A 115343-nucleotide genomic window follows, 5' to 3' on the forward strand; every position below is an offset into this window, starting at 1 on the left:
CCTGCGACCAATTGATTAAAAGTCAACTGCTCTACCAACTGAGCTAACGACCCGAGTGGTGGGTGATGACGGGCTCGAACCGCCGACCCCCTCCGTGTAAAGGAGATGCTCTACCAACTGAGCTAATCACCCACTCTGTACTGCTGGAACTGCTATAAGTGGTGGGTCGTGCAGGATGACTCGGCTTCGCCTCGCCCTACGGGCCGTTGCTAAAGCAACGTTATCCTTCACGCTTAATATCTGAGTAAGATATTAAAATTGGTGGGTCGTGCAGGATTCGAACCTGCGACCAATTGATTAAAAGTCAACTGCTCTACCAACTGAGCTAACGACCCACTATTTTGGCTGCTTTTGGGCTGTTTGATATCCCTTGGCAACGGCGGCATATATTACTGATTTAAGAATTCTGCGCAACTAATATTTTGATGAATATCACTTAACTGCTTAGGAAGTATGCGGCAAGACCAGAAAAAACGCGTTTTCTGGTCATCCCGCAATCATCCCATCGCAGCAAGACGTTTTTGCGCTTGTTTTGCACCTTCGGTGCCAGGGAACTTAGTGACCACCTGCTGGAAGACGGCCTTCGCTTTCGCGGTGTCGCCCTTGTCCTGCATGATCACCCCGACCTTGTACATCGCGTCAGGGGCTTTCGGTGATTTCGGGTAATTTTTTACCACGGAGGCAAAATAGAATGCCGCGTCGTCTTTTTTACCCTTGTTGTAATTCAACTGTCCCAGCCAATAGTTCGCATTGGGCTGATAGGTGGAATCAGGGTATTTCTTCACGAAGTTCTGAAACGCCGCCATCGCCTCGTCCTGGCGCGAGCTATCCTGCACCAGGGCAATTGCCGCATTGTAGTCAGTATTCGCATCACCGCTCTGTACAGGCGCACCTGTTGAGGCTGACGCGTCAGCCTGAGGGGTTGCCGTCGCACCAGCTGCACCGGATTGATCGCCTGCGGCAGGTTGCGCTGCTGCGCCGCCACTGTTCAGGCTATCCATCTGCAGCAGGATCTGCTTCTGACGCTCCACAACCTGATTGAGCTGATACTGGCTTTCCTGGATCTGTCCGCGGAGTGAGTCAATATCGGCCTGGTTGTCAGAGAGCTGCTGCTGAAGTTGGGTTAAAAGCTGGCTGTGAGCATTAGAAATACGCTCGAGTTGGGTGACCCGGTCTTCTACCGAGCCTGAGCCGACACTACTGATTGGTGCCTGAGCAAAAGCGGCCCAGGGGGCCGCTATACCAACCAGTAACGACAGACTCAACAGATGATGTCTGAAGTTACTGCTCATGCAATTCTCTTAGTAAACCAGTACGGCACGACGGTTTTTGGAGTAAGCCGCTTCGTCGTGACCCAGTACTGCAGGTTTTTCTTTACCGTAAGAAACGATGGAGATCTGGTCAGCAGAAACGCCTTTACCCTGCAGGTACATTTTAACGGCGTTAGCACGACGCTCACCCAGGGAGATGTTGTACTCAGGAGTACCACGTTCGTCCGCGTGACCTTCTACGGTGACTTTGTAAGACGGGTTGCTACGCAGGAAGTTAGCGTGCGCATCCAGCATCGCAGCGAAGTCAGAACGGATGTCGAACTTGTCCAGATCGAAGTAAACAATGTTGTTCTGCTGCAGCTGTTGCATCTGAAGACGCGCTTGCTCTTCAGAAGACATATTGCCGTTGCCGTTTGCGTCCATACCGGTGCCGGCACCCATCATGCCTTCGCCGCTCTGGTCGTTGCTGGCGTTCTTGTTAGAAGAACACGCTGCGATTGCCATAACAGGCAGAGCGATCATCAGCCCTTTCAGCACTTTGTTCAGTTGCATTTCTATGATTCCTTTATTATTCAATTAATTATTATTACAGGTACGGCGACCAGGCAGGTGATTTTACCTGTCCATCAGTTGCCGGAATACGCGCTTTGAAACGCCCATCGGTAGAAACCAGATTCAGCACGGATCCCATCCCCTGAGAAGAGCTGTAGATAACCATAGTGCCGTTAGGTGCCAGACTTGGCGTTTCATCCAGGAAAGTTGACGACAGAACTTGCACGCCACCCCCGCCCAGATCTTGTTTGGCAATGTGCTGCTGACCGCCGGCCGAGCTGACCATTACCATAAACTTGCCGTCAGCGCTCACGTCTGCGTCCTGGTTCTGTGAACCTTCCCAGGTGATACGCTGCGGTGCACCGCCGTTAACATTAACTTTATAAACCTGTGGACGACCCGCCTGGTCAGAGGTAAAGGCCAGGTTCTGGCTGTCCGGGAACCAGGTTGGTTCGGTGTTGTTGCTGCGACCGTCGGTGACCTGACGGATCTGGCCAGAGCCGATATCCATCACGTACAGGTTCAGGCTACCGGTTTTAGACAGGGCAAACGCCAGTTTAGAACCGTCCGGCGAGAATGCCGGTGCACCGTTGTGACGTGGGAAAGAGGCAACCTGACGCACCGCGCCGTTAGACAGAGTCTGGATAACCAGCGCTGAACGACCGCTTTCGAAGGTTACATACGCCAGCTTGGAACCGTCCGGTGACCAGGCCGGTGACATCAGCGGCTGTGGTGAACGGTGAACGGTGAACTGGTTGTAGCCATCGTAGTCAGAAACGCGCAGCTCATACGGGAACTGGCCGCCGTTGGTCTGCACAACATAAGCGATACGGGTGCGGAATGCGCCTTTGATGCTGGTCAGCTTCTCAAACACTTCATCACTCGCCGTGTGGCCCGCATAACGCAGCCACTGCTTGTTCACCTTATAGGTGTTCTGTGCCAGAACGGTACCTGGTGCGCCACCGGTGTCAACCAGCTGGTAAGCCACGGTATAACCGCCGTCCGGGTTAGGGGTAACCTGACCCACGACCACCGCATCGATACCCAGCGCAGACCATGCCGCTGGCTGCAGCTCAGCAGCAGTACCCGGCTGCTGTGGCAGACGAGAACGATCTAACGGGTTGAATTTACCGCTGTTGCGCAGGTCGGCAGCAACAATGCCACCCACATCTTCCGGCGCAGCGCCCGGCCCTTTCCACTGGAACGGAACCACACCAATCGGACGTGCCGAGTCCACCCCTTGGGTGATCTCGATACGCACTTCTGCGTGCAGCACAGCTGCCCACAGCATAAAGAAACCTACTGCTACACGTAATGCCTGCTTCATCATGTCTCCCATATCCGGGTAACCTTACCCGCGATAATTTAGCAGAATGTTAACAAACCCAAATAAACAAAACTACCAATCTCCAGCCTCAAACGTAGACTGTTTTGCCAACTTTAGCGGGAAAAACGCTACAGTTTGAAGTCCAGTTTGGCATCTTTTACTTTTTCATAAACAGCCTGACTAGGCGGTTTAGGAATTCTGGCAGTTTTAGCCGCCGTCAGGGCAGCCTGACACAACGCAGGATCGCCGCCTTCCTCAGACACATCCAGCAGCAGGCCGTCCGGTGCCAGCTTGATATGCAGCACGCAGGATTTACCGGCATACAGGTCAGCGCCGTATAAGCGGCTCTGAATAGCATTACGAATTTGCGAAGCATAGGCACTAATATCAGCGCCTGACGCGCCACCGTTAGCACCACTTGTTCCGCTATCTTTTGCCGGCTGGCCGTTACCTTTTGCACCACCCGATTTCGGCGCATTCTTACCTGAGCTCAAATCGCCGAACAGGTCGTCAACGTCCGAAGCGGCTGCTTTTTCAGCGGCGGCTTTTTTCGCAGCTGCGGCTTTCGCAGCGGCAGCTTTGTCAGCAGCAGCTTTATCGGCAGCGGCTTTCTTGTCTGCAGCCGCTTTTTCAGCAGCGGCTTTTTTATCAGCGGCGGCTTTTTCGGCGGCGGCAGCTTTCTTCTCAGCAGCGGCTTTTTCTGCTGCAGCAGCTTTCTCCGCTGCGGCTTTTTCAGCTGCTGCGGCTTTCTCTGCTGCGGCTTTTTCAGCGGCAGCGGCCTTCTTAGCCGCATCGGCAGCCGCTTTCTTCTCGGCTTCCTGGGCTGCTTGTTTAGCAGCTTCAGCTTCCGCTTTTTTCTGCGCGTCGGCAGCGGCTTTCTTCGCGGCTTCGGCTTCTACTTTCTTCTTCGCATCCGCAGCGGCTTTAGCGGCTTCGGCTTCCGCCTGTTTTTGCGCATCGGCAGCGGCTTTTTTCGCGGCTAACGCAGCGGCATCCGCGGCTTGTTTTGCCGCCTCAGCAGCTTGTTTCGCCTGAGCATCGGCCTGCGCTTTGGCATCCGCTGCGGCTTTGGCTGCTGCCTCTTCCGCCTGCTTCTGTTTTTCCTGCGCTTGCTTCGCTGCGGCTTCAGCCTGTTTCTGCTGTTCCGCCTGCTCTTTCGCTGCTTCCTGCGCCTGCAAACGTTCTTTCTCTAGCTGCTTCAGACGTTCCTGCTCGGCGGCCTGCTTTTCACGCAGCTCTTCCGCCTGCTGTTGCGCCTGCTTTTCGCGTTGCTCTTCAGCACGTTTTGCACTCGCCTGCTGCTGCTGCTGGCGATTATAGTTTTGCACCACCGCGCCGGGATCGACCATCACGGCATCGATGGATGAACCTCCCCCACCGCCGGCAGCGGTATCGAGATGCTCATCGAACGAACTCCAGATCAGTGCTGCAAAAAGAATCACATGCAGCACCGCCGAGATAATGATCGCCCGCTTAAGCTTATCGTTTTGTTCGGTTGCCTTTGACACTATGGGTTCCCAAAAACTCTGTTGTGTACGCAGATGATCAAATAGGCTGCGTCATCAAGCCAACTGACTTAACGCCCGCGCTATGCAACAGGTTCAGCGCTTTAATTATTTCATCGTAAGGCACGTCTTTCGCACCACCGATTAAGAAGACCGTTTTCGGATTGGACTGCAGACGTCGTTGCGCTTCGGCAATGACCTGCTCCGGCGGCAGCTGATCGAGACGATCTTTTTCAACCACCACGCTGTACTGCCCTACTCCGGATACCTCAATGATGACCGGTGGATCGTCATTGGTGCTTACAGCCTGAGATTCTGTCGCATCCGGCAGATCAACCTCAACGCTCTGGGTGATGATAGGTGCTGTGGCCATAAAGATCAGCAGCAGCACCAGCAGCACGTCCAGCAGCGGTACAATGTTGATTTCGGACTTTAGTTCGCGACGACCCCGTCCACGCTGTCTGGCCATGGTTTACCCCTTGTTGCTCTCGGTGCTGGTAAACGCCTGGCGGTGCAGAATCGCGGTGAACTCTTCCATGAAGTTGTCGTAGTTCAGTTCCAGTTTGTTCACGCGCTGATTCAGGCGGTTATACGCCATAACCGCAGGAATTGCGGCGAACAGACCGATAGCGGTCGCGATCAGCGCTTCTGCGATACCTGGTGCAACCATCTGCAGCGTCGCCTGTTTTACCGCGCCCAGGGCGATAAAGGCGTGCATGATCCCCCAGACCGTACCAAACAGACCGATATACGGGCTGATGGAACCGACGGTGCCGAGGAACGGAATGTGCGTTTCCAGCGTTTCCAGCTCACGGTTCATTGAAATGCGCATCGCTCGGGATGCCCCTTCAACGACCGCTTCCGGCGCATGGTTGTTAGCGCGGTGCAGACGGGCAAACTCTTTAAAACCGCTATAGAAAATTTGCTCGGAGCCGGAGAGGTTTTCACGACGCCCCTGGCTTTCCTGATACAAACGGGAAAGTTCGATACCGGACCAGAACTTATCTTCAAAGGCTTCCGCTTCGCGGCCTGCGGCATTGAGGATACGGGTTCTCTGGATGATGATGGCCCAGGATGCGATTGAAAAACCAATCAAAATCAACATGATAAGTTTCACCAGAAGGCTTGCCTTCAGGAACAAATCAAGGATATTCATGTCAGTCACTGCTTAAACTCCGCGACAATAGACTTAGGAAGCGCACGAGGCTTCATGATGAGTGGATCAACACAGACAATCAGGACTTCAGCTTCGTTCAGTACCTGGTTTTCTGCATTGACGATCCGCTGCGTGAAAACCAGTGAGGTTCCGCGCATTGATGTTATTTCTGTTTGGACTTCGAGCATATCGTCGAGTCTGGCAGGTGCAAAATACTCCAGCGTCATCTTGCGTACCACGAAGGCAACTCGCTCCGCCAGCAGGACCTGCTGGCTAAAGTGATGATGGCGCAGCATCTCAGTGCGTGCTCGTTCATAAAAGGCAACGTAGCTGGCATGGTAAACCACACCACCGGCGTCAGTGTCTTCGTAGTAGACACGAACCGGCCATCGAAACAGCGTTGTATTCACTTTACATCCCGGTAATACAAAAAGAGTAAGAGCTTTTAAACGTCGTTACTATACGCGCGGGAATGGTGGTTTGGAATGGGGGAAAGTAAACGGAGAGTAAATATTTATGGGCCGGGGTAAGCCCATAATATTAACGGATAGTTCTTATTCAGTTGAAAAAGAAAATCAGGCCGACAAGAAGGACCACATCAGCGATCAGCGGGCAGAAGATGCCCTGCCAGTGTACGGCTTTCGGCCGAAAGCCGACGCCGTGGATCACCCCGGCGCACACCGCCCACATGATGAGGAAACCGTGCCAGATTTCAAGCTCGCTGGTCTTCGCCGCAAAGCGCGACGGATCCCAGAAGATGCAACCTGCCAGCAGCAAGGCCATCACTAAGGAAAGCGCCCGGAGCGGGCGCTTGTCCATGATCCCGTAGAGATACGCGATCATCAGTGTTTTTCTTCACCGGCTTTGGACGCTTCAACGTGCTCAAGCGCCAGGGCGGTAATCACACCAAATGCACAGGCTAGAAGCGTTCCTAAAATCCATGCGAAATACCACATATTCAGCTCCTTCCTTAATACATAGAGTGAGTATTGCTTTCGATATGTTCTTTCGTGATACGACCGTACATCTTCCAGTAACACCAGGTGGTGTAAGCCAGGATGATCGGTACGAACACGGCAGCCACAAACGTCATCAGGTTCAGGGTCATCTGACTGGAGGTGGCATCCCACATCGTCAGGCTAGCATTCATCATGGTGCTGGATGGCATCACGAATGGGAACATTGCGATACCGGCCGTCAGGATGATGCACGCCAGCGTCAGTGAAGAGAAGACGAATGCCCATGCGCCTTTTTCCATGCGGGAGGTCAGCAGGGTCAGCAGCGGCAGTACCACGCCCAGGGCCGGGATAGCCCACAGCACCGGCGTATTATTGAAGTTCACCAGCCAGGCGCCTGCCTGACGAGCCACTTCTTTGGTCAGCGGGTTAGATGGCGCGGTATGGTTAATCGCGGAGGTCACGACATAACCATCGATACCGAACATCACCCAGACACCGGCCAGCGCGAAGCCAACCAGGGTCACCAGGGCCGCAATCTGCGAGACGGCGCGGGAGCGCAGGTGCAGTTCACCCACGGTACGCATCTGCAGGTAAGTGGCACCCTGAGTGAGGATCATCGCCACGCTGACCACGCCCGCCAGCAGACCGAACGGGTTCAGCAGCTGGAAGAAGTTGCCGGTGTAGTACAGGCGCATGTATTCATCGAGGTGGAACGGCACGCCCTGCAGCAGGTTACCGAACGCCACGCCGATCACCAGCGGCGGCACGAAGCTACCGATGAAGATGCCCCAGTCCCACATGTTGCGCCAGCGGGTGTCTTCAATCTTCGAGCGGTAGTCAAAACCGACCGGACGGAAGAACAACGACGCCAGCACCAGGATCATCGCTACATAGAAGCCGGAGAACGCAGCCGCGTAGACCATCGGCCAGGCAGCGAACAGCGCGCCGCCTGCGGTGATCAGCCACACCTGGTTACCGTCCCAGTGCGGGGCGATGGAGTTAATCATAATTCGACGCTCGGTATCATTACGACCGAGGAAGCGGGTGAGCATGCCCACCCCCATGTCGAAACCGTCAGTGACCGCAAAACCAATCAGTAAGATCCCGACCAGCAGCCACCAGATAAAACGCAATACTTCATAATCGATCATTTGACGACTCCTGTCTTAGCGTGCCGGCTGAGAAGCCACGGTGGACTGCTCGTAGTGGTAGCGACCGGTTTTCAGGCTGCTTGGGCCAAGGCGCGCAAACTTGAACATCAGGAACAGTTCAGCCACCAGGAACAGGGTATACAGGCCACAAATCAGCAGCATGGAGAAAATCAGATCCCCGGCGGTCAGGGAGGAGTTCGCTACCGCAGTTGGCAGCACCTCACCGATAGCCCACGGCTGACGACCGTATTCCGCAACAAACCAGCCGGATTCAATAGCAATCCACGGCAGTGGCATGCCGTACAGCGCAGAGCGCAGCAGCCATTTACGCTGACCGATACGGTTACGAATTACCGACCAGAAGGAGGCCGCAATGATCAACAGCATGATGATGCCGCAGCCAACCATGATACGGAACGCGAAGTACAGCGGCGCAACGCGTGGAATCGAGTCTTTGGTGGCCATCTGAATCTGCTCTTCCGTCGCGTCAGAGACGTTCGGGGTATAGCGTTTCAGCAGCAGGCCGTAACCGAGGTCTTTTTTCACGTTGTTGAACTGATCGCGAACGGACTGATCGGTAGAGCCAGAACGCAGCTGCTCCAGCAGGGAGTAAGCTTTCATCCCGTTACGGATACGCTCTTCATGCTGCACCAGCAGATCTTTCAGGCCGATAACCGGCGTATCCACAGAGCGGGTGGCGATGATGCCCAACGCATAAGGGATCTGAATAGCAAAGTGGTTTTCCTGGGCATCCTGATCGGGAATACCAAACAGGGTGAACGCCGCCGGAGCCGGTTGGGTTTCCCACTCTGCTTCGATCGCCGCCAGTTTAGTTTTCTGCACGTCGCCCATCTCGTAGCCGGATTCATCACCCAGCACGATAACGGAGAGGATAGCCGCCATACCGAAGCTCGCCGCGATGGCGAAGGAGCGCTTGGCAAAGGCGAAGTCACGACCACGCAGCATGTAGTAGGAGCTGATGCCCAGCACGAACATCGCGCCGCAGACATAGCCAGAAGCCACGGTGTGAACAAATTTCACCTGGGCAACCGGGTTCAGCACCAGCTCGGAGAAGCTGACCATCTCCATTCGCATGGTTTCGAAGTTGAAATCAGACGCGATAGGGTTCTGCATCCAGCCGTTGGCCACCAGGATCCACAGCGCGGACAGGTTAGAGCCTAAGGCGACCAGCCAGGTGACAGCCATGTGCTGCACTTTACCCAGACGGTCCCAGCCAAAGAAGAACAGACCTACAAAGGTGGATTCGAGGAAGAAGGCCATCAGACCTTCAATGGCCAGCGGCGCACCGAAGATATCCCCGACATAGTGGGAATAGTAAGACCAGTTAGTCCCGAACTGGAACTCCATGGTCAGACCGGTGGCCACGCCCAGCGCAAAGTTGATACCAAACAACTTGCCCCAGAACTTGGTCATATCTTTATAAATCTGTTTGCCGGAAAGGACGTAGACCGTCTCCATAATGGCCAGCAGGAACGCCATACCAAGCGTCAGTGGCACAAACAGGAAGTGGTACATCGCGGTCAAGGCAAACTGTAAGCGCGACAGTTCGACTATATCTAACATCATGACTCCTTGCTCATCGCATGAAGACTCCGGGAGTGGATCTCGTTAGAAAAGATCCACACACATGCCCCAATACAAAAATTATCAGCTTCCTTTCTTCGTTACTTAATCTTCCCAGGAGGAAAAAGCCATGATGAAAGGTTACAGATACGTTAATAAAAACCCGAAATTGATCCCGCAAATATATTACGCTGCAAAACCCTTACAATAAACAGGTTTTTATTGGAAGTGTTTTACATTTTACGACGGTGATCAATATATAGCGAATTTACCACTTTTTGACCACTTTGATCGGGAGCAATTTAACGCTTTTTAATGCCCTTTTCCAGGCATTAAATATTGATATAAATCAATATTGCTGGTCTGTGTTAAAGGTGTTTCTTGATGGTGAATCTGATGACTTTTTTGTTAATTTTATGTTGGCATCATAGGCTGATAGTTATTGAATATGCACTGTAATATCAATAAAGGTGATTTAAATTAACCTGCCGCGCGCCGGGAAATTTAATAAACGCCAGCCCACTAAGCTTTATCACTTGGCCGCATTTATTCAGGTAATGGCCAGGTGGATAATTAAATAACAATTAATTTACTTTTAGCCACCTTTAAATTAACACCAGCCTGTTATTATTTTGCCAGGCCCAAAAATAAAAAAGGCCATCTTACGATGGCCAACCATGTCGAAACGGACATTTATTATGTCAAAGCTCCCCGCACGGGGAGCAGAGAGGATTTACTTAATGATTGATTTCAGTGCTTCACCGATGTCAGCCAGGCTGCGTACGGTTTTCACGCCTGCTGCTTCCAGCGCCGCGAATTTCTCATCCGCAGTACCTTTGCCGCCCGCGATGATGGCGCCTGCGTGGCCCATACGCTTGCCTTTCGGCGCAGTCACACCCGCGATATAACCCACAACCGGCTTGGTCACGTGATCTTTGATGTAAGCAGCCGCTTCTTCTTCCGCGCTGCCGCCGATTTCACCGATCATGACGATCGCTTCAGTCTGCGGGTCTTCCTGGAACAGCTTCAGGATGTCGATGAAGTTAGAGCCCGGGATAGGGTCGCCGCCGATGCCCACACAGGTGGACTGGCCGAAACCGTAGTCGGTGGTCTGCTTAACCGCTTCATAGGTCAGGGTACCGGAACGTGAGACGATACCCACTTTGCCCGGCTTGTGAATGTGGCCCGGCATGATGCCGATTTTACATTCGCCTGGGGTGATCACGCCCGGGCAGTTTGGCCCGATCATGCGCACACCCGCTTCGTCCAGCTTCACTTTCACGGTCAGCATATCCAGGGTCGGGATGCCTTCGGTGATGGTGATGATCAGTTTGATGCCTGCATCGATGGCTTCCAGAATGGAGTCTTTGCAGAACGGTGCCGGAACGTAGATTACGGTGGCGGTTGCGCCCGTCGCTTCTACGGCTTCACGCACGGTGTTGAACACCGGCAGGCCCAGGTGGGTGGTGCCGCCTTTACCTGGCGTTACGCCGCCAACCATCTGCGTACCGTAGGCAATCGCCTGCTCAGAGTGGAATGAACCCTGGCTACCGGTGAAGCCCTGGCAGATGACCTTGGTATCTTTATTAATTAAAACGGACATTATTTCCCCTCCACTGCGGCAACTACCTGCTGAGCGGCATCCGTCAGACTTTTCGCTGCAATAATATTCAGGCCGCTGTCAGCCAGTTTTTTCGCGCCGAGTTCAGCGTTGTTCCCTTCCAGACGCACAACAACCGGGACGTTAACGCCCACTTCTTCTACCGCACCGATGATACCGTCTGCGATCAGGTCGCAACGTACGATGCCGCCGAAGATGTTCACCAGAACCGCTTTTACGTTGTCGTCAGAGAGGATGATTTTGAAGGCTTCGGTCACGCGCTCTTTGGTCGCACCGCCGCCCACGTCGAGGAAGTTTGCCGGCTCGCCGCCGTGCAGTTTAACGATGTCCATGGTGCCCATTGCCAGGCCCGCACCGTTAACCATGCAGCCGATGTTGCCATCAAGTGCCACGTAGTTCAGTTCCCACTGTGCAGCCTGCGCTTCACGTGGATCTTCCTGAGACTGGTCGCGCATTTCGCGCAGATCGGCCTGACGGAACAGTGCGTTGCCGTCAGCGCCCAGTTTGCCATCGAGGCAGATCAGGTCGCCCTGCTTGGTGATCACCAGCGGGTTGATTTCGATCAGCGCCAGATCGCGCTCCAGGAAGATGTTCGCCAGGCCCATGAAGATCTTGGTGAATTGCTGCACCAGTTTACCTTCCAGACCCAGTTTGAATGCCAGCTCGCGTCCCTGGTAAGGCATTGGGCCTGCCAGCGGATCGATAGCGACTTTGTGGATCAGGTGCGGGGTCTCTTCCGCCACTTTTTCGATTTCCACGCCGCCTTCGGTAGAGGCCATGAACACCACGCGACGGGAGCTACGGTCTACCACGGCACCAAGGTACAGTTCTTTTGCAATGTCGGTCGCTGCTTCAACCAGGATCTGGTTAACCGGCTGGCCGTTCGCGTCTGTCTGGTAGGTCACCAGACGTTTGCCGAGCCAGTGCTCCGCAAACGCACGAATCTCTTCTTTACTGTTAACCACTTTCACACCGCCCGCTTTACCGCGGCCGCCAGCGTGAACCTGACATTTCACTACCCAAGGACCGGCGCCGATTTTAGATGCGGCTTCTTCTGCTTCACGAGGGGTATTGCAGGCATAACCCACCGGAGCCGGCAAGCCATACCGGGCAAACAGCTGTTTTGCCTGATATTCATGTAAGTTCATGTGTTCTATCCATCCTTCAGGGTAATCGTTAGGTCATGCTTTTGTAGGCCCGGCAGGCAAAGCGCCGCCGGGCAGTACGGCTAAAAACTAAACGTCCAGCAGCAGACGGGTTGGATCTTCCAGCAGCTCTTTAATGGCGACCAGGAAGCCCACGGACTCGCGGCCGTCGATCAGACGGTGATCGTAGGAGAGCGCCAGATACATCATTGGCAGGATCTCAACTTTACCGTCAACCGCCATAGGACGATCTTTGATGGCGTGCATGCCCAGGATCGCGCTCTGCGGTGGGTTGATGATTGGGGTAGACATCAGCGAGCCGAATACGCCGCCGTTGGTAATGGTGAAGTTACCGCCGGTCAGGTCATCTACGGTCAGCTTGCCGTCGCGGCCTTTCACTGCCAGTTCTTTGATGTTCTTCTCGATGTCAGCCATGCCCAGGGTATCTACATCACGCAGAACCGGGGTCACCAGGCCGCGCGGGGTAGAAACGGCCATGCTCACGTCGAAGTAGTTGTGATAGACCACATCATCGCCATCAATAGAAGCGTTCACTTCCGGGTAGCGTTTCAGCGCTTCAACAACCGCTTTCACGTAGAAGGACATAAAGCCCAGACGGATACCGTGACGTTTTTCAAACGCGTCACCGTACTGCTTACGCAGGTCCATGATTGGCTTCATGTTGACTTCGTTGAAGGTGGTCAGCATCGCGGTGGAGTTTTTCGCTTCCAGCAGACGCTCGGCCACGCGCTTACGCAGGCGGGTCATCGGCACGCGTTTTTCACTGCGAGCGCCCAGCGCAGGCTGTGCTGCTGGTGCCGCCGCAGGGGCTTTAGCTTCCGCTTTCGCGTCAGACGGCCCTTTTGCCAGATGCTTATCAATATCTTCACGGGTCAGACGACCACCCACACCGGTGCCTTTGATGGCTGCCGGATCGAGGCTGTGTTCAGCCAGCAGGCGACGGATCGCCGGGCTGAGCGCGTCGTTCGTTTGCTCTTCCAGAGAGGCCTGCTGGCGCTGCGCTGGAGTAGACGCTTTCTCTTCAGATTTCGCGCTGGACTCTTTACCCGCGCTGTTGCCTTCACGCAGGCGACCCAGGATCTGGCGAGAGGTCACGGTTGTGCCTTCATCTTCCAGGACTGCATCCAGAATGCCATCCGCCGATGCCGGTACTTCCAGTACCACTTTGTCAGTTTCGATTTCTACCAGCACTTCATCGCGCTTAACGGCATCGCCAGGTTTTTTGTGCCAGGTGGCGACGGTCGCATCTGCTACAGACTCAGGCAGGTCGGGAACAAGAATATCTACGCTACTCATTATGTATCCTTTAATTAATCGACGTTCAGCGCGTCATTGACCAGATCTTGTTGCTGCTTCTGGTGAACGGACATATACCCTACCGCCGGAGAGGCGGAGGCCGGGCGACCTGCATAACGCAGGGCAGACCCAAATGGAATCACTTCACGGAAATGATGCTGGCTGCAGTACCATGCGCCCTGGTTAAGCGGCTCTTCCTGGCACCAGACAAAATCATGTACGTGAGCATATTGTTTCAGTACGTCCTGCATCGCCTGATGCGGGAACGGATAAAGCTGTTCGATACGCACGATGGCGACATCTTTCTGGTCATTCTTACGGCGCTGTTCCAGCAGGTCGTAGTAAACCTTACCAGAACACATCACCACGCGTTTCACCGCCTGCGGATCCAGCTCGTCAATCTCGCCAATCGCCGGCATGAAGGTGCCGTTCGCCAGCTCATCCAGCGTGGAGACCGCCAGCGGATGACGCAGCAGCGATTTCGGTGACATGACCACCAGCGGACGACGCATCCCGCGCAGCGCCTGACGACGCAGCATGTGGTAAACCTGTGCCGGGGTAGAAGGAACACAAACCTGCATGTTCTGCTCGGCGCAGAGTTGCAGATAACGCTCCAGACGCGCGGAGGAGTGCTCCGGGCCCTGCCCTTCGTAGCCGTGCGGCAGCAGCATCACCAGGCCACACATACGGCCCCACTTCTGTTCGCCAGACGAGATGAACTGGTCGATAACCACCTGAGCACCGTTGGCGAAGTCACCGAACTGCGCTTCCCAGATGGTCAGGGTGCGTGGTTCTGCGGTGGCATAACCGTATTCAAACGCCAGGACCGCTTCTTCCGACAGCACGGAGTCCCAGACCTTGAACTGGCCCTGACCGTTATGCACATGCTGCAGCGGGGTGTAGGTGGAACCGTTGGTTTGGTTATGGATCACCGCGTGACGGTGGAAGAAGGTGCCACGGCCCGCATCTTCGCCGGACAGACGAACCGGAATGCCTTCGTCAACCAGGGTCGCGTAGGCCAGGTTTTCTGCACCGCCCCAGTCGAACAGCTTCTCGCCTGCCGCCATGGACTGACGGTCAGAATAGATTTTCTGCACGCGGGACTGCATCTCGATTGCTTCTGGTACGGTGCTGATGCGTTTAGCCAGCTCCTGCAGACGCTTCATCTCGACCTTGTTCGGGTAGCTCTCATCCCACTCGTGGTTAAGGTACGGCGACCAGGTGAAGGAGTGCATGTTCATCGGACGCAGCTCTTTCACCACGCACTCGCCAGCGTCCAGCGCATCGCGGTAAAGATTGACCATCTCGGTGGCATCTTCCAGCGTAACCACTTTCTCGCCTTCCAGCTTGTCAGCATAGATTTTGCGCGGGGTCGGATGCTTTTTGATTTTCTGGTACATCAGCGGCTGGGTTGCACTCGGCTCGTCCGCTTCGTTATGGCCATGACGGCGATAGCAGAACAGGTCGATCAGCACGTCACGCTTGAAGGTGTTACGGAAGTCCAGCGCCAGGCGGGTCACGAAAGCCACGGCTTCCGGGTCATCCGCGTTCACGTGGAAAATTGGCGCCTGAACCATCTTACCGATGTCGGTGCAGTAAGGCGTAGAACGCGCATCCAGCGGGTTAGACGTGGTGAAGCCCACCTGGTTGTTGATCACGATGCGAACGGTACCGCCCACTTCGTAACCGCGTGCTTTGGACATGTTCAGGGTTTCCTGAACCACGCCCTGCCCGGTGATCGCCGCATCGCCGTGAATGGTGATTGGCAGTACTTTGTTGCTGCTTGGCTCGTCCAGACGATCCAGACGCGCACGCACGGAGCCGATAACCACCGGGCTCACGATCTCGAGGTGCGACGGGTTGAACGCCAACGCCATGTGCACCAGGCCGCCTTTGGTTTCGATATCCGATGAGAAGCCCATGTGGTACTTCACGTCACCAGTACCGAGGTGTTCTTTATGTTTGCCCGCGAATTCGTCGAACAGATCTTGCGGCTTTTTGCCCAGCACGTTGATCAGTACGTTCAGACGACCACGGTGCGCCATGCCCAGTACCACTTCGCGGGTACCGCTGTTGCCCGCATGGCGGATCAGCTCTTTCAGCATTGGCACCAGCGCATCGCCGCCTTCCAGCGAGAAGCGTTTTGCACCCGGGAATTTGGCACCGAGGTAGCGCTCCAGCCCTTCTGCTGCGGTCAGTTCGCTCAGGAAGCGTTTTTTCTCGTCGGCATTGAAGGTGGATTTACCGGCAACCGATTCAATGCGCTGCTGGATCCAGCGTTTCTCTTCGGTTGAGGTGATGTGCATGTATTCCGCACCGATGGAGCCGCAGTAGGTCTGCTTCAGCGCCGTCAGCAGCTCGCCCAGCTTCATCGTGTCTTTGCCAATGGCGAAAGAACCCACGTTGAAGGTTTCCTGGAAATCGGCTTCGGTCAGATCGTGATACGCCGGATCGAGATCCGCCACACGCTCCTGCTGCCACAGCCCCAGCGGATCCAGATTCGCATGCTGGTGGCCACGGAAACGGTAGGCGTTAATCAGCTGCAGGACTTTAACCTGCTTCGCATTGGTATCAGGGTCGGAGATGGCGGACGAGTAACGTGAGGCATCCTTCGCCAGACGACGGAAATAATCACGTGTTTTGGAATGAAATTGATCCGGTTTGACTCCTGTTCCAGGTAACTGCTGGAACATCGAACGCCAGTTAGCGTCCACTGAGTCAGGGTCGGTTAAGAAGTCTTCATAGAGCTGTTCGATCCAGCTTTGGTTTGCACCAGAGAGGAAGGAAGAGTCCAGCCAGGCTTTCATTGCGCCGTTCTGCATCGTGATCCCTTAAGCATTTTTATGCTTACTTTCGCCGTAGAAACTACCACGCACACCTCGTGTACGTGCCGGGGTTCACTTGCGAGCTCTTCTCTCTTTAGTGGCTCGCGAAGGAACCTTTAGAAACTGTCTCAGGGTCTTTACCCTCACCCCTACCCTCTCCCACAGGGAGAGGGGGAATGCCGTCGGCAGTTTTTAAAGGTTTCCTGCAATCTATCCCCTCCCCCTAAGGGAGAGGGTTAGGGTGAGGGGAACAGCGCTCCCCTCTCACTACTTACGCACTGCGCTGCAACAACATCGACTTAATGTGGCCGATGGCGCGCGTCGGGTTCAGTCCCTTAGGACATACACTGACGCAGTTCATGATGCTGTGGCAGCGGAATACGCTGAAAGCATCACTCAGCCCTTCCAGGCGGTTGTCGGTTTCGGTATCGCGGCTGTCAATCAGGAAGCGATACGCTGCCAGCAGACCGGCCGGGCCGATAAACTTGTCCGGGTTCCACCAGAACGACGGGCAAGAGGTCGAACAACATGCACAGAGAATACATTCATACAGACCATCGAGTTTTTCACGCTGCTCTGGCGACTGTAAATGCTCGCGAGCGGGTGGATTTTGCCCATTATTCAACAAGTAAGGCTTAATCTTCTCATATTGTGCATAGAATTGCCCCATGTCCACCACCAAATCGCGAACGACCGGCAGACCAGGCAGAGGACGGATGACAATCTTCTGGCCCGGACGGTTGAGCGCCGAGATCGGGGTGATACAGGCCAGACCGTTTTTGCCGTTCATGTTCAGACCGTCGGAGCCACAAACCCCTTCACGGCAGGAACGACGGAATGACAGTGTCGGATCTTTTTCTTTCAGCTGCATTAAGGCATCAAGCAGCATCATGTCGCGACCTTCTTCCGCTTCCAGGGTGTAATCCTGCATATGCGGAGCGTCATCAACATCCGGGTTATAACGATAAACTGAGAATTCGAGTTTCATTGTCCTGTCTCCGCATTAATAAGTACGAATCTTCGGCGGGAACGCCGGACGCAGTTTCGGTTCCATATTGACGCTACGACGTGTCATGGATTCCGACTCTGGCAGATACAGGGAATGGCACAGCCAGTTTTCGTCGTCACGATCCGGGAAGTCGAAGCGGCTATGCGCGCCACGGCTTTCGGTACGGAAGTTTGCAGAGACCGCGGTTGCGTAAGCGGTTTCCATCAGGTTATCCAGCTCCAGACACTCGACGCGCTGGGTGTTGAACTCGCTGGAGGTATCGTCCAGACGGGCATTTTTCAGACGCTCGCGGATCGCTTTCAGCTGCTCAAGCCCTTTCGCCATCGCATCACCTTCGCGGAATACCGAGAAGTTGTGCTGCATGCACTCCTGCAGCGCCTTACGGATTTCCACCGGATCTTCGCCGTTGCGGTTACCGTTCCAGCGGTTCAGACGTTCCAGAGAGGCGTCGATATTCGCGTCGGTGGCATCACGCAGCGGCCCCTGCTCGGCAATGGACTCCTGCAGATGCAGGCCCACCGCACGACCAAACACCACCAGGTCGAGGAGGGAGTTGCCGCCCAGACGGTTGGCGCCGTGTACGGATACGCAGGCAATTTCGCCTACCGCAAACAGGCCCGGGATCACCACGTCTTCGCCCTGCGCGTTCACGGTCAGCGCCTGGCCGGTCACTTTGGTCGGAATTCCGCCCATCATGTAGTGGCAGGTTGGGATAACCGGGATCGGCTCTTTAACCGGGTCGACGTGCGCAAAGGTACGCGACAGCTCCAGAATGCCCGGCAGACGGGATTCCAGAACCTCTTTACCCAGATGGTCAAGTTTCAACTTAGCGTGCGGGCCCCATGGACCGTCGCAGCCACGACCTTCACGGATTTCGATCATGATGGAACGCGCCACCACGTCACGACCCGCCAGGTCTTTCGCATTCGGGGCATAACGCTCCATGAAGCGCTCGCCATGTTTGTTCAGCAGGTAGCCACCTTCACCACGGCAGCCTTCTGTTACCAGCACGCCCGCACCGGCGATACCGGTTGGGTGGAACTGCCACATCTCCATATCCTGCACCGGCACGCCAGCGCGGATTGCCATACCGACGCCGTCACCGGTGTTGATATGGGCGTTCGTGGTGGACTGGTAGATACGGCCTGCGCCGCCGGTCGCCAGTACGGTTGCGCGGGCTTTGAAGTAAACCACTTCACCGGTTTCGATGCACAGGGCGGTACAACCCACCACGGCGCCATCTTCGTTTTTCACCAGATCCAGCGCGTACCACTCGGAGAAGATAGTGGTCTTATTCTTCAGGTTCTGCTGGTACAGGGTGTGCAGCAGGGCGTGACCGGTACGGTCGGCCGCCGCAGCGGTACGTGCCGCCTGCTCGCCGCCGAAATCTTTCGACTGGCCGCCAAACGGACGTTGATAGATGGTGCCGTTCTCCAGGCGGGAGAATGGCAGACCCATATGGTCCAGCTCCAGAATCGCTTCCGGGCCGGTTTTACACATATATTCAATGGCGTCCTGGTCACCGATGTAATCGGAACCCTTCACCGTGTCGTACATATGCCATTCCCAGTTATCATCATGGGTATTACCGAGCGCCACGGTGATGCCACCCTGCGCAGATACGGTATGGGAACGGGTCGGGAAGACTTTAGAGAGCAGCGCGCAGCTCTGGCCGCTCTGGGAAATTTGCAGCGCCGCGCGCATACCTGCGCCACCGGCACCAATCACTACAGCATCAAATTCTCTGACTGGCAGTTTCATTACACACCCCACACCACAACGAATCCATAAATAACGTAAACCGCAAGTGCAACCACAATAGCCAGCTGCAGAACAAGGCGAATCGCCACGGGTTTAACGTAATCGGTCAATACCTGCCACATGCCAATCCACGCGTGGATAAGGATGGAGGCCAACGCCAGCAGGGTGAAGACTTTGGTGAATGCCGAACCGAAGAAACCGGTCCAGATTTCCCACGTCAGGTCGCCGCTGGTGGCAAAGAAACCGATCATGTAGATGATGTAGAGGGTGAGAACGATAGCGGTAGCACGGACCAGAATGAAGTCATGTACGCCGTTGCGTCCTAATGCGGAGGCGTTGCTTACCATACGAGAACTCCTGCGAGAATTGCGAGCACGACAGTGATGACAAATGAAATGTTAGCGGTGCGTTTGCCAGCTTCGAAGGTCTCTTCCAGATAGCCGAAGTCCATCAGCATATGGCGGACACCGCCAACAACGTGATAGGCCAGCGCGGTCAGGATGCCCCACATGATAAATTTCACGAAGAAACCGTTCATGATGGCGGAGGCCTGCTGGAATCCTTCCGGAGACGAGAGGCTGGTACCCAGTAACCATAACAGGATACCCACCGCGACAAACGTGATCACACCGGATACACGATGAAGGATGGACGCTATTGCCGTTACGGGGAATCGGATCGTTTTGAGATCCAGATTGACAGGTCTTTGTTTTTTCACATTTCTTATCATGAATAACGCCCACATGCTGTTCTTATAGTTTCCTTCCTCCGGACTGCGATGCGGGTCAGACAGCGTGCCTTTTATATAACTGTGCGTCATGCAAAACATTGCTTCCAGATGCTTAAATGACACGTTACAACGCTGGTTGGCTCGGGATTGCAGGGTTTTCCGGAGACCTGGCGGCAGTATAGGCCGTTCACAAAATCATTACAATTAACCTACATACAGTTTGTCGGGTTTTCTCTGGAACAGTGATCAGGGTCACGATAACAACATCTTTTTAATTTTTAATCATCTGATTTGACAAATGTTAAACATTATTGTTACAAACATCACCAGAAAAGGCATATAATGCGCAAAAGTTATGAGGTCTCTCTTTCACCTGAGAATAAGTTATGTAACAGTGTGATGGTATTGACCGAAGTTATCAGGACAGTTATTAGTGATATACAGGTTTGAATAATTCGGACTGCACAAACACTGATTTGCTGTTATTTCTCTGATTTCTCATTTGTTTACCTGCTAGCGCCATTGCTCTGTACCCTGGTTTCTCCTCGTGAGCTGAGCGGCGAGCCAAATAACAAACTGGTAACAATGATAAATTAGCTGAATGCAAATCCGGTTAAGGGCAGTCTTAAGCAATAAGGCGCTAAGGAGACCGTAAATGGCTGATACTAAGGCAAAACTCACCCTCGGTGGTGACGCTGCTATTGAACTGGATGTGCTAAAAGGCACGCTCGGTCAGGATGTTATTGATATCCGTACGTTGGGTTCAAAAGGTGTATTCACCTTCGACCCGGGTTTCACCTCTACCGCATCTTGTGAATCCAAAATCACCTATATCGACGGTGACGAAGGCATCCTGCTGCACCGCGGTTTCCCCATCGATCAGTTAGCCACCGAATCCAACTACCTGGAAGTGTGCTACATCCTGCTGAACGGCGAAAAGCCGACCCAGGAACAGTACGATGAGTTCAAAACCACCGTTACCCGCCACACCATGATTCATGAGCAGATCACCCGTCTGTTCCATGCGTTCCGTCGTGATTCGCATCCGATGGCAGTCATGTGCGGGATCACTGGTGCCCTGGCTGCGTTCTACCATGACTCCCTGGACGTGAATAACCAGCGTCATCGCGATATTGCCGCGTTCCGTCTGCTGTCTAAAATGCCTACCATGGCCGCGATGTGTTACAAATACTCCATCGGACAGCCGTTTGTTTATCCACGTAACGACCTCTCCTACGCCGGTAACTTCCTGCGTATGATGTTCGCGACGCCGTGCGAAGAGTACGAAGTGAACCCGGTTCTGGAACGCGCCATGGATCGTATTCTGATCCTGCACGCTGACCACGAGCAGAACGCCTCTACCTCTACCGTGCGTACCGCAGGCTCCTCCGGCGCGAACCCGTTCGCCTGTATCGCAGCAGGTATTGCCTCCCTGTGGGGACCGGCACACGGCGGCGCAAACGAAGCCGCACTGAAGATGCTGGAAGAGATCAGCTCCGTTGAGCACATTCCTGAATTCGTCCGTCGTGCGAAAGACAAGAATGACTCCTTCCGTCTGATGGGCTTCGGTCACCGTGTTTACAAAAACTACGATCCGCGCGCAACCGTAATGCGTGAAACCTGCCATGAAGTGCTGAAAGAGCTGGGCACCAAAGATGACCTGCTGCAGGTGGCGATGGAGCTGGAGCACATCGCGCTGAACGACCCGTACTTCATCGAGAAGAAACTCTACCCGAACGTCGATTTCTACTCCGGTATCATCCTGAAAGCGATGGGCATTCCGTCTTCCATGTTTACCGTGATCTTCGCGATGGCGCGTACCGTGGGCTGGATTGCGCACTGGAACGAAATGCACACCGACGGGATGAAAATTGCGCGTCCTCGTCAGCTGTATACCGGCTACGAGCAGCGTAATTTCGAAACCGATATCACCAAACGTTAAGGGTTGAGGCAGCCTGATGCCCTCACCCCGGCCCTCTCCCACAGGGAGAGGGTGCAAACATAAAAAACGGTAACCCAAGGGTTACCGTTTTGCTTTTACTTTCGCTACCCGGCTTTTTTATATCTGGCATCCAGGACACCAGTAGAACGGTCTCGATGACAGCGTTGTCTTCTCAATCACCCCGCCGCACCTTTCACATTTTTTCCCGGCCCGATGAAACACCTTAAACCGGAACAACGCCCCGTGATGCTTGTTGTCATTCACCACCCCGCGGGTGTTGTACGACAGACGCGGGATAGCCAGCAGCGCATGCGCCAGCGCATCAAGTTGTTCTTCGGTGAGCTGGGACGCCTTATGCTGCGCCGCCAGGCCCACCTCCCACAGGATCTCAACCCGCAGATAGTTGCCTAAACCGGCCAGAAATGATTGATCCAGCAGCAGTCCGGAAAACTGCCGGTTGCGGAATGTCGATGATGTTAACCGCGCTTTCACATCCTCTGCCGTCAGGCCTAAATCCAGCACATCCGGCCCCACCCGCTGCAGAAAGGGATGGGTGGTGAGCTGTTCCGGCTGCAGCATCTCAATATCCGAGGCGCTGTAGAGCAGAATGGTTTTATCTGCGGTCTGTAGCTTCACGCGCAGGATCCGCGTGGTCTGCGGCTCCTGGCCGGTCTCCACCACCCGCCAGACCCCGTAAAGCTGGTTATGGCTGTAGAGGGTCAGCTGGTTGGAAAAGTGCGTGAGCAGCGCTTTGCCGCGCGTCTCCAGATGCGTAACCGTCTCCCCGATAAGCCGGGACTCAAAGGGTTTTAACTGAGGAAAAGCAAACCACACGTCGGTGAGCGGTTTGCCCTTTATCGCCGCCTCCAGGCTATCCGCCGCGCGGCGGATCTCCGGTCCTTCTGGCATCGTGACTCCTTATTTAGTGCGTCGCGCCGCCAACCACTTTGATGTCGTGCGCCTGACGCAGCGCCACCGCAACGGCAATCTCCAGCGCCTGCTTCAGGGTTTGCGTGGCCATGCTCGGGGCACCCGGATGCGCTACCGCCTGCTCGGGCAGGTAAGGAATATGGATAAACCCGCCTTTCACCTCCGGTCGGTCGGCCAGCTTGTGCAGCACGCCATACATCACGTGGTTACAGACGAATGTGCCCGCCGTCTGCGAAACCGAAGCAGGAATACCGGCCTCTCGCAGCGCTTCCACCATGGCTTTGATCGGCAGCGTGCTGAACCAGGCCGCCGGACCGCCCGGCACGATGGCGACATCCACCGGCTGTTGCCCGCGGTTATCCGGGATCCGGGCGTCATCAACATTGATCGCCACCCGCTCGACGGTCACATCCACGCGGCCCCCGGCCTGCCCTATCGCTAACACCACAGAGGGCTGAAGCGCATCAATGGCCGCATTCAGCACCTCTAACGACTCGCCGAACACGCAGGGCAGCTGTCGTGCCACTACGCGACAATCATCAATAATCATCCCATCAAGCAGCTTCACCACTTCCCAGGACGGGTTTACGGTTTCGCCGCCAAAAGGCTCAAATCCCGTGATTAATACGGTTTGCATCATTTCTCCTTACAGGAACATCAGGAAGTAGAGCAGGAATACGTTGGCGATCAGCAGCAGCACCCCGGTCGGGATCTGCGCTTTGATGACCGCATTTTTATCAGGCAGCTCCAGCAGCGCGGCGGGCACGATGTTAAAGTTGGCCGCCATCGGCGTCATCAGGGTACCGCAGTAGCCGGAGAACATGCCAATCGCCGCCATGACCGCCGGGTTGCCGCCGTGTTGCAGCACCAGGATAGGAATGCCGATCCCGGCGGTGACAATCGGGAAGGCGGCAAAGGCGTTGCCCATTACCATGGTTAGCAGCGCCATGCCCACAGCATAGACCACCACCGCGATAAAGCGGCTGTCGACCGCCAGATACGTCTGGGTCAGGTATGAAATCCCCTCCCCGACTCCGGCAGCCGTAAACAGCAGGCCAAGGGTGGCGAGGATCTGCGGCAAAATAAAGGCCCAGCCGATGGAGTCGAGCAGACGGCGCGCCTCCTGTAGTGGCTGATGCACTTTCTCATGGGTCATTTTGACCGCCATCGCCAGACCAACCAGCGAGCCGGCGGTCATTGAGAACAGCGTCACCAGCGTGGAGTGGTTACCCGGCCCGAACAGCGTCTCCTGCAGGCCCGGAATGTGGTTAAACATCAGCACCCCCACGACCGTCACCACCGGGATCGCCAGCGCCGGTAAGAACAGGCGATTGCCCAGACGCTTCGCGCTGCTCTCGCGCTCTTCTTGTGTGCGCTGGTGATAGCTGCCCAGCCGCACGCCGCCAAAACCGGCGATCAGCGCCAGGCCGACCACCGCTACACCCACGGCGATATGGACGGTGCGTTTGTCGCCCACCAGATCGTAGGTCCAGTTGCCGAGCAGGAACAGCAGGCCGTAAATGCCCCAGAACAGGCCGGTGGTGATGCGCCGCGGGTTGGCTTTATCGCGAAACGACATCAGCGCCACGATCAGCAGGATCAGGCCTGCCAGCCAGTAGAGATAACTTTGCTGGAAATTCATTTCACCTCTCCCTGCACTTTGGCCAGCTCACGCTCCAGATGCTTATCCAGACGGTACAGGCGGGCAGAGTGGATCGCAAAGGCGCAGAGCGCGGTTGGGATCCCCCACAGGGCAATATGCAGCGGTTCGGTCTGGATCCCGCCGGATTCGAGCATAAAGTTATGCATAAAGATGATGGCACCAAAGGCGACAAAGATATCCTCACCAAAGAACAGCCCGACGTTATCGGTGGCCGCCGACATCGCCCGCAGGCGATAGCGCACCGCCCCCGGCAGTTCGCCATATTTCTTCTCTGCAGCCCCTTCCGCCATCGGTGCCAGCAGCGGGCGCACCATTTGCGGATGGCCGCCGAGGCTGGTCAGCCCCATCGCCGCGGTCGCTTCGCGGACAAACAGATAGACGATCAGCAGACGACCCGCGGTAGCACTGTGGATCTTTGCGATCCACGCCTGGGCCCGCTCTTTCAGGCCATGACGCTCCAGCAGGCCGATAACCGCAAGCGGGATCAGCAGGATATAAGGCAGGTTACGGGTATTGAGGAACCCCTCACCCAGCTTTTCCAGAATGGTGGCGATCGGCATTTGCGCCGCGAGGCCAGTGACGATCCCGGCGACAATGACCACCAGCACCGGGTTAAAGCGTAAGAGAAACCCGACCACAATCACCGCGATACCGATGAGTGGCCAGAGGGATAGCGTCTCTGCCATGTTAATGTTCCTTTGGTTGTGTTGTGTTGTGTTTACGGCCGTGCGTTACGCACTGATTTTTATATTATTTGCTTCGAATTCGGTGCGCAGGCGACGGGCAAAAGCCAGGGCGTGTTCTCCGTCTCCGTGGATGCACACCGTCTGCGCGTGTACGGTGGCCCATTCACCGGTAATGCTTTTCACCCGGCTGTGCTGGATCATCTCCAGGGTTTGCGCCAGGGCCTGATCTTCATCGGCGATCAGCGCCCCGGGCTGGGTACGCGGCACCAGGCTGCCGTCAGCCTGATATCCCCGATCGGCAAACACCTCTTCCCGGGTAATCAGGCCGTAGCGCGTCCCCGCGCGGATCAGCTCGCTCCCCGCCAGCCCCACCAGAATCAAATCCGGGTCAACGGTAGAGATGGCCCGGGCGATGGCATCGGCCAGCTCGCGATCCTTTGCCGCCTGGTTATAGAGCATGCCGTGCGGTTTTACATGGCGCAGCTGTCCCCCTTCGGCGCGAACGATCGCCGCCAGAGCACCAATCTGGTACAGCATTTGCGCGTAGACCGTCTCCGGCGGCAGGGTCATCGCCGTGCGGCCAAAGTTTTCCCGGTCCGGGAAGCTGGGGTGCGCCCCGATGGCGACCCCGTTTTTCAGCGCCTCGCGCACGCAGGCCAGCATGGTCTGGGCATCGCCGGCATGAAATCCGCAGGCGATATTGGCTGATGATACCAGCTGCAACAGCGCGGCATCGCTGCCGCAGCCTTCGCCTAAATCGGCATTTAAATCAACCGCGATCATGCAACCTCCACGCCAGCTGTTCGATATATTGTCTCTGGATGCGTCGCGCCTCGAGCGCCTCTTCCAGCGTACAGGGGACAAAATGGATCGGCTGTCCGAGCGGGGCCTGCGCCAGATGGTACATATCGGCCTCGATGATGCAGGCGATGCGCGGATAGCCCCCGGTGGTCTGCGCATCGTTCATCAGAACGATTGGCTGCCCGTTGTGCGGCACCTGGATGACGCCCGGCAGCAGGCCGTGCGAGAGCATTTCACGCTCGGTCGTGCGCACCAGCTTCTGCCCCTGCAGGCGATAGCCCATGCGGTTACTTTGCGGACTGAGCTGCCACGGCAGACGCCAGAGCGCATCCTGCGAGGCTTTATCAAACTCGTGATACTCCGGCCCCGGCAAAGCACGCACGCGGTTATCCCACAGCAGCTGCTTGACCCCCTGCGCTTCGAGAAACTTGCGCCCGCCAGACCGCACGGCCAGTCGATCGCCATCTTTCAGCAGCCGCCCTTCGTGGCCGCCGAGGCCCACCTTCAGATCGGTGCTGAGAGAGTTCATCACCGACGGCACGTCGATGCCGCCCGCAATGGCCAGGTAGCTGCGCATGCCGCGCCGCGGGCGATTAAGGGTGAGTTGTTGCCCGGCCTTCACCGGCAGACGCCAGCCGGTCCAGACCGCCGCGCCGTCGAGCCGGGCGTCACAGCCCGCGCCGGTCAGGGCAAACCAGCCGTCCTGTTCAAATTCGACGGTACACTGCCCGAGAGTGATCTCCAGGGCCGCATCGTCCGGGTCGTTGCCCACCAGGATATTGCCAATCTGCAGGGCCGGTTTATCCAGCGCGCCGCAGTAGCTGATCCCCGACTGGCGAAAACCGATGCGTCCGCCGTCCTGCACCGAGGTATAAAGCCCTGCGCGAAGTATTTTTAGCATACCCCCTCCTTCTGCGGAATAAACCGCACGGTATCGCCCGGTCGCAGCAGGACCGGCTCATCACGTTCTGGATCGAACAGCGGCAACGGAGTGTGCCCGATAAGCTGCCAGCCGCCAGGGGTGGCTAACGGGTAAATGCCGGTTTGCGCTCCACCAATTCCCACCGAGCCCGCGGGCACCTGCAGTCGGGGTTCATCCCGGCGCGGCGTCGCCAACTGCTCGGGCAGCCCGCCCAGATAGGGAAAGCCCGGCTGAAAACCTAAGAACCAGACCACATAATCAATGGACGAGTGAAGCTCCACGACCTGTTTCTCGGTCAGCCCGGCATGCCGCGCCACCTCGCCAAGATCCGGGCCCGCCGCAGTACCATACACCACGGGGATTTCGATATAGCGGGACTCGGGATCGAGCGCCTCGCTCTCCTCCCACCAGCGTTGCAGACGCTCAATCGCATCCAGCGCCAGCGAGTGGGGATTACGCAACACCACGGTGATGTTATTCATCCCCGGAATGGCTTCCACCACTTCGGGGATGTCACCCAGTCGCTGCGTTAAGCGCCAGATCCGTTTTTGCGTCGCCAGGGTTACCGGCGGCTCCAGTTCCAGCACCACGGCGGTTTCACCTAACAGATAACAACGTGCTCTCTGCACTTAGACACCTCTCATCAGGCTGGATTAGGGATATCCACAAAGGTGACATCCAGGTCAGTGGTTTCCGTCAGCCATTCGCTGAGGGCGCGAATGCCGCCGCGTTCCGTGGCATGGTGTCCTGCCGCATAAAAATGCAGCCCCTGCTCCCGGGCAGAGTGGATGGTCTGCTCCGACACTTCGCCGGTGATAAAGGCATCGACGCCAAAACGTGCCGCGCTGTCGATAAAGCTCTGTCCACCGCCGGTACACCAGGCGACGCGCTGGACGCTATCCGGCCCGGTATCGCCGCTCCACAGCGGACGACGACCCAGACGGGCTTCAATCCACGACGCCAGTTCCAGGCCCGGTACCGGCATGGAGAGTTCGCCCCAGGGTACCAGCGGCTCGATTTCACCCATGATGTTAATGCCGAGCAGCGCCGCCAGCTGGGCGTTGTTCCCCAGCTCCGGATGCGCGTCCAGCGGCAGGTGCCAGCCGTAGAGGTTGATGTCATTTTCCAGCAGCGTTTTCAGGCGGTTGCGCTTCATGCCGCGGATCACCGGGGATTCCCCTTTCCAGAAATAGCCGTGGTGAACAATCACCGCATCGGCTTGCTGGCGCACCGCTTCATCGATCAGCGCCTGGCTTGCGGTCACGCCGGTGACAATCTTCTGCACCTGCTCACGCCCTTCCACCTGCAGGCCGTTCGGCGCATAGTCGCTGAAGCTGCTGCTGTTCAGCTTGTCGTTAATCAGTTTTTCCAGTTCACTGTTTTTCATTATTACTCCCTTACCCTTTACGGGCGGCTTCATACGCTGCCAGCGTGGCGACGCGTGCCTGTTTGTGATCGACAACCGGGCGTGGATAATCGAGGATGAGCCCCTGCTTATCCGCCCAGGTCCAGGGGTCATGGATGGCCTTGTCCGGCACGGTGGCCAGCTCCGGCAGCCAGCGGCGGATAAACGCGCCGTCGGTATCAAACTTCTGCCCCTGGGTTGTCGGGTTAAAAATACGAAAATAGGGTGCGGCATCGGTTCCGGTTGAGGCCGCCCACTGCCAGCCGCCGTTATTGGCAGCCAGATCGCCATCGATCAGCTGCGAAATAAAGTAACGCTCCCCGGCACGCCAGTCGATTAGCAGGTCTTTGACCAGGAAGCTGGCGGTGATCATCCGCAGACGGTTGTGCATCCAGCCGGTTTCATTCAGCTGGCGCATGGCAGCATCGACGATCGGATAGCCGGTCTGTCCATATTGCCACGCCTGCAGCTGGCCATCTTCAGACTGCCATTTCACGTTATCAGTCCAACGAATGAATGGTCGATATTTACATAAATCAGGATGATACGTCATCAGATGACGATAAAACTCTCGCCAGATCAGCTCGTTTAGCCATACCGCTCCCGGCCCGCCTTCCAGCGCCTGGGGTTGTTCCGCCAGCAATCGGTGCAGGCACTGACGAGGTGACAGTACCCCCAGCGCCAGACAGGCAGAAAGACGGCTGGTGCCTTCAATCGCCGGGAAGTCACGCTGCGTCTCGTACTCTCCCGCTCCCTGCTGGCAGAACTGGCGCAGCCGGGCAATCGCCTCTTTCTCACTCGCCGGGAACAGCCCGGCATCAAATGCCTGCTGCGGATAGTCGAAATCCAGCGCCACCGGGGTAACCTTCTCGCCCTCGCGCACGGCAGGTGCCGCCGCACAGTCGGGAAGCCCCTCTTTCAGCCGCCGCAGCCAGGCGTTTTTAAAGGGCGTAAACACTTTGTACATCTCGTGATTGCCGGTCATCACGCTGCCGGGGGGGAGAATAACGCTGTCATCAAACCCCTGACAGGTCACGTCCTCCAGCGTGCGCTCCAGCTGGCGATCGCGCTGCTGCTCGTTCACTTCGTACTGATAGTTATAAAAAAGATGGGTGACCTCATGCTCTTCACAAAGCTGAACTACTTTCCCGGCCTGCGCCGCAAAATCAGCGACCTGGGCATACAGCAGCGGAATACCTTTATCGGCCAGCTGCTGCTGTAAGCCATTGAGATGGGCGTGAAGAAATGCGGCCTGACGCGGCGCCATCGCGTGCTGTTGCCACTGTTGCGGCGTGGCGATGAAAAGCGCCAGCACGCGGGCATTTTTGTCGCGGCAGGCGGCGGCAAGCGCCAGGTTATCGTGGATGCGCAGATCGGCGCGAAACCAGACCAGATGGGTGGCCATAACACTCCAGAATTATCGTCTGTAACATCTCCAGGTCATCGAGGATACTTCGCTTTAACAAGTGTAGCCATAATGGAATAAAAAAGGCCGCCCTGATGGCGGCCTTAACGCTACTTGTCCTGCGTGAGCGCGGTAAGGGCAACGAACACGTCTGGATCGTCACTTCTTACCACGAATACGCTGGCGACAATGAACGCGATACACAGATAGCGTCTCATTATGCGGTCCCTGCAAACTCACCGCTCCACCGTTCACCACCGGTGATAATCCGGCAGACACAAGCTCTGGAAGAACCTGATTTACGGTTGTGAATACACCTTTCCCGGGACCGGTGCCCATGTGCGAGATGGCGGAAAGGGACGACACATCATAGTCAACATCCTGCGGCATCGGCAGAGCGGAACAGGCCTTTCAGAATTCATTTAGATGGCTTACATTTCGCCTGAGAGCGGTTAAAGATAAGATGGCCTTCTCTGGAAGAGCCTGGTAACACCTCCCAACGGACCGCGAATCCCGAGGGATAAAAAAACCGCCACATTGCTGTGGCGGTTTTTTTATTACTGCAATTGCTGTGTGTAGTCTTTCTAATACTTAATAAAAATCACAAGTGGCTTTTTCAGCCTGATCCATCCACACCGGTTTATCGCTGGTTTTAGCCCAGACGCGATGCAGATAGCTATAAAAACGAGCTCGTTCTTTCCAGAAAAGCATGACTGGTAACGCCAGAACACCCGCGACAACAGCGAAAGTGCGGCGAATAAAAACGATATGTGCTGGATACGCTTTGTAAAATTCCATCATTTTCTCCCCTTTCTCTGGCCGGAAACCCTCTCCGGAAAAGTCAAACTGGTTATCTGAGGAAAATAGTAACGCTTTGGCTGTAATTTTACTACTCATCCGACCACTGTTTCTCATCCATTTAGTGAATATTTACACTTCGACCCGTAATTGAGTTACAGAAAAGTTAAATTTATACTAACCATTAGTTAAATTAGGGTCTTATCCCTCTTTATACTTTTTTTACACCTCTCCCTCTGATTTTTGCAAAATCTTTGCGAGCGAAATTTTACCCTTTGCACCATGACTAACATCACCCGGAGGTGAATTGTGAGTGCAGGTGTAATTGCGGGCATCGTGCTGGTGTTCCTGCTGCTGGGATATCTGATTTATGCCTTGTTAAACGCGGAGGCATTCTGATGGCCGCACAAGGATTTCTGCTTATTGCCGGCTTTCTGCTGGTGCTGTTGGTGCTCGCCCGTCCGTTGGGGATGTGGCTGGCGCGGATGATTAACGGCCTGCCGCTGCCCGGGGTGCAAGCCCTCGACGCAGGCCTGCTGCGGCTGCTTGGGATCGGCACCGCGGAAATGGGCTGGCGACACTACCTGATCGCGATCCTGCTGCTGAACGGAGTAGGCCTGATCGTGCTGTTCGCCATGCTGATGCTGCAGGGGTATTTGCCGCTCAATCCGCAGCAGCTTCCAGGGCTCTCCTGGCATCTGGCGCTGAACACCGCGGTCAGCTTCGTCAGTAATACCAACTGGCAGTCCTATGCCGGGGAGACCACCCTGAGCTATTTCAGCCAGATGGCGGGCCTGACGGTGCAAAACTTCCTCTCGGCGGCCAGCGGCATAGCGGTGATCTTCGCCCTCACCCGCGCCTTCGCCCGCCAGAATGTCACCACGCTGGGTAACGCCTGGGTCGATCTGACCCGTATCACCCTGTGGGTGTTACTGCCGCTGTCGCTGGCAATCGCGCTGCTGTTTATCCAGCAGGGCGTGCTGCAAAACCTGCTGCCGTATCAGCCCTTCACCTCGCTGGAAGGAGCCAAACAGCTGCTGCCCATGGGGCCGGTGGCCTCTCAGGAGGCGATCAAAATGCTCGGCACCAACGGGGGCGGCTTCTTTAATGCAAACTCTGCCCATCCGTTTGAAAACCCGACGGCACTGACTAACGCCGTGCAGATGCTGGCGATCTTCCTGATCCCCGCCGCGCTGTGCTTTGCCTTTGGCGATGCGGTGAGCGATCGCCGCCAGGGGCATGCGATCCTCTGGACCATGTCCATCATCTTTGCGATCTGCGCTGGGCTGGTGATGTGGGCGGAGTGGCAGGGCAATAGCCACTTCATGCTGCTGGGGGCAGACAGCAACAGCAATATGGAGGGCAAAGAGAGCCGCTTTGGCATTCTCGCCAGCAGCCTGTACGCCGTGGTCACCACCGCCGCCTCCTGCGGGGCGGTCAACGCCATGCATGACTCCTTCACCGCGCTGGGCGGGATGATCCCGCTGTGGCTGATGCAGATAGGTGAGGTGGTGTTTGGCGGCGTCGGCTCCGGCCTGTACGGCATGCTGCTGTTTGTCCTGCTGGCTGTGTTTATCGCCGGGCTGATGATTGGCCGCACCCCGGAATATCTCGGCAAGAAAATCGACGTGCGGGAGATGAAGTTAACCGCGCTGGCGATCCTCGTCACCCCGGCGCTGGTGCTGCTCGGCACCGCGCTGGCGCTGATGACCGAGGCCGGGCGCAGCGGCATCTTCAACCCCGGTATCCACGGGTTCAGCGAGGTGCTGTACGCGGTCTCGTCGGCGGCCAACAACAACGGCAGCGCCTTTGCGGGCCTGAGCGCCAACTCACCGTTCTGGAACTGCCTGCTGGCGTTCTGCATGTTAATCGGACGCTTTGGGGTGATTGTCCCGGTGATGGCCATCGCCGGATCGCTGGTGAATAAGACTCGCCAGCCCGCCTCTGGCGGCACGTTGCCGACCCACGGCGCGCTGTTTGTCGGCCTGCTGATCGGCACCGTCCTGCTGGTAGGCGCCCTCACCTTTATCCCCGCCCTCGCCTTAGGCCCGGTCGCGGAACATCTCTCTTTACGCTGATTTTGCGGAGTATTGGTCATGAGTCGTAAGCAACTGGCCCTGCTCGAACCCTCGCTGGTTCGTCAGGCGCTGATGGATGCGGTAAAAAAAGTCGACCCGCGCGTGCAGTGGCGCAATCCGGTGATGTTTATCGTCTGGCTGGGCAGCCTGCTGACCACCCTGCTGGCCCTTGCTATGGCAGGCGGACTGCTGGCAGGCAGCGCCACCTTTACCGCGGCGATCAGCCTGTGGCTGTGGTTCACCGTGCTGTTTGCCAACGTCGCAGAGGCGCTGGCGGAAGGACGCAGTAAAGCGCAGGCCAACAGCCTTAAAGGGGTACAGAAAACGGCGTTCGCCCGCAAACTGCGCGAGGCCAGATACGGCGCCGATACCGACAAGGTACCAGCGGACGCGCTGCGTAAAGGCGACATCGTGCTGGTGGAAGCCGGTGACATTATCCCCTGCGACGGGGAAGTTATCGAAGGCGGCGCTTCGGTGGATGAGAGCGCGATCACCGGCGAATCCGCGCCAGTGATCCGCGAGTCCGGCGGCGATTTTGCCTCGGTCACCGGCGGGACGCGCATTCTCTCCGACTGGCTGGTGATCCAGTGCAGCGTCAACCCTGGCGAGACCTTCCTCGACCGGATGATCGCCATGGTGGAAGGCGCCCAGCGGCGGAAAACCCCCAACGAGATCGCCCTGACCATTCTGCTGGTGGCGCTGACCATCGTCTTCCTGCTGGCGACCGCCACCCTGTGGCCCTTCTCGTCGTATGGCGGCACGGCGGTGAGCGTTACCGTGCTGGTCGCCCTGCTGGTCTGCCTGATCCCGACCACCATCGGCGGCCTGCTGTCGGCCATCGGCGTGGCGGGCATGAGCCGGATGCTGGCGGCTAACGTCATCGCCACCAGCGGCCGGGCCGTCGAGGCGGCTGGGGACGTCGACGTGCTGCTGCTGGATAAGACCGGCACCATCACCCTGGGCAATCGTCAGGCCTCCGAGTTCCTGCCCGCCCCGGGCGTGGACGAAAAAACGCTGGCCGACGCCGCCCAGCTGGCCTCGCTGGCGGATGAGACCCCGGAAGGTCGCAGCATTATGATCCTCGCCAAGCAGCGTTTTAACCTGCGCCAGCGCGATGTCCAGAGCCTGCACGCCACCTTCGTGCCCTTTACGGCGCAGACGCGGATGAGCGGGATTAACATTCAGGACCGGCTGATCCGCAAAGGCTCGGTGGATGCCATTCGCCGTCATATCGCCGCCAATAACGGCCACTTCCCGCCCCAGGTCGATACCCTGGTGGAGAACGTTGCCCGTCAGGGGGCCACGCCGCTGGTGGTGGCCGAAGGCGCTACCGTGCTGGGGGTGATCGCCCTGAAGGATATCGTTAAAGGCGGTATCAAGGAGCGTTTTGCCCAGCTGCGCAAAATGGGCATTAAAACGGTGATGATCACCGGGGATAACCGTCTGACCGCCGCCGCCATTGCCGCCGAAGCGGGGGTGGATGATTTCCTCTCCGAGGCGACGCCGGAGGCCAAACTGGCGCTGATCCGCCAGTACCAGGCCGAAGGACGGCTGGTGGCGATGACCGGGGACGGCACCAACGACGCCCCGGCTCTCGCCCAGGCGGATGTGGCGGTAGCGATGAACTCCGGCACCCAGGCGGCCAAAGAGGCCGGAAATATGGTCGATCTCGACTCCAACCCGACCAAGCTGATTGAGGTAGTGCATATCGGCAAACAGATGCTGATGACCCGGGGCTCGCTGACCACCTTCAGTATCGCCAACGACGTGGCGAAATATTTCGCCATTATTCCGGCGGCGTTTGCGGCGACCTATCCGCAGCTCAACGCTCTGAACGTGATGCACCTGCACTCCCCCGCCTCGGCCATTCTGAGCGCGGTGATCTTTAACGCGCTGATTATTGTCTTTCTGATCCCACTGGCGCTGAAGGGGGTGAGCTATAAGCCACTCACCGCCGCCGCCATGCTGCGCCGCAATCTGTGGGTTTACGGTCTGGGTGGGCTGGTGGTGCCGTTTATCGGCATTAAGGCTATCGATCTGGTGCTCACCCTGCTCGGGCTGGTTTAAGAGGAAAATCAAATGGCTATGTTACGTCCCGCTATACTGTTGTTTATTCTGCTGGCGCTGATCACCGGCGGCGTCTACCCGCTGGTGACCACCGCCCTGGGCCAGTGGTGGTTTGCCGACCAGGCCAACGGCTCCCTTATCCGCCAGCAGGGAGAGATCCGCGGCTCGCGCCTGATTGGGCAAGAATTTACGGGTGCAGGTTACTTTCACGGGCGTCCTTCCGCCACGGCGGAAAGCCCGTATAATCCGCTGGCCTCGGGGGGCAGCAACCTGGCGGGCAGCAACCCTGAGCTGGATAACGCCGTTCGCACCCGCGTGGCGGCCCTACGCGTCGCTAACCCGCAGGCCAGCCAGGCGGTGCCGGTTGAGCTGGTGACCGCTTCTGCCAGCGGGCTGGACTACAGCCTGACGCCGCAGGCCGTCGCCTGGCAGATCCCGCGGGTGGCGCAGGCACGTCAGCTTACGCCTGCGCAGCTCAGCGCGCTGGTGGCCGAGCATACGCAAAAACCGCTGTTCAGCGCGATGGGCGGCGCGGTGGTCAACATTGTTGAATTAAATCTGGCCCTGGACGCACTAAGGAAAAACTAAATGATCGACGAGCCTCAGCGCCCGGACCCGGACAAACTGCTGGAGCAGGCTGCCGCTCCCCATCGCGGCAAGCTGAAAATCTTCTTCGGCGCCTGCGCGGGCGTTGGCAAGACCTTCGCTATGCTCAGTGAAGCGCAGCGTCTGCGCGCCCAGGGGCTCGATATTTTGATCGGCGTGGCGGAGACCCACGGTCGTCAGGAGACCGCCGCCCTGCTGGCCGGGCTGGCGACCCAGCCGCCCCGGCGCATTCATCATCGCGGACGCCTGGTGACAGAATTCGATCTCGATGCCGCCCTCGCCCGCCGCCCGGCGCTGATCCTGATGGACGAGCTGGCGCATAGCAACGCCCCCGGATCGCGTCACCCCAAACGCTGGCAGGACGTTGAGGAGCTGCTGGAAGCGGGCATCGACGTCTTTACCACCGTCAACGTTCAGCATCTGGAGAGCCTTAACGACGTGGTCAGCGGCGTCACCGGCATTCAGGTCCGGGAGACCGTCCCGGATCCCTTCTTTGACGCCGCGGACGAAGTGGTGCTGGTGGATCTACCCCCGGACGACCTGCGCCAGCGCCTGCACGAAGGCAAGGTTTACATCGCCGGGCAGGCGGAGCGGGCGATCGAGCACTTCTTCCGTAAAGGCAATTTAATCGCCCTGCGCGAGCTGGCCCTGCGCCGCACCGCCGACCGGGTGGACGATCAGATGCGGGCCTGGCGCGACCGTCAGGGCGAGGAGAAAGTGTGGCATACCCGCGATGCGATCCTGCTCTGTATTGGGCACGGCAGCGGCAATGAGAAGCTGGTGCGCACCGCCGCGCGTCTGGCGGCGAAGTTCGGCAGCGTCTGGCACGCCGTCTACGTCGAGACCCCGCAGCTGCACCGTCTGCCGGAGAATCAGCGTCGCGCCATTCTCAGCGCCCTGCGTCTGGCCCAGGAGCTGGGCGCCGAAACCGCTACCCTGGCCGAACAGGCGGAAGACAAAGCCATCCTGCGCTACGCCCGGGAGCACAACCTCGGCAAGATTATCATCGGCAGACGTTCTCATCGCCGCTGGTTCAACAGGGACACCTTTGCCGACAGGCTGGCACAGCGTGCCCCCGACCTCGACCTGCTGATCGTGGCTCTGGACGACAAACCCACAGCCCTGCCCGTCAGAACGCCGGATAACCGGACGTTCAGTGACAAGTGGCGGATCCAGCTGCGCGGCTGTCTGGTGGCGGTACTGCTCTGCGCCCTGATCACCTTTATCGCCAGCCAGTGGCTACCCGATTTTGATGCCGCCAACCTGGTCATGATCTACCTGCTTGGCGTGGTGATCGTGGCGCTGTTTTACGGCCGCTGGCCTTCGGTACTGGCAACGGTGATCAACGTGGTCAGCTTCGATCTCTTTTTCATCGCCCCGCGCGGCACTCTGGCGGTGTCGGACGTGCAGTACGTGCTCACCTTTGCCGTGATGCTGGCGGTGGGATTGTTGATCGGCAACCTGACGGCGGGGGTGCGCTATCAGGCGCGGATCGCCCGCTACCGCGAGCAGCGCACCCGCCATCTGTATGAGATGTCGAAGGCGCTGGCGGTGGGCCGCACGCCGCAGGATATTGCCCACACCAGCCAGCAGTTTATCCACTCGACCTTTCACGCCCGCAGCCTGATCCTCGTTCCGGATCGCGAGGGCGCGCTGCGCCCGCTGACCTCTGCCTCGGGCATGACGCCCTGGGACGAGGCCATCGCCCGCTGGAGCTTCGACAAGGGCCAGCCCGCCGGGGCGGGCACCGACACCCTGCCCGGCGTGCCGTATCTTATCCTGCCCCTGCAGCACCAGGGGGTGGCGATCGTCGAGCCGTCCAACCTGCGTCAGCTGATGATCCCCGAGCAGCAGCGTCTGCTGGAGACCTTTACCCTGCTGGTCGCCAGCGCCCTCGAGCGGCTGGCCTTGACCGCCAGCGAAGAGCAGGCGCGGTTAGCCAGCGAGCGGGAGAGCATCCGTAACTCACTCCTGGCCGCCCTCTCCCACGATCTGCGCACGCCGCTAACGGTGCTGTTCGGCCAGTCGGAGATCCTGACCCTCGACCTGGCGGCAGAGGGCTCCCGCCACGCGCCGCAGGCCAGCGAGATCCGCCAGCACGTGCTCAATACCACCCGGCTGGTGAACAACCTGCTGGATATGGCGCGGATCCAGTCCGGCGGCTTTAATCTGAAAAAAGAGTGGCTGACCCTGGAAGAGGTGATCGGCAGCGCTTTAAAAACGCTGGAGCCGGGGCTGGGTGGTCGTCATATCGCACTCGATATGTCAGATCCTCTGGCGTTGATCCACGTGGATGGTCCGCTGTTCGAGCGGGTGCTAATTAACCTGCTGGAGAACGCCGGAAAATACGCGGGCAGCAGAGCGCAAATCGGCATTCACGCCAGCGTCACCCCTGAACAGCTGCAGCTGGAGGTATGGGATACCGGCCCGGGTATCCCGGTGGGTCAGGAACAGGCTATCTTTGATAAGTTCGCCCGCGGTAATAAGGAGTCGGCCATTCCCGGCGTCGGGCTGGGGCTGGCTATCTGTCAGGCGATTGTCGAAGTGCACGGCGGCACCATCACGGCCCATAACCGCCCCGAAGGCGGGGCCGGGTTTTGTGTTACACTGCCGCGCGATACGCCACCTGAACTGAATGAATTTCCAGAGGATTTGTGATTAACGTCCTGATTGTTGAAGATGAACTCGCCATCAGCCGTTTTCTGCGCGCCGCGCTGGAAGGAGAAGGCCTGCGCGTTCACGATGCCGGGACGCTGCAGCGGGGCCTGATTGAAGCCGCCACCCGCAAGCCGGATCTGGTGATCCTCGATCTGGGGCTACCGGACGGCGACGGCCTCGACTTTATCCGCGAAGTGCGCCAGTGGAGCCAGATGCCAATCATTGTGCTCTCGGCACGTCTGGAAGAGACCGACAAAATTGCCGCGCTCGATGCCGGGGCCGACGACTATCTCAGCAAGCCGTTTGGCATTGGCGAGCTGCAGGCGCGTCTGCGCGTCGCCCTGCGCCGCCACGCGACCACCGCCCCCGTCGACCCGGTGTATCACTTCTCCGATATTCGCGTCGATCTGGCCTCACGGCGTATTCAGCGGGGTGAGGCGGAAGTCCACCTGACCCCTATCGAGTTCCGCCTGCTGGCGGTCCTGCTCAACAATCACGGCAAAGTGCTCACCCAGCGCCAGCTGTTAAATCAGGTCTGGGGACCGAACGCGGTGGAGCATAGTCATTACCTGCGCATATATATGGGACACCTTCGCCAGAAACTCGAGGTGGACCCCGCGCGCCCTCGCCATTTATTAACTGAAACCGGTATCGGTTATCGGTTTATGCTTTGAATAACCATTCATTTTAATTTAACTTAAAAAATAATCGTCTTGTTTATATTTTAATAACAGCCAAGGCGTTTTGTATTTATTATTCCCCGCCAGTTAACACACTAAAAATACAGAGTATTAACACAATACCTACAAAACAGCATTTTGATCTGTGTGATAAGTAAAATCCGGGCATTTATTTTTTAAATGATCCTCTAATATTGATCATCTTCACGGTTTGCCACCCCTTTCCGGATAAAATGACCACGCTTTCAATTACTGAAAGGGAAAATGAAAATGGAAAACAACAATCGTTTTATGCCCCACATAAGGCGGGTAACGCATATCATGAAGTTTGCCCACCGCAACTGCTTTGACTTTCATCTCTTTAATGCCCGGTAGTCCTTCGACTTCTGGCGCACTCGCTTACAGGCTTCCCTGAAAAGACCGTTTTTACAGTCAGTTGGCTGTGAACCCGTGCGCGCATTCCCCTTGATTCAGACGCATCCGTAACCGGACGGACTGGATTTTATTATGCAAAAAGCAATGTACTGATTTTTTATCAGCGGCCCGACTTTGCTTTTTTTCCGGCGAGCAGCGATTTCTTTTTTTAAAGAAATCGAAGGACTTCTATTACCTAAAATAAAGAGCGAAAGATGAAAACGTTAAAAATTGCCACCAGCCGTACCTGTCCACACTGTTTTACCACCAGCCGCGAAACGGTGGACGTGAACGACTCGGATTATATCGACGTCGCCGCGGTGGTTCTGGCGGTGAGTGATATTGAAAAGGGTACCCTCGAAAAAATAGATGCAACGGGATTCAATATCCCCGTGTTTATTTCCACCCATAAAGAAGAGATTGTTCCGGCAGCCTATTTATCGCGGATTCAGGGCGTTTTTGAATGCGCCGACAACTGCAATGATTTTTACGGACGCCAGCTGGAAGCGGCCGCGCAAAAGTACGAAACGCAGCTGCGCCCGCCGTTCTTCCGCGCGCTGGTGGATTACGTCGCGCAAGGCAACAGCGCCTTTGACTGCCCGGGGCATCAGGGCGGACAGTTCTTCCGCCGCCATCCTGCCGGGAATCAGTTCGTCGATTTCTTTGGCGAGACGCTGTTCCGCTCCGACCTGTGCAATGCCGACGTGGCGATGGGCGATCTACTGATCCACGAAGGTGCGCCGTGTATCGCCCAGCAGCATGCGGCAAAAGTCTTTAATGCGGATAAAACCTACTTCGTGCTGAACGGCACCTCCTCTTCAAATAAGGTGGTGCTTAACGCCCTGCTCACCCCGGGCGATCTGGTCCTGTTCGATCGTAATAACCACAAATCCAACCATCACGGGGCCCTCCTTCAGGCAGGCGCTACGCCGGTCTATCTGGAAACCGCGCGCAACCCCTACGGCTTTATCGGTGGCATTGACGCCCACTGCTTTGAAGAGCGCTATCTGCGGGAGCTGGTGTCAGAGGTGGCCCCTGGCCGCGCCCGCGATGCGCGTCCGTTCCGCCTGGCGGTGATCCAGCTCGGCACCTACGATGGCACCATCTATAACGCCCGTCAGGTGGTGGATAAGATGGGTCATCTGTGCGATTACATCCTGTTTGATTCGGCCTGGGTGGGCTACGAGCAGTTTATTCCGATGATGGCCGACTGCTCTCCGCTGCTGCTGGAGCTGAACGAGAACGACCCGGGGATCCTGGTCACCCAGTCGGTACATAAACAGCAGGCAGGCTTCTCGCAGACCTCGCAAATCCACAAGAAAGACAGTCACATCAAAGGCCAGCCGCGCTATGTCCCGCATAAGCGGCTGAACAACGCCTTTATGATGCACGCCTCCACCAGCCCGTTCTATCCGCTGTTCGCCGCTCTGGATATCAACGCCCGCATGCATGAAGGGCAAAGCGGCCGCAACATGTGGATGGACTGCGTGGTGAACGGCATCGAGGCGCGCAAGCTGATCCTGCAAAACTGCCAGTTTATCCGCCCGTTTGTGCCAGAAACGGTGGACGGACGCCCGTGGGAAAGCGCCAGCACCGCCGACATTGCCACCAGTCTGCGCTTCTTCCACTTCGTTCCGGGCGAGAACTGGCACGCCTTTGAAGGCTATGCCGAGCACCAGTACTTTATCGATCCGTGCAAACTGCTGCTGACCACCCCGGGCATCAACGCCCGCACCGGGGAGTATGAGGATTGCGGCGTACCGGCCACCATTCTCGCCAACTTCCTGCGTGAAAACGGCATCGTCCCGGAAAAATGCGATCTCAACTCGATCCTGTTCCTGCTCACGCCTGCGGAAGATATGGGCAAACTGCAACAGCTGGTGGCGCAGCTGGTGCGCTTCGAAAAACTGCTCGAGAGCGATGTTCCGCTAAAAGAGGTCCTGCCTTCTCTCTACAAACAACATCCGGAGCGGTACGCCGATTACACCCTGCGCCAGATCTGCCAGGAGATGCACGATCTGTACGCCCGCCATAACGTGAAACAGCTGCAAAAAGAGATGTTCCGTAAATCGCACTTCCCACGGGTGATGATGAACCCGCAGGAGGCGAACTTTGCTTACCTACGCGGCGAGGTTGAGCTGGTCTCCCTGCGCGATGCGGAGGGCAGAATTGCCGCCGAAGGCGCCCTCCCTTACCCACCGGGCGTGCTGTGCGTGGTCCCGGGTGAAGTCTGGGGTGGCTCGGTGCTGCGCTACTTCGCGGCCCTCGAAGAGGGGATCAACCTGCTGCCGGGCTTTGCCCCGGAACTGCAGGGCGTTTACGTCGAAGAGTGTGATGGACGCAAACAGGTTCGCTGCTACGTCATCAAACAACCTGCCGCTCAGCCTGCGCTGCTGAAAGGAGAAACATTATGAGTAAATCCAACAAAATGGGGGTGGTGCAGCTCACCATTCTCACCATGGTCAACATGATGGGCTCCGGCATTATCATGCTGCCAACCAAGCTTGCGGAGGTGGGGACGATCTCGATCATCTCCTGGCTGGTGACGGCGGTAGGTTCGATGGCGCTGGCGTGGGCCTTCGCCAAATGCGGGATGTTCAGCCGCAAGTCGGGCGGGATGGGCGGCTATGCCGAGTATGCCTTCGGGAAGTCGGGCAACTTTATGGCCAACTATACCTACGGCGTGTCGCTGTTGATCGCCAACGTCGCGATTGCGATTTCGGCGGTGGGTTACGGTACCGAGTTGTTCGGTGCCACGCTCAGCCCGGTACAAATTGGGCTGGCGACCATCGGCGTGCTGTGGCTCTGCACCATTGCTAACTTTGGCGGGGCGCGTATTACCGGGCAGCTCAGCAGCATCACCGTCTGGGGGGTGATCATCCCGGTGGTCGGGCTGTGCATCATCGGCTGGTTCTGGTTTAGCCCGACGCTGTACGCCAACTCCTGGAACCCGCACCATGTGCCGTTCTTCACCGCGGTAGGCTCGTCCATCGCCATGACGTTATGGGCCTTCCTCGGACTGGAATCCGCCTGTGCTAACGCCGAAGTGGTGGAGAACCCGGAGAAGAACGTGCCGATTGCGGTGCTGGGCGGCACCCTGGGCGCGGCGGTGATCTATATTGTTTCCACCAACGTAATTGCCGGGATTGTGCCAAATATGGATCTGGCCAACTCCACCGCGCCGTTCGGGCTGGCCTTCGCGCAGATGTTCACTCCGGAAGTCGGGAAAGTGATCATGGGTCTGATGGTGATGTCGTGCTGCGGTTCCCTCCTCGGCTGGCAGTTCACCATCGCCCAGGTGTTTAAAACCTCGGCCGATGCCGGTTACTTCCCGAAAATCTTCTCCCGCGTCACCCAATCAGAAGCACCGGTACAGGGGATGCTGGCGATTGTCATCTTCCAGAGCGGCCTGTCCCTGATGACCATCAGCCCGTCGCTGAACAGCCAGTTTAACGTGCTGGTCAATCTGGCGGTGGTGACCAATATCATCCCGTATATCCTGTCGATGGCGGCGCTGGTGATTATTCAGAAGGTGGCGAAGGTCGACCCGGGCAAAGCGAAAGTGGCCAATATTGTGGCGCTGGTGGGGGCAATTTACAGCTTCTATGCCCTCTACTCTTCCGGCCAGGAAGCGATGCTCTACGGGGCGATGGTGACCTTTATGGGCTGGACGCTCTACGGGCTGGTGTCACCACGCTTTGAGCTGAAAAATAAAATGAGCTAATAAAAAACGGCAACCCCAAGGTTGCCGTTTGAATTCGTAGGCCGGGCAAACGCAGTGCCGCCCGGCACACCTACAGCACTTATGCGTTTTTCAGCACTTCACTCACAATCTCAACCGCTTCTTTCTCAATCTGCTGACGATGCTCAGCGCCGAGGAAGCTTTCACAGTAGATTTTGTACGCGTCTTCGGTGCCGGATGGACGCGCTGCGAACCAGCCGTTCTCGGTCATCACCTTCAGGCCGCCAATCGACGCGCCGTTACCCGGTGCAGCCGTCAGACGTGCGGTGATCGGGTCACCCGCCAGGGTGCTGGCGCTGACCATCTCTGGCGACAGCTTTGACAGCGCCGCTTTCTGTGCAGAAGTGGCAGAAGCCTGCAGACGGTTGTAGCTCGGGGCACCGAAACGGGCTGCCAGCTCGTTGTAGTGCTCCTGCGGGTTCTTACCGGTAACGGCAGTGATTTCCGCCGCCAGCAGGCACATGATGATGCCATCTTTATCGGTAGACCACGGCGTACCGTTGAAGCGCAGGAAGGACGCGCCCGCGCTCTCTTCGCCGCCAAAACCGAAGCTGCCGTCGAACAGACCGTCAACAAACCACTTGAAGCCAACCGGCACTTCTACCAGCTTGCGGCCCAGGTCGTTAACCACACGGTCGATCATGGCGGAGGAGACCAGGGTTTTACCCACGGCAACCTCTGCGCCCCACTGTGGACGATGCTGGAACAGATAGTTGATCGCTACCGCCAGGTAGTGGTTCGGATTCATCAGGCCCGCCGGGGTGACGATGCCGTGACGGTCATAATCCGGGTCATTAGCGAAGGCGAGGTCAAACTTGTCACGCAGCGCCAGCAGACCGGCCATCGCGCACTCGGAGGAGCAGTCCATGCGGATCGCGCCGTCTTTATCCAGGTGCATAAAGCGGAAGGTCTGATCGACGTGATCGTTGACGATGGTCAGATCCAGCTTGTAGTGCTCGGCAATGCGTTTCCAGTATTCGATACCGGAACCGCCGAGGGGGTCCACGCCCAGCTTCAGGCCGGCTTTCTGGATCGCCGCCATATCGACGATATCCGCCAGCCCTTCAACGAACGGCTGCACCAGATCCTGCTCTTTCACGTGGCCGGAGGCCATCGCTTCGTCCAGGGAAATGCGCTTCACGCCTTTCAGGCCGTCGGCCAGCAGGGCATTGGCACGATCTTCCACCACTTTGGTGACGTTGGTGTCAGCCGGGCCGCCATTCGGTGGGTTGTATTTGATGCCGCCATCTTCCGGCGGGTTGTGGGATGGCGTGATCACAATACCATCCGCCTGCGCACCGCCTTGCTGGTTATGCACCAGAATGGCGTTCGAGACCGCAGGGGTCGGCGTATAGCCGTTGTTTTCCTGAATCACGACGTCCACGCCGTTGGCGGCCAGTACTTCCAGCACGGAAATAAAAGCGGGCTCTGACAGAGCGTGGGTATCTTTACCGACGTAGCACGGACCGGTGATGCCATTTTTGGCACGCTCTTCCGCGATGGCCTGAGCAATGGCCAGAATATGCGGCTCGTTAAAGCTGTGGCGTACCGCACTGCCGCGGTGCCCGGATGTACCAAACTTCACTGCGTGTTCTGCGTTACCCACTTCCGGCTTCAGCACGTAGTACTGCGCGGTAAGCTGGGCGACGTTAATCAAATCGCTCTGTTGTGCAGGTTGACCCGCACGATTGTGATTTGCCATTGCCTGGTCCTTCTGATGCAAGGGTTAGATAGTGCCGCAAACCTTATCAGTCAATTCCGCCGGGAACTGCATGGATTGCATGATGTGTTCGATCATGCTGCGCTTGCGTCCGGTGTTGGTATTGGTGATTACCCAGTACGGCGTACCAGGCAGGTGCTTGGGCTTAGTTTGATTGCCATTCTGTAACAGCGTTTGCTCGTCAGCCGCGAAATAGACGCGGGTACGACCGTGAAGTGACTCCGTCGCGTCGGCAAATGCGTTGTTATCCAGTGAATAGAGTGTAGTCAGCACCAGCATAAAGCGGTTAACTGCTTTCTTCTGCTCAGCGTATTCGTCAGAGAGCAGCAATTCGCGCATCGCACGCACTTTGTCTTTTACCGGTGACAGCGGCTTTTCCTGTGCGACAGCAGCGGGCTGGCGCGTTTCTTTGATGGCCGGAGCGGCAGACTGCGAGGCGGCGGCAATTTTCAGCATGCGCCGTAAAATGTCGGACGCGCTCTCACCAATGTGCCGCGTCTGGCTGGCGATATACTGATAAAGCTCGTCATCAACTTCGATTGTTTTCATCTTAATCCAGTGCGATATCTTATCTGAATACAAGTCGTTGGGAGTATAAGGTCAAAACCCAACAGCGGATAGCGTCAAGCCAGAATGGCGGCAAAAGTCAGAATTAACTGTTTCCTTGCAGCCGGGCGGCAGAATGGTCAACATGATACCCTAACCTGACATACGTAAAAAAAGAACTTTGCCATGAAATTGAATACCCGAGCGCAATCTGCACAATCGCCGCACAATAATTCTCCCATCGTCCTGGTGCATGGCCTGTTTGGCAGCCTGGATAACCTTGGCGTGCTGGCACGGGATCTGGTGACCGACCACGCGCTGCTGCAGGTGGACATGCGCAACCACGGTCTGTCGCCGCGCTCGCCGCAGATGACCTACGCCGTCATGGCTCAGGATCTGCTGGATACGCTGGATGAACACCATATTGAAAAGGCGATCCTGATTGGTCACTCAATGGGCGGTAAAGCAGTAATGGCGCTGACGGCGCTCGCACCAGAGCGCATTGCCGGGCTGGTGGTGATCGACGTCGCGCCGGTGGATTATGACGTGCGCCGCCACGATGAGATCTTCGCCGCCATTAACGCCGTGACGGACGCAGGCGTCAGCACCCGCCAGCAGGCTGCGGCGCTGATGCGTGAACACCTTGACGAAGAAGGCGTGGTGCAGTTCCTGCTGAAATCCTTCGTCGACGGCCAGTGGCGCTTCAACGTGCCGGTTCTCTGGGACCAATACGATCAGATCGTCGGCTGGCAGCCGGTCGCCGCGTGGCCGCATCCAACCCTGTTTATTACCGGCGGCAATTCGCCGTATGTGACCGAAGCGTACCGTGATGCGCTGCTGGCGCAGTTCCCTCAGGCGCGAGCGCACGTCATTGCCGGGGCCGGACATTGGGTCCATGCCGAAAAACCGGACGCGGTGCTGCGCGCTATTCGCCGTTACCTCGCTGACATCGAAAATTGATTAAAAAGAGAGCGACTGGTCGCCTGCGGGCCTCCAGTCGTTGGCGTGCCGTTTTCGGTGATGTATGATGGCGCGCTTATCGCCCGGGCATTAGCAGGGTGTCTTGTTTCCCCCGAAGTCTCAGAATCATGGCCAAAGAACACACGGACCGCACGACAATAGATCTGTTCGCGAATGAGCGTCGCCCGGGACGACCGAAAACCAATCCGCTTTCGCGTGATGAACAGCTGCGCATTAATAAGCGCAATCAGCTTAAACGCGATAAAAGTCGTGGGCTTAAACGCGTCGAGCTGAAAATGAATGCTGAAGCCGTCGATGCGCTGAATGAGCTGGCGAATGCCCGTGAGATCAGCCGCAGTGAGCTTATTGAAGAGATGCTGATCGCGCAGCTCGAGAAATGGCACGGCAAAGCGTAAGTCAGAAAACTCCCCTTCTTGTTGCTTTCATGTAGCACAGAGTGCAGTCCTGCGTGATAGCAGTTTCCGCAGGCTTCTCTGTTCTGCTATGATTGCCCTTATCCGTGGCTAAATTGCGCCACCATACCATTAAGTATCAAGAGGTTATTTTACTCATGGCAATCATCGGCATTTTTTTCGGCAGCGACACGGGTAACACCGAAAATATCGCAAAAAACATTCAAAAACAGTTGGGTAAAGACGTTGCCGATGTGCATGACATTGCGAAAAGCAGCAAAGAAGATATCGAAGGCTACGATATTCTGCTGCTGGGCATCCCGACCTGGTATTACGGTGAAGCGCAGTGTGACTGGGACGACTTCTTCCCTTCTCTGGAAGAGATCGATTTCAACGGCAAGCTGGTGGCCCTGTTTGGCTGTGGCGACCAGGAAGACTATGCAGAGTACTTCTGCGATGCCCTCGGCACCATTCGCGACATCATTGAGCCACGCGGCGCGGTGATCGTAGGACACTGGCCAACTGCCGGTTATCACTTCGAAGCCTCTAAAGGTCTGGCCGATGACAATAACTTCGTGGGCCTCGCCATCGACGAAGACCGACAGCCGGAACTGACCGCTGAGCGCGTCGACAAATGGGTAAAACAGGTTCGCGAAGAACTGCACCTCGACGACATCCTCAACGCCTGATGATGTCGCGGCGCAACGCTAAAGTTGCGCCGCATCGATAGGTAATACCAATCAAAATAATTGCTACAAATTTTTAACTTTTGCTGCCATACCTGTACAATGATCCAGGAGTAAACGGGGAACCTTGTAACAACTTTGTTGGCGGTACCACGTTTTTATAAGCATACTTTACTTGAGACTTGCAGTTTTCATTACGTCATGGCAGTTCTATAATGAGACGCATTATCCCAGGTGCATTTTCTGTCACTTCTTCTTTAGAAGTGAATCGTTTAGCAACAGGACAGATTCCGCATGACTGACAACAACACCGCATTAAAGAAGGCCGGACTGAAAGTCACGCTTCCACGGTTAAAAATCTTGGAAGTGCTTCAGGGTCCGGATAACCATCATGTCAGTGCGGAAGACTTATACAAGCGTCTGATCGACATGGGCGAAGAGATTGGTCTGGCTACCGTTTACCGTGTACTGAACCAGTTCGACGATGCAGGCATCGTAACGCGTCATAATTTCGAAGGCGGTAAATCCGTGTTTGAACTGACGCAGCAGCACCACCACGATCACCTGATTTGCCTCGACTGCGGCAAAGTGATCGAATTCAGCGATGATTCCATCGAATTACGTCAGCGCGAAATTGCCGCACGTCATGGCATTCGTCTGACCAACCACAGTCTGTACCTGTATGGCCACTGTGCCGAAGGCGACTGCCGCGAAGATGACCACGCGCACGACACCAAATAATCTTTGCATAGACTCTGAGCCAACCTGACGGTTGGCTTTTTTTTGCCTGCGATAATGTAAAAAAGCCCGGTGGCGCTGCGCTGTCGGGCCTACAAGGGTGAAATCACCCCCAGGCCGGTAAGCATAGCGCCACCGGGCGTGGCAAACAGCTCATTACTTCGCGTTGTTGCTGCGGATCTCCTGCCAGATTTTATCGCAGTTTTTGGTCACGTCCTGATTGTTACCCGTTTTACGCGCCTGAATACAGGCCTGGTAATCCGCCACCCGGACGGTTTCCTGGGTCGCAAACTGTTCGTGCGCCTTCTCCTGACGCAGCACGTCCAGCACGCTCTGACAGGCTTCAATCTTTTCCGGTGACCCTTCAGCGGTATTGATGCACGCGCTGTAGGCCTCTTTCAGACGGGTATCTTCTTTCTGGGTCTGGGGTTGTGCGCAGGCGGCCAGTCCTGATGCCAGCACTGCGACCATGACGATTTTTTTCAACATAACGATCTCCAGTCAGGCGGGGAGTGAGTCCCCGCCCGGATTGTCATCAGAAGATGGTGAACGGGGCGATAACCATGAACTTCACGTCACGCTCATCCTGGAAGATGTTGCCGTAGCCGCCGCCATAGCTTGGGATATCGGAGTGGTTGTCATACTGCGTGAAGTGCAGTTTGAACATGGTTCCTTTCGCGCGGCCGTCCTGCAGGGTGTAGATCGCATCCAGGCTGTAGGCCGATTCCTTAATCTTGTTGGAGGCGATATCTTCACGCTGACCGGCGCTGTTGATTAACCAGTCTGACGGTTTCGCATCCCAGGCATAGACATAGGACGCGCCAACGCTCCAGCCCGCAAGGTTCCAGTTGCTCAGATCATACATGGCACCGAAGAAGACCGCTTTTTCGCCGTTGGCGTTAAAGTCGGAGCGGTTATCCCACCACACGTCCAGACGACCGTTGGAAGACGCATAGGTTGGGGTCATACGCTGCAGGAAGTAACCCTGCTGCCCTTCCGCCTTGACGTAAGTCCCTTCCAGACGTAAATCGACCTGGCCGACCTTGTAGCCCAGCGTCAGCGCCTGCAGCCATGCTGTACCATCGTAGATATCATTCTCGGTGCCGCTGTCGGCTTTATCACGCGTGCCGTAGAACTGATAGCTGGTGGAGAGCGGGCCACCCACGATATCAAGCTTGTAGCTGGCTTTAGCAAAGTACTGATCGATAAAACCTTCAGCCTGACCAAAGGCCGCTTCCAGAATCAGGTTGTTTTTGAAATCGTACTTCGCGCCGAAGGAGTGGAGATAGTCGACGCGGGTTTTCCTGTCATTCTGATAGAACTTGTCCATCTCGAGGTGCCACGGCGCTTTATATTCGTTGGTCCACATGTACGAGAAACTCAACGCACCGCTATCACCGTAGTCAAAGTTGGCCCCGGCTTCAGCACCCTGATAGGTACCCGGCATAAAGCTCCAGTGCGGCGCCAGCAGGGTTTGACCGGTTGGCTGCAACCAGCCACCGCGTGCCCAGACCGGACCGTATTTAAATTTAGCCGCCGCTTTGTACAGGCTGATCCCGCTCTTATCGCCGGACCAGTCCTCTTTATAAGCTTTGTTGCTGGAGGAGAAGGCAATTTCGTTCGGGTGACCGCTGTCGCCGTTTTCCGCCATTTCGATGGCCGTGAACGCAGCCAGATCGAGACCGAACATATCGGCGGCATAGCCGGACTGGAAATCAAGGTTGGCGTTCCAGGTGGAGTGAGCGAGGTTCGTTTTGTATTTGTCTGACTCGACATCTTTGCGGTCACGTTCACGCTGCCAGTAATAGACACCGCCCGTGAGGGTTGAATCATCAATGAAACCTTCGGCCTGGGCTTTCGGAGAAACCATCCAGCCTGACATTGCTGTAACACCGGCGATAGCCAGCGCAAGCGCACTACGTTTGCCACTAAACGTACGCATAATTAATCCTCTTTGACGTATTTAAAGCGCCTTAAACGGCGAAAAACAAAAAAGTAAAAAGCGGAGGCAATCGGAAATACCCGCTTACATCTCCTGCCCCTAGACTATTTTTCGCGACGCGAATTATCAATGCTTTTCAGCGATCAAAAGTCAGGATTATGACAAAGCGCACATATTTGGTTGCGATTTGTAACAAAGGAAATGAGGGAGGATTTTTATTTAAAATAATGTGCGGAATGAGCGATTTATTTTTAATAAATAAAAGTTAAATATCACATCCGGTATCTATAGCGGTTAATTTTTGAAAGGGAAGAGAAAGCTAACCGTTCTAAGAAACAGAATTAATTCGCAACGCGAAGATTTAAAGGTTTAGGGTACGAGCTGCGGGCAAAAAAAACGCCGCATTACGCGGCGTTTTCAGGAGGAAAAGGGATTACTCGCCCGCTTTCGCCCAGGTATCACGCAGACCAACGGTACGGTTAAATACCAGTTTGTCAGCGGTAGCATAGCGGCTGTCGAGGCAGAAGTAGCCTTCGCGCTCAAACTGATAAGCGTGACCGGCTACGGCAGCTTTCAGTGATGGCTCGGCAAAGCCCTGCTTGATCACCAGAGAATCCTGATTAATTACCTGCAGGAAGTCCTCTGCCGCACCCGGATTTGGCACGCTGAACAGGCGATCGTACAGGCGGATTTCAACCGGCAGCGCATGCGCCGCGCTCACCCAGTGGATCACGCCCTTCACCTTGCGACCGTCGGCCGGATCCTTGCTCAGGGTCTCAGCGTCGTAGGTGCAGAAGATGGTGGTGATATTGCCTTCCGCATCTTTCTCGACGCGCTCGGCTTTGATCACGTAGGCGTTACGCAGGCGCACTTCTTTGCCCATCACCAGACGCTTGTACTGCTTGTTGGCTTCTTCACGGAAGTCGGCGCGATCGATCCAGATCTCGGCGCTGAACGGCACCTCACGGCTGCCCATCTCCGGTTTGCTCGGATGGTTCGGCATGGTCACCAGCTCGCTTTCGCCCTGCGGGTAGTTTTCGATAACCAGTTTCACCGGATCGATAACCGCCATAGCGCGCGGCGCATTGTCGTTCAGATCTTCGCGGATACAGGATTCCAGCGACGCCATCTCGATGGTGTTGTCCTGCTTAGTCACGCCGATGCGTTTGCAGAACTCACGGATGGAGGCTGCGGTATAGCCACGACGACGCAGACCGGAGATGGTCGGCATACGCGGGTCATCCCAGCCTTCAACGTGCTTGTCAGTCACCAGCAGGTTCAGCTTACGCTTGGACATTACGGTGTATTCCAGATTCAGACGAGAGAACTCGTACTGACGCGGATGCACCGGAATAGAGATGTTATCCAGCACCCAGTCATACAGGCGACGGTTATCCTGGAACTCCAGGGTACAGAGTGAGTGGGTAATGCCTTCCAGCGCATCGCTGATGCAGTGGGTAAAGTCGTACATCGGGTAGATGCACCATTTGCTGCCGGTCTGGTGGTGATCGGCAAACTTAATGCGGTACAGCACCGGATCGCGCATCACGATAAACGGCGAGGCCATGTCGATTTTGGCACGCAGACAGGCTTTACCCTCTTCGAAGCCACCGGCACGCATTTTTTCAAACAGCGCCAGGTTCTCTTCCACGCTGCGATCGCGGAACGGGCTGTTTTTACCCGGCGCGGTCAGCGAGCCGCGGTATTCGCGGATTTCGTCAGCGGAAAGCTCGTCAACGTAGGCCAGGCCTTTATTAATCAGCTCAACGGCGTAGGCGTACAGCTGATCAAAATAGTCAGAGGAGTAGCAGATGTCGCCAGACCAGTTGAAGCCCAACCATTGCACGTCGTTCTTAATGGACTCTACGTACTCGATATCTTCTTTCACCGGGTTGGTGTCATCGAAACGCAGGTTGCATTGACCCTGGTAGTCCTGTGCGATGCCGAAGTTCAGGCAGATCGATTTCGCGTGACCAATATGCAGGTAGCCGTTTGGCTCCGGCGGGAAACGGGTATGAACTGTGGTGTGCTTACCGGTGGCCAGATCTTCATCAATGATCTGACGGATAAAGTTGCTCGGGCGGGCTTCAGCCTCACTCATCGTGGATTCCTCAAAGCGTAAACGACGTATAACGGCATATGATCTTATAAGCCGGGCGTAGTGACAACCTTTAGTTACGCAAAAAAAGGTCTATGAAGAGAATTATCGGGGCGATTGCTGCAAAAAAAAGCGGCGGGGATATCCCCGCCGCTCAGGCATTAACGCTGACTCAGGAGCACTTATTTGCCTTTAATTTCATACAGAGGTGTCTGACCGGCAACAACCTGACCCTGCGCCTTGATCACCAGGCCGCTGAAGTCGTCGATATTGCTGCAGACAACCGGACTGATCATGGAGCGCGCATTGGCGTTCAGGAAGTCGAGATCCATTTCCAGAACCGGCTGACCAGCAACCACTTCTGCACCCTCTTCCACCAGGCGTTTGAAGCCCTGGCCACCCAGCGCAACGGTATCGATACCCATGTGGACAACGATCTCCGCGCCTTTCTCTGTTTCCAGGCAGAACGCGTGGTTAGTATTAAAGATCTTGACGATAGTCCCGGCTGCCGGGGAGACCACGGTTTTATCCGTTGGTTTCACCGCCACGCCGTCACCTACCGCTTTGCTGGCGAAGGCTTCATCAGGTACCTGCTCCAGGGCAACCACGTCACCGGTCACCGGGGAAACCAGTGCGGCGATGGTGGTGGCATTGGGAACAGCCTGTGGCTTAACGGCAGCAGCAGGTGCAGCGGATGGCGCTGGTGCAGCTTCAGCAGCGGCAACCGGACCGGTAGTTTTCATGGCGTTGGCGATTTTCTCAGCCACGAAGCCGACAATAATCTGCACGCTGGTTTTGTTCAGGCGGATCACGCCAGACGCACCCAGACGTTTCGCCATTGCTTCGTTAACCAGAGAAGAGTCTTTCACGTTCAGACGCAGACGGGTGATGCAGGCATCAATACCGGTCAGGTTATCTGAACCGCCGACTGCCGCGATGTACTGACGCGCCAGGCCGGAAACGTCTTCCGTTGCGGTACCGCTCACGTTCACATCCTGACCATCCGCTTCGCTACCGGCAACCGCCAGCTCACGACCCGGGGTCATCAGGTTGAATTTGGTGATGGTGAAGCGGAACACCACGTAGTAGATCACGAAGAACGCCAGACCCTGCAGGATCAGCATGTACCAGTGAACCGCCAGCGGGTTACGGGAAGAGAGCACCATATCCACCAGACCCGCACTGAAGCCGAAGCCGGCAATCCACTGCATGCTTGCAGCGATGAACACGGAGATACCGGTCAGCACGGCGTGGATCACGTACAGCACTGGCGCAACGAACATGAAGGAGAATTCCAGCGGCTCGGTGATACCGGTGAAGAAGGCCGCGAACGCGCCCGCCATCATGATACCCAGCACTTTCGCTTTGTTCTCTGGACGCGCGCAGTGGTAGATAGCCAGCGCAGCACCCGGCAGACCGAACATCATAATCGGGAAGAAGCCCGCCTGATAACGACCGGTGATACCCACAACCGCTTTACCTGCTTCGATGGACTGTGCGCCGCCGAGGAAGTTAGGAATGTCGTTAATGCCCGCAACGTCAAACCAGAACACGGAGTTCAGAGCGTGGTGCAGACCGACCGGGATCAGCAGACGGTTGAAGAACGCATACACGCCCGCACCGACGGAACCCAGTTTCTGGATGTGCTCACCGAAGTTCACCAGACCGTCGAAGATCACCGGCCAGATGTACATCAGGATGAAAGCGACAACAATCATCACGAAGGAGGTCAGGATCGGCACCAGACGACGACCGCTGAAGAAGGAGAGCGCTTTTGGCAACTCAACGCTACTGAAGCGGTTGTACAGTTCAGCGGAGATGATACCCACGAGGATACCCACGAACTGGTTGCTGATTTTACCGAACGCTGCCGGAACCTGATCCGCAGGGATCTTCTGGATCATGGAAACCGCAGCAGGAGAGCAGAGCGTGGTCAACACAAGGAAGCCCACAAAACCGGTCAGTGCCGCAGCACCGTCTTTATCTTTGGACATACCATAAGCCACACCAATGGCAAACAGTACGGACATGTTATCAATAATGGCAGAACCGGACTTAATGAAGAACGCCGCTAGCGCGTTGTCTCCACCCCAACCCACAGGGTCAATCCAGTAACCGACACCCATCAGTATTGCTGCCGCTGGCAGCGTGGCGACCGGCACCATTAAGGCGCGGCCAACCTTTTGTAAATAACCTAAAATGCTCAATTTGTTCCCCCTATGAGACCCCGTTAACGGTGTGTTCTCAGCTGTGTTTTTATTGTGTCACTAACTTATACATACAGTTGATGATTCACTGGCTGATTGAGTGTGTGGAAAATTAATTCGTATCGCAAATTAAACGCGTACTTTTTGTGAGTTTTGTCACCAAATATTGTTTATCACCCTCCCCTGCACTGGCAAACTGTCAAAACTTATTTTATGATACGAAAAATCAAGACGGATTGCCCCCTCTCGGTGTGAACCAGGTTAGTCTTAATCATACCCGGACAAGCAATCCGCCAACTTTTATGAAAACTTCAGAGGTGAATAATGAGACTGATCCCCCTGGCAACTGCAGAACAAGTCGGAAAATGGGCTGCCCGCCATATCGTAAACCGTATCAATGCGTTCAAACCGACTGCCGATCGTCCTTTTGTGCTCGGCCTGCCGACCGGTGGCACCCCTCTTACCGCCTATAAAGCTCTGGTTGAGATGCATAAAGCGGGCCAGGTCAGCTTCGAACATGTTGTCACCTTCAACATGGACGAGTACGTTGGTCTGCCAAAAGATCATCCGGAAAGCTACCATAGCTTCATGCATCGTAACTTCTTTGATCACATTGATATTCAGCCGGGAAATATTAACCTGCTGGATGGCAATGCACCGGATATCGACGCTGAGTGCCGTCATTATGAAGAAAAAATTCGCGCTTACGGCAAAATTCACCTGTTTATGGGTGGCGTAGGCAACGACGGTCATATCGCGTTTAACGAACCGGCCTCTTCTCTGGCATCCCGTACCCGTATCAAAACCCTGACTCATGACACCCGTGTGGCTAACTCCCGTTTCTTTGATGGCGACGTGAACCAGGTGCCAAAATACGCCCTGACCGTTGGCGTGGGTACCCTGCTCGACGCGGAAGAAGTGATGATTCTGGTGCTGGGCGGCGTGAAAGCGCAGGCGCTGCAGGCGGCAGTGGAAGGTAACGTCAACCATATGTGGACCATCAGCTGCCTGCAGCTGCATCCGAAAGCGGTGGTGGTGTGCGATGAGCCGTCCACGATGGAACTGAAAGTGAAGACGCTGAAATATTTCAACGAATTAGAAGCAGAAAATATTAAAGGTCTGTAATGTAACGCCGCCTCTGTCCGCAGAGGCGGGATGCTATTTTTATACCGGGGGTCGTTATGTACGCTTTAACCCACGGTCGGATTTATACCGGCCATGAAATTCTGGATGACCATGCGATTGTGATCGCAAATGGCCTGATTGAACGTGTCTGCCCACTGGCCGAACTGCCGGCGGAAATAGAACAACGCTCGCTCAATGGGGCAATCCTCTCCCCCGGTTTTATCGACGTACAGCTTAACGGCTGTGGCGGCGTGCAGTTCAATGATACAGCGGAAGCCGTTACGGTTGAGACGCTGGAGATTATGCAGCGCGCCAACGAAAGATCGGGCTGCACCAGCTACCTGCCAACGCTGATTACCACCAGCGACGATCTGATGAAACAGGGCATTCGCGTCATGCGTGAATACCTCGCGAAATACCCGCACCAGGCGCTGGGCCTGCACCTTGAAGGTCCGTGGCTGAATATCGTCAAGAAAGGCACCCATAACCCGAGCTTCGTGCGTAAACCTGACGACGAGCTGGTCGATTTCATGTGCGCCAACGCAGATGTGATCACTAAAGTGACCCTGGCGCCTGAGATGGTCGATCCGGACGTCATCCGCAAGCTGGCGGGCGCAGGGATTGTGGTCTCTGCCGGGCACTCCAACGCCACGCTGAAAGAGGCCAAAGTGGGCTTCCGCGCCGGGATCTCCTTCGCCACCCATCTCTATAATGCCATGCCGTACATCACCGGGCGCGAGCCGGGTCTGGCCGGGGCGATCTTCGATGAGCCTGACGTCTACTGCGGCATCATTGCCGACGGGTTACACGTCGATTATGCCAACGTCCGTAACGCCAAACGCCTGAAGGGCGACAAGCTGTGTCTGGTCACCGATGCTACGGCGCCAGCAGGGGCAAATATTGAACAGTTCATTTTTGCTGGTAAAACAATATACTACCGGAATGGACTGTGTGTGGATGAGAACGGAACCTTAAGCGGTTCAGCGCTAACCATGATCGAAGGCGTGCGCAATCTGGTGGAACATTGCAGCATTGCCCTGGATGAAGTGTTGCGTATGGCAACCCTCTACCCGGCACGCGCGATTGGCGTGGACAAGCAGCTGGGCAGCATTGCTCCGGGCATGGTGGCCAACCTCACCGCATTCACACACGATTATAAAATCATCAAGACCATCGTTAATGGTAACGAGGTCGTCACAGAGTAAGTAAACGTATGACACCTGGCGGACAAGCTCAAATTGGTAACGTTGATCTGGTAAAGCAGCTGAACAGTGCTGCGGTATATCGACTGATTGACCAGCACGGACCCATCTCGCGGATCCAGATTGCAGAACAGAGCCAGCTTGCCCCCGCCAGCGTGACGAAAATTACCCGCCAGCTCATTGAGCGCGGGTTAATCAAAGAAGTGGATCAGCAGGCCTCCACCGGAGGCCGTCGCGCAATTTCAATTGTCACCGAAACCCGCCATTTTCACGCCATCGGCGTGCGCCTTGGCCGCCATGACGCCACCCTGACGCTGTACGATCTGAGCAGCAAAGCGGTTGCTGAAGAGCACTACTCCCTGCCGGAACGCACGCAGGAGACGCTTGAACACGCCCTGCTCAACGCCATTGAGCTGTTTATTGAATCCTGCCAGCGCAAAATCCGCGAGCTGATCGCCATTTCAGTGATCCTGCCCGGGCTTGTCGACCCTGAAAGCGGCGTGATCCGCTATATGCCGCATATTCAGGTCGAAAACTGGAGCCTGATCAACGCCCTGGAAAAACGCTTCGCCGTGACCTGCTTTGTGGGTCACGATATCCGCAGCCTGGCGCTGGCTGAGCACTACTTTGGTGCGAGCCAGGATTGTGAAGACTCTATTCTGGTGCGTGTTCACCGGGGGACGGGGGCCGGGATCATCTCCAACGGGCGTATTTTTATTGGGCGTAACGGTAACGTCGGCGAGATTGGCCACATTCAGGTCGATCCGCTGGGCGAGCGCTGCCACTGCGGCAACTTTGGCTGTCTGGAGACGGTGGCCGCCAACGCCGCCATCGAGCAGCGCGTGCGTCACCTGCTGGAGCAGGGTTACCAGAGTCGCGTCACGCTGGACGACTGTAAAATTAACGCCATCTGCAAGGCCGCCAACAAGGGCGACGCGCTGGCCAGCGAAGTGATCGAACAGGTTGGCCGCCATCTCGGCAAAACCATCGCCATCGCCATTAACCTGTTTAACCCGCAAAAAGTGGTCATCGCTGGCGAAATTACCGAAGCCGAAAAGGTGCTGCTGCCCGCAATCGAAGGGTGCATCAATACTCAGGCGCTGAAGGCGTTTCGCCAGAATCTGCCCGTGGTTCGCTCAGCCCTGAACGACCGCTCGGCGATTGGCGCCTTCGCACTGGTAAAACGCGCCATGCTTAACGGTATCCTGTTGCAGCGTTTGCTGGAAAGCTGACAGCGTTTTATAGTGTCGCCTTCTTTTTTTTGATGTCGGGAAGTCCATGACCATTAAGAATGTTATTTGTGATATCGACGGCGTGCTGATGCACGACAACGTTGCCGTGCCGGGCGCAGCCGAATTTCTTAACCGCATCATGGAAAAAGGCATGCCGCTGGTTCTGCTCACCAACTTCCCGTCGCAGACCGGGCAGGATCTGGCGAACCGCTTTGCCACCGCCGGTGTCGATGTGCCAGATAGCGTGTTTTACACCTCGGCGATGGCGACCGCAGATTTTCTGAAGCGCCAGGAAGGCAAAAAAGCCTATGTGGTGGGCGAAGGCGCGCTGATCCATGAGCTATACAAAGCAGGCTTCACTATTACCGATGTGAATCCCGATTTTGTGATCGTCGGAGAGACGCGCTCCTATAACTGGGAGATGATGCATAAGGCAGCCTTCTTCGTCGCCAACGGAGCGCGCTTTATCGCCACCAACCCGGATACCCATGGCCGCGGCTTTTATCCGGCCTGTGGCGCGCTTTGTGCTGGTATCGAGAAGATGACCGGCCGCATGCCGTTTTATGTCGGCAAGCCCAGCCCGTGGATCATCCGCGCGGCCCTCAATAAGATGCAGGCCCACTCGGAAGATACGGTGATCGTGGGCGACAACCTGCGCACCGATATTCTGGCGGGCTTCCAGGCCGGGCTGGAGACCATTCTGGTGCTGTCGGGGGTATCGACCCTCGATGATATTGATTCCATGCCGTTCCGGCCGAGCTGGATTTACCCCTCGGTCGCGGAAATTGATGTTCTGTAACCCGAAACCACGTCCCTGGACGTGGTTTTTTCATTTTAGTGCGGTAAAAACAGAGGCACATCTAATCAAAATCGTCATTTATTGAATAATCCTCAACAAACCAGCTCAAGTCATACGCTTTTTTCAACATTCGGCAATGACCATTGTACTTTTTCTCTTTTACCCGGCAAAACGCTTGCCGCTTCCCCCCTTTTGCGGCATTTTCATAAGCAAGCAACATCACACTGCAACAGGGTTAATGGAGAAGGTTATGTGTTCAATTTTCGGCGTACTGGATATTAAAACTGACGCAGGCGAACTGCGTAAAAAGGCACTGGAGTTATCCCGTCTGATGCGCCATCGCGGCCCGGACTGGTCCGGTGTTTACGCCAGCGATAAAGCGATTCTGGCTCACGAACGTCTGTCCATTGTTGACGTCAACGCCGGTGCCCAGCCGTTATATAACGAGAAAAAAACCCATGCCCTGGCCGTCAACGGTGAGATCTACAACCACCAGGCGCTGCGTGCGGAGTACGGCGATCGCTACGCCTTCCAGACCGGTTCCGACTGTGAAGTGATCCTGGCCCTGTACCAGGAAAAAGGCCCGGAATTCCTCGATGAGCTGCAGGGGATGTTCGCCTTCGCCCTGTACGACAGCGAAAAAGATGCCTATCTGATTGGCCGCGATCACATCGGGATCATCCCGCTGTATATGGGTCACGACGAATTCGGCAACTTCTATGTCGCGTCAGAAATGAAAGCCCTGGTGCCGGTGTGCCGCACCATTAAAGAGTTTCCGGCAGGCAGCTTCCTGTGGAGCAAAGATGGCGAGATCCGCTCTTACTATCAACGCGACTGGTTCGATTACGATGCCGTTAAAGACAACGTCACCGACAAAGTGGAACTGACGCAGGCCCTGGAAGAGGCGGTAAAAAGCCACCTGATGTCTGACGTGCCTTACGGCGTGCTGCTCTCCGGCGGTCTGGATTCATCCGTGATCTCGGCGATCACCAAAAAATACGCCGCCCGCCGCGTGGAAGATCAGGAGCGCTCCGAAGCCTGGTGGCCGCAGCTGCACTCCTTCGCCGTCGGTCTGGAAGGCTCTCCGGATCTGAAAGCCGCGCAGGAAGTGGCGAACCACCTCGGCACCGTGCACCATGAAATTCACTTTACGGTGCAGGAAGGTCTGGATGCGATCCGTGACGTTATCTATCACATTGAAACCTATGATGTAACCACCATCCGCGCCTCCACGCCGATGTACCTGATGTCGCGTAAAATCAAAGCCATGGGCATCAAGATGGTGCTGTCCGGCGAAGGGTCTGACGAAGTGTTCGGCGGTTATCTGTACTTCCATAAAGCGCCAGACGCCAAAGAGCTGCACGAAGAGACGGTACGTAAGCTGCAGGCGCTGCACATGTTCGACTGCGCCCGTGCCAACAAAGCGATGTCTGCCTGGGGCGTGGAAGCGCGCGTACCGTTCCTGGATAAGAAATTCCTCGACGTGGCCATGCGCATCAACCCGCAGGATAAAATGTGCGGCAACGGCAAGATGGAAAAACATATCCTGCGCGAATGTTTTGAATCTTACCTGCCGGCAAGCGTGGCCTGGCGTCAGAAAGAGCAGTTCTCTGACGGCGTAGGGTATAGCTGGATCGATACCCTGAAAGAGGTGGCTGCGAAGCAGATTTCCGATCAACAACTGGAAACCGCCAGCTTCCGCTTCCCGTACAACACGCCGGGTTCAAAAGAAGCCTATCTGTACCGTGAGATCTTCGAAGAACTGTTCCCGCTGCCAAGCGCAGCAGAGTGTGTTCCGGGTGGCCCTTCCGTCGCCTGCTCCTCTGCGAAAGCCATCGAATGGGATGAAGCATTCAAAACCATGAACGATCCGTCAGGTCGTGCCGTGGGCGTGCATCAGTCTGCGTATAAATAAGTAAAAAGCATCGCCATGAGGCCCTTCGGGGCCTCTTTTTTTGCCTCGCGTTTCGTTGGACAAAAACGATTAATAACCAATAATTGCCGAATATTCGGCCACGCTGTTCGCAACCTAACCAAACAGTCACATTCCAGACATTTTCGTTGAAAAAGGTGTTGACGCTGCAAGGGTCTATACGCATAATGCGCCCCGCAACGCCGATAAGGTAACGCGAAAAAAAGATGGCTACGTAGCTCAGTTGGTTAGAGCACATCACTCATAATGATGGGGTCACAGGTTCGAATCCCGTCGTAGCCACCATCTTTTTTGCGGGAGTGGCGAAATTGGTAGACGCACCAGATTTAGGTTCTGGCGCCGCAAGGTGTGCGAGTTCAAGTCTCGCCTCCCGCACCATTCCCATAAAAGCGTTGCACGGATGGGGTATCGCCAAGCGGTAAGGCACCGGTTTTTGATACCGGCATTCCCTGGTTCGAATCCAGGTACCCCAGCCATATTTCTTCGATTTTGCGGTTCTCCGCGGTTATTGGGGTATCGCCAAGCGGTAAGGCACCGGTTTTTGATACCGGCATTCCCTGGTTCGAATCCAGGTACCCCAGCCATCGAAGAAAGCAGTCTGGCTACGTAGCTCAGTTGGTTAGAGCACATCACTCATAATGATGGGGTCACAGGTTCGAATCCCGTCGTAGCCACCAAATTAGTCATTTATCGACTCTGTCGGTAAACTAAAAAAAATTGTTGGGGTATCGCCAAGCGGTAAGGCTCTGGTTTCTGATACCAGCATTCCGAGGTTCGAATCCTCGTACCCCAGCCAATTTAAAAAAGTCGTTAGATGTTTGTTCGTTTAACGCAATTGGGGTGTCGCCAAGCGGTAAGGCACTGGTTTCTGATACCAGCATTCCGGGGTTCGAATCCCTGCACCCCAGCCACACTAAAAAGCTCGCTTCGGCGAGCTTTTTGCTTTTCTGCGTTCCTGAATGTAGATGCCGGGTGGCGGCTTCGCCTCACCCGGCCTGGAAAAGTGTTAAAGCCCTAAGGCGTACTTCAGCGCCTGACGTTTCAATCCACCTGCGCGCTGCGCTGCCATCAATCCCACGTTACGCAGGACGCGCAGCGGCCCCAGATCGTTGCTGAACCCGGCGTAAAAAAGATCCATCCCCGACTGCATAATAAAGTTATCCGCCATTCGTCGGGTCTGATACCGCTTAAGCACATGATGGCTGGCCCAGGCTTCGCCGTGGTTACGGGCGTTGGTGAGGACATCTACCAGCGCGTCCACGTCGCGATAGCCAAGGTTAACCCCCTGCCCCGCCAGCGGATGAATGGTGTGCGCCGCATCCCCCACCAGCGCCAGCCCTTCCTGCGCGTACTGCAGGGCATGGCGGCGCGTCAGCGGGAAGGCCCCTGCGGCGACCGGTGTAACCTTACCCAGCCGTGCCGGGAAATGGTGGGCGATTTCGCGCTGCAACTGTTCCATCGACAGCCCCTGCAGCTGGCGAATACGTGCCGGGGTGTCGTACCACACCAGCGAGGCCCAGCGATCGAAAAGCGGTAAAAAGGCGTGCGGGCCGTTCGGGGTAAAGTGCTGCCAGGTACTGTCGCCCGGATCGTTTTCACAGGCGATGGTGATGAGCATGCAGGATTGTTGATATTGCCAGGCGTGAATGCCGATCCCGGCCAGCTCCCGCACCCGGGAATTCGCCCCGTCGGCGCCCACCAGCAGTTTTATCGCCAGCTGCTCACCGCTATCCAGCTCAATCAGGTGCTGCTCGTTGTGGCGATGCACATGCTTCACCGACGCGGGTACGCGCAGCGTAACCTGCGGATGCGCCTCCAGCGCCTGCCAGAGCGCCTGTTGCAGAACCGTATTTTCAACCATATACCCCAGCAGCGGGAGTTTCAGCTCCGCAGCGTCAAACACCACATGGGCATTTTCCCACTCCCAGGTCTCGAGGCGACGATAAGGGTGCGCGCGCATCGCAAGGATGTCGTCCCATACGCCCAGCCCGCGGAGCAGATCGACCGATGCGGCGCTGATGGCGGAGATGCGTACATCCGGCTGCTGAGACGCGTCAAAAGCAGGCGGCGGCGCCTGTTCGATAACCGTTACGTCGAAACCCTGTTGCGCCAGACCCAGCGCCAGCGCCCCGCCGACCATACCGCCGCCGACAACGGCGACCCCGGTTTGTTGGATAGTCATGGTCATTTGTCCTTATTTGAGAATCCTTTAAGTTTACCGGATTTTTTCGCCTTGAGTCCGGGAACCTTCATACTGGTCACAACCGCACCAAAGCATTACAATACGCGCCCTGCAATCCTGAGCACGAGCAAGTCGATGACAAAAAAACTCCATATTAAAACCTGGGGCTGTCAGATGAACGAATACGATTCATCCAAGATGGCCGATCTGCTGGATGCCACCCATGGGTATCAACTCACCGACGTGGCGGAAGAGGCAGACGTGTTGCTGCTGAATACCTGCTCGATCCGTGAGAAGGCGCAGGAGAAAGTCTTTCACCAGTTAGGTCGCTGGAAGCTGATCAAACAAAAAAGACCGGAAGTGATCATCGGCGTCGGCGGCTGTGTCGCCTCGCAGGAAGGTAAACTGATTCGTCAGCGCGCCCACTACGTCGATATTATTTTTGGCCCGCAGACCCTGCACCGTCTGCCGGAGATGATCAACGCCGTGCGCGGGACCGGCCAGCGCAAGGCGATCATCGACGTCAGCTTCCCGGAAATCGAAAAATTTGACCGTCTGCCGGAACCGCGCGCGGATGGCCCGACCGCCTTCGTCTCCATTATGGAAGGCTGCAACAAATACTGTACCTACTGCGTGGTGCCTTATACCCGCGGTGAGGAAGTCAGCCGCCCTTGCGACGACATCCTCTTTGAAATTGCGCAGCTCGCGGCGCAGGGCGTACGTGAAGTGAACCTCCTCGGGCAGAACGTGAACGCCTGGCGCGGCGAGAACTATGACGGTAGCACCGGCTCCTTTGCTGAGCTGCTTCGTCTGGTGGCGGCCATCGACGGCATCGACCGCATTCGCTTTACCACCAGCCATCCGATTGAATTCACCGATGACATCATCGATGTCTACCGTGATACGCCGGAGCTGGTGAGCTTCCTGCATCTGCCAATCCAGTGTGGTTCTGACCGCGTGCTGAACCTGATGGGCCGCACCCACACCGCGCTGGAATATAAAGCGATCATCCGCAAGCTGCGTGAAGCGCGCCCGGATATTCAGATCAGCTCTGACTTTATCGTCGGTTTCCCGGGTGAAACGGACGACGATTTTGAACGCACCATGAAGGTGATTGGTGATGTGAATTTCGACGTGAGCTACAGCTTCATCTTCTCGGCTCGCCCGGGTACGCCTGCCGCCGATATGGTTGACGACGTGCCGGATGAGGTGAAAAAGCAGCGCCTGTATATTCTGCAGGATCGCATCAACCAGCAGGCTAACGCCTGGAGCCGTCGGATGCTCGGCACCGTACAGCGCGTGCTGGTAGAAGGTACTTCACGTAAGAGCATCATGCAGCTCTCTGGCCGTACGGAGAACAATCGCGTGGTGAACTTCGAAGGTACGCCGGACCTGGTGGGCAAGTTCGTCGATATTGAGATCCTCGAGGTGCTGACGAACTCCCTGCGCGGGAAACTGGTGCGTACCGAAGACGAAATGGGCCTGCGCGTCGTCGAGTCCCCGGCGTCAGTGATTGCCCGTACCCGTAAAGAAAGCGATCTGGGTGTCGGCGTTTATCAGCCATAAATCCTGTGGCCTGCCATTTCTGGCAGGCCTTGTTTTCCCCTCTTCTCTCCCCCATATCCTTGGCAATGCTTGCGCCTTTATTCTGTGGCGTGAATACTTTCTTAAGACAGACCCACTGCCTTATGACACCCGAGACATTAAGAGGAACGGTTTGAATATAGAAACACGTGAAATTACCCTTGAGCCAGCAGACAACGCTCGCCTGCTGAGCCTGTGCGGGCCGTTTGATGACAACATCAAACAACTGGAGCGACGTCTGGGTATCGAGATTAATCGTCGCGATAACCAGTTCAAACTCACCGGACGTGCAATTTGCGTCAATGCCGCTGCGGATATCCTCCGTAGCCTGTACGTTGATACCGCCCCGATGCGCGGTGAAATTCAGGATATCGAGCCTGAACAGATCCATCTGGCGATCAAAGAAACGCGAGTGCTGGAGCAGAGCGCGGAGAGCGTGCCGGATTTCGGCAAAGCTATCCATATCCAGACCAAGCGTGGCGTCATTAAGCCGCGCACGCCAAACCAGGCGCAGTACATCGCCAATATTCTCGATCATGACATCACCTTCGGCGTCGGCCCGGCGGGTACCGGTAAAACCTACCTCGCGGTGGCGGCTGCCGTGGATGCCCTGGAGCGCCAGGAGATCCGTCGTATTCTGCTGACCCGTCCGGCCGTTGAAGCGGGCGAGAAACTGGGCTTCCTGCCTGGTGACCTGAGCCAGAAGGTCGATCCTTACCTGCGCCCGCTGTACGATGCGCTGTTTGAGATGCTCGGCTTTGAGAAGGTCGAAAAACTGATTGAGCGTAACGTCATTGAAGTGGCTCCGCTGGCCTATATGCGCGGCCGTACCCTGAACGATGCGTTCATCATCCTGGATGAGAGCCAGAACACCACCATCGAACAGATGAAGATGTTCCTGACCCGTATTGGCTTCAACTCCAAAGCGGTGATCACCGGGGATATCACCCAGGTCGACCTGCCGCGCAGCACCAAATCGGGTCTGCGCCACGCCATTGAAGTCCTGTCCGAAGTGGACGAAATCAGCTTTAACTTCTTCCACAGCGAAGACGTGGTGCGTCACCCGGTCGTAGCCCGCATCGTTACGGCGTATGAAGCGTGGGAAGCAGCAGATCAAAAACGTAAAGCAGAACAGGCCGCGGAACGTAAACGCGAAGCCCAGGAGCAAGAGCAGAAATGAGTCAGGTGATCCTCGATTTACAGCTGGCCTGTGAAGACAATTCCGGTTTGCCGGAAGAGAGCCAGTTCCAGGCATGGCTGAATGCCGTCATCCCACAGTTTCAGGAAGAGTCAGAAGTGACGATTCGCCTGGTGGATGAAGCCGAAAGCCACGACCTGAACCTGACCTATCGCGGGAAAGATAAGCCGACCAACGTGCTCTCTTTCCCGTTTGAAGCACCGCCGGGCATCGAACTGCCGCTGCTGGGTGACTTGATCATCTGCCGGCAGGTGGTTGAGCAGGAAGCGAAGGAGCAGCAGAAGCCGCTCGAGGCCCACTGGGCGCACATGGTGGTGCACGGGAGCCTGCATCTGCTGGGCTACGATCACATTGAAGATGAAGAAGCAGAAGAGATGGAGTCCCTCGAGACAGAGATAATGCTTGCTCTGGGCTATGAGGATCCGTACATTGCCGAGAAAGAGTAGTCTGTTCGGCGCTTGTGCGCCGGACTGACATAATGTGCCGTCGTGTCAGACCCAGGTCCGCGACGGCAGTTTTTAAATCAACATGAGAACCCTTAACAAACGCCATGAGCGACGACAATTCACACAGTAGCGACACTCCAACCAGCAAAAAGGGATTTTTCTCCCTCCTCCTGAGCCAGCTGTTCCACGGTGAACCTAAAAACCGTGACGAACTTCTGGAGCTTATCCGTGACTCCGGGCAAAACGACCTTATCGACGAAGATACGCGCGAAATGCTCGAAGGGGTAATGGACATCGCAGACCAACGCGTTCGCGATATCATGATCCCCCGCTCGCAGATGATTACCCTGAAACGCAACCAGACCCTGGAAGAGTGCCTCGACGTCATTATCGAGTCTGCCCACTCGCGTTTCCCGGTCATCAGCGAAGACAAAGATCACATCGAGGGGATTCTGATGGCCAAAGACCTGCTGCCGTTTATGCGCAGCGAGTCTGAAGCCTTCAGCATGGAAAAAGTGTTACGTCCGGCGGTGGTTGTTCCGGAAAGCAAGCGGGTAGACCGCATGCTGAAAGAGTTTCGCTCGCAACGTTACCACATGGCGATTGTTATCGATGAGTTTGGCGGTGTTTCGGGCCTGGTGACCATCGAAGATATTCTTGAACTGATCGTGGGTGAAATCGAAGACGAATATGACGAAGAAGAGGATATCGACTTCCGTCAGCTGAGCCGCCACACCTGGACCGTCCGTGCGCTGGCGCCAATCGAAGATTTCAATGACACCTTCGGCACCCACTTCAGCGATGAAGAGGTGGATACCATCGGCGGGCTGGTGATGCAGGCCTTTGGTCACCTTCCGGCACGCGGTGAAACCGTGGAAATAGACGGTTACCAGTTCAAGGTCGCAATGGCCGACAGTCGACGTATTATTCAGGTTCATGTAAGAATGCCGGACGACGCTCCGCAACCCACACTGGATGATTGATTTAAATGGCATTTGCCCCACTGCTTGAACGCCAGCGCATACGTCTGCTGCTGGCGCTGATCCTCGGAGCCAGCGGTACGCTGGCTTTTTCCCCTTATGACTTCTGGCCTGCCGCCCTCCTCTCTCTGATGGGGCTTCAGGGGCTGACGCTTAACCGACGCCCTGTACAGGCGGCGGCGATTGGCTATGTCTGGGGCCTGGGCCTGTTTGGCTCCGGTATTAACTGGGTTTACGTCAGTATCGCGCAATTTGGCGGTATGCCAGGTCCGGTAAATGTCTTCCTCGTGGTGCTGCTGGCGGCCTACCTCTCGCTCTATACCGGTCTGTTTGCCGGTATTTTGTCGCGCCTGTGGCCGAAAACCAGCTGGCTGCGGGTGGCGATTGCTGCGCCGGTGGTCTGGCAGCTCACCGAGTTTTTGCGCGGCTGGGTGTTGACCGGCTTCCCCTGGCTGCAGTTTGGCTACAGCCAGATCGACGGCCCGCTGAAAGGGCTGGCGCCGGTGATGGGCGTCGAGGCAATCAACTTCCTGCTGATGGTGGTGAGCGGCCTGCTGGTGCTGGCGCTGGTGCAGCGCAACTGGCGTCCGCTGGCGGCGGCGCTGATCCTCTTTGCCCTGCCTTTCCCGCTGCGTTATATCCAGTGGTTTACCCTTGAGCCAGAACGCGCCACCCAGGTGTCGATGGTGCAGGGTAATATTCCCCAGTCGCTGAAATGGGATGAAGGTCAGCTGATCAACACCCTGAAAATTTATCTGGATGCCACCCAGAAAGAGATGGGCAAATCCCAGCTGATTATCTGGCCGGAGTCGGCGATCCCGGATCTGGAGATTAACCAGCAGCGTTTTCTCGGCATGATGGACGATCTGCTGCGCGCCCGTGACACCACCCTGATCACCGGGATCGTGGATGCGCGTCTGAACAAGCAGAACCGTTACGACACTTACAACACCATCATCACGCTGGGGAAAGATAACCCTTACAGCTATGAGTCGACCAACCGCTACAACAAAAATCACCTGGTGCCTTTTGGTGAGTTTGTCCCGCTGGAGTCGATTCTGCGTCCGCTGGCGCCGTTCTTCGATCTGCCGATGTCCTCGTTTAGCCGGGGCCCCTACGTTCAGCCTCAGCTCAGCGCTCACGGCTTCCTGCTGACCGCCGCCATTTGCTACGAGATCATCCTCGGCGAGCAGGTTCGGGATAATTTCCGGCCGAACACCGACTATCTGCTGACCATCTCTAACGATGCCTGGTTTGGTAAGTCCATCGGTCCGTGGCAGCACTTCCAGATGGCGCGCATGCGCTCTCTGGAGCTGGCACGCCCGCTGCTGCGCAGCACCAACAACGGCATTACCGCCGTGATCGGTCCGCAGGGCGAAATTCAGGCTATGCTCCCGCAGTTTACCCGCGACGTGCTGACGGCGAAGGTCACCCCGACGACCGGGCTGACGCCTTACGCCCGTACCGGCAACTGGCCGCTGTGGATCCTGACCGCGCTGTTCGGCTTTGGTGCCGTGCTGATGAGCCTTCGTCAGCGTAGTAAGTAATTCGCCCCCTCACCTCTTTGCCCGGCGGCGCTACGCTTGCCGGGCCTACGGTTTTGTAGGCCGGGTAAGGCGCAGCCGCCACCCGGCAACTTCCTCAGACTTTCATTTCTGGCACGCCTATTGCTTTGTTTATTCTCGTAAACGCGATTTGGCTTAACGTGCAACCTGGTCGCACCAGCATAGTTCGCCGGTAGCACCGAAACGGTGCAACGGAAGATTTATGCCTCTGAATGGTGCGGCGCGCTTCGCAAAAATAAACAATAACGCAGCAAAATCTTTACATTAAGCCAGACTAAATGTTAACAAACACGTATAACACTGCACTCGTATCGCGCGAGCTATAACAACATCACACCGAATATCAATGCGCACCTGACGCTGATAAAAAAGGAGTTGGATATGCAATTACGTAAACTGGCCACAGCAATGCTGGTAATGGGATTGTCCGCAGGCGTCGTGCACGCTGAAGATGCTGCCCCGGCAGCGGGCGGTACCCTGGAAAAGATCGCTAAAAACGGCGTGATTGTGGTCGGCCACCGTGAATCTTCTGTTCCGTTCTCATACTACGACAACACGCAAAAAGTCGTGGGTTACTCTCAGGATTACTCCAACGCCATCGTTGACGCGGTGAAGAAGAAGCTCAATAAACCGGATCTGGAAGTGAAGCTGATCCCAATCACTTCACAAAACCGTATCCCGCTGCTGCAAAACGGCACTTTCGATTTTGAGTGTGGTTCCACCACCAACAACCTTGAGCGTCAGAAACAGGCTGCCTTCTCCGATACCATCTTCGTGGTGGGCACCCGTCTGCTGACCAAAAAAGGCGGCGAGATTAAAGACTTCGACGACCTGAAAGGCAAAGCGGTAGTCGTGACCTCTGGTACCACCTCTGAAGTGCTGCTGCACAAGCTGAACGAAGAGAAGAAAATGGACATGCGCATCATCAGCGCCAAAGACCACGGTGACTCTTTCCGTACCCTGGAGAGCGGTCGCGCGGTGGCGTTTATGATGGATGATGCCCTGCTGGCCGGTGAGCGTGCAAAAGCGAAGAAACCGGACAACTGGGAAATCGTCGGCACCGCGCAATCTAAAGAGGCCTATGGCTGCATGATGCGTAAAGACGACGCGGAATTTAAGAAACTGGTCGATGACACCATCGCTCAGGTTCAGACCTCCGGCGACGCGGAAAAATGGTTCGATAAGTGGTTCAAGAACCCAATCCCACCAAAAAATCTGAACATGAACTTTGAGCTGTCTGACGACATGAAGGCACTGTTTAAAGAACCGAATGACAAGGCACTTAACTAATTAGAACCATTAAGGGGCGGGATCTCCTGCCCTCTCGATTGTCGGGAAGCGCGGACAGACTAAACGTTGAGTGGTCGTTCCCCACTCAGCGCGAACATTAAAGCTTCTCACCAATCTTCGAGGGTAGCGCTGCTACCCTTTTTTTTCTGGAGTTTATTATGTCAATCGACTGGAACTGGGGCATTTTTCTGCAGCAAGCCCCGTTCGGCAACACCACCTATCTTGGCTGGCTGTGGAGCGGTTTTCAGGTCACGGTCGCACTGTCGATCACGGCATGGATCATCGCCTTTCTCGTCGGCTCGCTGTTCGGTATTTTACGTACCGTGCCTAACCGTTTTCTCTCTTCGCTGGGAACCTGCTACGTCGAATTGTTCCGTAACGTTCCGTTAATCGTGCAGTTCTTTACCTGGTACCTGGTTATCCCGGAACTGCTGCCGGAAGATATCGGCATGTGGTTCAAGTCTGAGCTGGATCCTAACGTTCAGTTCTTTATCTCCTCCATGCTCTGCCTGGGTCTGTTCACCGCCGCCCGCGTGTGCGAGCAGGTGCGCGCGGCGATCCAGTCCCTTCCTCGCGGCCAGAAAAACGCAGCCCTGGCGATGGGCCTGACGTTACCGCAGGCCTACCGCTATGTGCTGCTGCCGAATGCCTATCGCGTGATTGTGCCGCCGATGACCTCGGAGATGATGAACCTGGTGAAGAACTCGGCCATCGCCTCCACCATTGGTCTGGTCGATATGGCCGCGCAGGCGGGCAAGCTGCTCGATTACTCCGCGCACGCGTGGGAATCCTTCACCGCCATTACCCTGGCGTATGTGCTGATTAATGCCGTGATTATGCTGGTGATGAACCTGGTCGAACGTAAAATTCGCCTGCCGGGCAATCTGGGGGGCAAATAATGTACGAGTTTGACTGGAGTTCCATTGTTCCTTCCATGCCCTACCTGATTGATGGCCTGATCGTCACCCTGAAGATCACCCTGACGGCGATAATTATCGGGATTGTCTGGGGCACCCTGCTGGCGGTAATGCGCCTGTCGAGTTTCAAACCTGTCGCCTGGTTTGCCACCGCTTACGTCAACGTGTTTCGTTCTATCCCGCTGGTGATGGTGTTGCTGTGGTTCTACCTGATCGTACCTGGGCTGCTGCAGGATGTGCTTGGCCTGTCGCCGAAATCCGATATCCGCCTGATCTCAGCGATGGTGGCCTTCTCGATGTTTGAGGCGGCCTACTACTCAGAAATAATCCGCGCCGGGATCCAGAGTATCTCCCGCGGACAGTCCAGCGCCGCACTGGCGCTAGGCATGACCCACTGGCAGTCGATGAAGCTCATCATTCTGCCGCAGGCGTTCCGCGCCATGGTTCCGCTACTGCTGACCCAGGGTATTGTGCTGTTCCAGGATACTTCGCTGGTCTATGTGTTGAGCCTGGCAGACTTCTTCCGCACCGCCTCCACCATCGGTGAGCGCGATGGTACTCAGGTTGAGATGATCCTGTTCGCAGGTGCGGTCTATTTTGTAATTAGTTTAAGCGCGTCGCTGTTGGTCAGCTGGCTGAAGAAAAGGACAGTGTAATGATTTCCCTGAAAAATGTTTCTAAATGGTATGGGCACTTTCAGGTGCTGACCGACTGCTCCACGGAAGTGAAAAAGGGCGAAGTGGTGGTGGTTTGCGGGCCGTCCGGCTCGGGCAAATCCACCCTGATCAAAACCGTGAACGGCCTTGAGCCGGTGCAGCAGGGCGAGATTATCGTCAACGGCACCAAAGTGAATGACAAGAAAACCAACCTGGCGAAGCTGCGTTCCAACGTCGGGATGGTGTTCCAGCATTTCGAACTGTTCCCGCATCTGTCGATCATTGAGAACCTGACTCTGGCACAGGTGAAGGTCCTTAAGCGCGATAAAGCCGCTGCGCGTCAAAAAGGGCTGAAACTGCTGGAGCGCGTGGGCCTCTCTGCTCATGCCGATAAGTTCCCGGCGCAGCTCTCCGGTGGTCAGCAGCAGCGTGTGGCGATTGCCCGTGCGCTCTGTATGGATCCGGTGGCGATGTTATTTGATGAACCGACTTCCGCACTCGACCCTGAGATGATCAACGAAGTACTGGACGTCATGGTCGAGCTAGCGAATGAAGGGATGACCATGATGGTGGTGACCCACGAAATGGGCTTTGCGCGTAAAGTGGCGAACCGCGTCATCTTTATGGATGAAGGGAAAATCGTGGAGGACTCCGCCAAGGAGGAGTTCTTTGCTAATCCGCAATCCGATCGCGCCAAAGATTTCCTCGCCAAAATCCTGCATTAATCTCTCCGGTGCGCAATCGCTCAGATTGCGCACTGCTTCACGCTTTTCATCTGTTTACCTCGTCTGCTCTTCTTATCAGCGTTAGCCTTGTCACAAAACAACACTGAGAAATGGAGAATTCTATGGCACTACCCATCATCCTCGATTGCGACCCGGGTCATGATGACGCTATCGCACTCGTCCTGGCCCTTGCTTCACCCGAACTGGAACTCAAGGCGGTAACCTCTTCTGCCGGGAACCAGACCCCGGACAAAACCCTGCGCAATGTGCTGCGAATGCTGACCCTGTTGAAGCGCAGCGATATTCCGGTCGCTGGCGGGGCAGTCAAGCCCCTGATGCGCGATCTGATCATTGCCGATAACGTCCATGGGGAGAGCGGCCTTGATGGCCCTGCCCTGCCCGAGCCCGGCTTTACCCCGCAGGATTGCACCGCCGTTGAGCTGATGGCAAAAGTGTTACGTGAGAGTCCTGTACCGGTGACGCTGGTGGCGACCGGGCCACAAACCAACGTCGCCCTGCTGCTGAATAGCCACCCGGAACTGCATAACAAAATCGGCCAGATTGTGATCATGGGCGGGGCGATGGGGCTGGGTAACTGGACACCCGCAGCTGAGTTCAACATCTTTGTTGATCCAGAAGCCGCCGAAATGGTCTTCCAGTCCGGTATTCCGGTGGTGATGGCCGGTCTGGACGTGACCCACCGGGCACAAGTTATGGCGGAGGACATTGAGCGTTTTCGCCAGATCGGTAATCCGGTGGCGACCACGGTCGCAGAGCTTCTCGATTTCTTTATGGAGTACCATAAAGCGGAGAAATGGGGGTTTCAGGGGGCTCCCTTGCACGATCCCTGCACCATCGCCTGGCTACTGAAGCCGGAAATCTTCACCACCGTAGCGCGTTGGGTTGGGGTGGAAACCCAGGGGAAATATACCCAGGGCATGACGGTAGTGGATTATTATTGCCTCACCGGAAATAAGCCTAATACGCAGGTGATGATCGATATTCAACGTGAAGCATTTATTGACCTGCTGGCAGAACGGCTGGCGTTTTATCGCTAAAGTATGCCGTTACTGGTTCGCGCCTCGCTATATCCGGAGGCGCAAATTTGAAATAATCTGAATTCATATTTCACATACCTGACATTATATCCATATATCAATTCATAAAAAAATGAGTCAAAAAGGGCTGGACTCAACGCGCTCACCTTCGATAATATCCCGCCGCTTTTAAAATAACCCCTACTTCAGCCAAACATCGGGATAATCATTAACCTTTCCTAAAAATATAATTAATTTTACCATCTGATTTATTTTTATAATATTTAATCAAAGCTAACCGCTAATATTATGAGAAGGATTCTCATAATGGTGCAGCACTAAAGCCCGCAAATAAAATGGATTTCCTATATGCTAAAAATTGCTTTGACGTCTATAACCGGTTTTTTCGTCTTGTTGTCCTTAAGCTTTGACGCTGAAGCCAGCGCTTTCCAGTCAGCTGCCAGCCAGACAGAGCAGGATAAGGCTCGCCAGGCATCGCTGGCGCCGCAACAGCAAGAATTTAAATCCGACAGAGCCTCGTCAGGCAACAAAACGATTATTTTCCCTAAAGAAGACGTCTGTAAATATATCAACGGCGTACTTATTGAATCGGAAGACGATAAGCTGACCAAAAAACTGTTGCACAAGCTGGCAAGTCAGGCGAATTCTCACTGCCTTGGTATTAAAGGTATTAATCTGCTTGCCCAGGCGCTGCAAAACGAACTTATTTCCCAGGGGTATATTACGTCTTTAATAGATATTCCGCCGCAGGATATCGCGAATGGCATTTTAAAATTGACGCTGGCCTACGGCAAAGTGGGAAGCATCGCCTGGGATGCAAAGAAAGAAAATAGCAAGATCAGCCTGTGGAACAGCCTGCCCTTTACTAAAGATGAGATCCTCAAGCTATCAGACCTCGAACAAGGTATGGCCAATCTTCAGCGTCTGCCTGGATCTTCCGCGCATATGCAGCTGAAGCCAGGCAAACAGAACGGTGAAACCGAGATCGTTCTTACCCGTCAGATGAAAAAACCGTGGCAAATTGGGGCATGGCTGGACGACGCCGGTAGTCGCGCCACTGGACGCTACCAGGGGGGCGGCTCGTTGTACCTGTACGATCTGACCACCCTGAACGATATCCTGTACGTCGCCGCGGGCGGCGACGTTGAGTACAACCAGCATGACGACGGCAACCATAACGCCAGCATCTATTATTCCATTCCTTTCGGCTACTGGAACGCCAGCGTCTATGCCTCGCAAAGTACCTATCTTCAGCAATTTAAGGGAAGATTCTCTTCAACCGACTATGAGAGTAAAAACCGCTATTTCAGCGCAACTATCGAAAGGCTTCTGTCGCAAACCAGAACACAAAAAACCAGCCTGGTAGCCAGAATATTTAAAAGCCGTTCACGCTACTATTTTGGCGGCAGCGAATTGTCCGTTATGCGCAAACAGAACCCGGCCTGGGAGCTGAGCCTGCGTCATCAGCATTACTTTAATAACAAAGTCGTTGATGCCGGCCTTAGCGTGCAACGCCGCTTAGGATGGTTAAGTTCCATGGCGACCCCGGAAGAAAAAGCCGGTCTGTTTGACAACGAGGCACGGGTATTGCGCGCCGATATTAAGGCCTTGATGAAATTCGCCAGTACCGGCGAAAAGTTCACCTATGCGCCTGCGTTAAGCGTTCAGATCAGCCCCGATAAATTGTCATCAGATAATAGCTTTAACATCGGCAGCCGCTGGTCTGTCCGTGGATTTGATGGTGAAAGAACGCTGTCCAGTAGCGAAGGATGGTATATGCGCAATGATTTTATCTGGGATATGCCCGTGCCGAACCAGCAGTTTTATTTAGGTCTGGATATTGGAAAAATTATAGGCAGCGATCAATACCAGCAGGGAAAAGTATTATCTGGCACGGTAGCTGGCTTACGTGGCCGGGTACTTTCCACAGAGTATGATCTCTTCCTCGGTACCCCGGTCACTAAACCCAAAAGCTATCATACCGATGCGCTTAATATGGGGTTTTCTTTACAATGGAGGTATTAGCCACACAAAAACAAATAGCGTCTTACTCATTTTTATAAATCGTTTTATCTCAAGGAATATTTTTAAAGGATCTTATTAAATGTTTAAATTTAAACTTTCTTATGTTGCACTTGCTACCGCATTAACCTCAACCTGTGTTCTCGCCGACCCGACCATTTATCTTCACCATTCCGGCGCCACCGTTGTTGATATTGAAGCACCGAATGCTGCAGGTGTTTCGCATAACATGTACCGTGAATTCAACGTTAATAATAAAGGGTTGATTCTTAATAACAGTGGCGCTGATGTGACACACAGTACCTTAGGCGGCATCGCAAAAAATAATAATCTCACGAATGGCGGTGCATCCGTCATCCTTAATGAAGTGATCTCCAATAAATCCAGTTCACTGAACGGCTTTATCGAAGTTAATGGTCAGAAAGCTGACGTGGTGATCGCTAACCCGAACGGTATTAGCTGCTCAGGTTGTAACTTCATTAACGCCAATAAGGTGGTGATGACCACCGGTAATGTTAATCTGGATAGCACCGGCGCCATTGCGAGTTATAACGTCACCGGTGGCAAAATTTCCGTGGATGCCTATGGCATGTATGCTAACGACAACTATGTCGCATTGCTGGCGGATACCATTAACCTGAATGGCATGGTTAACGCCAAAAACGCCACGATCAGCACCGGTAATTTCACCTTCGATAACACCACCGGCAGCGTGACCTCTCACGGTAAAACAGCAAACCTGCTGCAAACCATCATCCCTGAATACAGCCTCGACGTTTCCAGTCTCGGTGGCGTAAAAGCAGGCAGCATTACCATGGTGGGTAACAACCTGGGCTTTGGCGTGCGTAATAAAGGGTCCATCGTGGCGAATACCAGCCTCGCCATGGCCAGCAACGGCAGCCTGATCAACGAGGGGTCGATCACCAACAATGGTTACGTGGCTCAGATTGCCTCAGCCGGCACCTTGAAAAATAGCGGAACCATCTCTACCAAAAATATCGCCATGATCAGCAGCAATGGTGAACTCAACAACAGCGGTACCATCGCCAATAGTTCGCAGATGTCAATCACGACAGGCGGCAATATTGAGAATACCGGTACCATTAAAGCCAGCGAAAATCTGGTGGTTGCGACTAACGGCAACCTCAAAACCACCTATGGTTCGATGCTGAGCAGTGATAACACGCTCTCCGTTACAGCAATCGGTAACATCACCAACGGCGGTTCCACTCACGCGAAAGATACCACCGTACTTTTTGGCGGTGATAAACTCACAGTGACAGGGAATATTCACGGTACAGATAACCTGCTGATTAAGTCCTCTAATGGCGGCGTAACCCGGAATGGCGCTATCGTTAATGAAGGAAAAATCGCGGGCGATACCATCGAAATCGCTACCAATGGCAACATAAAAAACGCGAAAAACGGGGTTATCTCTGCAGGTAAGTCGATGAAGACACGCAGCTATTCCCTCGACAATGCTGGTTACATTGATGCTAATTATGCCAGCGTATTCATCGATAACTATTCCACCACCAACAGCGGCAGTATTGTCGGTTATAACCTTGAGTTCCTGACCTGGTTCGACATGCTCAACGAAAGCATAATCCAGGCGCATGGCGATCTGAAAATCAACACTCAGAAAAACGGTAAGTTCATTAACCGTGGTGGCGTCTATGCCGGATATACCATGACCTTGGCCGCGAAACAGGTCGTCAACGGGGGCTATAGCTGTGGTCTCTTCAGGACCTGTGGCGTAGGTTCGCTGAACGCCCAAAAACTGATTCTCAACTCCACCCATAAATATGCCTCCAACATGGGCGGAACGCAGAATTTCAAATCAACAGAGATCATCACCTATAAATAAGTGACACCTTAAAACGATGCGCAGAGCCTGCGCATCGTTTTACCTGTTAAGGTTCAAACGGCCGCCGCTGAAACTGGTCATGGCCGCATTTAGGACAGAGCGGTAGCGTCTCCGGCGTATAGATAGCCAGGTGAAAATGGCAGCTCTCGCACACCAGATTCCCCAGTCCGACCACCTCGCCGCTGTGATAGACACCGTGATGATTAAGATCCTGGAACACCTCACGCCACTCCAGCTGCGTCTTATCGGTGATATCCGCCAGCTCCTGCCACAGGCTCTCTTTAATCACCCGCATAAATACGCTGTCGGCGACCTCATCCTGGCTCTCTTCATAGCTGCGGGCGAACTCTTCCAGATCGCGGCGCACGGCACGGGTCACCTCTTCCACTTCGGTACGTGTTAACTCACCCGTCTGCGTCACCCTCAGGCGTGCCTGCTCGACAAGCGCATCGATATCACGCTCTCCATTACGCAGACGTTCAGTTAATGTGGCGACCAGTTCACGGTAAAATTGAGCAACCTTGTTCATCATTTGCCTCCCGGGTAAGTAACTCTCTCTAATGATAGACCTTATTTGCGCTCCGCTTTGTCAGCTCATCCACACTCTGCGTAAATTCCTGCAAGGCGCTTTTGAGGTAAAGGCTGTTTTGACGCGGACGTTTGGGCTATGCTATGCGGATCTGAAATACCACATCCATTGGCTACGTTTGTAGCTGTATTGAACACAGGACCACTGGCTGCCATGCAAGAGCAATACCGCCCGGAAGAGATAGAATCGAAAGTCCAGCAACACTGGGACGAGAAGCGCACTTTTGAAGTCACCGAAGACGAGAGCAAAGAGAAGTATTACTGCCTGTCGATGCTTCCCTATCCTTCTGGCCGACTACACATGGGCCACGTGCGTAACTACACCATCGGTGATGTGATTGCCCGCTATCAGCGCATGCTGGGTAAAAACGTCCTGCAGCCAATCGGCTGGGATGCGTTTGGCCTGCCGGCTGAAGGTGCTGCAGTAAAAAACAACACCGCGCCAGCACCATGGACCTACGACAACATCGCCTACATGAAAAACCAGCTCAAAATGCTGGGCTTTGGCTATGACTGGAGCCGTGAGCTGGCGACCTGCACCTCGGAATACTACCGCTGGGAGCAGAAGTTCTTCACCGAGCTCTACAAAAAAGGGCTGGTCTACAAGAAAACCTCCGCCGTTAACTGGTGCCCCAACGATCAGACCGTTCTCGCTAACGAACAGGTTATCGACGGCTGCTGCTGGCGCTGCGACACCAAAGTTGAGCGTAAAGAGATCCCGCAGTGGTTTATCAAAATCACCGCTTACGCGGACGAGCTGCTGAGCGATCTGGACAATCTGGATCACTGGCCAGATACCGTAAAAACCATGCAGCGCAACTGGATCGGCCGTTCTGAAGGGGTGGAAATCACCTTCAACGTTGAAAACTACGACCAGAAGCTGACCGTTTACACCACCCGCCCGGACACCTTCATGGGCGCGACCTACCTGGCCGTGGCCGCAGGTCACCCGCTGGCGCAGAAAGCGGCAGAGAACAATCCGGAACTGGCTGCCTTCATCGACGAATGCCGCAACACCAAAGTGGCCGAAGCCGATATGGCGACCATGGAGAAAAAAGGCGTTGCTACCGGTTTCTACGCCACGCACCCGCTGACCGGCGAAGCGATCCCGGTCTGGGCAGCCAACTTTGTGCTGATGGAGTACGGTACGGGCGCGGTGATGGCCGTTCCGGGTCACGATCAGCGCGACTACGAATTTGCCACCAAATACAACCTGGCCATCAAGCCGGTTATCCTCGCGGCAGACGGCTCTGAGCCGGATCTGTCTGAGCAGGCGCTGACCGAGAAAGGCACCCTGTTCAACTCCGGTGAATTCAGCGGCCTGAGCTTCGAAGAGGGCTTCAACGCCATTGCCGACAAGCTGGCGGCACTGGGCGTTGGCGAGCGTAAAGTTAACTACCGTCTGCGCGACTGGGGTGTTTCCCGTCAGCGTTACTGGGGCGCGCCAATCCCGATGGTCACCCTGGAAGATGGCACCGTGATCCCAACCCCGGAAGATCAGCTCCCGGTGATCCTGCCGGAAGACGTGGTCATGGACGGCATCACCAGCCCAATCAAAGCCGATCCTGAGTGGGCGAAAACCACCGTTAACGGCATGCCTGCGCTGCGTGAAACCGACACCTTCGACACCTTTATGGAGTCCTCCTGGTACTACGCGCGCTATACCTGCCCGCAGTATCAGGAAGGCATGCTGGATTCCGATGCAGCAAACTACTGGCTGCCGGTGGATATCTACATTGGCGGGATCGAACACGCCATCATGCACCTGCTCTACTTCCGCTTCTTCCACAAGCTGATGCGCGACGCAGGCCTAGTGACTTCTGACGAGCCAGCGAAACAGCTGCTGTGTCAGGGCATGGTGCTGGCAGATGCCTTCTACTACGTGGGTGCTAACGGCGAGCGTAACTGGGTCTCCCCGGTTGATGCCATCGTTGAGCGCGACGAGAAAGGCCGCATCGTTAAAGCGAAAGATGCTGCAGGTCATGAGCTGGTGTATACCGGCATGAGCAAAATGTCGAAGTCCAAAAACAACGGCATCGACCCGCAGGTGATGGTTGAGCGTTACGGTGCCGATACCGTGCGTCTGTTCATGATGTTTGCCTCCCCGGCAGACATGACCCTGGAGTGGCAGGAGTCCGGCGTTGAAGGGGCTAACCGCTTCCTGAAACGTGTCTGGAAACTGGTTTACGAGCACACCTCTCAGGGCGAGGCACCAGCACTGGATACCGCGGCGCTGACGGAAGATCAGCAGGCGCTGCGTCGTGATGTTCATAAAACTATTGCTAAAGTGACCGATGATATTGGTCGCCGTCAGACCTTCAATACCGCAATTGCGGCTATTATGGAATTGATGAACAAGCTGGCGAAAGCCCCGCAGGAAGGCGAGCAGGATCGTGCCTTAATGCGTGAAGCGCTGCTGGCGGTTGTCCGTATGCTGAACCCGTTCACCCCTCACGCCAGCTTTACCCTGTGGCAGGAGCTGAACGGTGAAGGCGATATCGACAATGCACCCTGGCCGGTGGCGGATGAATCCGCAATGGTGGAAAACACCACGCTGGTCGTCGTGCAGGTCAACGGCAAAGTTCGCGGTAAAATCACTGTTCCGGTTGATGCAACCGAAGAGCAGGTCCGCGAGCGTGCTGGCCAGGAACATCTGGTGGCGAAGTATCTCGATGGCGTTACCGTACGTAAAGTGATCTACGTGCCCGGTAAACTGCTGAACCTGGTCGTTGGCTAAGCGCGGGAGGAAGCGTGCGACAACTGGCAACATTACTGTTATCGCTGGCGGTGTTGGTCACCGCCGGCTGTGGCTGGCACCTGCGCAACACCACACAGGTGCCGGAAAAGATGAAAACGATGATTTTCGATTCGGGCGATCCAAATGGTCCGCTGAGCCGTGCCATTCGTAACCAGCTGCGTCTTAACGGCGTTGATCTGATCGAAAAAGGGACGCTGCGCCAGGATATACCGTCCTTCCGCGTATTGAGCTCTACCCTGAGCCAGGATACTGCTTCCATCTTCCAGGATGGTCGTACTGCGGAATACCAGATGGTGATGGAAGTGCACGCCGCGGTTCTGATCCCGGGTAGCGATATTTACCCGATCAGCACCAAGGTCTACCGTTCGTTCTTCGATAACCCACAGACTGCGCTGGCGAAAGATGCTGAGCAGTCCATTATCATCAACGAAATGTATGACAAGGCAGCGGAGCAGCTGATCCGTAAGCTGCCAAGCGTCCATACCGCTGAAAAAGAGAATGACCTTAAAGCTCAGCCTTCCGCTCAGCCAACGGCATCCTCACCTCGCGTCTCCACGACGCTGGGTCAGTAATGCTCAGGTTGTACCCTGAACAACTCCGCGCGCAGCTCAATGAAGGGCTGCGCGCGGCGTATCTGCTTCTCGGAAACGATCCTCTGCTGCTGCAGGAAAGCCAGGACGCCGTACGTCAGATGGCTGCGACCCAGGGCTTTGACGAGCACCACAGCTTCACACTGGATAACAGCACCGACTGGCAGGAGATTTTCTCCCTCTGCCAGGCGATGAGTCTGTTTGCCGCCCGGCAAACCCTGCTTATTCAGCTCCCGGAAAATGGCCCCAATGCGGCCCTCAATGAACAACTGGCCACGCTGGTGAGTCTGCTGCACAGCGATCTTCTGCTGATTGTGCGCGGCAACAAGCTGACCAAAGCCCAGGAGAATGCCGCCTGGTTTACGGCGCTGGCAAACCATTCGGTGCTGGTGACCTGCCAGACTCCGGAGCAGACCCATCTGCCGAAATGGGTGGCGGCCCGGGCAAAGCAGAACAATCTGCAGCTCGATGATGCGGCGAACCAGCTGCTCTGTTACTGCTACGAAGGCAACCTGCTGGCTCTGGCTCAGGCCCTCGAGCGGCTGTCGCTGCTCTGGCCGGATGGCAAGCTGACCCTGCCGCGCGTCGAGCAGGCGGTTAACGACGCGGCCCACTTCACCCCTTTCCATTGGGTTGATGCCCTGCTCTCAGCGAAGAGCAAGCGCGCCCTGCATATCCTGCAACAGCTGCGTCTTGAAGGCAGTGAGCCGGTGATCCTGCTCCGCACCTTACAACGGGAACTGTTGCTGCTGCTGACCCTGAAGCGTCAGTCAGCGCACACACCTCTGCGCACCCTTTTTGATAAACATCGGGTCTGGCAGAACCGTCGCGGCATGACCACCGAGGCCCTGAACCGCCTGAGCCCGGAACAGCTGCGTCAGGCCGTTCAGCTGCTGACGCGTACCGAGCTGACCCTCAAGCAGGATTACGGCCAGTCGATCTGGTCCGAGCTGGAAAGCCTTTCACTGCTGCTGTGCCACAAAGCGCTGGCCGATATTTTTATAGAAGGGTAAGAGATGCGCACTCTACAGGCCCTGTTTGGCGGCACCTTTGACCCGGTACACTACGGGCATCTGAAACCGGTCGAAATTCTGGCGAACCAGATTGGCCTGCAATGCGTCACTATTATGCCGAACAACGTGCCGCCGCACCGCCCGCAGCCCGAGGCCAGCCCTGCCCAGCGCAAAGCGATGCTGCAGCTGGCGATCGCCGATAAGCCGCTGTTTCGCCTTGATGAACGCGAGCTGCGCCGGGACACCCCGTCGTATACCGCCGAAACGCTGCAGGCGTGGCGCGCCGAACAGGGGCCGGAGACACCGCTGGCGTTTATCATCGGTCAGGACTCGCTGCTTAACTTCCCGAGCTGGTATCAGTATCAGACGATCCTCGATAACAGCCATCTGATCGTCTGTCGTCGCCCGGGCTATGCCCTGACGATGAAAGAGGAGCAGCATCAACGGTGGCTCGAGCAGCACCTGACGTATCAGGCTGAAGATCTGCATAGCCTGCCGGCCGGGAAAATCTTTCTGGCGGAAACACCGTGGTTTGATATTTCGGCCACCCTGATCCGCCAGCGTCTGCAGCAGGGGCTCCCCTGCGATGAGATGTTACCGGCTGCAGTGCTGCGTTACATTCAACAGCAGGGTCTGTATCAGAAAAGCAGCAACTGACTGGATGGCGGGAGAAAAAGCGCGCCATTCGCGCTCTCGCCATTGACACCCCCGTCCAGGCTGATATCCTCCGCTGCCAGACTTCCCGCCAGCACTGTTTTACAAAAACTGTTTTACAAAAATGGCGATGCAATCTCCGGCATAGGGTGGGATGATACCCGCCTTCGCAGGCCCGTCCGGTGACATTTGTCCCGACACTGCGGCCAGTTCAGGTATACTGTCTGGCTACGAATTTACAGTTATTCAATCTCACTTTCCCAGGGGGAAAACTTGCAGGGTAAAGCACTCCAGGATTTTGTTATCGACAAAATTGATGATCTGAAAGGTCAGGACATCATCACCATCGACGTTCAGGGCAAATCAAGCATCACCGATTGCATGATTATCTGCACCGGTACCTCCACTCGCCATGTGGCTTCCATCGCTGACCATGTGGTTCAGGAATCCCGCGCCGCCGGTATGCTGCCGCTGGGCGTAGAAGGCGAAGCGACCGCTGACTGGGTCGTTGTTGACCTTGGCGATGTGATTGTCCACGTCATGCAGGAAGAGAGCCGTCGTCTGTATGAGCTGGAAAAACTCTGGGGTTAATGCGTGAAGCTGCAACTGGTAGCCGTCGGCACAAAAATGCCCGACTGGGTACAAACGGGGTTTACCGAATATCTGCGTCGTTTTCCGAAAGACATGCCGTTTGAGCTGGTGGAGATCCCCGCCGGCAAACGCGGCAAAAACGCAGATATCAAACGCATTCTCGACAAAGAGGGTGAACTGATGCTGGCTGCCGCAGGCAAAAACCGCATCGTCACGCTCGATATTCCGGGCAAGCCCTGGGATACACCGCAGCTGGCGCATGAACTGGAGCGCTGGAAGCAGGACGGTCGCGACGTCAGCCTGTTAATTGGCGGTCCGGAGGGGTTATCTCCCGCCTGCAAAGCGGCAGCAGAACAGAGTTGGTCTCTCTCCGCGCTGACGCTGCCCCACCCGCTGGTTCGGGTGTTGGTTGCTGAAAGTCTCTATCGCGCGTGGAGCATCACGACTAACCATCCTTATCACCGTGAGTAATGATGACGTCCTGGATAAATTAAGCAGCGGATGAAACTACAGAATTCTTTTCGCGACTATACGGCTGAGTCCGCGCTGTTTGTGCGCCGGGCGCTGGTCGCCTTTTTGGGGATTTTGCTGCTGACTGGCGTGCTGATCGCCAACCTCTATAATCTGCAGATTGTCCGTTTTACCGATTACCAGACCCGCTCCAACGAAAACCGCATCAAACTCGTCCCCATCGCCCCCAGCCGCGGCATTATCTACGATCGCAACGGTACGCCACTGGCGCTGAACCGCACGATCTACCAGATTGAAATGATGCCCGAAAAGGTCGATAACGTGCAGGATACGCTCGACGCGCTGCGCAGCGTGGTCGATCTCAATGATGACGATATTGCCGCCTTTAAAAAAGAGCGCTCCCGCTCGCATCGCTTTACGTCGATCCCGGTAAAAACCAACCTCACCGAGGTGCAGGTTGCCCGTTTCGCCGTGAACCAGTACCGCTTCCCCGGTGTGGAAGTCAAAGGCTACAAACGCCGTTTCTATCCGTACGGCTCTGCCCTGACGCACGTCATCGGCTATGTTTCGAAAATTAACGATAAAGACGTCGACAGGCTGGACAAAGACGGCAAGCTCGCCAACTACGCGGCGACGCACGATATCGGCAAGCTGGGCATTGAGCGCTACTACGAAGATATGCTCCACGGCCAGACCGGTTACGAAGAGGTTGAAGTCAACAACCGTGGCCGGGTGATCCGCCAGCTGAAAGAGGTGCCGCCTCAGGCCGGGCATGACATCTATCTGACTCTGGATCTTAAACTCCAGCAGTATGTTGAAACCCTGCTGGCTGGCAGCCGTGCGGCGGTCATTGTGAGCGACCCGCGCAGCGGCAGCATTCTGGCGCTGGTTTCGACCCCAAGCTATGACCCGAACCTGTTTGTCGATGGCATCTCCAGCAAGGACTATGCTGGCCTGCTCAACGATCCGAACACGCCGCTGGTAAACCGCGCGACGCAGGGTGTCTATCCGCCAGCCTCGACGGTGAAACCTTATGTGGCGGTCTCCGCGCTGAGCGCCGGGGTGATCACCCGCAATACCGGCCTCTTCGATCCGGGCTGGTGGCAGTTGCCTGGCTCTGAAAAACGCTACCGCGACTGGAAGAAGTGGGGCCACGGTCATCTGAACGTTACCAAATCGCTGGAGGAGTCGGCAGATACCTTCTTCTATCAGGTTGCCTACGACATGGGCATCGACCGTCTGTCGGAATGGATGGGCAAATTTGGCTATGGTCATTACACCGGTATCGACCTGTCAGAAGAGCGTTCCGGCAACATGCCAACCCGTGAATGGAAGCTGAAACGCTTTAAAAAACCCTGGTATCAAGGGGACACCATTCCGGTGGGGATCGGCCAGGGTTACTGGACCGCCACCCCAATCCAGATGAACAAAGCGCTGATGATCCTTATCAATGACGGGGTGGTGAAAGTGCCACATCTGCTGATGAGCACCGTCGAAGACGGCAAAAAAGTGCCCTGGTCGCAGCCGCACGAGCCGCCGGTGGGCGATATCCATTCCGGTTACTGGGAAATTGCCAAAGACGGGATGTACGGCGTAGCCAACCGTGCGAACGGCACGGCGCACAAGTACTTTGCCGGCGCACCTTATAAAATCGCGGCGAAATCCGGTACCGCTCAGGTCTTTGGCCTGAAAGCGAACGAAACCTATAACGCGCATAAAATCGCTGAACGTCTGCGTGACCATAAGCTGATGATTGCGTTTGCTCCATACGATAACCCGCAGGTCGCCGTGTCGATTATTCTGGAAAACGGCGGTGCAGGCCCGGCGGTCGGTACCATCATGCGCCAGATCCTTGACCACATCATGCTGGGTGATAACAACACTGAATTGCCGAGTGAAAGCCCGGCTGCCGCCGGCGCGGAGGACCAATAATCGTGACGGATAATCCGAATAAAAAATCGCTGTGGGACAAGATCCACATCGACCCCGCCATGCTGCTGATCCTGCTGGCCCTTCTGGTCTACAGTGCGCTGGTCATCTGGAGCGCCAGCGGCCAGGATCTCGGCATGACGGAACGTAAGATCGGCCAGATCGCTATGGGCCTGGTGATCATGGTGGTGATGGCGCAGATCCCTCCGCGGGTCTACGAGGGCTGGGCGCCCTATCTTTATATTTTCTGTATTATTCTGCTGGTGGCGGTGGATGCCTTTGGCGCCATCTCAAAAGGGGCGCAGCGCTGGCTCGACCTCGGTATTGTGCGCTTTCAGCCCTCAGAGATTGCGAAAATCGCCGTCCCCCTGATGGTGGCGCGCTTCATTAACCGTGACGTTTGCCCGCCGTCGTTGAAAAACACCGCTATCGCACTGGTGCTGATCTTCCTGCCGACGCTGCTGGTGGCCGCGCAGCCGGACCTCGGCACCTCGATTCTGATCGCCCTCTCCGGCCTGTTCGTGCTGTTCCTTTCCGGGCTGAGCTGGCGGCTTATTGGCATTGCGGTGGTGCTGGTCGCCGCCTTTATCCCGATCCTGTGGTTCTTCCTGATGCACGATTATCAGCGCCAGCGCGTGATGATGTTGTTGGATCCGGAGAGCGACCCGCTCGGAGCAGGCTATCATATTATACAGTCGAAGATTGCGATCGGCTCTGGCGGCCTGCGCGGTAAGGGCTGGCTGCACGGTACCCAGTCGCAGCTTGAGTTTCTGCCCGAACGCCACACCGACTTTATCTTCGCGGTTCTGGCGGAAGAGTTAGGCCTGGTCGGGATATTGATCCTGCTGGCGCTGTACCTGCTGTTAATCATGCGCGGATTATGGATAGCCGCCCGGGCGCAAACCACCTTTGGCCGCGTGATGGCCGGTGGCTTGATGTTGATTTTATTCGTTTATGTTTTCGTAAATATTGGTATGGTGAGCGGTATTCTGCCGGTGGTAGGCGTACCGCTTCCGCTGGTGAGTTACGGAGGCTCGGCCCTGATTGTTCTGATGGCCGGGTTCGGGATCGTCATGTCGATCCACACACACAGAAAAATGTTGTCAAAAAGCGTATAAGGGGCACGCAATGCGTAAGCAGTGGTCTGGGATCTGCATCGCAGTGAGTTTACTGGCAGCCTGTACAAGTGACGATGGTCAGCAGCAAGCGACCGTCGCACCGGCGCAGCCGGCAGTTTGTAATGGTCCGGTCGTTGAGATCAGCGGAGCCGATCCGCGTTTTGAACCGCTGAGCGCTACCGCCAATCAGGATTACGAACGCGACGGTAAAAGCTACAAAATTGTTCAGGATCTTTCCCGATTCAGTCAGGCAGGCCTGGCGGCTATTTATGATGCCGAGCCGGGAAGCAACCTGACCGCCAGCGGCGAAGCGTTTGACCCGATGCAGCTCACCGCTGCGCACCCGACGCTGCCGATCCCGAGCTATGCGCGTATCACCAACCTGGCGAACGGCCGGATGATCGTGGTGCGTATCAACGATCGCGGCCCTTACGGCAACGATCGTGCGATCTCGCTGTCGCGCGCCGCGGCCGACCGCCTGAATACCTCTAATAACACCAAAGTGCGTATCGACCCGATTATTGTCGCTCAGGACGGTACGCTCTCCGGCCCGGGTATGGCCTGTACTACCGTGGCTAAACAGACCTATGCCCTGCCCGCGCGTCCCGATCTGAGTGGCGGTATGGGTAGTGCGTCGTCCGTTTCCGAACCTGCGCCACAGGGTGACGTGCGTCCCATCAGTAACGACACGCTGAAAAGCGAAGACAGCATGGGCGCGCCGGTCAGCAGCAGCGGCTTCCTTGGCGCTCCGACTACCCTCGCTCCTGGCGTGCTGGAAGGCAGCGAACCGCCTGCCCCTCAGCCGGTGGTCGCCGCGCCGGTGAACCAGACGGCACCGGTCACGGCCCCTGTTACCGCACCGACTCAGGCTCCGGTTACGGCCCCCGTTTCTGCCCCAGCCCAGGCCGGCGGCTACGTCGTTCAGGTTGGCGCGGTCAGCGACCAGGCGCGTGCCCAGCAGTATCAGCAGCGCCTCGGCCAGCAGTTTGGCGTGCCGGGTCGCGTTGAGCAAAATGGCGCGGTATGGCGTATTCAGCTAGGCCCGTTTGCCAGCAAATCTCAGGCGGCGGCTTTACAGCAACGTCTGCAGAATGAAGCGCAGTTACAGTCATTTATCGCTGTTGCAAAATGATTAATCAGCGGTATCCGAATTGTCATTATTTGTCATGTTGATTCACACTCTCATGCGGAAAGTCGGATGCCTGCCTGTATAGCATTTGCTATAGTAAGGCACTTTTTTTAATTCCATCACGGATGTCGTTGTTCTGACCATGAAGACCACTTTCTCCGCTCGTTTTATGCAGCGCATGGCGCTCACTACGGCGCTTTGCGCAGCCACGCTCTCCGTTGCTCACGCCGATGACCTGAATATCAAGACCATGATCCCGGGCGTTCCGCAGATCGACGCGGAATCCTACATCCTGATCGATTACAACTCCGGCAAAGTGTTGGCTGAACAGAACGCGGATTCACGACGCGACCCGGCCAGTCTGACCAAAATGATGACCAGCTACGTCATCGGTCAGGCCATGAAAGCAGGTAAATTCAAAGAAACCGACCTGGTGACCATCGGTAACGATGCGTGGGCCACCGGCAACCCGGTGTTTAAAGGCTCATCTCTGATGTTCCTGAAACCCGGCATGCAGGTTCCTGTTTCCCAGCTGATCCGTGGTATCAACCTGCAGTCCGGTAACGACGCCTGCGTGGCGATGGCAGACTTTGCCGCGGGTAGCCAGGACGCCTTCGTCGGCCTGATGAACAGCTATGTCACCGCGCTGGGCCTGAAAAACAGCCACTTCCAGACCGTACACGGCCTGGATGCTGACGGTCAGTACAGCTCCGCACGCGATATGGCCCTCATTGGCCAGGCGCTGATCCGTGACGTGCCGAACGAATACACCATCTATAAAGAGAAAGAGTTTACCTTTAACGGTATTCGTCAGACCAACCGCAACGGCCTGCTGTGGGATAACAGCCTGAACGTTGACGGCATCAAAACCGGTCACACCGACAAAGCCGGCTACAACCTGGTGGCCTCTGCCACCGAAGGCCAGATGCGTTTGATCTCTGCGGTAATGGGTGGCCGTACCTTCAAAGGACGTGAAACCGAGAGTAAAAAACTGCTGACCTGGGGCTTCCGCTTCTTCGAAACCGTGAACCCACTGAAAGCGGGCAAAGAGTTCGCCTCTGAGCCGGTCTGGTTTGGTGATAACGATCGCGCCTCTCTGGGCGTCGATAAAGATCTCTACCTGACAATCCCACGCGGCCGCATGAAAGATCTGAAGGCCAGCTATGTGCTGAACGCCAGCGAGCTGCACGCCCCGCTGAAGAAAAACCAGGTTGTGGGCACGATTAACTTCCAGCTCGATGGCAAAACCATCGATCAGCGCCCACTGGTGGTGCTGGACGAAATCCCGGAAGGCAATTTCTTCGGCAAAATCATTGATTACATTAAATTGATGTTCCATCACTGGTTTGGTTAAGAATTGAACACTTGAAAGTGTGATTTCCATCCCCATATACTATGTAACCTGATAACTCCCACCCGATGTGGGAGTTATTATTTTTTGACGTACTGCCGGAGCTTACATGAAAACCAAACTTAACGAACTGCTTGAATTCCCTACTCCTTTTACTTACAAAGTAATGGGACAGGCGTTGCCTGAGCTGGTTGATCAGGTGGTTGAAGTGGTACAGCGCCATGCGCCAGGCGACTACTCTCCGACGGTGAAACCAAGCAGCAAAGGCAACTACCATTCCGTGTCTATCACCATCACGGCAACGCATATTGAACAAGTCGAGACGCTGTACGAAGAGCTCGGTAATATCGATATCGTACGTATGGTGCTGTAACGCCTTTCGGTTACCCGCATCGCCGGGTAACCTGTTTCCCCTCTGTGATATACTCCCCGCTACAGTTTGTCCCTTCGTTCGGAGATATCGTTTTGTATCAGGATACTATTCTCGTCCGCCAGCTTGGGCTGCAGCCCTATGAACCTGTCTCCCAGGCTATGCATGCATTCACTGACACGCGCGACGAGAACACGCTGGATGAGATCTGGCTGGTAGAGCATCCCCCGGTGTTTACCCAGGGTCAGGCCGGAAAAGCAGAGCATCTGCTGATGCCTGGCGACATCCCGGTGATCCAGAGCGATCGTGGCGGGCAAATTACCTATCACGGGCCGGGACAACAGGTGATGTATGTCCTGCTCAATTTAAAACGCAGGAAGCTCGGCGTGCGCGAACTGGTGACCCTGCTTGAACAGACGGTGGTCAATACGCTGGCGGAATTTGATATTGATGCGCACCCGCGTGCGGATGCGCCTGGCGTCTATGTCGGCGAAAAGAAAATATGTTCACTGGGTCTGCGTATTCGTAAAGGATGCTCTTTTCACGGCCTTGCATTAAATATCAATATGGACCTTTCACCTTTCCAGCGAATCAATCCGTGCGGTTATGCCGGGATGGAAATGGCGCAAATGCATCAGTGGGTAGAGAACATTACCCCAGAAATTGCACGGCCTCATTTGATTAATGCTTTTTTAGCGCGGCTTAACAATCCACCCCATAAATATATTCCTGCTTAATTAACGGTTCCGGTTGGCTCATTATTTGATGGGCCATTCTTATTTCAGGCCTTTTACGCTTTACAACAATCCGTAGTTTCTATATTTTCAAAAAGCCCGCAACGCGCCTGTGTATAAGCATTTACCCGTTTTCTGCTCCGGCATGGCCAACCGCCTGGCACGGATTTCGCCTGCGCAAAATTTAGGCAACCCGATGATTTCACTTAGAATGTTAATTCGCGAAAACAGTTTGACCATAACAATAAGCACATTATTTAAATTCAACTATTATTTATATTGTGAATGAAGAGGGAGGAATGGCGTGGATAATAATAATTCTCCAGAAAAGCGCTTGAGCGATCCAGGTAGTGAAGCAAAACCACAAATTTTTCGGACTTTACGCAATATCGATCTCAATTTATTGACGATTTTTGAAGCGGTTTACGTCCACAAAGGCATCGTTAATGCTGCGAAAATTCTTAATCTCACTCCCTCGGCAATAAGTCAGTCCATTCAAAAACTACGGACAATTTTTCCCGACCCGTTGTTTATTCGTAAAGGCCAGGGCGTGACCCCCACCGCCTACGCCACGCATCTGCACGAGTACATCAGCCAGGGGCTGGAGTCGATTCTCGGGGCGCTGGATTTAACCGGCAGCTACGATAAGCAGCGCACCATCACCATTGGTACTACCCCGACCGTAGGCGCGCTGGTGCTGCCGCAGATCTATCAGGCCGTGAAGGCGCATGCGCCACACCTGATGCTGCGTAATATTTCGGTCAATGACGCCGAAACGCAGTTAGGCCAGTTTCAGACCGACCTGATCGTAGACAGCAACTCTTTGAATGCCCGCGCCCTGAGCCACAACCTCCTGTTCGCTGACAGACTGCTGCTGATCTGCCGTAAACACCATCCGGCGCTGAGCCAGGCTCCCACGGTGGACAATCTTCAGCACTACGAGCAAACGCTGCTGATGCTGGAAGGCCAAAACCTGAATGGGCTGCGACAACGCATCAATGACATCTTCCCGGAAAAGCAGGTCAACTTCAGCAGTTACAATCTCTTTACGATTGCCGCGCTTATTGGCAGCAGCGACCTGATTGGCATCATCCCGGAGCGCCTGTTTAACCTGGTACGCCACTGCTGGCCACTGGAACAGATCCCCTTCGCCCCGCTTAACGCCGAGTGCGTTGAAATCTCGCTGTATTACAACAAGCTGAGCCTGCGCGATCCGGTGCTGGAAAATCTGATTAACGTCATCCGCCAGGCCTTCTGAAAAGGGGCCACCCTCCTCAAAAGCGTGCACTCTCCCGCAAAAGGCACTAAACAACAACTATTTTACAAATTGGCGACCGGGCAGGCTGCTTTATCGTCCGTATCAATGATATACTGCCTGTCGTTCGTTCAAAAATAGTTGATAAATACAACATTCCCTTGAATTGAAACGCTTTCCTTCGATTTTCGCAACTGGAAGACGCACGCTATGAGTAAACCCATTGTGATGGAACGCGGTGTTAAATACCGTGATGCCGATAAAATGGCCCTAATCCCGGTTAAAAACGTGGCTACGGAGCGCGAAGCGCTGTTAAGAAAACCGGCATGGATGAAAATTAAACTTCCGGCGGACTCTTCGCGTATTCAGGGAATCAAAGCGGCGATGCGCAAAAACGGCCTTCACTCCGTTTGTGAAGAGGCTTCCTGCCCGAACCTTGCTGAATGTTTTAACCACGGCACCGCGACCTTTATGATCCTCGGCGCGATTTGTACCCGCCGCTGCCCGTTCTGTGACGTTGCCCACGGTCGTCCTGTCGCCCCTGACGCCAATGAACCGCAGAAACTGGGTCAGACGATTGCTGATATGGCGCTGCGCTACGTGGTTATCACCTCCGTTGACCGCGACGATCTGCGCGACGGTGGAGCTCAGCACTTTGCCGATTGCATCACCGCTATCCGCGAAAAAAGCCCGAACATCAAAATCGAAACGCTGGTACCCGACTTCCGTGGCCGTATGGACCGCGCGCTCGAGATCCTCAACGCCAATCCGCCAGATGTGTTTAACCACAACCTGGAAAACGTACCGCGCCTCTATCGTCAGGTGCGTCCGGGTGCCGATTACAACTGGTCGCTGAAGCTGCTGGAGCGTTTTAAAGAAGCGCATCCGGAGATCCCAACCAAATCCGGTCTGATGGTCGGTCTGGGTGAAACCAACGAAGAGATCGTCGAAGTGATGCGCGACCTGCGTCGTCACGGCGTCACCATGCTGACGCTGGGCCAGTATTTGCAGCCAAGCCGTCACCACCTGCCGGTTCAGCGCTACGTCAGCCCGGAAGAGTTTGATGAGATGAAAGCCGAAGCGATGGCGATGGGCTTCACCCATGCTGCCTGCGGCCCGTTCGTGCGTTCGTCCTATCACGCCGATATGCAGGCGAAAGGCGAAGAAGTGAAGTAATCCCGTCACAAAGGTTTACATTTCACCCATAAAAAAACCGGCCTGAGCCGGTTTTTTTCTATCGCAAGCCATGAGGCGTGGCCGTTACTCTTTGTGGGAGAGTTTCTCGGCAGCGATATCCGCATCGGCTTTCTTGGCCGTGGCGTCATCGTCGTTCATCGCTTTCTTAAAGCCTTTGATGGCAGCACCCAGGTCTCCGCCCAGCGTACGTAATTTCTTGGTACCAAACAGCAGGACAACCAGTGCGGCCACCACCAGCAGTTTGGTAATACTAATCTCACCCATAGATACCTTCTTGACGTAAACAGGCTGCGTTTCGCGCCTTAAAAACCTGACGTTATTAACGGTCATTTGACGCCCGCACACAATAGCAATCTGTAACAAGGTGAATCAAGCGTTGTTTAAAAAACGTCACAATAATTGCGGAGGCGCAAAACGTCGGTTGCGCAGTACCGGCAGCTGCTGACGCGCCAGGGCTACACGTTCCTGGCTAATCTCAGCTAACAGCAACGCCGGCCCCTCTGCCGCAGCCGCAATCGTCACCCCGAGAGGGTCGATAATGCGGCTCTGGCCGATATTCTTATTGCCGCACTCCCCTGCCGCTACCACATAGCAGGTAGTGTCCAGCGCCCGGGCCGCCAGCAGCGTTGACCAGTGGTGCTCCTTGAGCGGCCCTTTGACCCACGCCGCAGGCAGGACCAACACTTCCGCCCCTGCCAGCGCCAGATTCAACGCCATCTCGGGGAAGCGCAAATCATAGCAGGTCATCAATCCCAGGCGGATGCCGTCGATGTCGATCAGCGGTGGTACCCTTGTTCCGGCATCCACCAGCCTCGATTCCCGGATACTGAACGCATCATAAAGATGCAGCTTGGCATACTGCTCAACGATCTTCCCGCCACGCAGAACCACCAGGGTGTTAATCGCCCTGCCTGCGGTTGACGGGACATGCAGGGTCAGCACCGTGGTCAGCGTGTTACGGGCACTCTCTGTCAGCAGCATCGTCAGAAAGCCGCCGTCCAGCGGCTGGGCCGATTTCACGGACAGATCGGGATCGTTATCATCGCGCGCCAACAATGCTTCGGGCAGCACCAGCAGCGATGCTCCCTGCGCTGCCGCCTGCGACATCAGCGAAACGCAGGTTTCGGCATTTTTTTGCCAGTTCGCCGTTACTGCAAATTGTCCAACCGCAACATACATATTTTCCCCTTGCCTTAAACGGCGTTACACTCAACGTCCTTACACATCAAATAGCAGGTATTGCTCGTGTTTCAACTTCTTTTAGCCGTTTTTATCGGCGGGGGCACAGGAAGCGTGGCGCGCTGGCTGTTAAGCATGCGATTGAACCCTCTGCATCAGCAGATCCCGTTCGGGACGCTCACGGCCAACCTTATCGGCGCTTTTATCATTGGGCTGGGTCTGGCATGGTTTAACCGAATGACCCACATCGATCCGGTGTGGAAGCTTCTCATCACCACCGGTTTCTGCGGCGGCCTGACGACGTTCTCGACGTTCTCGGCAGAGGTGGTGTTTCTGCTGCAGGACGGGCGCGCGGCCTGGGCGCTACTGAACATTGCGGTCAATCTGCTGGGTTCGTTAATGATGACCGCCCTCGCATTTTGGTTAATTTCTGCGGTGAATGCTCACTAAAAGACGCAGACCTTAATGTTGGCTTAATTTTTCTCAGGCAACCTGTCACCACATACACTGAGGGTGACGCAATGAAAGAGAAAATAACAAATGCGGGGATGGTAGTGCTGAGCGTGGCCATTGTTGCCAGCTTTTTGAGACTGTACTTGTTTAGCTGAATCAGAACGAAAAAAACCCGCTCAGAGAGCGGGTTTTGAAATTCTTGCTGGTCTCGTCTGAATTACAGAGCGATGACGTTAGCAGCAGAAGGGCCTTTGGCACCGTTAGTGATTTCAAACTCAACGCGCTGACCTTCAGCCAGGGTTTTGAAACCATTGCTCTGGATTGCAGAGAAGTGTACGAACACGTCTTTGCTGCCATCTTCCGGAGTAATGAAACCGAATCCTTTGGATTCATTAAACCACTTAACGTTACCTTTAATCTTAGACATCAAAATTACCTTTACATGAAAATTGGACACAAATGCTGTGTCGGGTATCAGTACAACAATTGTGAGCGGTTTTGTAAAGCGCCTTTTTGAAGAAAAGTGACAAAAGTCGCGTTAATTTTTAGCCCCCAATTTTTATCCTTTACGATTCAATAAGTGTCTATTAAATCACCACCAGGTAAAGTTTTTTCAGTTAAAACTGGAAGCGCATCCATGCAAAATAGACGTTGCCGTTGTTATAGGTGCCCGGTATATAGGTCATCTGGAAAGTGGCCGGGCCGTACCCTACAGAGGCCAGCGGCAGAACCAGCGGAAGGGGAATGTAATTCCAGTTATCACGCGCCGTCACGGCAGCGGTAAAACCGAGACCCAGATGGAAATTATCATCGGCCAGCGGACGCCAGGTTTTCTCCCAGCCGTAGCCCGCAATAGGCTCCCATTTATTGTAAGAGTCTTTGAACGCCATCGCGTAAAGGCCATGCCAGTTACCCTTGTCATCCCAGCGTGACTGGCCAAACCCCGCCCCCCAGGGACGCTCATTATAGCGATCGGTCTTCTCTTTATCGTAAGCAAAGCGGGCATGCCAGGTAATGGCCGGCACATAAAGATCGTAATGCTCGGGTGCTTCCCAGGTTTCAATCATATCGTTATGGATAGTTTTGACCCAGGCTTTAAGAGGGGGAACGTCTTTAGCCGTTGCCGCAGTCGAAAAAGTTAACTGAGCAAAAATAAAAGGAAAAATAAGGAAATACTTATTAATGATTGTCACAATTTGCTTACCATTTAACTATTCGCTGCGTGTTCTTGTCTACAATAATTGAATGGAAAGCCTGGCGACAAGGGCGTTTATCTTAATTATTAACCCAGTTAGATAGGATTATTCCTGGTGAAAGAGTGTGCGCCTTAAATATTTAAGGCGCAATTGATAATGATTAACGCTGATGCAACAATTTATACAGCGCAGGAATAACCAACATGGATAACAGCGGCGCGCTGACCATGCCGCCGATCATCGGCGCAGCAATACGCTGCATCACCTCTGCACCGCTGCCTCCACCCCACATCACCGGTAGTAACCCAGCCATGATGGTGGCTACGGTCATCACTTTGGGACGCACGCGCAGGACAGCCCCCTCGTGAATAGCCTGCATTAATAAGGCATTTCCACCATGGGCATCCCGCATCCGATATTTATCCAGCGCCTGATTAAGATACAGCACCATAATAACGCCGAACTCTGCCGAAACACCCGCCAGGGCAATAAACCCAACGGCACCCGCCACCGATAAATTATATTCCAGAAGCCATAATAACCATACCCCTCCAATAAGGGAAAAAGGTAATGTTCCCATGATGATAAGTACATCTGAAATACGTTTAAAGGTCAGCCAGAGCAGAACAAATATAATCACCAGGGTGACCGGAAGCACTATTTTCAGCTTCGCGGTGGCCCGTTCCAGATATTCAAATTGTCCCGACCAGGCGAGCGATACCCCCTGCGGCAAAATAACCTCCTGGGTCACCCGCTGCTGCATCTCTTCCACTGCCGATTTCAGATCGCGTCCGCGCAGATCCACATAGATCCAGTTCGAGAGCCGGGCATTTTCACTTTTCAACATCGGTGGCCCTTCGGTCACCTGAATATCCGCCAGCTCGCCCAGCGCAATCTGGCTGCCGTTGGCCGCAATGACCGGCAGTGCCCGCAATTTATCGACGTTATCCCGGCTGTCGCGGGGATAGCGCAGATTGATGGGGTAACGCTCACGCCCGAGGATCACCTCCCCAACCTTATCGCCGCCGACCAGCGTGGCGACCATGCCCTGCAGCTCCTCCACGGAGACGCCGTAGCGCGCGGCCTTCTGGCGATCGATTCGGATATCGACATAACGTCCGCCCGCCAGCCGCTCCGCCAGCGCCGAAGTGACGCCTGGCACCTGCTTCACGACCTGTTCTATCTGCTGCGCAACCCGTTCAATATCCGCAAGATTGTTACCGTTGACCTTGATACCGACCGGACTTTTGATCCCGGTCGCCAGCATGTCGAGGCGGTTGCGGATCGGCGGTACCCAGACGTTGGCAATGCCCGGCACCCGCACCGTACGATCCAGCTCCTCTACCAGCTTCTCCGGCGTCATCCCGGGTCGCCACTGGTCGCGCGGCTTAAAGTGAATGGTCGTCTCCAGCATGGTTAACGGCGCCGGATCGGTTGCCGTCTCCGCCCGCCCGGCCTTGCCGAACACCGTCGCCACCTCCGGCACGCTTTTTATCAGCCGGTCCGTCTGTTGCAGCAGGCGAGCCGCTTCCCGGGCCGAGATCCCCGGCAGGGTTGAGGGCATGTACAGCAGGTCGCCCTCGTTCAGCGGCGGCATAAACTCGCTCCCCAGCCGACTCAGCGGCCAGAGCGTGACCAGCAGCAGGAGCGCCGCCAGCGCCAGGGTCACCTTTGGAAAGCGCAGCACCCGGTCCAGCAGCGGTTCATACAGGCGGATCAGTACCCGGTTTATCGGGTTCGCTTTCTCATCCGGGATACGTCCGCGAATGAAATAGCCCATTAATACCGGCACCAGCGTAATGCCAAGTCCCGCCGCCACCGCCATCGCCCAGGTTTTGGTGAACGCCAGCGGGGCGAACATCCGCCCTTCCTGCGCCTCCAGCGAAAAGACCGGAATGAACGACAGGGTGATGATCAGCAGGCTGCAGAACAGCGCCGGGCCCACCTCAATGGCCGCCCGCTCCGCCAGCCGCCAGTAGTCAGCAGAAGCCGGTTCCTGACCCGGGTTGTCGTGACGCCACTGCTCCAGCACCTTGTGCATGTTCTCGATCATCACAATCGCCGCATCGACCATCGCGCCAATGGCAATGGCGATCCCCCCGAGCGACATGATGTTGGCGTTAATCCCCTGATAGTGCATCACCACGAACGCGCCCAGAATGCCCAGCGGCAGCGAGACCACCGCCACCAGGGCTGAACGGAAATGGAACAGGAACAGAGCGCAGACCAGCACCACCACCACGAACTCCTCCAGCAGCTTGTGGGTAAGCGTTTTGACGGCATCCTCAATCAGCGTTGAGCGATCGTAGACCGGGACGATCTCCACCCCAGCGGGGAGCGTTTTTTGCAGCTCAGCCAGCTTCGCTTTTACCGCATGCAGCGTCTCCAGCGCGTTTTGCCCGTAGCGCATCACCACCACGCCGCCGGCCACCTCGCCTTCGCCGTTCAGCTCGGCCACGCCCCGACGGATCTCCGGGCCGTAGCCCACGCTTGCCACATCCTCCAGCAGGATCGGTACCCCATCACGGGAGGCGATCACCACCTGGCGAAAATCCTCCAGGCTTTGCAGATAGCCCGTGGTGCGCACCATATACTCCGCCTCGCCCTTCTCAAGCAGCGCCCCGCCGCTCTCTTTGTTGGCCGCCTGCAACGCCGTCACGATTTGGGCGTGAGTGATGTTCAGGGCCCGCATTTTTGCCGGATCGGCAATGACCTGATACTGACGCACCATGCCGCCGATGCTGGCCACCTCCGACACGTTGGCCACGCTCTTGAGTTCAAATTTCAGAGTCCAGTCCTGAATGGCGCGCAGATCGGCCAGACTGTGCCTGCCGCTGCGGTCGATGAGGGCATATTCGTAGATCCAGCCTACCCCGGTGGCATCCGGGCCCAGGGCGACGTTTACCCCGGCCGGCAGCTGCGACTGGACCTGACTCAGATACTCCAGTACCCGCGAGCGCGCCCAGTACAGGTCAGTGCCGTCCTCAAACAGCACGTAGACGTAGGCATCACCAAACATCGAGAACCCGCGCACCGTTTTCGCGCCGGGTACCGAAAGCATCGAGGTCGTCAGCGGCCAGGTCACCTGATCTTCAATCACCTGCGGCGCTTTGCCCGGGAAACTGGCGCGAACGATCACCTGCACGTCCGACAGATCCGGCAGCGCATCCAGCGGTGCCCGCTGTACCGCCCAGATCCCCCATCCCGCCATGATCAGCGCCGCGAGGATCACCAGCAGCCGGTTGCGCAGGGAGGCTTTGATTACCGCCGCGATCATTTCGCCACCTCCGGCAGCACGCTGCGCAGGCTGGCTTCGGAGTCGATCAGGAACTGCCCGGAGGTGACCACCTCATCCCCCACCTGCACGCCGGAGCGGATTTCTGTCCACCCTTGTGCGGTGAGACCGGTCTCCACGTTCACCGGCTGGAAATAGCCGTTGCCGCTGGCCAGCAGCAGCCGTTTGCTACTCCCGGTGTCGATCACCGCCTCTTCCGGCACCGCCAGAACTGGCGCACCCCGCTCCGACTGCGCCCGGGAGACGGTCAGAAACATGCCCGGTTTGAGCTGGTGCTGTGGATTGTCCACAACTATTCGCGCCTTCAGGGTACGCGTGGCGATATCCATCTGCGGCAGCAGCTCGCTGACCCGCCCATGAAAACGCATCCCCGGGAAGCTCTCTGAGGTCGCCACCATCTCGCTGCCGACGCTCAGGGCCTGCGCCTGCGACTGGGGATAATCCACCACCAGCCAGACCGGATCGCGTCGCGCCATTTCAAACAGCGCGGTCATCGCCGCCACCTGCGCCCCTTCGCGCACGTCCAGTTTCGTCACATAGCCCGCATGCTGCGCCCTGAGGATCAGCGAGGTCTGCGGCTTTCCGCTGCGTTCCAGAGCGCGAATCACCTCCTCCGGCATAAACTGCAGCTTTAGCCGCTCGCGGGCGGCGGCGGTCAGGGCAGCATCGCCTAACGCGCGCACCGCCAGATACTCCTGCTGCGCCTGCGTCCACTGGGGGATCCACAGCTCGGCCAGCGCTTCACCAGCGTTTACCTGCTGGAGCGGCGCCCGGACATACAGCTTCGTCACCACGCCCGCCGCGGGTGCGGAGAGCACCGTGACGCTGCGTTCATCAGCGGCAATGGTGGCAAAAGCGGAGAAAGGAGGCACCAGCTGTCGCTGCTCAACGCGGGCAGTTTTCATACCCAGATTCTGCTGCTGGGCGGCGCTGATCCCCACGCCTGCTGGCGCATTCTCCTCATCGGCATAGCGCGGCACGAGGTCCATATCCATAAACGGCGACCGCCCCGGCTTGTCAAAACGCTGGCCCGGCACCATGGGATCGTACCAGTAGAGCACCTTGCGTTCGGCTGGGGCAGGCCCTGCCTCGTGCGAAGCGTGACGCTGCCCGGCGTAATAGCCGCCAGCGGTCAGCAGCAGTGCCAGAGGGATTGCAACCCGGAATGTGATTTTCATTGTGCTAGCTCCTGGGGGATTAACCATTGGATCGCAGCCCAGGTGCGCGCCATCTCGCGCTCGGCCTGATTAACTGCCAGTTCGCTGTCCAGCACGCTGCGGCGGGCCTCAAGCAGGGCGGGCAGCTCTGACTGACCCGAACGATATTGCGCATTCAGCACCGTCAGCCGCTGATGCTGGAGGGGTAGCACGTCTTCACGCTGGCGCTGCCACAGCGACTGCGCCGCCTGGTACTTGGCCACCAGCGACTGCACCTGCGCGATGTGCTCGCGCTTTATCAGCGTGAGTTCATCCACCGCCTGCAGGGAGCGGGAGACCTCTGCGGCATAGTCTTTGTCCTGACGCCGCGACTGGAACAGCGGCAGATCGACCGTGAACATCACCCCGGCCATATCGTCATAGCCCTCAGCACGATGGGCGTAGAACACCTCGACATCCACATCCGGGATCGCCGCCACCGCCGACTGCGCCGAGCGGGCTTTCGCGGTCTCGGCTTCACGTTGTGCGGCTTCCACTTCCGGGTGATGGGCAATGGCCTCTTCGAGCTGGCTGACGTCGGCAGGCAGGCGCTGATAGCGCGGCAGCGGCCCCTTCACGTCCTCGACCTGCTGGCCGGTGAGTTGCAGTAACCGACTCTGGGCCAGTTGAACGTCACGCCTCGCCAGCGTCGCTTTGTCGCGCATGGCGCTGAGGGTCATGCGCAGGGTCAGCACGCTGTCGGGGCTGGCGCTTCCGGCCCCGACGCTGGCCTTCTGCACATTCAGCTGGCGCGCCGTCTCATCGACCAGCCGCTCGGCCGTGTGCAGCCCCTGCTGTGTCAGAGCCAGCTCCAGCCAGGCCTGGGCGGTATCCCGCTGCAGGGCAGCACGCACCGCGTCCGCCTTTGCCAGCACGCCGCGCGCCTGAGCCTGCAAGGTTTGCGCCTTTCGCTCCCGCTTCTCATGGCTGACGTAGCTCTGCATGATGCCGACCCGCTGCATGGTCATCCCTTCCCGGGTGAAACGGCGGTCATTGCTGCCCTGTACCGGCACGTTTTCAATGCCGAATTTCAGTTTTGGATCGGGTAACTGGGTGGCGGAATCTGCCATTGCATCCAGCGCCCGGGCCTCATTACGGCTGGCGGATAACGCCGCCGAGTAGCGTTGGGCTTCGGCCAGGGTGTGTTCGAGCGTCCAGGGAGCGGCCTGCCCGGCCGCGCTGATAAGCCCGAGCATCACCCCACCGAGCCAGATGCTCAGTGTTGTTGTTTTCATGGGATCCTCGCTTAGCGCAGCGGCGTGAGCGAGATTATCTGAAAGCCGTCACCGGCCCGCACCAGCGTAAATGTCACCCGATCGCCCGGTTTCACGGCGCTCAGGTCAACATCGGCTGAAAAGGCAAACGGCATGGTCATGGCGGGCCACTTCAGGGCCGGGATCGCGTCATGCTCGATCACCAGCGCCCGGGCGTCGATCGCCCGAATAACGCCCTGTCCCTGCCACTGCGGGGTCGCCGGAGAGACGCTCGTGGTCGCCTGAACGGAATACGAAGAAAGGGTAAAGCACGCGCCAAGCAGCGCGGAAAAGAGTAAAGCACGCATGATAAAGCTCCTGTTAAACATAAATTAAAATAAAATCAACGGATTAACAGGTGGATTCACTCCCGGAACCGGCAAAAACGGATCGTTGCCGGTGGCCCCACGGCGGGCGGAGTGACGACGCGGGACGATGCGGCAACAGCCACGCAGTCCGGGTCATTAAGGGTGATGGTCATGGCAGCAGGCAGCGCCACCAGCGGCGAATGCCCCGTGTCTTTTTGAACCTGCTCCGGTACGCAGTGTTTATCGCACAGCCCTGACGACGCCGGTGCGGCGTGATGCTGCGGCATCGCCATCATGTCCAGATGCTGAATGGTCGCCGTCTCGCCCTGCACGTTAATGGCGCAGTCGTGTGAAGCCACCGCCACCTGGCTCTGGATCAACAGCCAGCCGAAAGCGAACATCAGCATCAGCAGATGTTTTTTCAGGTAGCGCAGTCGAAGGATCCAGCTGGCAGGCATAACAGCGTCTTAGGTTGCAAAAAGAGACCCGAGTATACGCAGGGATATTCCTGAGATAAAAGCCGTTTTAGATTTATTTACGTTTTGTGCGGTTATTGCTTTTCTGAAACCAATACAAGACCAACCCGCGCCCATTAACGCCACTACAGCAGCAAAATCGGCCTGGATACCTCTTTAGTAGTCGTTTTATTGATTTTGGTCAGCGAGGCCGGACCATTATTTCGGCACATTTTGTCACCTTAATTTCATTGCTACTTTCTCCTTTCGCTCTGGGGCGTCGGGAAACTGAGGGATCCATGCTAACGTTTATCGAGCTCCTGATCGGGGTGGTCGTCATTGTCGGCGTCGCGCGCTACATCATCAAAGGCTACTCCGCCACCGGGGTGCTGTTTGTCGGCGGCCTTGTCCTGCTGATCGTCAGCGCCCTGATGGGCCATAAGGTGCTGCCGTCCAGCGCCACCAGCACCGGCTACACCGCAACCGACATCGTCGAATACATCAAAATCCTGCTGATGAGCCGCGGTGGCGATCTGGGGATGATGATCATGATGCTCTGTGGGTTTGCGGCCTATATGACCCACATCGGTGCCAACGATATGGTGGTCAAGCTGGCTTCAAAGCCGCTGAGCTATATCAACTCCCCTTACCTGCTGATGATTGCCGCCTATTTCGTGGCCTGTCTGATGTCGCTGGCCGTCTCCTCGGCAACCGGCCTGGGCGTACTGCTGATGGCCACCCTGTTCCCGGTAATGGTCAACGTGGGGATCAGCCGCGGCGCGGCGGCGGCTATCTGTGCCTCCCCGGCAGCGATTATTCTCTCCCCGACCTCCGGCGACGTGGTGCTGGCCGCCAAAGCCGCCGAGATGCCGCTGATCGACTTCGCCTTTAAAACCACCCTGCCGATCTCCATTGCCGCCATTATCGGCATGGCGATTGCGCACTTCTTCTGGCAGCGCTATCTCGATAAAAAAGAGAACATCTCCCACGAAAGACTCGACGTCAGCGAAATCACCACCACGGCACCCTCGTTCTACGCCATCCTGCCGTTTACGCCGATTGTCGGGGTGCTGATTTTCGACGGTAAATGGGGACCGGAGCTGCACATCATTACCATTCTGGTTATCTGCATGCTGCTGGCGGCGGTGCTGGAGTTTGTGCGCGGCTTCAATACCCAGAAGGTCTTTAGCGGCCTGGAAGTGGCCTATCGTGGCATGGCGGATGCCTTCGCCGGCGTGGTGATGCTGCTGGTGGCGGCCGGGGTCTTTGCCCAGGGGCTGAGCACGATCGGCTTTATCCAGAGCCTGATCTCCATCGCCACCTCGTTCGGTTCCGCAAGCATTATCCTGATGCTGGTCCTGGTGGTGCTGACCATGCTGGCGGCGATGACGACGGGTTCGGGTAACGCGCCGTTCTATGCCTTCGTGGAGATGATCCCGAAACTGGCGCACTCTTCCGGCATCAACCCGGCATACCTCACCATCCCAATGCTACAGGCTTCTAACCTGGGCCGTACCATCTCTCCGGTCTCCGGCGTGGTGGTGGCCGTCGCCGGGATGGCGAAAATCTCGCCGTTCGAGGTGGTAAAACGCACCTCGGTTCCGGTGCTTGTCGGCCTGGTGATCGTGATTATCGCCACGGAAGTGCTGGTGCCAGGCACCGCGGTGGGTTAACCCCCTCTCAGCATAAAGCGCCTGCGGGCGCTTTTTGTGCTTTAATCATTCCCAGCAATACCCTGCTTCCAACCATCAGGAATTGACATGTTCAGAAAGGATTTCGTTTTCGCTCTCAGCGCAACCGCAGCTGCACTGTGCGCACTCCCCGCGCAGGCTGCCCCGCTTCAGGCAACGCAATACGCGGATTTTGATCGCTACGTGCTGGCGCTCTCCTGGCAGTCTGGCTTTTGCCAGAGCCTGCATGACCGCAACCGCGCAGCGCCCGACGAGTGTCGCCTGCAAAAAGAGCGTGACGATAAAACAACGATCCTCACCGTGCATGGCCTGTGGCCGGGCTTACCGAAATCCATCGCCGCGCGCGGGGTCGACGATCGCCGCTGGATGCGCTATGGCTGCGCGACCCGCCCGATCCCCAACATGCCCGAGGTGAAAGCGGGCCGTAAATGTGATGCGGCCGAGACCGGCCTGTCGCTGACGGGTGCAGCTAAGCTGAACGAGGTGATGCCCGGTGCGGGCGGCAACTCCTGCCTGGAGCGTTACGAATATGCCAAACATGGGGTCTGCTTCGGCTTCGATCCTGATGCCTATTTCGGCACCATGGTGCGGATGAATCAGGAAGTGAAGGCCAGCGGGCTTGGGCAGTTCCTGGCGGCAAACTACGGTAAAACCGTCACCCGCAGCGCGTTCGACACCGCGGTCGCTAAGAGCTGGGGCCCGCAGACGGTCAAAGCCGTCAAGCTCAGCTGCAGCGGCAACCCGGCCTATCTCACCGAAGTGCAGCTCACGCTGACCGCCGCCAGCATTAATGCTCCGCTGACGACCGCCTCATTTATTGCCCAACCGCACCCGGGTAACTGCGGGAAGCAGTTTGTCATCGATAAAATCGGTTACTGACCGCCCGTTTTTCGGGCGTCCGGGCGAACCAGGTCAAAACGCTGATCCTCACCGATGGCGAAGTACGCCGTCGGGCCACCCGCGCGCAGGACTGGCTGCGCTCTTGCCGTCTGATAAATGCCGTCATCCAGCAGGCTTTCATCAATGTGGATCCCGACCACTTCCCCCAGTACCAGCCAGGTATCGATCTCAGCACCGTTTGCCGCCGTCAGCTGGATGCACTGCGACAAGCGGCATTCAAAGTTGACAGGGCTTTCCGCGACCCGCGGCACTTTCACCACCCGGCTTTCTGCTTTGGTCAGCCCGGCACGTAAAAACTCATCTTCACCGTGCGGCAGGCTGGCGGAGGTTTCATTCATGGCGCTGGCCAGCCCGCGAGTGGTGAGATTCCAGACAAACTCCCCGGTCTCAACAATATTGCGCACGCTGTCTTTCCAGCCGGTGCTGGCAAAGCCGATGACAGGCGGATGGTAGTTAAAGCAGTTGAAGAAGCTGTACGGTGCCAGATTCGGGCGTCCTTCAGCATCGCAGGAGGCAATCCAGCCAATCGGGCGGGGTCCAACAATGGCATTTAACGGGTCATGCGGCAGGCCGTGTCCCTGGGAAGGTTGATAAAAGTACATAGTGCTCTCTGGGAAATTCAGAAATAAAGACCGGCAGGCACGGATTACGCTTCGCTCATCCCCCTACCCCAAGAGGATCAGCGTAACGCAATCCGTAGAAAAGTAAGACTGAATTTCGTGCTACAGTCTTCGTTGTTCTGCTGTTATGGGTGTGTCACGCTACATAACCTGCGCTTTAGAAGGATAATCCAAATTTTAGAAGGATCATCTTTTTTGGCTGAATTTCATACTAATGACCCAGTTGACGCCCGCGGATAACATCCACACCATGAATGTGACACTCATCACTTCAAACCGGGGCACAGACTCAGTATTATCAGACTTAGTTAAACCCTCGCTACCGGATGGCGAGGGTTTTCTTTTGGCTTCTCTTCTGCGGTTGTCGCAGCATTAACGACATGGAGTAAATAATGTCCAGACCCACAATCATCATTAACGAACTCGATGCTGAGCGTATCGACCGCCTGCTGGAGCAACCGGCGTTTGCCTCGCTGCCCGTCGCCGCTGCGTTGAACGACGAACTGGATCGCGCGCAGATGTGCGCTCCGCAGGATATGCCCGCTGACGTGGTGACCATGAACAGTCAGGTGAAATTTCGCGATCTGACCACCGGTGAAGTGCGCACCCGCACGCTGGTCTATCCGGCGCAGATGACCGACAGCAGCACGCAGCTGTCGGTGCTTGCGCCGGTGGGTGCCGCGTTAATTGGCCTGCGTACCGGCGATACCATCCACTGGGAACTGCCGGGCGGTACCGCCACGCATCTGGAGGTGCTGGAACTTGTCTGGCAGCCTGAAGCGGCAGGCGAATACCTGCGCTGATCCCATCTGAACAAGCGTTAACCCGCTTTGCCCAGAGGATGCCAGGGCATCCTCTTTCCGCCTCTTCGCACTCAGATAACGCCGCCCGGCATAGGGTTGACCAGCCCGGTAACCCGCTCTTTTGCCACTTGCGCGCTTTGTGCCCCGGGCACCAGAATAATTTTCCGGCAATCTTCCTGACGCTTATCAAAGATCTCGTAGCCGCGGGCTGCCTCTTCAAACGGCAGATAGTGGGTGACGATCTCTTCAGGCGTGATCAGCCTCTGCTCGATTAACGGCAACAGTTCACCCAGCCAGGCGTGAACGTCGGTCTGCCCCATTTTAAAGGTCAGCCCTTTGTCGAAGGCGTCGCCAAACAGGAAACCGTGAATAAAGCCGGCATAGACGCCCGGCACGCTGACGATCCCCCCGCGCCGTACCGCGGCAATACACTGCCGCAGGGCTTTACCGCTGCTGCCCTCGAGCTTGAGGTTGGTCAGTACCGTTTCCGTGGTGCTCCCTTTGGCCTCAAAGCCGACCGCATCAATGACCGCATCCACCCCGCGCTGGCCCCGGGTCTGCTCAATGATTTTTTCTGCGGCGTCGTCGTCGTGGTCAAAGTTAATCGGGATCGCGCCATACCGGTCCTGGGCGAAACGCAGCCGGTAGTCGTGATGATCGACGATAAAAATCTGCTCGGCCCCGAGGTAACGTGCGCAGGCGATGGTCAGGAGCCCCACGGGCCCGGCACCGAACACCGCAACGCTGCTGCCCTGGGTAATCTGGGCATTTTTAGCGGCCTGCCAGGCGGTGGGGAGGATGTCCGACATGAACAGGACTTTATCGTCTGACAGCACCGGCGGTACCTTGAACGGCCCGACGTTGCCTTTCGGCACGCGAACATATTCCGCCTGGCCGCCGGGTACGCCACCGTAGAGATGGCTGTAACCAAAGAGCGCAGCCGGAGGCGGGATCTGTTTTTTATTCAGGGTCGCGCCGGGCCCGCTGTTGGTGTTTTCGCAGGCGGCGTACTTCTGCATACGGCAGAAAAAACAGTCGCCGCAGGCGATGACAAAGGGGATCACCACTCGATCGCCCTTGGCGAGATTTTTCACCTCTCGCCCGGTCTCCACCACCTCACCCATAAACTCATGGCCGAAGATATCGCCATGTTCCACCTTGGGTATCTTCCCGTGATAGAGATGCAAATCCGAACCGCAGATCGCGGTGGCGGTGATGCGCAGAATGATATCGTCATCTTGCTCGATGGCCGGATCGGGTACTGTTTCAACTTTTACGTTATGGGGTCCGTGATACGTCAATGCTTTCATTCGACCTCCGGATTCAGAGAAAAAATGCGGGTTTACCTTAAAAGGGTAGCCATCAGCAGGGATATACCGGGAAATTGCGCGGCTTTGGGATTATTCCTGGATTTACAGCGGCACGGCAAAATGCCAACAAACGAGGCGATATTAAAAAGTGTCAGCGAGCTATCAGAATCTGATTATATTTTGTGTTTGAATGGATTAAGCGTAAATACACAGGGAGAAACGGTTATGTACCAGACGATTATTATGCCGGTGGATGTTTTTGAGATGGAGTTGAGCGACAAGGCGATCCGCCACGCTGAATTCCTGGCGCAGCAGGATGGCATTATTCACTTACTGCATGTTTTACCGGGCTCGGCCACCTTTGGGTTGCATCGCTTTGCCGCCGATATGCGCCGCTTCGAAGAGCATATCGAAAAGGAAGCACAAACCCGCCTGAAGACCATGGTCAGCCATTTCAGCATCGATCCGTCGCGGATCAGAACCCATGTCTGCTTTGGTAACGTGCGCGACGTGGTGAACGAGGTGGCCAACGAGCTAAAAGCCGATATCGTGGTGATCGGGTCGCGTAACCCGTCCATCTCCACCCACCTGCTGGGCTCGAACGCCTCCAGCGTGATAGGCCACGCCCGGATCCCGGTGCTGGTCGTGAGATAAAAAAAGAGGCTACCGTCAGGTAGACTCTTTGCTTTGCAGGTGTTGTCTTACGTTCTTATGCTGTTTTGGTACGGATCAGATGATCAAAAGCGCTCAGGGAGGCTTTCGCGCCTTCGCCGGTCGCGATGATAATCTGTTTGTACGGCACGGTGGTGCAGTCGCCCGCCGCAAATACGCCCTTCACGCTGGTTTCACATTTGGCGTCGATGATGATCTCGCCCATGCGGTTGCGCTCAATCGCGCCTTCCAGCCAGGTGGTGTTTGGCAGCAGACCAATCTGGACGAAGATGCCCGCCAGCGGCACGCTGTGCACATCCCCGCTCACGCGGTCGCGGTACTCAAGACCGGTCACTTTGCTGCCGTCGCCTTTCACTTCGGTGGTCTGCGCGTTGAGAATGATATCGACGTTTTTCAGGCTGCGGACTTTATCCTGCAGAACCTGGTCGGCCTTCATCTCTGGTGCGAATTCCAGCAGTGTGACGTGCTCAACGATACCCGCCAGGTCGATGGCTGCTTCAACACCGGAGTTACCGCCGCCAATTACCGCGACGCGCTTGCCTTTAAACAGCGGGCCGTCGCAGTGCGGGCAGTAGGTCACCCCTTTGGTACGATACTGATCTTCACCGGGCACGTTCATGTTGCGCCATTTAGCACCGGTAGCAATGATGATGCTACGGGCTTTCAGCACTGCGCCAGAGGCCGTTTCAATCTCATGGAAGCCGCCTTCCTGCGCCGCAGGCACCAGTTTGCTGGCGCTTTGGCTGTCGATCACATCCACTTCATATTCGCTGACGTGCGCTTTCAGGGCGCCAGCCAGTTTCTGGCCTTCGGTTTTCGGCACGGAGATATAGTTTTCGATATCCACCGTATCCAGCACCTGGCCGCCGAAGCGTTCGCCCATCAGACCGGTACGAATGCCTTTACGGGCAGAGTAAACCGCAGCCGCCGCACCCGCCGGGCCGGAGCCGACAATCAGCACGTCGTAAGCGTCACGCTTGTTCAACTCTTCCGCCGCGCGTTTTTCAGCGCCGGTATCCACTTTGGCGACGATGTCTGTCAGCGTCATGCGACCCTGACCGAACTCTTTTCCGTTCACAAACACCGCCGGAACGCCCATCACGTTGCGATCGGTGATTTCGCTCTGGAACACGCCGCCGTCAATCGCGGTGTGTTTGATGCGTGGGTTCAGCACCGCCATCAGGTTCAGGGCCTGCACCACGTCAGGGCAGTTGTGGCATGACAGCGAGTAGTAGGTTTCGAACTCAAAATCACCGTCGATATCGCGGATCTGCTCCAGCAGCGCCTGCGCCTCTTTCGACGGGTGACCGCCGGTCCACAGCAGCGCCAGCACCAGGGAGGTAAATTCATGTCCCAGCGGAGAACCGGCAAAACGCGGTCCCTGGGTGGAGCCTGGGTTGGTGATCAGGAAGGACGGCTTGCGCACCGGCAGGCTGTTATCTTCTTTAAAGCTCACTTTCGCAGACAGTTCGGCGATTTCCGCCAGCAGTTCCTTGATTTCTGCCGATTTAGCGCTGTCATCCAGCGTGGCAATCAGCTCAACAGGTTTAGTCAGCTTCTCAAGGTAGGCTTTGAGCTGGGTTTTCATATTTGTGTCGAGCATTATTCATCTCCTGCTTAAAAAACATCATCATGCAAGCGGCCTTATCCGGGCTGCCTGAATGCAACTTGCATCATGGTATTTGAATGAAATGGGCGCAGATGCGCCCATTGATTGCCGGGTGGCACTTCGTTTACCCGGCCTACAGTGTTGTAGGCCCGTGCAAGCGCAGCGCCGCCGGGCTTTTCAGATTTAGATCTTACCGACGAGGTCTAAAGAAGGTGCGAGGGTCGCGTCGCCTTCTTTCCATTTCGCCGGGCACACTTCGCCTGGGTGAGAAGCAACATACTGAGCCGCTTTGATTTTGCGCAGCAGGTCGGATGCGTCACGGCCAATACCTTCAGCGGTAACTTCGATGGCCTGGATGATGCCCTGCGGGTCAACGATAAAGGTGCCACGGTCGGCCAGGCCTTCATCTTCACGCATGTTTTCAAAGTTACGGGTCAGGGCGCCAGTCGGGTCACCGATCATCGCGTATTTGATTTTAGCGATGGTTTCAGAGCTGCTGTGCCATGCTTTGTGGGTGAAGTGGGTGTCGGTAGAGACAGAGTAAACGTCTACGCCCAGCTTCTGCAGTTCTTCGTAGTGATCTGCAACGTCACCCAGTTCGGTCGGGCAGACGAAAGTAAAGTCAGCCGGGTAGAAGAAGAACACGCTCCAGCGGCCTTCGGTATCTTTCTCGGTGATCTCTACGAAGTCGCCGTTTTTGAACGCCTGGTTTTTGAAAGGTTTGATTTTGGTGTTAATTAAAGACATCTGTACTTCCTCCGTGTTTTCGTTGAGAGCTAAGGTAACCAACTTTGCCGTTTCGGGCTAATGCGTTTGCTGTATCAAATCAATCAGCAATACCTAACAACCCGGATGGAGGCCGCAAAGTAAAAAGGCCGCCTGACGGCGGCCCTGATACCTGAGCTACCCGTGGGTAACATCAGTGCCAGCCGAAGCTGGCGATGCGTTGCGCTCTACATTACCTTTAGCAAGGTCGTAACAGCGAAGTGGATTACACCACCCACCCAAAGAAAGGGCAATTGGCTGACAGGGTAATAATACCTATGATTGCGATAGGTTTTACCGAAGCCGCTCTTTGCCATTGATTTTATAAGGATTACTCATGTTAAGATCCGCCCTGCTCCTCGCCTTTTTCCCCCTTCTCGCCCATGCCGAAGAGCTGCCTGCCCCGGTTAAAGCCGTAGAAAAACAAGGCATCACTATTATTAAACCCTTTGAAGCACCCGGCGGGATGAAGGGCTGGCTGGGTAAGTATCAGGATATGGGGGTCACCATCTACCTGACGCCGGACGGCAAACATGCTATTTCCGGGTACATGTATGATGAACAGGGCAATAACCTGAGCGAGCAGGTGATTCAGAAAGAGCTCTATGCCCCCGCCGGGCGCGAGCTGTGGCAACGCATGGAGAAGGCCGAATGGCTGCTTGACGGCAAGAAAGACGCCCCGCGGGTGATCTATGTCTTTGCCGATCCTTTCTGCCCCTACTGCCTGCAATTCTGGCAGCAGGCACGTCCGTGGGTAGACGCGGGGAAAGTGCAGCTGCGTACCCTGCTGGTGGGGGTCATTAAGCCTGAAAGTATGGGTGCCGCAGCGGCTATCCTCACCGCCACGGATCCGGCGAAAAGCTGGCATGACTACGAACAATCCGGCGGGAAAATGGCGTTGACAGTGCCCTCCGCCGTGCCTCCCGCACAGCAAAAAACATTAAAAAACAATCAGGAAATAATGGATGCGCTCGGGGCCAGCGCCACTCCCGCGCTTTATTACATGAATAATGCAAATGAATTACAGCAGGTGGTGGGCCTGCCCGATAATGAGCAACTCAATATGATGATGGGCCCGCGTTAATACAGGAGTGGCGGCGTAATTTCAACAGCGCCGCCCAACTTTCGCGGATAAAATTATTAGAACAACCGTGCTGCCTTTATTTCATTAATCTACAGCCATGATATATTAAGCTGGAATTTAAACTCAGTTAAGTTAACCAGTCAAATGGATGGAGAATGGCTAACTTACTTCTATAGTTATCGTGTATAAGATCCCGGTAACGCACAGCTAATCAGGATGAATTATGGCTAACCTCTACGATCTGAAGAAATTTGACTTGAATCTGCTGGTCATATTCGAGTGCATCTACCAGCATCTGAGTATCAGCAAGGCGGCTGAAACCTTGTTTATTACCCCCTCTGCCGTGAGTCAATCGCTACAGCGTTTACGCAATCAGTTGAACGACCCGCTGTTCATCCGTTCCGGTAAAGGCATCACCCCCACCACCGTGGGCGTCAATCTGCATAAGCATCTTGAACAGAACCTGAACCAGATTGAGCAGACCATTAACATCATGCATGGTTCTTCGCTGGAGAAAAGCATCGTCGTCTATGCCCCTCAGGCATTGACCCCGGATCGGCTGTTCATGCCCATGAAAAAGCTGATACGGGAACACAACTATGAGATTGAGTATCATGACCTGCTGCTTTCCAGGGATACCGCAGAAGACCTGCTGGCCTACCGTAAAGCCGACCTGATCTTTTCGTTTATGCCCATCAATAACCGCTCTGTTGTCTGTACGCATTTTATGACAATGCCGATGGCCGTCGTTTGTCGGCAGGGGCATCCGCGTATTGGGGAGAGCGTCACGCTGGAGCAGTTGTATGAGGAAAAATTCACCTATTTCATCACCAACGAACCCGGCGTCAGTCACTTCCGTACCGAGTCAGAAAAACATTTTGCGGACAGGAAAATCGGTTTTCGCAGCGACTCTTTCTTCTCACTCATCAATATGATCAGCTCATCTAATTTGCTGGGTTATATTCCTGAGCTCGTCTATAACCAATATCGTGACACCCTGAAACTGAAAAGGGTAAACGCCCCCTTTGAGTTACCCATCGTTAATATTTATATGATGTATAGCCGTGCGGCATTAACCAGTACGATCTTTTCCAGCTTTATTGACCAGGTCAGCACCGAAGGATTTAAGTATGATTGATGTTAAAAATAATATTTCTGGTTTATTTTTAGCATCAACTAAATACACCGGAATGATTTTATTATCCCGGTGTATTTAATTTAACGCGCGAGGTGTCTACGGCTCAGAGCGATACCAGCCGTTCCGCCGCCGCCAACAGCGTGGCTTCCTGTTTGGCAAAGCAGAGGCGAATAAGCTTATGCGGGAACGGGTCGGCGCAGAACACCGACAGCGGTATTGCCGCCACGCCCACCTCTTTGGTTAACCACTGGCAAAAACTGACGTCATCCAGATCGGAAATAGCGCTGTAGTCCGCCAGCAGGAAATAGGTCCCTTCGCAGGGCAAAATCTCCAGCCGGCTGGCGCTCAGCGCGTCGATAAACAGATCCCGGCGGGCGCGATAAAAGTCCGGCAGCTCCCGGTAATGTTCCGGCTGGTTACGCAGCATATCGGCAATCGCCAGCTGTGCCGGGGTGTTGACGGCAAAGGTCAGGAACTGATGCACCTTGCGCAATTCGGCGCTGATAGCCGCCGGTGCCACGCAGTACCCCACCTTCCAGCCGGTCATATGGAAGGTTTTCCCAAACGACGAGACGGCAATCGCCCGCTCCCGCAGCTGCGGATGAGCCAGCACGCTGGCATGCCCCGCGTCAGCAAAGCAGATGTGCTCGTATACTTCATCGCTCAGGACATAGATTTCGCGTTCGGCAATGGCCTGCCAGAGGGCGGCGAAATCCGCCTGCTGCCATACCGTTGCCGACGGGTTATGCGGGGTGTTGAGGATCACCAGCCGGGTTTTGTCGCTCAGCAGCGCCGCAAAGGCCTGCCAGTCCGGGCGGAAGTGCGGCGGCTGCAGCGCCACACGCTTGACCACGCCCCCTGATAATTCAATCGCCGGGGCATAGCTGTCGTAGCTGGGGTCAAAGCAGATCACCTCATCGCCGGTGCGTACCAGCGCGGTAATGGCCGCGTACAGGGCTTCGGTCGCCCCGGCAGTCACGGTGATCTCGCTGTTGGCATCCGGTTGATAGCCATAGAGTTCGGCGGTTTTATCGGCAATCGCCTCGCGCAGCGGTTGCGCCCCGGTCATTGGCGCATACTGGTTAGCACCGTTCGCCACATGCCAGGCCAGGCGTTGTTGCAGATAGTCCGGACCATCGAAATCGGGAAAACCTTGCGACAGGTTTATCGCCTTGTGCTGCTGCGCCAGGGCGCTCATCTGGGTAAAGATGGTGGTGCCGAGAGCAGGAAGTTTACTCTCTGGAATCAATGGGTTATTGCTCATTTCGACAGGCCTGTATGTAATACATATGTTGCTGCCACTATAACACGATGTTAGTATTTGGCAATCAAGACGCTTAGACGTCTAAACCATAATGATATTCCTGGCCGAAGAGGTAAGAAGGATGACAGACAACCTGCAACTCACATCCCTGGTCGACGCCTGTCACTGGATCGGCGCAAAGGGCTGGGCTCCCGCCACCGGGGGCAATATGTCCGTGCGTCAGGACGCTACCTGGTGCTGGCTCAGCGAATCCGGTAAGGACAAAGGCAGCCTGACCCCCGAGGATTTCCTGCAGGTTGAGATTGCCACCAACCGCGCCCCCTCCGGGCGTAAACCTTCGGCGGAAACCGGCCTGCATACCCTGGTCTATCGCCTCTTCCCCGAAGCCAACGCGGTGCTGCATGTCCATACGGTGAACGCGACGGTGCTGTCACGATGGGTCAAAGAGCCGGAGCTGCTTATCAGCGGCTTTGAGATGCAGAAATCCCTCAGCGGGCAGACCAGCCATCTCGATACCGTGCCGATTGCCGTGTTTGATAACGACCAGGACATTGACGCGCTGGCCTCCCGAATCGCCCATTACGCCGAGGAACGTCCGCTTAATTATGGTTTTCTTCTGCGCGGTCATGGCTTAACCTGCTGGGGACGCGACGTGGCAGAGGCCCGGCGTCACCTTGAAGGCCTCGAATTCCTGTTCGAGTGCGAGATGCGTTTACGACAACTGGAGAGAGTATGATTCGCGCGATTGTGACGGATATTGAAGGCACCACCAGCGATATTCGTTTTGTCCACAATGTCCTGTTCCCCTATGCGCGCGAGCGGCTGGCGGCCTTTGTCAGCGCCCAGCAGTATGCCGAACCGGTGAACACTATTCTGGACAACCTGCGCGAAGAGATTGGCGAGCCGCAGGCCAGCACCAGCGATTTGATCAACACCCTGTTCGCCTTTATGGACGAAGACCGCAAATCGACGGCGCTGAAAGCGCTGCAGGGCATCATCTGGCAGGACGGCTACGTCAACGGCGACTTCACCGGCCATCTCTACCCGGACGTTTTGCCTTCGCTTGAAAAATGGAAGTCGCAGGGCATTGATTTATATGTTTATTCATCAGGCTCCGTGGCGGCGCAAAAACTGTTATTTGGCTACAGCGACGAAGGTGATATTACTCATCTGTTCAGCGGCTATTTTGATACCCACATCGGTGCCAAGCGCGATGTGCAGTCTTATCAGAATATTGCGGCACAAATTGGCGCAGCCCCCTCGCAGATCCTGTTCCTGTCGGATATTCATCAGGAACTGGACGCCGCAGAGCAGGCGGGTTTCCGCACCCTGCAGCTGATTCGCGGCGATGATGACGGGGCCAGCCATCATCATCAGGTGCACCAGTTCGACGACATCAATCCGGAGCAGATCCCTTCATGAGCGCATTGACCATTTTTTCCGATAAAGAGGCCAGCGAGCCGCAGTGGCACAGCACCGACGCAGAGGCGATCCAGCAGCAGCTGAACGCCCGAGGCGTCCGCTTTGAGCGCTGGGAAGCCGACCGCGATTTAGGCCGCGATCCGGCTCCCGACGCAGTGATTAATGCCTATCAGCACGCCAT

General features: G+C 55.9%; 107 protein-coding genes and 9 tRNA genes (1 of these 116 running past the window's edge). 63 read left to right on the plus strand and 53 right to left on the minus strand.

Going from position 1 to position 115343, the window contains the following annotated elements; genetic code table 11:
• Positions 1 to 56: 56 nt before the first annotated feature.
• The 21 genes from V7Q49_RS09295 to sdhC all read right to left on the minus strand — a co-directional run bounded on the left by V7Q49_RS09295 (position 57) and on the right by sdhC (position 19928).
• Positions 57 to 132, minus strand: a tRNA-Val gene (locus V7Q49_RS09295).
• A 127-nt stretch (positions 133 to 259) separates the two neighbouring features.
• Positions 260 to 335: transfer RNA gene (locus tag V7Q49_RS09300), tRNA-Lys, on the minus strand.
• A gap of 162 nt (positions 336 to 497) precedes the next feature.
• A complete protein-coding gene (gene cpoB / locus V7Q49_RS09305) occupies positions 498 to 1292 on the minus strand; it encodes a cell division protein CpoB (protein ID WP_333850520.1) in 795 nt (264 codons plus the stop codon).
• A 9-nt stretch (positions 1293 to 1301) separates the two neighbouring features.
• A complete protein-coding gene (pal, locus tag V7Q49_RS09310; protein ID WP_032617096.1) occupies positions 1302 to 1823 on the minus strand; it encodes a peptidoglycan-associated lipoprotein Pal in 522 nt (173 codons plus the stop codon).
• 34 nt (positions 1824 to 1857) lie between these two features.
• Positions 1858 to 3150, minus strand: coding sequence for a Tol-Pal system beta propeller repeat protein TolB (gene tolB / locus V7Q49_RS09315; RefSeq protein WP_333851306.1), 1293 nt, complete (start codon positions 3148 to 3150; stop codon positions 1858 to 1860).
• Positions 3151 to 3278: 128 nt separating this feature from the next.
• Complete coding sequence (gene tolA / locus V7Q49_RS09320) at positions 3279 to 4658, minus strand: cell envelope integrity protein TolA (protein ID WP_333850521.1); 1380 nt, start codon at positions 4656 to 4658, stop codon at positions 3279 to 3281.
• A gap of 37 nt (positions 4659 to 4695) precedes the next feature.
• On the minus strand, positions 4696 to 5124 hold the full coding sequence (tolR, locus tag V7Q49_RS09325; protein WP_032617094.1) for a colicin uptake protein TolR: 429 nt from the start codon (positions 5122 to 5124) through the stop codon (positions 4696 to 4698).
• A gap of 3 nt (positions 5125 to 5127) precedes the next feature.
• Positions 5128 to 5820: a Tol-Pal system protein TolQ gene (gene tolQ / locus V7Q49_RS09330; RefSeq protein ID WP_072036639.1), complete on the minus strand. Its 693-nt coding sequence runs from the start codon at positions 5818 to 5820 to the stop codon at positions 5128 to 5130.
• Complete coding sequence (gene ybgC / locus V7Q49_RS09335; RefSeq protein WP_006819080.1) at positions 5817 to 6221, minus strand: tol-pal system-associated acyl-CoA thioesterase; 405 nt, start codon at positions 6219 to 6221, stop codon at positions 5817 to 5819. Before ybgC ends, tolQ begins: the two co-directional genes overlap by 4 nt.
• Before the next feature lie 148 nt (positions 6222 to 6369).
• Entirely contained in the window at positions 6370 to 6654 is a 285-nt protein-coding gene (gene ybgE / locus V7Q49_RS09340; RefSeq protein WP_142488721.1) for a cyd operon protein YbgE, read from the minus strand.
• Positions 6654 to 6767, minus strand: coding sequence for a cytochrome bd-I oxidase subunit CydX (gene cydX, locus V7Q49_RS09345; RefSeq protein WP_006177208.1), 114 nt, complete (start codon positions 6765 to 6767; stop codon positions 6654 to 6656). Before cydX ends, ybgE begins: the two co-directional genes overlap by 1 nt.
• Before the next feature lie 14 nt (positions 6768 to 6781).
• The gene (gene cydB / locus V7Q49_RS09350) at positions 6782 to 7921 is read right to left on the minus strand and encodes a cytochrome d ubiquinol oxidase subunit II (RefSeq protein ID WP_333850522.1); all 1140 of its coding nucleotides are present in this window, start codon (positions 7919 to 7921) and stop codon (positions 6782 to 6784) included.
• Positions 7922 to 7936: 15 nt separating this feature from the next.
• Positions 7937 to 9505, minus strand: coding sequence for a cytochrome ubiquinol oxidase subunit I (gene cydA / locus V7Q49_RS09355; protein ID WP_333850523.1), 1569 nt, complete (start codon positions 9503 to 9505; stop codon positions 7937 to 7939).
• 733 nt (positions 9506 to 10238) lie between these two features.
• On the minus strand, positions 10239 to 11108 hold the full coding sequence (gene sucD / locus V7Q49_RS09360; protein WP_032617085.1) for a succinate--CoA ligase subunit alpha: 870 nt from the start codon (positions 11106 to 11108) through the stop codon (positions 10239 to 10241).
• Positions 11108 to 12274, minus strand: a complete 1167-nt coding sequence (gene sucC / locus V7Q49_RS09365; RefSeq protein ID WP_333850524.1) for an ADP-forming succinate--CoA ligase subunit beta — start codon at positions 12272 to 12274, stop codon at positions 11108 to 11110. Before sucC ends, sucD begins: the two co-directional genes overlap by 1 nt.
• A gap of 87 nt (positions 12275 to 12361) precedes the next feature.
• Complete coding sequence (odhB, locus tag V7Q49_RS09370) at positions 12362 to 13588, minus strand: 2-oxoglutarate dehydrogenase complex dihydrolipoyllysine-residue succinyltransferase (protein ID WP_333850525.1); 1227 nt, start codon at positions 13586 to 13588, stop codon at positions 12362 to 12364.
• Between the two features lie 14 nt (positions 13589 to 13602).
• Positions 13603 to 16410 (minus strand): 2-oxoglutarate dehydrogenase E1 component, encoded by a 2808-nt coding sequence (gene sucA, locus V7Q49_RS09375; RefSeq protein WP_333850526.1) that lies wholly within the window; start codon positions 16408 to 16410, stop codon positions 13603 to 13605.
• Positions 16411 to 16684: 274 nt separating this feature from the next.
• Positions 16685 to 17401 (minus strand): succinate dehydrogenase iron-sulfur subunit SdhB, encoded by a 717-nt coding sequence (gene sdhB, locus V7Q49_RS09380; RefSeq protein ID WP_039029333.1) that lies wholly within the window; start codon positions 17399 to 17401, stop codon positions 16685 to 16687.
• Between the two features lie 15 nt (positions 17402 to 17416).
• On the minus strand, positions 17417 to 19183 hold the full coding sequence (gene sdhA / locus V7Q49_RS09385; protein ID WP_333850527.1) for a succinate dehydrogenase flavoprotein subunit: 1767 nt from the start codon (positions 19181 to 19183) through the stop codon (positions 17417 to 17419).
• Positions 19183 to 19530: a succinate dehydrogenase membrane anchor subunit gene (gene sdhD / locus V7Q49_RS09390; RefSeq protein WP_142488714.1), complete on the minus strand. Its 348-nt coding sequence runs from the start codon at positions 19528 to 19530 to the stop codon at positions 19183 to 19185. Before sdhD ends, sdhA begins: the two co-directional genes overlap by 1 nt.
• Positions 19524 to 19928, minus strand: coding sequence for a succinate dehydrogenase cytochrome b556 subunit (sdhC, locus tag V7Q49_RS09395; RefSeq protein ID WP_333851307.1), 405 nt, complete (start codon positions 19926 to 19928; stop codon positions 19524 to 19526). Before sdhC ends, sdhD begins: the two co-directional genes overlap by 7 nt.
• Positions 19929 to 20255: 327 nt before the next feature.
• On the opposite strand from sdhC, the gene V7Q49_RS23535 reads away from it, so the two are divergent.
• Together V7Q49_RS23535 and V7Q49_RS09400 are read left to right on the plus strand one after the other, a co-directional pair.
• Positions 20256 to 20363 carry a hypothetical protein gene (locus V7Q49_RS23535; RefSeq protein WP_418936630.1) on the plus strand — a complete coding sequence of 36 codons (108 nt, stop codon included), beginning with the start codon at positions 20256 to 20258 and terminating at the stop codon, positions 20361 to 20363.
• A gap of 205 nt (positions 20364 to 20568) precedes the next feature.
• A complete protein-coding gene (locus tag V7Q49_RS09400) occupies positions 20569 to 21855 on the plus strand; it encodes a citrate synthase (RefSeq protein WP_333850528.1) in 1287 nt (428 codons plus the stop codon).
• A 117-nt stretch (positions 21856 to 21972) separates the two neighbouring features.
• Here V7Q49_RS09400 and nei read toward each other — a convergent pair whose 3' ends face one another.
• From nei to V7Q49_RS09450, 10 genes are all read right to left on the minus strand, one after another.
• The gene (gene nei / locus V7Q49_RS09405) at positions 21973 to 22764 is read right to left on the minus strand and encodes an endonuclease VIII (RefSeq protein WP_333850529.1); all 792 of its coding nucleotides are present in this window, start codon (positions 22762 to 22764) and stop codon (positions 21973 to 21975) included.
• 13 nt (positions 22765 to 22777) lie between these two features.
• Positions 22778 to 23422 carry a pyroglutamyl-peptidase I gene (pcp, locus tag V7Q49_RS09410; RefSeq protein ID WP_333850530.1) on the minus strand — a complete coding sequence of 215 codons (645 nt, stop codon included), beginning with the start codon at positions 23420 to 23422 and terminating at the stop codon, positions 22778 to 22780.
• Between the two features lie 9 nt (positions 23423 to 23431).
• The gene (locus V7Q49_RS09415) at positions 23432 to 24427 is read right to left on the minus strand and encodes a DUF979 domain-containing protein (protein WP_333850531.1); all 996 of its coding nucleotides are present in this window, start codon (positions 24425 to 24427) and stop codon (positions 23432 to 23434) included.
• Positions 24424 to 25134, minus strand: a complete 711-nt coding sequence (locus tag V7Q49_RS09420; RefSeq protein ID WP_333850532.1) for a DUF969 domain-containing protein — start codon at positions 25132 to 25134, stop codon at positions 24424 to 24426. Before V7Q49_RS09420 ends, V7Q49_RS09415 begins: the two co-directional genes overlap by 4 nt.
• A gap of 45 nt (positions 25135 to 25179) precedes the next feature.
• On the minus strand, positions 25180 to 25914 hold the full coding sequence (pxpA, locus tag V7Q49_RS09425) for a 5-oxoprolinase subunit PxpA (RefSeq protein WP_333851308.1): 735 nt from the start codon (positions 25912 to 25914) through the stop codon (positions 25180 to 25182).
• Positions 25904 to 26836 (minus strand): 5-oxoprolinase subunit PxpC, encoded by a 933-nt coding sequence (pxpC, locus tag V7Q49_RS09430; RefSeq protein WP_333850533.1) that lies wholly within the window; start codon positions 26834 to 26836, stop codon positions 25904 to 25906. Before pxpC ends, pxpA begins: the two co-directional genes overlap by 11 nt.
• Positions 26830 to 27486 (minus strand): 5-oxoprolinase subunit PxpB, encoded by a 657-nt coding sequence (gene pxpB, locus V7Q49_RS09435; RefSeq protein ID WP_333850534.1) that lies wholly within the window; start codon positions 27484 to 27486, stop codon positions 26830 to 26832. Before pxpB ends, pxpC begins: the two co-directional genes overlap by 7 nt.
• A 14-nt stretch (positions 27487 to 27500) precedes the next feature.
• Positions 27501 to 28244 carry a type 2 GTP cyclohydrolase I gene (locus V7Q49_RS09440; protein WP_333850535.1) on the minus strand — a complete coding sequence of 248 codons (744 nt, stop codon included), beginning with the start codon at positions 28242 to 28244 and terminating at the stop codon, positions 27501 to 27503.
• A gap of 10 nt (positions 28245 to 28254) precedes the next feature.
• Entirely contained in the window at positions 28255 to 29667 is a 1413-nt protein-coding gene (gene phrB / locus V7Q49_RS09445; protein WP_333850536.1) for a deoxyribodipyrimidine photo-lyase, read from the minus strand.
• A gap of 591 nt (positions 29668 to 30258) precedes the next feature.
• Complete coding sequence (locus V7Q49_RS09450) at positions 30259 to 30465, minus strand: YbfA family protein (RefSeq protein ID WP_333851310.1); 207 nt, start codon at positions 30463 to 30465, stop codon at positions 30259 to 30261.
• A gap of 309 nt (positions 30466 to 30774) precedes the next feature.
• On the opposite strand from V7Q49_RS09450, the gene kdpF reads away from it, so the two are divergent.
• The 9 genes from kdpF (at position 30775) to potE (ending at position 42692) form a co-directional block, all read left to right on the plus strand.
• Positions 30775 to 30864, plus strand: coding sequence for a K(+)-transporting ATPase subunit F (gene kdpF / locus V7Q49_RS09455; protein ID WP_071886481.1), 90 nt, complete (start codon positions 30775 to 30777; stop codon positions 30862 to 30864).
• Positions 30864 to 32543, plus strand: coding sequence for a potassium-transporting ATPase subunit KdpA (gene kdpA / locus V7Q49_RS09460; protein WP_333850538.1), 1680 nt, complete (start codon positions 30864 to 30866; stop codon positions 32541 to 32543). The genes kdpF and kdpA overlap by 1 nt, the downstream gene beginning before the upstream one ends.
• 18 nt (positions 32544 to 32561) lie before the next feature.
• On the plus strand, positions 32562 to 34610 hold the full coding sequence (gene kdpB, locus V7Q49_RS09465; protein WP_333850540.1) for a potassium-transporting ATPase subunit KdpB: 2049 nt from the start codon (positions 32562 to 32564) through the stop codon (positions 34608 to 34610).
• A gap of 12 nt (positions 34611 to 34622) precedes the next feature.
• A complete protein-coding gene (gene kdpC / locus V7Q49_RS09470) occupies positions 34623 to 35198 on the plus strand; it encodes a potassium-transporting ATPase subunit KdpC (RefSeq protein WP_333850541.1) in 576 nt (191 codons plus the stop codon).
• Complete coding sequence (kdpD, locus tag V7Q49_RS09475; RefSeq protein ID WP_333850542.1) at positions 35199 to 37874, plus strand: two-component system sensor histidine kinase KdpD; 2676 nt, start codon at positions 35199 to 35201, stop codon at positions 37872 to 37874.
• Positions 37871 to 38548 (plus strand): two-component system response regulator KdpE, encoded by a 678-nt coding sequence (gene kdpE / locus V7Q49_RS09480; protein WP_333850543.1) that lies wholly within the window; start codon positions 37871 to 37873, stop codon positions 38546 to 38548. Before kdpD ends, kdpE begins: the two co-directional genes overlap by 4 nt.
• Positions 38549 to 38824: 276 nt before the next feature.
• The gene (gene speFL / locus V7Q49_RS09485) at positions 38825 to 38929 is read left to right on the plus strand and encodes a leader peptide SpeFL (protein ID WP_138369585.1); all 105 of its coding nucleotides are present in this window, start codon (positions 38825 to 38827) and stop codon (positions 38927 to 38929) included.
• Positions 38930 to 39183: 254 nt separating this feature from the next.
• On the plus strand, positions 39184 to 41382 hold the full coding sequence (gene speF, locus V7Q49_RS09490) for an ornithine decarboxylase SpeF (protein WP_333850546.1): 2199 nt from the start codon (positions 39184 to 39186) through the stop codon (positions 41380 to 41382).
• Positions 41379 to 42692, plus strand: coding sequence for a putrescine-ornithine antiporter (gene potE / locus V7Q49_RS09495; RefSeq protein ID WP_333850548.1), 1314 nt, complete (start codon positions 41379 to 41381; stop codon positions 42690 to 42692). The genes speF and potE overlap by 4 nt, the downstream gene beginning before the upstream one ends.
• Positions 42693 to 42771: 79 nt before the next feature.
• Here potE and pgm read toward each other — a convergent pair whose 3' ends face one another.
• Both pgm and seqA read right to left on the minus strand, forming a co-directional pair.
• The gene (gene pgm / locus V7Q49_RS09500) at positions 42772 to 44412 is read right to left on the minus strand and encodes a phosphoglucomutase (alpha-D-glucose-1,6-bisphosphate-dependent) (protein WP_333850550.1); all 1641 of its coding nucleotides are present in this window, start codon (positions 44410 to 44412) and stop codon (positions 42772 to 42774) included.
• A 24-nt stretch (positions 44413 to 44436) separates the two neighbouring features.
• Positions 44437 to 44979 (minus strand): replication initiation negative regulator SeqA, encoded by a 543-nt coding sequence (seqA, locus tag V7Q49_RS09505; protein ID WP_142488699.1) that lies wholly within the window; start codon positions 44977 to 44979, stop codon positions 44437 to 44439.
• A 183-nt stretch (positions 44980 to 45162) separates the two neighbouring features.
• Here seqA and ybfF point away from each other — a divergent pair, with 183 nt between their 5' ends.
• The 4 genes from ybfF to fur all read left to right on the plus strand — a co-directional run bounded on the left by ybfF (position 45163) and on the right by fur (position 47776).
• On the plus strand, positions 45163 to 45936 hold the full coding sequence (gene ybfF, locus V7Q49_RS09510; protein ID WP_333850554.1) for an esterase: 774 nt from the start codon (positions 45163 to 45165) through the stop codon (positions 45934 to 45936).
• 128 nt (positions 45937 to 46064) lie between these two features.
• Positions 46065 to 46352, plus strand: a complete 288-nt coding sequence (gene ybfE / locus V7Q49_RS09515; protein ID WP_333850556.1) for a LexA regulated protein — start codon at positions 46065 to 46067, stop codon at positions 46350 to 46352.
• Between the two features lie 155 nt (positions 46353 to 46507).
• Positions 46508 to 47038, plus strand: coding sequence for a flavodoxin FldA (gene fldA, locus V7Q49_RS09520; protein ID WP_039029310.1), 531 nt, complete (start codon positions 46508 to 46510; stop codon positions 47036 to 47038).
• Positions 47039 to 47329: 291 nt separating this feature from the next.
• On the plus strand, positions 47330 to 47776 hold the full coding sequence (gene fur, locus V7Q49_RS09525; protein WP_032617055.1) for a ferric iron uptake transcriptional regulator: 447 nt from the start codon (positions 47330 to 47332) through the stop codon (positions 47774 to 47776).
• A 153-nt stretch (positions 47777 to 47929) separates the two neighbouring features.
• On the opposite strand, the gene chiQ is transcribed toward fur, so the two are convergent.
• The 4 genes from chiQ to nagE all read right to left on the minus strand — a co-directional run bounded on the left by chiQ (position 47930) and on the right by nagE (position 54020).
• A complete protein-coding gene (chiQ, locus tag V7Q49_RS09530; RefSeq protein WP_442913063.1) occupies positions 47930 to 48259 on the minus strand; it encodes a ChiQ/YbfN family lipoprotein in 330 nt (109 codons plus the stop codon).
• 49 nt (positions 48260 to 48308) lie between these two features.
• Positions 48309 to 49715 carry a chitoporin ChiP gene (chiP, locus tag V7Q49_RS09535; protein ID WP_333850563.1) on the minus strand — a complete coding sequence of 469 codons (1407 nt, stop codon included), beginning with the start codon at positions 49713 to 49715 and terminating at the stop codon, positions 48309 to 48311.
• A gap of 433 nt (positions 49716 to 50148) precedes the next feature.
• Positions 50149 to 51816, minus strand: coding sequence for a glutamine--tRNA ligase (glnS, locus tag V7Q49_RS09540; RefSeq protein ID WP_333850565.1), 1668 nt, complete (start codon positions 51814 to 51816; stop codon positions 50149 to 50151).
• A 179-nt stretch (positions 51817 to 51995) separates the two neighbouring features.
• Complete coding sequence (gene nagE, locus V7Q49_RS09545) at positions 51996 to 54020, minus strand: N-acetylglucosamine-specific PTS transporter subunit IIBC (protein WP_333850566.1); 2025 nt, start codon at positions 54018 to 54020, stop codon at positions 51996 to 51998.
• A gap of 324 nt (positions 54021 to 54344) precedes the next feature.
• Between nagE and nagB the strand changes: the two genes are divergently transcribed.
• From nagB to V7Q49_RS09605, 12 genes are all read left to right on the plus strand, one after another.
• Positions 54345 to 55145 carry a glucosamine-6-phosphate deaminase gene (nagB, locus tag V7Q49_RS09550; protein WP_142488692.1) on the plus strand — a complete coding sequence of 267 codons (801 nt, stop codon included), beginning with the start codon at positions 54345 to 54347 and terminating at the stop codon, positions 55143 to 55145.
• Between the two features lie 56 nt (positions 55146 to 55201).
• Complete coding sequence (gene nagA / locus V7Q49_RS09555) at positions 55202 to 56350, plus strand: N-acetylglucosamine-6-phosphate deacetylase (protein WP_333850567.1); 1149 nt, start codon at positions 55202 to 55204, stop codon at positions 56348 to 56350.
• Between the two features lie 8 nt (positions 56351 to 56358).
• Entirely contained in the window at positions 56359 to 57579 is a 1221-nt protein-coding gene (gene nagC, locus V7Q49_RS09560) for a DNA-binding transcriptional regulator NagC (RefSeq protein ID WP_333850569.1), read from the plus strand.
• A gap of 46 nt (positions 57580 to 57625) precedes the next feature.
• On the plus strand, positions 57626 to 58378 hold the full coding sequence (nagD, locus tag V7Q49_RS09565) for a ribonucleotide monophosphatase NagD (protein WP_333850571.1): 753 nt from the start codon (positions 57626 to 57628) through the stop codon (positions 58376 to 58378).
• A 250-nt stretch (positions 58379 to 58628) separates the two neighbouring features.
• Positions 58629 to 60293: an asparagine synthase B gene (gene asnB, locus V7Q49_RS09570; RefSeq protein ID WP_333850573.1), complete on the plus strand. Its 1665-nt coding sequence runs from the start codon at positions 58629 to 58631 to the stop codon at positions 60291 to 60293.
• Between the two features lie 226 nt (positions 60294 to 60519).
• Positions 60520 to 60596: transfer RNA gene (locus V7Q49_RS09575), tRNA-Met, on the plus strand.
• An 8-nt stretch (positions 60597 to 60604) separates the two neighbouring features.
• Positions 60605 to 60689 (plus strand) — tRNA-Leu (locus V7Q49_RS09580).
• A 23-nt stretch (positions 60690 to 60712) separates the two neighbouring features.
• Positions 60713 to 60787: transfer RNA gene (locus tag V7Q49_RS09585), tRNA-Gln, on the plus strand.
• 33 nt (positions 60788 to 60820) lie between these two features.
• Positions 60821 to 60895: transfer RNA gene (locus tag V7Q49_RS09590), tRNA-Gln, on the plus strand.
• Positions 60896 to 60911: 16 nt separating this feature from the next.
• Positions 60912 to 60988 (plus strand) — tRNA-Met (locus tag V7Q49_RS09595).
• Between the two features lie 44 nt (positions 60989 to 61032).
• Positions 61033 to 61107, plus strand: a tRNA-Gln gene (locus V7Q49_RS09600).
• Positions 61108 to 61147: 40 nt separating this feature from the next.
• Positions 61148 to 61222 (plus strand) — tRNA-Gln (locus tag V7Q49_RS09605).
• A 95-nt stretch (positions 61223 to 61317) separates the two neighbouring features.
• Here V7Q49_RS09605 and ubiF read toward each other — a convergent pair.
• Positions 61318 to 62493 (minus strand): 3-demethoxyubiquinol 3-hydroxylase, encoded by a 1176-nt coding sequence (gene ubiF / locus V7Q49_RS09610; protein WP_333850575.1) that lies wholly within the window; start codon positions 62491 to 62493, stop codon positions 61318 to 61320.
• A gap of 135 nt (positions 62494 to 62628) precedes the next feature.
• Between ubiF and miaB the strand changes: the two genes are divergently transcribed.
• The 12 genes from miaB to V7Q49_RS09670 all read left to right on the plus strand — a co-directional run bounded on the left by miaB (position 62629) and on the right by V7Q49_RS09670 (position 76801).
• On the plus strand, positions 62629 to 64059 hold the full coding sequence (gene miaB, locus V7Q49_RS09615) for a tRNA (N6-isopentenyl adenosine(37)-C2)-methylthiotransferase MiaB (protein ID WP_333850576.1): 1431 nt from the start codon (positions 62629 to 62631) through the stop codon (positions 64057 to 64059).
• 151 nt (positions 64060 to 64210) lie between these two features.
• Entirely contained in the window at positions 64211 to 65257 is a 1047-nt protein-coding gene (locus tag V7Q49_RS09620) for a PhoH family protein (RefSeq protein ID WP_333850577.1), read from the plus strand.
• A complete protein-coding gene (ybeY, locus tag V7Q49_RS09625; protein ID WP_106992341.1) occupies positions 65254 to 65721 on the plus strand; it encodes an rRNA maturation RNase YbeY in 468 nt (155 codons plus the stop codon). The genes V7Q49_RS09620 and ybeY overlap by 4 nt, the downstream gene beginning before the upstream one ends.
• 104 nt (positions 65722 to 65825) lie before the next feature.
• Positions 65826 to 66704, plus strand: a complete 879-nt coding sequence (corC, locus tag V7Q49_RS09630; RefSeq protein ID WP_142488683.1) for a CNNM family magnesium/cobalt transport protein CorC — start codon at positions 65826 to 65828, stop codon at positions 66702 to 66704.
• A gap of 5 nt (positions 66705 to 66709) precedes the next feature.
• Positions 66710 to 68248, plus strand: coding sequence for an apolipoprotein N-acyltransferase (gene lnt, locus V7Q49_RS09635; RefSeq protein ID WP_333850580.1), 1539 nt, complete (start codon positions 66710 to 66712; stop codon positions 68246 to 68248).
• Between the two features lie 399 nt (positions 68249 to 68647).
• Positions 68648 to 69556, plus strand: a complete 909-nt coding sequence (locus tag V7Q49_RS09640; RefSeq protein ID WP_333850582.1) for an amino acid ABC transporter substrate-binding protein — start codon at positions 68648 to 68650, stop codon at positions 69554 to 69556.
• A gap of 158 nt (positions 69557 to 69714) precedes the next feature.
• Complete coding sequence (gltJ, locus tag V7Q49_RS09645) at positions 69715 to 70455, plus strand: glutamate/aspartate ABC transporter permease GltJ (RefSeq protein ID WP_333850584.1); 741 nt, start codon at positions 69715 to 69717, stop codon at positions 70453 to 70455.
• Positions 70455 to 71129: a glutamate/aspartate ABC transporter permease GltK gene (gene gltK / locus V7Q49_RS09650; RefSeq protein WP_333850585.1), complete on the plus strand. Its 675-nt coding sequence runs from the start codon at positions 70455 to 70457 to the stop codon at positions 71127 to 71129. Before gltJ ends, gltK begins: the two co-directional genes overlap by 1 nt.
• Entirely contained in the window at positions 71129 to 71854 is a 726-nt protein-coding gene (locus tag V7Q49_RS09655) for an amino acid ABC transporter ATP-binding protein (RefSeq protein ID WP_333850587.1), read from the plus strand. Before gltK ends, V7Q49_RS09655 begins: the two co-directional genes overlap by 1 nt.
• 122 nt (positions 71855 to 71976) lie before the next feature.
• A complete protein-coding gene (gene rihA / locus V7Q49_RS09660; RefSeq protein WP_333850589.1) occupies positions 71977 to 72912 on the plus strand; it encodes a pyrimidine-specific ribonucleoside hydrolase RihA in 936 nt (311 codons plus the stop codon).
• A gap of 348 nt (positions 72913 to 73260) precedes the next feature.
• Positions 73261 to 74937, plus strand: a complete 1677-nt coding sequence (locus V7Q49_RS09665; protein WP_333850591.1) for a ShlB/FhaC/HecB family hemolysin secretion/activation protein — start codon at positions 73261 to 73263, stop codon at positions 74935 to 74937.
• A 79-nt stretch (positions 74938 to 75016) separates the two neighbouring features.
• Entirely contained in the window at positions 75017 to 76801 is a 1785-nt protein-coding gene (locus V7Q49_RS09670) for a filamentous hemagglutinin N-terminal domain-containing protein (RefSeq protein WP_333850593.1), read from the plus strand.
• Between the two features lie 46 nt (positions 76802 to 76847).
• Here V7Q49_RS09670 and V7Q49_RS09675 read toward each other — a convergent pair whose 3' ends face one another.
• On the minus strand, positions 76848 to 77330 hold the full coding sequence (locus V7Q49_RS09675; RefSeq protein ID WP_333850596.1) for a zinc ribbon-containing protein: 483 nt from the start codon (positions 77328 to 77330) through the stop codon (positions 76848 to 76850).
• Positions 77331 to 77543: 213 nt separating this feature from the next.
• On the opposite strand from V7Q49_RS09675, the gene leuS reads away from it, so the two are divergent.
• The 14 genes from leuS to lipA all read left to right on the plus strand — a co-directional run bounded on the left by leuS (position 77544) and on the right by lipA (position 92528).
• Positions 77544 to 80126, plus strand: a complete 2583-nt coding sequence (gene leuS, locus V7Q49_RS09680; RefSeq protein WP_333850598.1) for a leucine--tRNA ligase — start codon at positions 77544 to 77546, stop codon at positions 80124 to 80126.
• Between the two features lie 14 nt (positions 80127 to 80140).
• A complete protein-coding gene (lptE, locus tag V7Q49_RS09685) occupies positions 80141 to 80719 on the plus strand; it encodes an LPS assembly lipoprotein LptE (protein ID WP_333850600.1) in 579 nt (192 codons plus the stop codon).
• Positions 80719 to 81750: a DNA polymerase III subunit delta gene (gene holA, locus V7Q49_RS09690; protein WP_333850602.1), complete on the plus strand. Its 1032-nt coding sequence runs from the start codon at positions 80719 to 80721 to the stop codon at positions 81748 to 81750. The genes lptE and holA overlap by 1 nt, the downstream gene beginning before the upstream one ends.
• 3 nt (positions 81751 to 81753) lie before the next feature.
• Positions 81754 to 82407 carry a nicotinate-nucleotide adenylyltransferase gene (gene nadD, locus V7Q49_RS09695; protein WP_333850604.1) on the plus strand — a complete coding sequence of 218 codons (654 nt, stop codon included), beginning with the start codon at positions 81754 to 81756 and terminating at the stop codon, positions 82405 to 82407.
• Between the two features lie 270 nt (positions 82408 to 82677).
• On the plus strand, positions 82678 to 82995 hold the full coding sequence (rsfS, locus tag V7Q49_RS09700) for a ribosome silencing factor (protein ID WP_333850606.1): 318 nt from the start codon (positions 82678 to 82680) through the stop codon (positions 82993 to 82995).
• Between the two features lie 3 nt (positions 82996 to 82998).
• Positions 82999 to 83466, plus strand: coding sequence for a 23S rRNA (pseudouridine(1915)-N(3))-methyltransferase RlmH (gene rlmH / locus V7Q49_RS09705; RefSeq protein WP_003858701.1), 468 nt, complete (start codon positions 82999 to 83001; stop codon positions 83464 to 83466).
• A gap of 30 nt (positions 83467 to 83496) precedes the next feature.
• Complete coding sequence (gene mrdA / locus V7Q49_RS09710) at positions 83497 to 85398, plus strand: peptidoglycan DD-transpeptidase MrdA (RefSeq protein ID WP_333850607.1); 1902 nt, start codon at positions 83497 to 83499, stop codon at positions 85396 to 85398.
• A 2-nt stretch (positions 85399 to 85400) separates the two neighbouring features.
• Positions 85401 to 86513, plus strand: a complete 1113-nt coding sequence (gene mrdB, locus V7Q49_RS09715) for a peptidoglycan glycosyltransferase MrdB (RefSeq protein ID WP_333850609.1) — start codon at positions 85401 to 85403, stop codon at positions 86511 to 86513.
• 10 nt (positions 86514 to 86523) lie between these two features.
• A complete protein-coding gene (rlpA, locus tag V7Q49_RS09720) occupies positions 86524 to 87645 on the plus strand; it encodes an endolytic peptidoglycan transglycosylase RlpA (RefSeq protein ID WP_333850611.1) in 1122 nt (373 codons plus the stop codon).
• Between the two features lie 139 nt (positions 87646 to 87784).
• On the plus strand, positions 87785 to 88996 hold the full coding sequence (dacA, locus tag V7Q49_RS09725) for a D-alanyl-D-alanine carboxypeptidase DacA (RefSeq protein ID WP_333850612.1): 1212 nt from the start codon (positions 87785 to 87787) through the stop codon (positions 88994 to 88996).
• A 106-nt stretch (positions 88997 to 89102) separates the two neighbouring features.
• On the plus strand, positions 89103 to 89366 hold the full coding sequence (gene ybeD / locus V7Q49_RS09730; protein WP_003022706.1) for a DUF493 family protein YbeD: 264 nt from the start codon (positions 89103 to 89105) through the stop codon (positions 89364 to 89366).
• Between the two features lie 92 nt (positions 89367 to 89458).
• Positions 89459 to 90100, plus strand: coding sequence for a lipoyl(octanoyl) transferase LipB (gene lipB, locus V7Q49_RS09735; protein ID WP_333850670.1), 642 nt, complete (start codon positions 89459 to 89461; stop codon positions 90098 to 90100).
• 301 nt (positions 90101 to 90401) lie between these two features.
• The gene (locus V7Q49_RS09740) at positions 90402 to 91355 is read left to right on the plus strand and encodes a YbeF family transcriptional regulator (RefSeq protein ID WP_333850672.1); all 954 of its coding nucleotides are present in this window, start codon (positions 90402 to 90404) and stop codon (positions 91353 to 91355) included.
• A 207-nt stretch (positions 91356 to 91562) separates the two neighbouring features.
• A complete protein-coding gene (gene lipA / locus V7Q49_RS09745) occupies positions 91563 to 92528 on the plus strand; it encodes a lipoyl synthase (protein WP_333850674.1) in 966 nt (321 codons plus the stop codon).
• Between the two features lie 84 nt (positions 92529 to 92612).
• Here lipA and tatE read toward each other — a convergent pair whose 3' ends face one another.
• Both tatE and V7Q49_RS09755 read right to left on the minus strand, forming a co-directional pair.
• The gene (tatE, locus tag V7Q49_RS09750; RefSeq protein ID WP_333850676.1) at positions 92613 to 92813 is read right to left on the minus strand and encodes a twin-arginine translocase subunit TatE; all 201 of its coding nucleotides are present in this window, start codon (positions 92811 to 92813) and stop codon (positions 92613 to 92615) included.
• 126 nt (positions 92814 to 92939) lie between these two features.
• Complete coding sequence (locus V7Q49_RS09755; protein ID WP_333850678.1) at positions 92940 to 93728, minus strand: deaminated glutathione amidase; 789 nt, start codon at positions 93726 to 93728, stop codon at positions 92940 to 92942.
• A 66-nt stretch (positions 93729 to 93794) separates the two neighbouring features.
• On the opposite strand from V7Q49_RS09755, the gene crcB reads away from it, so the two are divergent.
• Entirely contained in the window at positions 93795 to 94178 is a 384-nt protein-coding gene (gene crcB / locus V7Q49_RS09760; RefSeq protein ID WP_106992321.1) for a fluoride efflux transporter CrcB, read from the plus strand.
• A gap of 220 nt (positions 94179 to 94398) precedes the next feature.
• On the opposite strand, the gene cspE is transcribed toward crcB, so the two are convergent.
• The 7 genes from cspE to V7Q49_RS09795 form a co-directional block, all read right to left on the minus strand.
• On the minus strand, positions 94399 to 94608 hold the full coding sequence (gene cspE, locus V7Q49_RS09765; protein ID WP_002439184.1) for a transcription antiterminator/RNA stability regulator CspE: 210 nt from the start codon (positions 94606 to 94608) through the stop codon (positions 94399 to 94401).
• Positions 94609 to 94798: 190 nt separating this feature from the next.
• A complete protein-coding gene (gene pagP / locus V7Q49_RS09770) occupies positions 94799 to 95374 on the minus strand; it encodes a lipid IV(A) palmitoyltransferase PagP (protein WP_333850684.1) in 576 nt (191 codons plus the stop codon).
• A 163-nt stretch (positions 95375 to 95537) separates the two neighbouring features.
• On the minus strand, positions 95538 to 98654 hold the full coding sequence (locus V7Q49_RS09775; protein ID WP_333850686.1) for an efflux RND transporter permease subunit: 3117 nt from the start codon (positions 98652 to 98654) through the stop codon (positions 95538 to 95540).
• Complete coding sequence (locus V7Q49_RS09780) at positions 98651 to 99850, minus strand: efflux RND transporter periplasmic adaptor subunit (protein WP_333850688.1); 1200 nt, start codon at positions 99848 to 99850, stop codon at positions 98651 to 98653. Before V7Q49_RS09780 ends, V7Q49_RS09775 begins: the two co-directional genes overlap by 4 nt.
• Positions 99847 to 101103, minus strand: a complete 1257-nt coding sequence (locus V7Q49_RS09785; protein WP_333850690.1) for a TolC family protein — start codon at positions 101101 to 101103, stop codon at positions 99847 to 99849. The genes V7Q49_RS09780 and V7Q49_RS09785 overlap by 4 nt, the downstream gene beginning before the upstream one ends.
• 11 nt (positions 101104 to 101114) lie before the next feature.
• Entirely contained in the window at positions 101115 to 101429 is a 315-nt protein-coding gene (locus V7Q49_RS09790; protein WP_333850692.1) for a copper-binding protein, read from the minus strand.
• A gap of 56 nt (positions 101430 to 101485) precedes the next feature.
• On the minus strand, positions 101486 to 101887 hold the full coding sequence (locus V7Q49_RS09795) for a hypothetical protein (protein WP_333850693.1): 402 nt from the start codon (positions 101885 to 101887) through the stop codon (positions 101486 to 101488).
• 296 nt (positions 101888 to 102183) lie between these two features.
• Between V7Q49_RS09795 and dcuC the strand changes: the two genes are divergently transcribed.
• Positions 102184 to 103557 carry an anaerobic C4-dicarboxylate transporter DcuC gene (dcuC, locus tag V7Q49_RS09800; protein ID WP_333850694.1) on the plus strand — a complete coding sequence of 458 codons (1374 nt, stop codon included), beginning with the start codon at positions 102184 to 102186 and terminating at the stop codon, positions 103555 to 103557.
• Between the two features lie 87 nt (positions 103558 to 103644).
• Positions 103645 to 104454 carry a ribonuclease I gene (rna, locus tag V7Q49_RS09805; RefSeq protein ID WP_333850695.1) on the plus strand — a complete coding sequence of 270 codons (810 nt, stop codon included), beginning with the start codon at positions 103645 to 103647 and terminating at the stop codon, positions 104452 to 104454.
• On the opposite strand, the gene V7Q49_RS09810 is transcribed toward rna, so the two are convergent.
• Positions 104448 to 105077 (minus strand): flavin reductase family protein, encoded by a 630-nt coding sequence (locus V7Q49_RS09810; protein WP_333850697.1) that lies wholly within the window; start codon positions 105075 to 105077, stop codon positions 104448 to 104450. The two genes, rna and V7Q49_RS09810, sit on opposite strands and share 7 nt — an antisense overlap.
• 410 nt (positions 105078 to 105487) lie before the next feature.
• On the opposite strand from V7Q49_RS09810, the gene rnk reads away from it, so the two are divergent.
• Entirely contained in the window at positions 105488 to 105898 is a 411-nt protein-coding gene (rnk, locus tag V7Q49_RS09815; protein WP_333850699.1) for a nucleoside diphosphate kinase regulator, read from the plus strand.
• Positions 105899 to 105969: 71 nt separating this feature from the next.
• Here rnk and V7Q49_RS09820 read toward each other — a convergent pair whose 3' ends face one another.
• Positions 105970 to 107208 (minus strand): zinc-dependent alcohol dehydrogenase, encoded by a 1239-nt coding sequence (locus tag V7Q49_RS09820; protein WP_333850702.1) that lies wholly within the window; start codon positions 107206 to 107208, stop codon positions 105970 to 105972.
• A gap of 225 nt (positions 107209 to 107433) precedes the next feature.
• Here V7Q49_RS09820 and uspG point away from each other — a divergent pair, with 225 nt between their 5' ends.
• Positions 107434 to 107862 (plus strand): universal stress protein UspG, encoded by a 429-nt coding sequence (gene uspG, locus V7Q49_RS09825; RefSeq protein ID WP_333850704.1) that lies wholly within the window; start codon positions 107434 to 107436, stop codon positions 107860 to 107862.
• A 55-nt stretch (positions 107863 to 107917) separates the two neighbouring features.
• Here uspG and ahpF read toward each other — a convergent pair whose 3' ends face one another.
• Complete coding sequence (gene ahpF, locus V7Q49_RS09830; protein ID WP_333850706.1) at positions 107918 to 109483, minus strand: alkyl hydroperoxide reductase subunit F; 1566 nt, start codon at positions 109481 to 109483, stop codon at positions 107918 to 107920.
• 189 nt (positions 109484 to 109672) lie between these two features.
• Positions 109673 to 110236 carry an alkyl hydroperoxide reductase subunit C gene (gene ahpC / locus V7Q49_RS09835; RefSeq protein WP_032617008.1) on the minus strand — a complete coding sequence of 188 codons (564 nt, stop codon included), beginning with the start codon at positions 110234 to 110236 and terminating at the stop codon, positions 109673 to 109675.
• Positions 110237 to 110591: 355 nt separating this feature from the next.
• On the opposite strand from ahpC, the gene dsbG reads away from it, so the two are divergent.
• Positions 110592 to 111338, plus strand: coding sequence for a thiol:disulfide interchange protein DsbG (gene dsbG / locus V7Q49_RS09840; protein WP_333850709.1), 747 nt, complete (start codon positions 110592 to 110594; stop codon positions 111336 to 111338).
• 223 nt (positions 111339 to 111561) lie between these two features.
• The gene (gene citR / locus V7Q49_RS09845; protein ID WP_333850711.1) at positions 111562 to 112476 is read left to right on the plus strand and encodes a DNA-binding transcriptional repressor CitR; all 915 of its coding nucleotides are present in this window, start codon (positions 111562 to 111564) and stop codon (positions 112474 to 112476) included.
• Positions 112477 to 112579: 103 nt separating this feature from the next.
• Here citR and V7Q49_RS09850 read toward each other — a convergent pair whose 3' ends face one another.
• A complete protein-coding gene (locus V7Q49_RS09850; protein ID WP_333850713.1) occupies positions 112580 to 113740 on the minus strand; it encodes a pyridoxal phosphate-dependent aminotransferase in 1161 nt (386 codons plus the stop codon).
• Between the two features lie 121 nt (positions 113741 to 113861).
• Here V7Q49_RS09850 and V7Q49_RS09855 point away from each other — a divergent pair, with 121 nt between their 5' ends.
• The 3 genes in view from V7Q49_RS09855 to V7Q49_RS09865 are tightly spaced (each overlapping or abutting the next) and all read left to right on the plus strand, a layout consistent with a single transcriptional unit that may run on beyond the window.
• Positions 113862 to 114476, plus strand: a complete 615-nt coding sequence (locus V7Q49_RS09855; RefSeq protein ID WP_333850715.1) for a methylthioribulose 1-phosphate dehydratase — start codon at positions 113862 to 113864, stop codon at positions 114474 to 114476.
• Complete coding sequence (gene mtnC, locus V7Q49_RS09860; protein ID WP_333850717.1) at positions 114473 to 115162, plus strand: acireductone synthase; 690 nt, start codon at positions 114473 to 114475, stop codon at positions 115160 to 115162. The genes V7Q49_RS09855 and mtnC overlap by 4 nt, the downstream gene beginning before the upstream one ends.
• Positions 115159 to 115343, plus strand: the 5' end (the start) of a protein-coding gene (locus V7Q49_RS09865) for a 1,2-dihydroxy-3-keto-5-methylthiopentene dioxygenase (RefSeq protein ID WP_333850719.1). 358 nt of this gene lie beyond the right edge of the window; 185 of the gene's 543 nt are visible here — the first part of the coding sequence; the start codon lies at positions 115159 to 115161; the stop codon falls past the right edge of the window. The genes mtnC and V7Q49_RS09865 overlap by 4 nt, the downstream gene beginning before the upstream one ends.

Origin of the sequence: Leclercia sp. (assembly GCF_036780805.1) — a bacterium.
Lineage (GTDB): Bacteria > Pseudomonadota > Gammaproteobacteria > Enterobacterales > Enterobacteriaceae > Enterobacter.

Coding starts and splice junctions, on each gene's coding strand:
- citR (WP_333850711.1), top strand. CDS start 111,562: ATGGCTAACCTCTACGATCTGAAGAAATTTGACTTGAATCTGCTGGTC.
- ubiF (WP_333850575.1), bottom strand. CDS start 62,493: ATGACTATCCAACAAACCGGGGTCGCCGTTGTCGGCGGCGGTATGGTC.
- kdpD (WP_333850542.1), top strand. CDS start 35,199: ATGATCGACGAGCCTCAGCGCCCGGACCCGGACAAACTGCTGGAGCAG.
- ahpC (WP_032617008.1), bottom strand. CDS start 110,236: ATGTCTTTAATTAACACCAAAATCAAACCTTTCAAAAACCAGGCGTTC.
- chiP (WP_333850563.1), bottom strand. CDS start 49,715: ATGCGTACGTTTAGTGGCAAACGTAGTGCGCTTGCGCTGGCTATCGCC.
- V7Q49_RS09785 (WP_333850690.1), bottom strand. CDS start 101,103: ATGAAAACAACAACACTGAGCATCTGGCTCGGTGGGGTGATGCTCGGG.
- V7Q49_RS09450 (WP_333851310.1), bottom strand. CDS start 30,465: ATGGAATTTTACAAAGCGTATCCAGCACATATCGTTTTTATTCGCCGC.
- ybeY (WP_106992341.1), top strand. CDS start 65,254: ATGAGTCAGGTGATCCTCGATTTACAGCTGGCCTGTGAAGACAATTCC.
- miaB (WP_333850576.1), top strand. CDS start 62,629: ATGACAAAAAAACTCCATATTAAAACCTGGGGCTGTCAGATGAACGAA.
- sucA (WP_333850526.1), bottom strand. CDS start 16,410: ATGCAGAACGGCGCAATGAAAGCCTGGCTGGACTCTTCCTTCCTCTCT.
- rnk (WP_333850699.1), top strand. CDS start 105,488: ATGTCCAGACCCACAATCATCATTAACGAACTCGATGCTGAGCGTATC.
- fur (WP_032617055.1), top strand. CDS start 47,330: ATGACTGACAACAACACCGCATTAAAGAAGGCCGGACTGAAAGTCACG.
- gltJ (WP_333850584.1), top strand. CDS start 69,715: ATGTCAATCGACTGGAACTGGGGCATTTTTCTGCAGCAAGCCCCGTTC.
- lipA (WP_333850674.1), top strand. CDS start 91,563: ATGAGTAAACCCATTGTGATGGAACGCGGTGTTAAATACCGTGATGCC.
- ybgE (WP_142488721.1), bottom strand. CDS start 6,654: ATGATCGCGTATCTCTACGGGATCATGGACAAGCGCCCGCTCCGGGCG.
- cydX (WP_006177208.1), bottom strand. CDS start 6,767: ATGTGGTATTTCGCATGGATTTTAGGAACGCTTCTAGCCTGTGCATTT.
- V7Q49_RS23535 (WP_418936630.1), top strand. CDS start 20,256: ATGCGCAAAAGTTATGAGGTCTCTCTTTCACCTGAGAATAAGTTATGT.
- kdpA (WP_333850538.1), top strand. CDS start 30,864: ATGGCCGCACAAGGATTTCTGCTTATTGCCGGCTTTCTGCTGGTGCTG.
- mrdA (WP_333850607.1), top strand. CDS start 83,497: ATGAAACTACAGAATTCTTTTCGCGACTATACGGCTGAGTCCGCGCTG.
- rlpA (WP_333850611.1), top strand. CDS start 86,524: ATGCGTAAGCAGTGGTCTGGGATCTGCATCGCAGTGAGTTTACTGGCA.
- seqA (WP_142488699.1), bottom strand. CDS start 44,979: ATGAAAACAATCGAAGTTGATGACGAGCTTTATCAGTATATCGCCAGC.
- phrB (WP_333850536.1), bottom strand. CDS start 29,667: ATGGCCACCCATCTGGTCTGGTTTCGCGCCGATCTGCGCATCCACGAT.
- cpoB (WP_333850520.1), bottom strand. CDS start 1,292: ATGAGCAGTAACTTCAGACATCATCTGTTGAGTCTGTCGTTACTGGTT.
- dacA (WP_333850612.1), top strand. CDS start 87,785: ATGAAGACCACTTTCTCCGCTCGTTTTATGCAGCGCATGGCGCTCACT.
- nagD (WP_333850571.1), top strand. CDS start 57,626: ATGACCATTAAGAATGTTATTTGTGATATCGACGGCGTGCTGATGCAC.
- uspG (WP_333850704.1), top strand. CDS start 107,434: ATGTACCAGACGATTATTATGCCGGTGGATGTTTTTGAGATGGAGTTG.
- V7Q49_RS09850 (WP_333850713.1), bottom strand. CDS start 113,740: ATGAGCAATAACCCATTGATTCCAGAGAGTAAACTTCCTGCTCTCGGC.
- V7Q49_RS09420 (WP_333850532.1), bottom strand. CDS start 25,134: ATGGCAGAGACGCTATCCCTCTGGCCACTCATCGGTATCGCGGTGATT.
- pxpC (WP_333850533.1), bottom strand. CDS start 26,836: ATGCTAAAAATACTTCGCGCAGGGCTTTATACCTCGGTGCAGGACGGC.
- lnt (WP_333850580.1), top strand. CDS start 66,710: ATGGCATTTGCCCCACTGCTTGAACGCCAGCGCATACGTCTGCTGCTG.
- ybeD (WP_003022706.1), top strand. CDS start 89,103: ATGAAAACCAAACTTAACGAACTGCTTGAATTCCCTACTCCTTTTACT.
- V7Q49_RS09675 (WP_333850596.1), bottom strand. CDS start 77,330: ATGAACAAGGTTGCTCAATTTTACCGTGAACTGGTCGCCACATTAACT.
- nagA (WP_333850567.1), top strand. CDS start 55,202: ATGTACGCTTTAACCCACGGTCGGATTTATACCGGCCATGAAATTCTG.
- nadD (WP_333850604.1), top strand. CDS start 81,754: ATGCGCACTCTACAGGCCCTGTTTGGCGGCACCTTTGACCCGGTACAC.
- rihA (WP_333850589.1), top strand. CDS start 71,977: ATGGCACTACCCATCATCCTCGATTGCGACCCGGGTCATGATGACGCT.
- speF (WP_333850546.1), top strand. CDS start 39,184: ATGAAAACGTTAAAAATTGCCACCAGCCGTACCTGTCCACACTGTTTT.
- mtnC (WP_333850717.1), top strand. CDS start 114,473: ATGATTCGCGCGATTGTGACGGATATTGAAGGCACCACCAGCGATATT.
- V7Q49_RS09855 (WP_333850715.1), top strand. CDS start 113,862: ATGACAGACAACCTGCAACTCACATCCCTGGTCGACGCCTGTCACTGG.
- tolR (WP_032617094.1), bottom strand. CDS start 5,124: ATGGCCAGACAGCGTGGACGGGGTCGTCGCGAACTAAAGTCCGAAATC.
- V7Q49_RS09780 (WP_333850688.1), bottom strand. CDS start 99,850: ATGAAAATCACATTCCGGGTTGCAATCCCTCTGGCACTGCTGCTGACC.
- pal (WP_032617096.1), bottom strand. CDS start 1,823: ATGCAACTGAACAAAGTGCTGAAAGGGCTGATGATCGCTCTGCCTGTT.
- sdhA (WP_333850527.1), bottom strand. CDS start 19,183: ATGAAACTGCCAGTCAGAGAATTTGATGCTGTAGTGATTGGTGCCGGT.
- V7Q49_RS09810 (WP_333850697.1), bottom strand. CDS start 105,077: ATGTACTTTTATCAACCTTCCCAGGGACACGGCCTGCCGCATGACCCG.
- V7Q49_RS09665 (WP_333850591.1), top strand. CDS start 73,261: ATGCTAAAAATTGCTTTGACGTCTATAACCGGTTTTTTCGTCTTGTTG.
- asnB (WP_333850573.1), top strand. CDS start 58,629: ATGTGTTCAATTTTCGGCGTACTGGATATTAAAACTGACGCAGGCGAA.
- cspE (WP_002439184.1), bottom strand. CDS start 94,608: ATGTCTAAGATTAAAGGTAACGTTAAGTGGTTTAATGAATCCAAAGGA.
- rna (WP_333850695.1), top strand. CDS start 103,645: ATGTTCAGAAAGGATTTCGTTTTCGCTCTCAGCGCAACCGCAGCTGCA.
- sdhD (WP_142488714.1), bottom strand. CDS start 19,530: ATGGTAAGCAACGCCTCCGCATTAGGACGCAACGGCGTACATGACTTC.
- V7Q49_RS09400 (WP_333850528.1), top strand. CDS start 20,569: ATGGCTGATACTAAGGCAAAACTCACCCTCGGTGGTGACGCTGCTATT.
- sucD (WP_032617085.1), bottom strand. CDS start 11,108: ATGTCCGTTTTAATTAATAAAGATACCAAGGTCATCTGCCAGGGCTTC.
- V7Q49_RS09820 (WP_333850702.1), bottom strand. CDS start 107,208: ATGAAAGCATTGACGTATCACGGACCCCATAACGTAAAAGTTGAAACA.
- tolB (WP_333851306.1), bottom strand. CDS start 3,150: ATGAAGCAGGCATTACGTGTAGCAGTAGGTTTCTTTATGCTGTGGGCA.
- V7Q49_RS09640 (WP_333850582.1), top strand. CDS start 68,648: ATGCAATTACGTAAACTGGCCACAGCAATGCTGGTAATGGGATTGTCC.
- V7Q49_RS09775 (WP_333850686.1), bottom strand. CDS start 98,654: ATGATCGCGGCGGTAATCAAAGCCTCCCTGCGCAACCGGCTGCTGGTG.
- tatE (WP_333850676.1), bottom strand. CDS start 92,813: ATGGGTGAGATTAGTATTACCAAACTGCTGGTGGTGGCCGCACTGGTT.
- odhB (WP_333850525.1), bottom strand. CDS start 13,588: ATGAGTAGCGTAGATATTCTTGTTCCCGACCTGCCTGAGTCTGTAGCA.
- gltK (WP_333850585.1), top strand. CDS start 70,455: ATGTACGAGTTTGACTGGAGTTCCATTGTTCCTTCCATGCCCTACCTG.
- holA (WP_333850602.1), top strand. CDS start 80,719: ATGCTCAGGTTGTACCCTGAACAACTCCGCGCGCAGCTCAATGAAGGG.
- kdpC (WP_333850541.1), top strand. CDS start 34,623: ATGGCTATGTTACGTCCCGCTATACTGTTGTTTATTCTGCTGGCGCTG.
- V7Q49_RS09655 (WP_333850587.1), top strand. CDS start 71,129: ATGATTTCCCTGAAAAATGTTTCTAAATGGTATGGGCACTTTCAGGTG.
- dsbG (WP_333850709.1), top strand. CDS start 110,592: ATGTTAAGATCCGCCCTGCTCCTCGCCTTTTTCCCCCTTCTCGCCCAT.
- V7Q49_RS09755 (WP_333850678.1), bottom strand. CDS start 93,728: ATGTATGTTGCGGTTGGACAATTTGCAGTAACGGCGAACTGGCAAAAA.
- V7Q49_RS09670 (WP_333850593.1), top strand. CDS start 75,017: ATGTTTAAATTTAAACTTTCTTATGTTGCACTTGCTACCGCATTAACC.
- V7Q49_RS09790 (WP_333850692.1), bottom strand. CDS start 101,429: ATGCGTGCTTTACTCTTTTCCGCGCTGCTTGGCGCGTGCTTTACCCTT.
- nei (WP_333850529.1), bottom strand. CDS start 22,764: ATGCCAGAAGGACCGGAGATCCGCCGCGCGGCGGATAGCCTGGAGGCG.
- kdpB (WP_333850540.1), top strand. CDS start 32,562: ATGAGTCGTAAGCAACTGGCCCTGCTCGAACCCTCGCTGGTTCGTCAG.
- sucC (WP_333850524.1), bottom strand. CDS start 12,274: ATGAACTTACATGAATATCAGGCAAAACAGCTGTTTGCCCGGTATGGC.
- speFL (WP_138369585.1), top strand. CDS start 38,825: ATGGAAAACAACAATCGTTTTATGCCCCACATAAGGCGGGTAACGCAT.
- sdhC (WP_333851307.1), bottom strand. CDS start 19,928: ATGTGGGCGTTATTCATGATAAGAAATGTGAAAAAACAAAGACCTGTC.
- sdhB (WP_039029333.1), bottom strand. CDS start 17,401: ATGAAACTCGAATTCTCAGTTTATCGTTATAACCCGGATGTTGATGAC.
- nagB (WP_142488692.1), top strand. CDS start 54,345: ATGAGACTGATCCCCCTGGCAACTGCAGAACAAGTCGGAAAATGGGCT.
- V7Q49_RS09415 (WP_333850531.1), bottom strand. CDS start 24,427: ATGAATTTCCAGCAAAGTTATCTCTACTGGCTGGCAGGCCTGATCCTG.
- V7Q49_RS09795 (WP_333850693.1), bottom strand. CDS start 101,887: ATGCCTGCCAGCTGGATCCTTCGACTGCGCTACCTGAAAAAACATCTG.
- dcuC (WP_333850694.1), top strand. CDS start 102,184: ATGCTAACGTTTATCGAGCTCCTGATCGGGGTGGTCGTCATTGTCGGC.
- fldA (WP_039029310.1), top strand. CDS start 46,508: ATGGCAATCATCGGCATTTTTTTCGGCAGCGACACGGGTAACACCGAA.
- corC (WP_142488683.1), top strand. CDS start 65,826: ATGAGCGACGACAATTCACACAGTAGCGACACTCCAACCAGCAAAAAG.
- cydB (WP_333850522.1), bottom strand. CDS start 7,921: ATGATCGATTATGAAGTATTGCGTTTTATCTGGTGGCTGCTGGTCGGG.
- cydA (WP_333850523.1), bottom strand. CDS start 9,505: ATGTTAGATATAGTCGAACTGTCGCGCTTACAGTTTGCCTTGACCGCG.
- pcp (WP_333850530.1), bottom strand. CDS start 23,422: ATGCAAACCGTATTAATCACGGGATTTGAGCCTTTTGGCGGCGAAACC.
- ahpF (WP_333850706.1), bottom strand. CDS start 109,483: ATGCTCGACACAAATATGAAAACCCAGCTCAAAGCCTACCTTGAGAAG.
- leuS (WP_333850598.1), top strand. CDS start 77,544: ATGCAAGAGCAATACCGCCCGGAAGAGATAGAATCGAAAGTCCAGCAA.
- pgm (WP_333850550.1), bottom strand. CDS start 44,412: ATGGCAAATCACAATCGTGCGGGTCAACCTGCACAACAGAGCGATTTG.
- nagC (WP_333850569.1), top strand. CDS start 56,359: ATGACACCTGGCGGACAAGCTCAAATTGGTAACGTTGATCTGGTAAAG.
- ybfF (WP_333850554.1), top strand. CDS start 45,163: ATGAAATTGAATACCCGAGCGCAATCTGCACAATCGCCGCACAATAAT.
- glnS (WP_333850565.1), bottom strand. CDS start 51,816: ATGAGTGAGGCTGAAGCCCGCCCGAGCAACTTTATCCGTCAGATCATT.
- V7Q49_RS09440 (WP_333850535.1), bottom strand. CDS start 28,244: ATGAAAAACAGTGAACTGGAAAAACTGATTAACGACAAGCTGAACAGC.
- potE (WP_333850548.1), top strand. CDS start 41,379: ATGAGTAAATCCAACAAAATGGGGGTGGTGCAGCTCACCATTCTCACC.
- ybfE (WP_333850556.1), top strand. CDS start 46,065: ATGGCCAAAGAACACACGGACCGCACGACAATAGATCTGTTCGCGAAT.